The sequence below is a fragment of the Pseudomonas sp. 57B-090624 genome, assembly GCF_003234055.1.
Classification (GTDB): Bacteria; Pseudomonadota; Gammaproteobacteria; order Pseudomonadales; family Pseudomonadaceae; genus Metapseudomonas; species Metapseudomonas tohonis.
The window spans coordinates 56,652-167,495 of the sequence record NZ_QKRU01000001.1; the positions used below are offsets into that span (position 1 = coordinate 56,652).

114 protein-coding genes (2 of these 114 running past the window's edge) are annotated in these 110,844 nt (G+C 66.7%); 58 read left to right on the plus strand and 56 right to left on the minus strand.

Annotated features, from left to right (window positions below):
* The 4 genes from DMX10_RS00240 to DMX10_RS00255 form a co-directional block, all read left to right on the plus strand.
* Positions 1-260, plus strand: partial view of a plasmid partitioning protein gene (locus tag DMX10_RS00240; RefSeq protein ID WP_111259203.1) — the 3' end only. It extends 577 nt beyond the left edge of the window; 260 of the gene's 837 nt are visible here — the last part of the coding sequence; the start codon falls outside the window, past its left edge; it ends in the stop codon at positions 258-260.
* A 70-nt stretch (positions 261-330) separates the two neighbouring features.
* Complete coding sequence (locus DMX10_RS00245) at positions 331-2,091, plus strand: ATP-binding protein (RefSeq protein ID WP_256604736.1); 1,761 nt, start codon at positions 331-333, stop codon at positions 2,089-2,091.
* Positions 2,088-3,428, plus strand: coding sequence for a sigma-54 dependent transcriptional regulator (locus tag DMX10_RS00250; RefSeq protein ID WP_111259204.1), 1,341 nt, complete (start codon positions 2,088-2,090; stop codon positions 3,426-3,428). The genes DMX10_RS00245 and DMX10_RS00250 overlap by 4 nt, the downstream gene beginning before the upstream one ends.
* Positions 3,429-4,848: 1,420 nt before the next feature.
* Positions 4,849-6,156: an MFS transporter gene (locus tag DMX10_RS00255; RefSeq protein WP_111259205.1), complete on the plus strand. Its 1,308-nt coding sequence runs from the start codon at positions 4,849-4,851 to the stop codon at positions 6,154-6,156.
* Between the two features lie 90 nt (positions 6,157-6,246).
* Here DMX10_RS00255 and DMX10_RS00260 read toward each other — a convergent pair whose 3' ends face one another.
* Entirely contained in the window at positions 6,247-7,212 is a 966-nt protein-coding gene (locus tag DMX10_RS00260; protein WP_111259206.1) for a GTP-binding protein, read from the minus strand.
* 82 nt (positions 7,213-7,294) lie between these two features.
* Between DMX10_RS00260 and DMX10_RS00265 the strand changes: the two genes are divergently transcribed.
* Positions 7,295-7,681, plus strand: coding sequence for an NADH:ubiquinone oxidoreductase (locus DMX10_RS00265; RefSeq protein ID WP_111259207.1), 387 nt, complete (start codon positions 7,295-7,297; stop codon positions 7,679-7,681).
* 121 nt (positions 7,682-7,802) lie between these two features.
* Here DMX10_RS00265 and DMX10_RS00270 read toward each other — a convergent pair whose 3' ends face one another.
* From DMX10_RS00270 to dksA, 3 genes are read right to left on the minus strand one after another with little or no spacing between them, the layout of a single operon-like run.
* A complete protein-coding gene (locus DMX10_RS00270) occupies positions 7,803-8,447 on the minus strand; it encodes a DUF1826 domain-containing protein (RefSeq protein WP_111259208.1) in 645 nt (214 codons plus the stop codon).
* Positions 8,447-9,652, minus strand: a complete 1,206-nt coding sequence (gene zigA, locus DMX10_RS00275; protein ID WP_111259209.1) for a zinc metallochaperone GTPase ZigA — start codon at positions 9,650-9,652, stop codon at positions 8,447-8,449. Before zigA ends, DMX10_RS00270 begins: the two co-directional genes overlap by 1 nt.
* 49 nt (positions 9,653-9,701) lie before the next feature.
* On the minus strand, positions 9,702-10,118 hold the full coding sequence (gene dksA, locus DMX10_RS00280; protein ID WP_111259210.1) for an RNA polymerase-binding protein DksA: 417 nt from the start codon (positions 10,116-10,118) through the stop codon (positions 9,702-9,704).
* A gap of 75 nt (positions 10,119-10,193) precedes the next feature.
* Here dksA and folE2 point away from each other — a divergent pair, with 75 nt between their 5' ends.
* Positions 10,194-11,084: a GTP cyclohydrolase FolE2 gene (folE2, locus tag DMX10_RS00285; protein WP_111259211.1), complete on the plus strand. Its 891-nt coding sequence runs from the start codon at positions 10,194-10,196 to the stop codon at positions 11,082-11,084.
* Positions 11,085-11,306: 222 nt separating this feature from the next.
* Entirely contained in the window at positions 11,307-12,470 is a 1,164-nt protein-coding gene (locus tag DMX10_RS00290) for a glutathionylspermidine synthase family protein (RefSeq protein ID WP_111259212.1), read from the plus strand.
* Here the strand turns inward: DMX10_RS00290 and DMX10_RS00295 are convergent.
* The 24 genes from DMX10_RS00295 to rpmH all read right to left on the minus strand — a co-directional run bounded on the left by DMX10_RS00295 (position 12,438) and on the right by rpmH (position 35,299).
* Positions 12,438-13,193: a hypothetical protein gene (locus tag DMX10_RS00295; RefSeq protein WP_146602972.1), complete on the minus strand. Its 756-nt coding sequence runs from the start codon at positions 13,191-13,193 to the stop codon at positions 12,438-12,440. The two genes, DMX10_RS00290 and DMX10_RS00295, sit on opposite strands and share 33 nt — an antisense overlap.
* A 19-nt stretch (positions 13,194-13,212) precedes the next feature.
* Complete coding sequence (locus DMX10_RS00300; RefSeq protein ID WP_111259214.1) at positions 13,213-14,052, minus strand: hypothetical protein; 840 nt, start codon at positions 14,050-14,052, stop codon at positions 13,213-13,215.
* 27 nt (positions 14,053-14,079) lie between these two features.
* Positions 14,080-14,778: a DUF1190 domain-containing protein gene (locus tag DMX10_RS00305; protein ID WP_158545558.1), complete on the minus strand. Its 699-nt coding sequence runs from the start codon at positions 14,776-14,778 to the stop codon at positions 14,080-14,082.
* Between the two features lie 309 nt (positions 14,779-15,087).
* A complete protein-coding gene (gene glmS / locus DMX10_RS00310; RefSeq protein ID WP_111259216.1) occupies positions 15,088-16,920 on the minus strand; it encodes a glutamine--fructose-6-phosphate transaminase (isomerizing) in 1,833 nt (610 codons plus the stop codon).
* A gap of 12 nt (positions 16,921-16,932) precedes the next feature.
* On the minus strand, positions 16,933-17,703 hold the full coding sequence (locus DMX10_RS00315; RefSeq protein WP_111259217.1) for a DeoR family transcriptional regulator: 771 nt from the start codon (positions 17,701-17,703) through the stop codon (positions 16,933-16,935).
* A gap of 141 nt (positions 17,704-17,844) precedes the next feature.
* Positions 17,845-19,206, minus strand: a complete 1,362-nt coding sequence (gene glmU, locus DMX10_RS00320; protein WP_111259218.1) for a bifunctional UDP-N-acetylglucosamine diphosphorylase/glucosamine-1-phosphate N-acetyltransferase GlmU — start codon at positions 19,204-19,206, stop codon at positions 17,845-17,847.
* A 98-nt stretch (positions 19,207-19,304) separates the two neighbouring features.
* Entirely contained in the window at positions 19,305-19,730 is a 426-nt protein-coding gene (locus DMX10_RS00325; protein WP_111259219.1) for a F0F1 ATP synthase subunit epsilon, read from the minus strand.
* Between the two features lie 43 nt (positions 19,731-19,773).
* A complete protein-coding gene (gene atpD, locus DMX10_RS00330; RefSeq protein WP_111259220.1) occupies positions 19,774-21,150 on the minus strand; it encodes a F0F1 ATP synthase subunit beta in 1,377 nt (458 codons plus the stop codon).
* A 30-nt stretch (positions 21,151-21,180) separates the two neighbouring features.
* On the minus strand, positions 21,181-22,041 hold the full coding sequence (gene atpG / locus DMX10_RS00335; protein ID WP_111259221.1) for a F0F1 ATP synthase subunit gamma: 861 nt from the start codon (positions 22,039-22,041) through the stop codon (positions 21,181-21,183).
* A 50-nt stretch (positions 22,042-22,091) separates the two neighbouring features.
* A complete protein-coding gene (gene atpA, locus DMX10_RS00340; RefSeq protein ID WP_111259222.1) occupies positions 22,092-23,636 on the minus strand; it encodes a F0F1 ATP synthase subunit alpha in 1,545 nt (514 codons plus the stop codon).
* A 21-nt stretch (positions 23,637-23,657) separates the two neighbouring features.
* Positions 23,658-24,194 (minus strand): F0F1 ATP synthase subunit delta, encoded by a 537-nt coding sequence (locus DMX10_RS00345; protein ID WP_111259223.1) that lies wholly within the window; start codon positions 24,192-24,194, stop codon positions 23,658-23,660.
* Between the two features lie 12 nt (positions 24,195-24,206).
* The gene (locus DMX10_RS00350; protein WP_111259224.1) at positions 24,207-24,677 is read right to left on the minus strand and encodes a F0F1 ATP synthase subunit B; all 471 of its coding nucleotides are present in this window, start codon (positions 24,675-24,677) and stop codon (positions 24,207-24,209) included.
* A 48-nt stretch (positions 24,678-24,725) separates the two neighbouring features.
* Positions 24,726-24,983 carry a F0F1 ATP synthase subunit C gene (gene atpE, locus DMX10_RS00355; RefSeq protein WP_003457994.1) on the minus strand — a complete coding sequence of 86 codons (258 nt, stop codon included), beginning with the start codon at positions 24,981-24,983 and terminating at the stop codon, positions 24,726-24,728.
* Positions 24,984-25,173: 190 nt separating this feature from the next.
* Positions 25,174-26,043 carry a F0F1 ATP synthase subunit A gene (gene atpB, locus DMX10_RS00360; RefSeq protein ID WP_111259225.1) on the minus strand — a complete coding sequence of 290 codons (870 nt, stop codon included), beginning with the start codon at positions 26,041-26,043 and terminating at the stop codon, positions 25,174-25,176.
* Positions 26,044-26,059: 16 nt separating this feature from the next.
* On the minus strand, positions 26,060-26,467 hold the full coding sequence (locus tag DMX10_RS00365; RefSeq protein ID WP_111259226.1) for a F0F1 ATP synthase subunit I: 408 nt from the start codon (positions 26,465-26,467) through the stop codon (positions 26,060-26,062).
* Between the two features lie 147 nt (positions 26,468-26,614).
* Positions 26,615-27,487, minus strand: coding sequence for a ParB/RepB/Spo0J family partition protein (locus DMX10_RS00370; RefSeq protein WP_111259227.1), 873 nt, complete (start codon positions 27,485-27,487; stop codon positions 26,615-26,617).
* Between the two features lie 9 nt (positions 27,488-27,496).
* Complete coding sequence (locus tag DMX10_RS00375) at positions 27,497-28,285, minus strand: ParA family protein (protein WP_111259228.1); 789 nt, start codon at positions 28,283-28,285, stop codon at positions 27,497-27,499.
* 15 nt (positions 28,286-28,300) lie between these two features.
* The gene (gene rsmG, locus DMX10_RS00380; protein WP_111259229.1) at positions 28,301-28,948 is read right to left on the minus strand and encodes a 16S rRNA (guanine(527)-N(7))-methyltransferase RsmG; all 648 of its coding nucleotides are present in this window, start codon (positions 28,946-28,948) and stop codon (positions 28,301-28,303) included.
* Entirely contained in the window at positions 28,948-30,840 is a 1,893-nt protein-coding gene (gene mnmG, locus DMX10_RS00385; RefSeq protein ID WP_111259230.1) for a tRNA uridine-5-carboxymethylaminomethyl(34) synthesis enzyme MnmG, read from the minus strand. The genes rsmG and mnmG overlap by 1 nt, the downstream gene beginning before the upstream one ends.
* A gap of 500 nt (positions 30,841-31,340) precedes the next feature.
* Complete coding sequence (mnmE, locus tag DMX10_RS00390; protein WP_111259231.1) at positions 31,341-32,708, minus strand: tRNA uridine-5-carboxymethylaminomethyl(34) synthesis GTPase MnmE; 1,368 nt, start codon at positions 32,706-32,708, stop codon at positions 31,341-31,343.
* Positions 32,709-32,792: 84 nt separating this feature from the next.
* Positions 32,793-34,505 carry a membrane protein insertase YidC gene (yidC, locus tag DMX10_RS00395; protein ID WP_111259232.1) on the minus strand — a complete coding sequence of 571 codons (1,713 nt, stop codon included), beginning with the start codon at positions 34,503-34,505 and terminating at the stop codon, positions 32,793-32,795.
* 2 nt (positions 34,506-34,507) lie between these two features.
* Entirely contained in the window at positions 34,508-34,753 is a 246-nt protein-coding gene (yidD, locus tag DMX10_RS00400) for a membrane protein insertion efficiency factor YidD (RefSeq protein ID WP_111259233.1), read from the minus strand.
* Positions 34,746-35,150, minus strand: a complete 405-nt coding sequence (gene rnpA / locus DMX10_RS00405) for a ribonuclease P protein component (RefSeq protein ID WP_111259234.1) — start codon at positions 35,148-35,150, stop codon at positions 34,746-34,748. The genes yidD and rnpA overlap by 8 nt, the downstream gene beginning before the upstream one ends.
* A 14-nt stretch (positions 35,151-35,164) precedes the next feature.
* Positions 35,165-35,299: a 50S ribosomal protein L34 gene (gene rpmH / locus DMX10_RS00410; protein ID WP_021217136.1), complete on the minus strand. Its 135-nt coding sequence runs from the start codon at positions 35,297-35,299 to the stop codon at positions 35,165-35,167.
* A 525-nt stretch (positions 35,300-35,824) separates the two neighbouring features.
* On the opposite strand from rpmH, the gene dnaA reads away from it, so the two are divergent.
* The 5 genes from dnaA to DMX10_RS00435 all read left to right on the plus strand — a co-directional run bounded on the left by dnaA (position 35,825) and on the right by DMX10_RS00435 (position 42,236).
* Positions 35,825-37,291, plus strand: coding sequence for a chromosomal replication initiator protein DnaA (gene dnaA / locus DMX10_RS00415; RefSeq protein WP_111259235.1), 1,467 nt, complete (start codon positions 35,825-35,827; stop codon positions 37,289-37,291).
* 38 nt (positions 37,292-37,329) lie between these two features.
* Positions 37,330-38,433, plus strand: coding sequence for a DNA polymerase III subunit beta (dnaN, locus tag DMX10_RS00420; RefSeq protein ID WP_111259236.1), 1,104 nt, complete (start codon positions 37,330-37,332; stop codon positions 38,431-38,433).
* A gap of 7 nt (positions 38,434-38,440) precedes the next feature.
* On the plus strand, positions 38,441-39,550 hold the full coding sequence (gene recF / locus DMX10_RS00425) for a DNA replication/repair protein RecF (protein WP_111259237.1): 1,110 nt from the start codon (positions 38,441-38,443) through the stop codon (positions 39,548-39,550).
* Positions 39,547-41,967 (plus strand): DNA topoisomerase (ATP-hydrolyzing) subunit B, encoded by a 2,421-nt coding sequence (gene gyrB / locus DMX10_RS00430; protein WP_111259238.1) that lies wholly within the window; start codon positions 39,547-39,549, stop codon positions 41,965-41,967. Before recF ends, gyrB begins: the two co-directional genes overlap by 4 nt.
* Before the next feature lie 77 nt (positions 41,968-42,044).
* Entirely contained in the window at positions 42,045-42,236 is a 192-nt protein-coding gene (locus tag DMX10_RS00435) for a hypothetical protein (RefSeq protein WP_111259239.1), read from the plus strand.
* A gap of 129 nt (positions 42,237-42,365) precedes the next feature.
* Here DMX10_RS00435 and DMX10_RS00440 read toward each other — a convergent pair whose 3' ends face one another.
* The 4 genes from DMX10_RS00440 to glyQ all read right to left on the minus strand — a co-directional run bounded on the left by DMX10_RS00440 (position 42,366) and on the right by glyQ (position 46,755).
* Entirely contained in the window at positions 42,366-43,136 is a 771-nt protein-coding gene (locus DMX10_RS00440; protein WP_111259240.1) for a 1-acyl-sn-glycerol-3-phosphate acyltransferase, read from the minus strand.
* A 13-nt stretch (positions 43,137-43,149) separates the two neighbouring features.
* Positions 43,150-43,680: a D-glycero-beta-D-manno-heptose 1,7-bisphosphate 7-phosphatase gene (gmhB, locus tag DMX10_RS00445; RefSeq protein WP_111259241.1), complete on the minus strand. Its 531-nt coding sequence runs from the start codon at positions 43,678-43,680 to the stop codon at positions 43,150-43,152.
* A gap of 76 nt (positions 43,681-43,756) precedes the next feature.
* Positions 43,757-45,811 carry a glycine--tRNA ligase subunit beta gene (gene glyS, locus DMX10_RS00450; protein WP_111259242.1) on the minus strand — a complete coding sequence of 685 codons (2,055 nt, stop codon included), beginning with the start codon at positions 45,809-45,811 and terminating at the stop codon, positions 43,757-43,759.
* On the minus strand, positions 45,808-46,755 hold the full coding sequence (gene glyQ / locus DMX10_RS00455; RefSeq protein WP_111259243.1) for a glycine--tRNA ligase subunit alpha: 948 nt from the start codon (positions 46,753-46,755) through the stop codon (positions 45,808-45,810). The genes glyS and glyQ overlap by 4 nt, the downstream gene beginning before the upstream one ends.
* 207 nt (positions 46,756-46,962) lie before the next feature.
* Here glyQ and DMX10_RS00460 point away from each other — a divergent pair, with 207 nt between their 5' ends.
* The 3 genes from DMX10_RS00460 to DMX10_RS00470 all read left to right on the plus strand — a co-directional run bounded on the left by DMX10_RS00460 (position 46,963) and on the right by DMX10_RS00470 (position 48,842).
* Positions 46,963-47,514 (plus strand): DNA-3-methyladenine glycosylase I, encoded by a 552-nt coding sequence (locus tag DMX10_RS00460; protein ID WP_111259244.1) that lies wholly within the window; start codon positions 46,963-46,965, stop codon positions 47,512-47,514.
* Positions 47,515-47,596: 82 nt separating this feature from the next.
* The gene (locus DMX10_RS00465) at positions 47,597-48,484 is read left to right on the plus strand and encodes a lysophospholipid acyltransferase (RefSeq protein WP_111259245.1); all 888 of its coding nucleotides are present in this window, start codon (positions 47,597-47,599) and stop codon (positions 48,482-48,484) included.
* 94 nt (positions 48,485-48,578) lie between these two features.
* Positions 48,579-48,842: a PilZ domain-containing protein gene (locus DMX10_RS00470; protein ID WP_111259246.1), complete on the plus strand. Its 264-nt coding sequence runs from the start codon at positions 48,579-48,581 to the stop codon at positions 48,840-48,842.
* On the opposite strand, the gene DMX10_RS00475 is transcribed toward DMX10_RS00470, so the two are convergent.
* The 6 genes from DMX10_RS00475 to def form a co-directional block, all read right to left on the minus strand.
* Entirely contained in the window at positions 48,839-49,282 is a 444-nt protein-coding gene (locus DMX10_RS00475; protein WP_111259247.1) for a hypothetical protein, read from the minus strand. The genes DMX10_RS00470 and DMX10_RS00475 overlap by 4 nt on opposite strands.
* Positions 49,279-49,599 (minus strand): tetratricopeptide repeat protein, encoded by a 321-nt coding sequence (locus DMX10_RS00480; RefSeq protein WP_111259248.1) that lies wholly within the window; start codon positions 49,597-49,599, stop codon positions 49,279-49,281. The genes DMX10_RS00475 and DMX10_RS00480 overlap by 4 nt, the downstream gene beginning before the upstream one ends.
* Positions 49,600-49,637: 38 nt before the next feature.
* Entirely contained in the window at positions 49,638-51,011 is a 1,374-nt protein-coding gene (gene trkA / locus DMX10_RS00485; protein ID WP_111259249.1) for a Trk system potassium transporter TrkA, read from the minus strand.
* A gap of 11 nt (positions 51,012-51,022) precedes the next feature.
* Positions 51,023-52,336: a 16S rRNA (cytosine(967)-C(5))-methyltransferase RsmB gene (rsmB, locus tag DMX10_RS00490; protein WP_111259250.1), complete on the minus strand. Its 1,314-nt coding sequence runs from the start codon at positions 52,334-52,336 to the stop codon at positions 51,023-51,025.
* Positions 52,333-53,277 carry a methionyl-tRNA formyltransferase gene (fmt, locus tag DMX10_RS00495; protein ID WP_111259251.1) on the minus strand — a complete coding sequence of 315 codons (945 nt, stop codon included), beginning with the start codon at positions 53,275-53,277 and terminating at the stop codon, positions 52,333-52,335. Before fmt ends, rsmB begins: the two co-directional genes overlap by 4 nt.
* 67 nt (positions 53,278-53,344) lie before the next feature.
* Entirely contained in the window at positions 53,345-53,851 is a 507-nt protein-coding gene (def, locus tag DMX10_RS00500; protein WP_043241851.1) for a peptide deformylase, read from the minus strand.
* Between the two features lie 141 nt (positions 53,852-53,992).
* On the opposite strand from def, the gene DMX10_RS00505 reads away from it, so the two are divergent.
* The 3 genes from DMX10_RS00505 to DMX10_RS00515 all read left to right on the plus strand — a co-directional run bounded on the left by DMX10_RS00505 (position 53,993) and on the right by DMX10_RS00515 (position 56,795).
* Positions 53,993-55,018, plus strand: a complete 1,026-nt coding sequence (locus DMX10_RS00505) for a LysM peptidoglycan-binding domain-containing protein (protein ID WP_111259252.1) — start codon at positions 53,993-53,995, stop codon at positions 55,016-55,018.
* Between the two features lie 84 nt (positions 55,019-55,102).
* Positions 55,103-56,197: a DNA-processing protein DprA gene (gene dprA / locus DMX10_RS00510; RefSeq protein WP_111259253.1), complete on the plus strand. Its 1,095-nt coding sequence runs from the start codon at positions 55,103-55,105 to the stop codon at positions 56,195-56,197.
* A 40-nt stretch (positions 56,198-56,237) separates the two neighbouring features.
* Entirely contained in the window at positions 56,238-56,795 is a 558-nt protein-coding gene (locus DMX10_RS00515; RefSeq protein ID WP_111259254.1) for an L-threonylcarbamoyladenylate synthase, read from the plus strand.
* Here DMX10_RS00515 and DMX10_RS00520 read toward each other — a convergent pair whose 3' ends face one another.
* Positions 56,796-57,773, minus strand: coding sequence for a quinone oxidoreductase (locus tag DMX10_RS00520; RefSeq protein WP_111259255.1), 978 nt, complete (start codon positions 57,771-57,773; stop codon positions 56,796-56,798).
* Positions 57,774-57,931: 158 nt separating this feature from the next.
* Between DMX10_RS00520 and hemF the strand changes: the two genes are divergently transcribed.
* Positions 57,932-58,852, plus strand: a complete 921-nt coding sequence (hemF, locus tag DMX10_RS00525) for an oxygen-dependent coproporphyrinogen oxidase (RefSeq protein ID WP_111259256.1) — start codon at positions 57,932-57,934, stop codon at positions 58,850-58,852.
* Positions 58,852-59,676, plus strand: a complete 825-nt coding sequence (gene aroE / locus DMX10_RS00530) for a shikimate dehydrogenase (RefSeq protein ID WP_111259257.1) — start codon at positions 58,852-58,854, stop codon at positions 59,674-59,676. The genes hemF and aroE overlap by 1 nt, the downstream gene beginning before the upstream one ends.
* Positions 59,677-59,737: 61 nt before the next feature.
* Here aroE and DMX10_RS00535 read toward each other — a convergent pair whose 3' ends face one another.
* The 3 genes from DMX10_RS00535 to betC form a co-directional block, all read right to left on the minus strand.
* Positions 59,738-61,297 (minus strand): SulP family inorganic anion transporter, encoded by a 1,560-nt coding sequence (locus DMX10_RS00535; RefSeq protein ID WP_111259258.1) that lies wholly within the window; start codon positions 61,295-61,297, stop codon positions 59,738-59,740.
* A 112-nt stretch (positions 61,298-61,409) separates the two neighbouring features.
* Positions 61,410-62,336 (minus strand): choline ABC transporter substrate-binding protein, encoded by a 927-nt coding sequence (choX, locus tag DMX10_RS00540; RefSeq protein ID WP_111259259.1) that lies wholly within the window; start codon positions 62,334-62,336, stop codon positions 61,410-61,412.
* A 52-nt stretch (positions 62,337-62,388) separates the two neighbouring features.
* Entirely contained in the window at positions 62,389-63,894 is a 1,506-nt protein-coding gene (gene betC, locus DMX10_RS00545) for a choline-sulfatase (protein WP_111259260.1), read from the minus strand.
* Between the two features lie 112 nt (positions 63,895-64,006).
* Between betC and DMX10_RS00550 the strand changes: the two genes are divergently transcribed.
* On the plus strand, positions 64,007-64,960 hold the full coding sequence (locus DMX10_RS00550; protein ID WP_111259261.1) for a LysR family transcriptional regulator: 954 nt from the start codon (positions 64,007-64,009) through the stop codon (positions 64,958-64,960).
* An 82-nt stretch (positions 64,961-65,042) separates the two neighbouring features.
* Positions 65,043-65,411 carry a DOPA 4,5-dioxygenase family protein gene (locus DMX10_RS00555; RefSeq protein WP_111259262.1) on the plus strand — a complete coding sequence of 123 codons (369 nt, stop codon included), beginning with the start codon at positions 65,043-65,045 and terminating at the stop codon, positions 65,409-65,411.
* Between the two features lie 4 nt (positions 65,412-65,415).
* On the opposite strand, the gene DMX10_RS00560 is transcribed toward DMX10_RS00555, so the two are convergent.
* Positions 65,416-66,855, minus strand: a complete 1,440-nt coding sequence (locus DMX10_RS00560; RefSeq protein ID WP_111259263.1) for an FAD-dependent oxidoreductase — start codon at positions 66,853-66,855, stop codon at positions 65,416-65,418.
* A 66-nt stretch (positions 66,856-66,921) separates the two neighbouring features.
* Positions 66,922-67,602 carry a FadR/GntR family transcriptional regulator gene (locus DMX10_RS00565; RefSeq protein WP_111259264.1) on the minus strand — a complete coding sequence of 227 codons (681 nt, stop codon included), beginning with the start codon at positions 67,600-67,602 and terminating at the stop codon, positions 66,922-66,924.
* A 105-nt stretch (positions 67,603-67,707) separates the two neighbouring features.
* On the opposite strand from DMX10_RS00565, the gene DMX10_RS00570 reads away from it, so the two are divergent.
* The gene (locus DMX10_RS00570; RefSeq protein WP_111259265.1) at positions 67,708-68,574 is read left to right on the plus strand and encodes a carboxylate/amino acid/amine transporter; all 867 of its coding nucleotides are present in this window, start codon (positions 67,708-67,710) and stop codon (positions 68,572-68,574) included.
* An 83-nt stretch (positions 68,575-68,657) separates the two neighbouring features.
* Here DMX10_RS00570 and DMX10_RS00575 read toward each other — a convergent pair whose 3' ends face one another.
* The 3 genes from DMX10_RS00575 to trpB all read right to left on the minus strand — a co-directional run bounded on the left by DMX10_RS00575 (position 68,658) and on the right by trpB (position 71,290).
* A complete protein-coding gene (locus DMX10_RS00575) occupies positions 68,658-69,182 on the minus strand; it encodes a transposase (RefSeq protein ID WP_111259266.1) in 525 nt (174 codons plus the stop codon).
* Positions 69,183-69,275: 93 nt separating this feature from the next.
* Positions 69,276-70,085, minus strand: a complete 810-nt coding sequence (gene trpA, locus DMX10_RS00580) for a tryptophan synthase subunit alpha (protein WP_111259267.1) — start codon at positions 70,083-70,085, stop codon at positions 69,276-69,278.
* Entirely contained in the window at positions 70,082-71,290 is a 1,209-nt protein-coding gene (trpB, locus tag DMX10_RS00585; RefSeq protein ID WP_111259268.1) for a tryptophan synthase subunit beta, read from the minus strand. Before trpB ends, trpA begins: the two co-directional genes overlap by 4 nt.
* A gap of 107 nt (positions 71,291-71,397) precedes the next feature.
* Here trpB and DMX10_RS00590 point away from each other — a divergent pair, with 107 nt between their 5' ends.
* Positions 71,398-72,291, plus strand: coding sequence for a LysR family transcriptional regulator (locus DMX10_RS00590; protein ID WP_111259269.1), 894 nt, complete (start codon positions 71,398-71,400; stop codon positions 72,289-72,291).
* A gap of 217 nt (positions 72,292-72,508) precedes the next feature.
* Here the strand turns inward: DMX10_RS00590 and DMX10_RS00595 are convergent, their stop codons facing one another.
* Positions 72,509-72,829, minus strand: coding sequence for a DUF883 domain-containing protein (locus DMX10_RS00595; RefSeq protein ID WP_236205087.1), 321 nt, complete (start codon positions 72,827-72,829; stop codon positions 72,509-72,511).
* Positions 72,830-72,967: 138 nt separating this feature from the next.
* Between DMX10_RS00595 and DMX10_RS00600 the strand changes: the two genes are divergently transcribed.
* From DMX10_RS00600 to DMX10_RS00610, 3 genes are all read left to right on the plus strand, one after another.
* The gene (locus DMX10_RS00600; RefSeq protein ID WP_111259270.1) at positions 72,968-73,183 is read left to right on the plus strand and encodes a dodecin; all 216 of its coding nucleotides are present in this window, start codon (positions 72,968-72,970) and stop codon (positions 73,181-73,183) included.
* 158 nt (positions 73,184-73,341) lie between these two features.
* Positions 73,342-73,566: a DUF1161 domain-containing protein gene (locus DMX10_RS00605; protein ID WP_111259271.1), complete on the plus strand. Its 225-nt coding sequence runs from the start codon at positions 73,342-73,344 to the stop codon at positions 73,564-73,566.
* Positions 73,567-73,758: 192 nt separating this feature from the next.
* Positions 73,759-74,757, plus strand: coding sequence for an LLM class flavin-dependent oxidoreductase (locus DMX10_RS00610; RefSeq protein ID WP_111259272.1), 999 nt, complete (start codon positions 73,759-73,761; stop codon positions 74,755-74,757).
* 7 nt (positions 74,758-74,764) lie between these two features.
* On the opposite strand, the gene DMX10_RS00615 is transcribed toward DMX10_RS00610, so the two are convergent.
* Together DMX10_RS00615 and DMX10_RS00620 are read right to left on the minus strand one after the other, a co-directional pair.
* The gene (locus tag DMX10_RS00615; RefSeq protein WP_111259273.1) at positions 74,765-75,184 is read right to left on the minus strand and encodes a hypothetical protein; all 420 of its coding nucleotides are present in this window, start codon (positions 75,182-75,184) and stop codon (positions 74,765-74,767) included.
* A gap of 51 nt (positions 75,185-75,235) precedes the next feature.
* Positions 75,236-75,652 carry a hypothetical protein gene (locus tag DMX10_RS00620; RefSeq protein ID WP_111259274.1) on the minus strand — a complete coding sequence of 139 codons (417 nt, stop codon included), beginning with the start codon at positions 75,650-75,652 and terminating at the stop codon, positions 75,236-75,238.
* Between the two features lie 49 nt (positions 75,653-75,701).
* On the opposite strand from DMX10_RS00620, the gene DMX10_RS00625 reads away from it, so the two are divergent.
* The gene (locus DMX10_RS00625) at positions 75,702-76,799 is read left to right on the plus strand and encodes an aminopeptidase (protein WP_111259275.1); all 1,098 of its coding nucleotides are present in this window, start codon (positions 75,702-75,704) and stop codon (positions 76,797-76,799) included.
* Between the two features lie 29 nt (positions 76,800-76,828).
* Positions 76,829-77,062, plus strand: coding sequence for a DUF1161 domain-containing protein (locus DMX10_RS00630; RefSeq protein WP_111259276.1), 234 nt, complete (start codon positions 76,829-76,831; stop codon positions 77,060-77,062).
* Between the two features lie 36 nt (positions 77,063-77,098).
* On the opposite strand, the gene DMX10_RS00635 is transcribed toward DMX10_RS00630, so the two are convergent.
* Complete coding sequence (locus DMX10_RS00635; RefSeq protein ID WP_111259277.1) at positions 77,099-77,749, minus strand: HAD family hydrolase; 651 nt, start codon at positions 77,747-77,749, stop codon at positions 77,099-77,101.
* A gap of 90 nt (positions 77,750-77,839) precedes the next feature.
* Complete coding sequence (locus DMX10_RS00640; RefSeq protein ID WP_111259278.1) at positions 77,840-78,385, minus strand: gamma carbonic anhydrase family protein; 546 nt, start codon at positions 78,383-78,385, stop codon at positions 77,840-77,842.
* Positions 78,386-78,551: 166 nt separating this feature from the next.
* Between DMX10_RS00640 and DMX10_RS00645 the strand changes: the two genes are divergently transcribed.
* The 11 genes from DMX10_RS00645 (at position 78,552) to DMX10_RS00695 (ending at position 88,694) form a co-directional block, all read left to right on the plus strand.
* Positions 78,552-78,740 (plus strand): hypothetical protein, encoded by a 189-nt coding sequence (locus DMX10_RS00645; RefSeq protein ID WP_111259279.1) that lies wholly within the window; start codon positions 78,552-78,554, stop codon positions 78,738-78,740.
* Between the two features lie 82 nt (positions 78,741-78,822).
* Positions 78,823-80,871 carry an oligopeptidase A gene (gene prlC, locus DMX10_RS00650; protein ID WP_111259280.1) on the plus strand — a complete coding sequence of 683 codons (2,049 nt, stop codon included), beginning with the start codon at positions 78,823-78,825 and terminating at the stop codon, positions 80,869-80,871.
* On the plus strand, positions 80,868-81,149 hold the full coding sequence (locus DMX10_RS00655) for a YheV family putative zinc ribbon protein (protein ID WP_111259281.1): 282 nt from the start codon (positions 80,868-80,870) through the stop codon (positions 81,147-81,149). The genes prlC and DMX10_RS00655 overlap by 4 nt, the downstream gene beginning before the upstream one ends.
* 22 nt (positions 81,150-81,171) lie before the next feature.
* Positions 81,172-81,951 (plus strand): DUF3658 domain-containing protein, encoded by a 780-nt coding sequence (locus DMX10_RS00660; RefSeq protein WP_111259282.1) that lies wholly within the window; start codon positions 81,172-81,174, stop codon positions 81,949-81,951.
* 36 nt (positions 81,952-81,987) lie between these two features.
* Complete coding sequence (locus DMX10_RS33095; RefSeq protein WP_111259283.1) at positions 81,988-82,629, plus strand: Vat family streptogramin A O-acetyltransferase; 642 nt, start codon at positions 81,988-81,990, stop codon at positions 82,627-82,629.
* 127 nt (positions 82,630-82,756) lie between these two features.
* Positions 82,757-83,581 carry a hypothetical protein gene (locus DMX10_RS00670; protein WP_111259284.1) on the plus strand — a complete coding sequence of 275 codons (825 nt, stop codon included), beginning with the start codon at positions 82,757-82,759 and terminating at the stop codon, positions 83,579-83,581.
* The gene (locus DMX10_RS00675; RefSeq protein WP_111259285.1) at positions 83,578-84,090 is read left to right on the plus strand and encodes a hypothetical protein; all 513 of its coding nucleotides are present in this window, start codon (positions 83,578-83,580) and stop codon (positions 84,088-84,090) included. The genes DMX10_RS00670 and DMX10_RS00675 overlap by 4 nt, the downstream gene beginning before the upstream one ends.
* An 81-nt stretch (positions 84,091-84,171) precedes the next feature.
* Entirely contained in the window at positions 84,172-85,230 is a 1,059-nt protein-coding gene (locus tag DMX10_RS00680; RefSeq protein WP_111259286.1) for a PA0069 family radical SAM protein, read from the plus strand.
* A gap of 149 nt (positions 85,231-85,379) precedes the next feature.
* The gene (locus tag DMX10_RS00685; protein WP_044410202.1) at positions 85,380-86,084 is read left to right on the plus strand and encodes a carbonic anhydrase; all 705 of its coding nucleotides are present in this window, start codon (positions 85,380-85,382) and stop codon (positions 86,082-86,084) included.
* Between the two features lie 292 nt (positions 86,085-86,376).
* Complete coding sequence (locus tag DMX10_RS00690; protein ID WP_111259287.1) at positions 86,377-87,099, plus strand: carbonic anhydrase; 723 nt, start codon at positions 86,377-86,379, stop codon at positions 87,097-87,099.
* Positions 87,100-87,164: 65 nt separating this feature from the next.
* On the plus strand, positions 87,165-88,694 hold the full coding sequence (locus DMX10_RS00695; RefSeq protein ID WP_111259288.1) for a SulP family inorganic anion transporter: 1,530 nt from the start codon (positions 87,165-87,167) through the stop codon (positions 88,692-88,694).
* 3 nt (positions 88,695-88,697) lie between these two features.
* Here the strand turns inward: DMX10_RS00695 and DMX10_RS00700 are convergent, their stop codons facing one another.
* Positions 88,698-89,357: a hypothetical protein gene (locus tag DMX10_RS00700; RefSeq protein ID WP_111259289.1), complete on the minus strand. Its 660-nt coding sequence runs from the start codon at positions 89,355-89,357 to the stop codon at positions 88,698-88,700.
* A 376-nt stretch (positions 89,358-89,733) separates the two neighbouring features.
* On the opposite strand from DMX10_RS00700, the gene coxB reads away from it, so the two are divergent.
* The 4 genes from coxB to DMX10_RS00720 are packed head-to-tail and all read left to right on the plus strand — an operon-like array spanning position 89,734 to position 93,918.
* The gene (gene coxB / locus DMX10_RS00705) at positions 89,734-90,861 is read left to right on the plus strand and encodes a cytochrome c oxidase subunit II (RefSeq protein ID WP_111259290.1); all 1,128 of its coding nucleotides are present in this window, start codon (positions 89,734-89,736) and stop codon (positions 90,859-90,861) included.
* A gap of 1 nt (position 90,862) precedes the next feature.
* Positions 90,863-92,452: a cytochrome c oxidase subunit I gene (ctaD, locus tag DMX10_RS00710; RefSeq protein ID WP_111259291.1), complete on the plus strand. Its 1,590-nt coding sequence runs from the start codon at positions 90,863-90,865 to the stop codon at positions 92,450-92,452.
* Between the two features lies 1 nt (position 92,453).
* Complete coding sequence (locus tag DMX10_RS00715; protein WP_111259292.1) at positions 92,454-93,005, plus strand: cytochrome c oxidase assembly protein; 552 nt, start codon at positions 92,454-92,456, stop codon at positions 93,003-93,005.
* Between the two features lie 25 nt (positions 93,006-93,030).
* Positions 93,031-93,918 carry a cytochrome c oxidase subunit 3 gene (locus tag DMX10_RS00720; protein ID WP_111259293.1) on the plus strand — a complete coding sequence of 296 codons (888 nt, stop codon included), beginning with the start codon at positions 93,031-93,033 and terminating at the stop codon, positions 93,916-93,918.
* Positions 93,919-93,993: 75 nt separating this feature from the next.
* Here the strand turns inward: DMX10_RS00720 and DMX10_RS00725 are convergent, their stop codons facing one another.
* Positions 93,994-94,197: a twin transmembrane helix small protein gene (locus DMX10_RS00725; protein ID WP_111259294.1), complete on the minus strand. Its 204-nt coding sequence runs from the start codon at positions 94,195-94,197 to the stop codon at positions 93,994-93,996.
* Positions 94,198-94,268: 71 nt separating this feature from the next.
* On the opposite strand from DMX10_RS00725, the gene DMX10_RS00730 reads away from it, so the two are divergent.
* The 14 genes from DMX10_RS00730 to DMX10_RS00795 all read left to right on the plus strand — a co-directional run bounded on the left by DMX10_RS00730 (position 94,269) and on the right by DMX10_RS00795 (position 109,271).
* Complete coding sequence (locus tag DMX10_RS00730) at positions 94,269-94,997, plus strand: SURF1 family protein (protein ID WP_111259295.1); 729 nt, start codon at positions 94,269-94,271, stop codon at positions 94,995-94,997.
* Positions 94,972-95,559, plus strand: a complete 588-nt coding sequence (locus DMX10_RS00735) for a hypothetical protein (protein ID WP_111259296.1) — start codon at positions 94,972-94,974, stop codon at positions 95,557-95,559. The genes DMX10_RS00730 and DMX10_RS00735 overlap by 26 nt, the downstream gene beginning before the upstream one ends.
* 98 nt (positions 95,560-95,657) lie before the next feature.
* Positions 95,658-96,701, plus strand: coding sequence for a heme A synthase (locus DMX10_RS00740; protein ID WP_111259297.1), 1,044 nt, complete (start codon positions 95,658-95,660; stop codon positions 96,699-96,701).
* A gap of 23 nt (positions 96,702-96,724) precedes the next feature.
* Complete coding sequence (gene cyoE / locus DMX10_RS00745) at positions 96,725-97,630, plus strand: heme o synthase (RefSeq protein WP_111259298.1); 906 nt, start codon at positions 96,725-96,727, stop codon at positions 97,628-97,630.
* An 88-nt stretch (positions 97,631-97,718) separates the two neighbouring features.
* Positions 97,719-98,354 (plus strand): SCO family protein, encoded by a 636-nt coding sequence (locus DMX10_RS00750; RefSeq protein ID WP_111259299.1) that lies wholly within the window; start codon positions 97,719-97,721, stop codon positions 98,352-98,354.
* 80 nt (positions 98,355-98,434) lie between these two features.
* Positions 98,435-98,950 carry an RNA polymerase sigma factor gene (locus DMX10_RS00755; protein ID WP_111259300.1) on the plus strand — a complete coding sequence of 172 codons (516 nt, stop codon included), beginning with the start codon at positions 98,435-98,437 and terminating at the stop codon, positions 98,948-98,950.
* A gap of 68 nt (positions 98,951-99,018) precedes the next feature.
* The gene (locus DMX10_RS00760; protein ID WP_256604737.1) at positions 99,019-100,026 is read left to right on the plus strand and encodes a FecR family protein; all 1,008 of its coding nucleotides are present in this window, start codon (positions 99,019-99,021) and stop codon (positions 100,024-100,026) included.
* A 142-nt stretch (positions 100,027-100,168) separates the two neighbouring features.
* Entirely contained in the window at positions 100,169-102,838 is a 2,670-nt protein-coding gene (locus tag DMX10_RS00765) for a TonB-dependent receptor (RefSeq protein ID WP_218281302.1), read from the plus strand.
* A gap of 86 nt (positions 102,839-102,924) precedes the next feature.
* Positions 102,925-103,524 (plus strand): heme acquisition protein HasA, encoded by a 600-nt coding sequence (locus tag DMX10_RS00770; RefSeq protein WP_111259303.1) that lies wholly within the window; start codon positions 102,925-102,927, stop codon positions 103,522-103,524.
* Positions 103,525-103,683: 159 nt separating this feature from the next.
* Positions 103,684-105,459 carry a type I secretion system permease/ATPase gene (locus DMX10_RS00775; protein ID WP_111259304.1) on the plus strand — a complete coding sequence of 592 codons (1,776 nt, stop codon included), beginning with the start codon at positions 103,684-103,686 and terminating at the stop codon, positions 105,457-105,459.
* 3 nt (positions 105,460-105,462) lie between these two features.
* Positions 105,463-106,803: an HlyD family type I secretion periplasmic adaptor subunit gene (locus DMX10_RS00780; RefSeq protein WP_111259305.1), complete on the plus strand. Its 1,341-nt coding sequence runs from the start codon at positions 105,463-105,465 to the stop codon at positions 106,801-106,803.
* Between the two features lie 5 nt (positions 106,804-106,808).
* Positions 106,809-108,137: a TolC family outer membrane protein gene (locus DMX10_RS00785; protein ID WP_111259306.1), complete on the plus strand. Its 1,329-nt coding sequence runs from the start codon at positions 106,809-106,811 to the stop codon at positions 108,135-108,137.
* Between the two features lie 152 nt (positions 108,138-108,289).
* Complete coding sequence (locus DMX10_RS00790; RefSeq protein WP_111259307.1) at positions 108,290-108,883, plus strand: biliverdin-producing heme oxygenase; 594 nt, start codon at positions 108,290-108,292, stop codon at positions 108,881-108,883.
* Entirely contained in the window at positions 108,876-109,271 is a 396-nt protein-coding gene (locus DMX10_RS00795; protein ID WP_111259308.1) for a YbaN family protein, read from the plus strand. Before DMX10_RS00790 ends, DMX10_RS00795 begins: the two co-directional genes overlap by 8 nt.
* 159 nt (positions 109,272-109,430) lie before the next feature.
* Here the strand turns inward: DMX10_RS00795 and DMX10_RS00800 are convergent, their stop codons facing one another.
* Together DMX10_RS00800 and DMX10_RS00805 are read right to left on the minus strand one after the other, a co-directional pair.
* Positions 109,431-110,201: a MetQ/NlpA family ABC transporter substrate-binding protein gene (locus DMX10_RS00800; RefSeq protein WP_021219863.1), complete on the minus strand. Its 771-nt coding sequence runs from the start codon at positions 110,199-110,201 to the stop codon at positions 109,431-109,433.
* A gap of 55 nt (positions 110,202-110,256) precedes the next feature.
* Positions 110,257-110,844 carry the 3' portion of a methionine ABC transporter permease gene (locus tag DMX10_RS00805; RefSeq protein WP_111259309.1) on the minus strand. The gene runs 78 nt beyond the window's last position, so only the last 588 of its 666 coding nucleotides appear in the window; its start codon lies beyond the right edge, outside the window — the gene reads right to left on this strand; its stop codon occupies positions 110,257-110,259.

A 110,844-nucleotide genomic window follows, 5' to 3' on the forward strand; every position in this document is an offset into this window, starting at 1 on the left:
CGGTGCAGTCCGGCTCCTACGCCACCTGCAGCGGGCCGCTCTGCGTGGTGCCCGACCAGCTCCCCGCCGACCACCCGCCGACGCTGTTCCTGCACGGCTTCGTCGACACCGTGGTGCCCTGGTGGAGCATGGACCTCTACTACGACCGCCTGCTCCACCAGGGCATCGAGACCGCGCGCTACACCGAGCCTTTGGGCGGCCACGAATGGTTCGCCGCCTCGCCGTCCAAGGTGCTCGCCTGGTTCAACGCCCACCCCTGATCCACCGCGGACGCAGCCCGGGCCGGGTCATGCTATCGTCGCCGCCTGTCGCGACCCCCGGACCCCGCCCGTGCTGCCCCGTTCCCTGCGCATCGCCCTGCTGACCCTGCTGCTCTTCGCCGGCCTGCTGCTGACGATGCACCTGGCCGGCCGCCACGCCGAGCGCCAGGCGCTGCGCGAGGAAGGCCAGCAGGCCGGCGCCCAGCTCGGCCTCTACGCCGACGCGCTGAGTACCCTCATCGACCGCTACCGCGCCCTGCCCGCCGTGCTCGCCCTCGACCCGGAACTGCGCGAGGCCCTGCAGCAACCGCTGTCACCCGAGCTGCAGCAGCGCCTCAACCTCAAGCTGGAGCGCATCAATGACGCCGCCCACTCCTCCACCCTCGAGCTGATGCGCAGCGACGGCCTGGCCATCGCCGCCAGCAACTGGCGCCTGCCCACCAGCTACGTGGGCCACAACTACGGCTTCCGCCCCTACTTCCTGCAGACCCGCACCCACGGCACCGGGCGCTTCTACGCCGTGGGCGTGGTCAGCGGCATCCCCGGCTACTTCCTCTCCCACGCCATCCACGACGCAGCCGGACACTTCCTCGGCGCCATCGTGGTGAAGCTGGAATTCCCCGAGATCGAGCAGCAGTGGCGCGAGCGCCCGGACACCATCCTGGTCAGCGACGCCAAGGGCATCGTCTTCATCGCCAACCAGCCGCAATGGCGCTACCGCGAACTGGCACCGATCGACGCCACGCAGCGCGCCGAGCTGGCCTCCACCCGCCAGTACGACAAGAAGCCGCTGACGCCGCTGGTGCACCGAACCCTCGACGACTTCGGCGACGGCAGCCGCCTAGTCCGGGTGCAGGGGCCCGACGGCGAGGCCGACTACCTGTGGGAATCCCAGGCACTGCCAAGCGAAGGCTGGACCCTGCACCTGCTGCATCGCCCACAGAACGTCGCCGGCACCGCCCGCGACGCCAGCCTGGCCGCCGGCGGGCTGTGGCTGGCGCTGTTCTTCCTCGCCCTGTTCCTGCACCAGCGCTGGCGCCTGGCACGCCTGCGCCGGCAGAGCCACGACGAACTCGAACGCCTGGTGGAACAGCGTACCGCCGCCCTGCGCACCGCCCAGGACGGTCTGGTGCAGGCGGCCAAGCTGGCGGCCCTGGGGCAGATGTCCGCCGCCCTCGCCCACGAGATCAACCAGCCGCTGACCGCCCTGCACATGCACCTGGGCAGCCTGCGCCTGATGCTCGACAGCGGGCAGCTGGAGCAGGCGCGCAATGCCCTCGGCCGTCATGACGAACTGCTGCAACGCATGGCCGCCCTCACCACCCACTTGAAGACCTACGCCCGGCAGAGCCCTGGCGGCCTGCGCGAGACCCTGGAACTGGGCAGCGTGGTGGACAAGGCCCTGCAGCTGCTGGCGCCCCGTCTGCGTGACGGTGCCGTGCACATCGAGCAGCACCCGCGCCAACCGGCCTGGGTGCGCGGCGATGCCATCCGCCTGGAGCAGGTGCTGGTCAACCTGCTGCGCAACGCCCTCGACGCGGTCGCCGGCCAGGCCCAGCCACGCATCGAGATCGCCCTGCTGCGTGAGGACGGGCACTGGTGCCTGGAAGTCGCCGACAACGGCGGCGGCATCCCCGACGACACCCTGGCCCAGGTGTTCGACCCCTTCTTCACCACCAAGCCGGTGGGCGAAGGGCTCGGCCTCGGCCTGGCGGTTTCCTATGCCATCGTCCATGAACTGGGTGGCCGGCTGAGCGCCGGCAACCGCGGCGCCGGCGCGGTGTTCCGCCTGTGCCTGCCCATCTTCGAGCCTGCCGAGGAGCAGCCATGACCCCGAACCTGATCTTCGTCGACGACGAGGCCGCGATCCGCGAAGCGGTGCGCGAGTGGCTGGAGCTCTCGGGCTTCACCGTGCGCCTGTGCGCCAGCGCGGCGGAATGCCTGGACGGGCTCGACGCCGACTTCGAGGGCGTGGTGATCAGCGACCTGCGCATGCCCGGCATGGATGGCATGGCGCTGCTGGAAGCGGTGCAGGCGCTGGACCGCGAGCTGCCCTTCCTGCTGGTCACCGGCCACGGCGATGTGCCCCAGGCGGTGGAGGCCATGCGCCTGGGCGCCTATGACTTCATCGAGAAACCCTTCACCCCCGAACGCCTGCTGGGCAGCCTGCGCCGGGCCCTGGACAAGCGCCGCCTGACCCAGGAGAACCGCCGCCTGCGCCGCCAGGTGGACGACCGCGCCCGCCTCGATGCGCGGCTGATGGGTTTCTCCCGCCCCATCGAACACCTGCGCCGCCAGGTGCTGGACCTGGCGCAGACGCCGGTGAACATCCTCCTGCGTGGCGACACGGGTAGCGGCAAGGAGCTGGTCGCCCGCTGCCTGCACGACTTCGGCCCGCGCGCCGGCAAACCCTTCGTGGCGCTGAACTGCGCGGCCATCCCGGAGAACCTGTTCGAGAGCGAACTGTTCGGCCACGAAAGCGGCGCCTTCACCGGCGCCCAGGGCAAGCGCATCGGCAAGCTGGAACACGCCGACGGCGGCACCCTGTTCCTCGACGAGATCGAGAGCATGCCCCTGGCCCAGCAGGTGAAGCTGCTGCGCGTACTGCAGGAGCAGCAACTGGAGCGCCTGGGTTCGAACCAGAGCATCCGCGTCGACCTGCGGGTGATCGCCGCCACCAAGCCGGACCTCAAGGAAGAAGTGCGCGCCGGGCGCTTCCGCGAGGACCTGCTCTACCGCCTCAACGTCGCCGAGCTGCAGCTGCCCGCCCTGCGTGAACGCCGCGAGGACGTACCGCTGCTGTTCGAGCATTTCGCCACCCTGGCCGGCGAGCGCCTCGGCCGCCCCGTTCCGAGCCTTACCCCCGCCGAGCTGGCGCAGCTGCTGGCCCACGATTGGCCGGGCAACGTGCGTGAACTGGTCAATGCCGCAGAGCGCCACGTCCTGGGGTTATCCACAGCGGTCCGGAACCCGGACGGCGCCGACCCTTCCCTCGCCGAACTGATGGAAGCCTACGAGGCCCAGTGCCTGCGCCAGGCCCTGGCCCGCTGCAAGGGCGACATCAAGGCGGTGATGGCGCTGCTGCAGCTGCCCCGCCGCACCCTCAACGAGAAGATGCAGCGCCACGGCCTGGCCCGGGGCGAGTTCCTGCCGGGGGATGAGGACTGAAGGCGGTCAAAAGCTGAGCACAGCCCTGAAAGCGCCGTAGCGACTGGCGCACAGGAAACTATCCACAAGCCGCTCACAGTTGGCTCCACAGACATTGTGGGCAACTGGGAATGAATGCGTTCGCCTGGGGATTTCTTCGCGAATGAATTCGCTCCCACGGGTGCTCGCCTGCCTGTGAGAGCGGTTTCAACTGCGAATAGGCGGCACTGATCAAAGTCTGATCACAACCCTGAAAGCACCGCTGTTACTGGCGCCAAGCGATTTATCCACAGACAACCAACAGTTGGCTCCACAGACATTGTGGGCAACTGGGGATGAATCCGTTCGCCTGGGGATTTCTTCGCGAATAAATTCGCTCCCACGGGGGCTTGTCTCCCTGTGGGAGCGGTTTCAACCGCGAATAGGTGGCACTGCTCAATATCTGAGCACAAGCTTGAAAGCAGCGCTGTTGCTGACATACAGAAATATATCCACAGTCCGCTCACAGTTGGCTCCACAGTAATTGTGAGCAACTGGGGATGAACTAGCTCGCCTGGGGATTTCTTCGCGAGTAAATTCGCTCCCACGGGGGCTCGTCTGCCTGTGGGAACGGTTTCAACCGTGAATGGGTGGCACTGGTCAAAGTCTGAGCACAAGCTCACAAGCCCCGCTGTCATTGGCACCAAGCGATCTATCCACAGCCCGCCAACAGTTGGCTCTACAGCTATTGTGGGCAACTGGGGACTGATCCGTTCACCTGGGGATTTCTTCGCGAGTAGATTCGCTCCCACCGGCGCGTGCCAGTCTGTTGGAGCGGTTTCAACCGCGAATAGGTGGCACTGCTCAATATCTGAGCACAGCCATGAAAGCACCGCCATTCCTGGCCATTAGCGCTTTATCCACAGCCCGCCAACAGTTGGCTCCACAGCTATTGTGGGCAACTGGGGACTGATCCGTTCACCTGGGGATTTCTTCGCGAGTAGATTCGCTCCCACCGGCGCGCGCCAGTCTATGGGAGCGGTTTAACCGCGAATAGGTGGCACTGCTCAATATCTGAGCACAGCCAAGAAAGCACCGCCATACCTGGCCATTAGCGCTTTATCCACAGCCCGCCAACAGTTGGCTCCACAGCAATTGTGGGCAATGCAGGGGCGAATTCATTTGCCCAGAAAAGTCATTGTGGATAGCGCGGTTGGGGCGGCGGCACGGCGCACCGCTTGACGAATGAATTCGCCCCTACCTGGCCATCGACGGATAGGCGGAATCCCGCTTATGGCCCCTTCGCGATAAGCGACAATCCGCGCACAAATGCCCTGTGTAATCCCTCCGAGCCTTCTATTCCGGCGCTTTGCGGCGCTGGCACAGCTCCTGCTATGTGCCCGCACCCCAAGCGCGGCGATAGCCGTGCCTAACAACAACAACTATGAATCGAGGAAACACGATGGAAAGCACCAGCACCCTGACTGCCTCAGCGGCACCCCGCACGACATCCCAACGCATCAAATCCATTTTCAGCGGCTCGGTCGGCAACCTGGTCGAGTGGTACGACTGGTACGTCTATGCCGCCTTCTCGCTGTACTTCGCCAAGGCCTTCTTCCCCCAGGGCGATTTGACCGCCCAGCTCCTGAACACCGCCGCGATCTTCGCCGTAGGCTTCCTGATGCGCCCGATCGGCGGCTGGCTGATGGGCATCTACGCCGACCGCAAGGGGCGCAAGGCCGCCCTGCTGGCCTCGGTCCTGCTGATGTGCTTCGGCTCGCTGATCATCGCGCTGACCCCCAGCTATGAAACCATCGGCATCGCCGCGCCCGTCCTGCTGGTGGTCGCCCGCCTGCTGCAGGGGCTGTCGGTCGGTGGCGAATACGGCACCTCGGCCACCTACCTGTCGGAGATGGCGACCAAGGAGCGTCGCGGGTTCTTCTCCAGCTTCCAGTACGTGACCCTGATCTCCGGCCAGCTCATCGCGCTGGCGGTGCTGATCCTGCTGCAGCAGACCCTGTCCACCGAACAGCTGGAAAGCTGGGGCTGGCGCGTGCCTTTCTTCATCGGCGCACTGTGCGCGGTGGTGGCGATGTTCCTGCGACGCGGCATGGAAGAGACCGAGTCCTTCACCAAGAAGAAGGACAAGCCCAAGGAAAGCCTGCTGCGCACGCTGATGCGCCACCCCAAGGAAGTGTTCACCGTGATCGGCCTGACCATGGGCGGCACCCTGGCCTTCTACACCTACACCACCTACATGCAGAAATACCTGGTCAACACGGTCGGCATGAGCAAGAACGACTCGACCATGATCTCGGCCGCCACCCTGTTCCTGTTCATGCTGCTGCAGCCCCTGGTGGGCGCGCTCTCGGACAAGATCGGCCGCCGTCCGATCCTGATCGCCTTCGGGGTGATGGGCACCCTGTTCACCTACCCGATCCTCAGCACCCTGCACAGCATCGAGACCTGGTGGGGCGCGTTCTTCCTGATCATGGCGGCGCTGATCATCGTCAGCGGCTACACCTCGATCAACGCCGTGGTGAAGGCCGAGCTGTTCCCCACCGAGATCCGCGCCCTGGGCGTGGGCCTGCCCTACGCGCTGACCGTGTCCATCTTCGGCGGCACCGCCGAGTACGTGGCGCTGTGGTTCAAGAGCGTCGGCATGGAGAGCGGCTTCTACTGGTACGTGACCGGCTGCATCGCCTGCTCGCTGCTGGTGTACGTCTTCATGAAGGACACCCGCACCCACTCGCGGATGAACCAGGATTGATCCCTTGAGCCCCCGTGGCTCTGGCTGCGCTAACCCGTAGCCGTTTTGTTCCCGACGACGGGCCCGCGAGGGCCCGTTTTCGTTCGTGGATCAGAAAAGGCGGCAGGCCTCGAATCCAGCCTTGAGCGCTTCCTCGTCCTGAGGCTTGGCGAAGATCAGTTCCAGCCGCGAGTCCTTGCGCCACTCGCTGGCCTGCCAGTGGAAGGGGGCGCCGTCCAGGGCATTGCCGGAGAGCCAGCCCGCGTTGCTGTGGATAACCAGCTTGGCGCGGCGCCAGGGCAGGCTCGCCAGCCACAGCTGCACGCGCATCAGCTCGAAGGCCTGCGAGGGGTGCCAGCGCCAGCCGATGGTCCAGCCATCTGCCGCACCCTGTGCCTGGATAATGGGCTGCCCAGGGTTTATCCACAGCGCGGGCGGAGCCGCCTGACCAGTGGGCAAGGCCGGGTTATCCACAGCTGCGCCGGCCTTGGCATGGAGCCCCGGCAGCTCGGCCAGGGACAGGCGGCCCTGCACCGTCCAGCTCAGTGGCAACCGGGGCAGTTGCTCGGCCACTCGCTGGCGGCTATCGGCATCGAGGTTATCGGCCTTGTTCAGCACCAGCAGGCCAGCGCCCTCGAGGGCGTCGCGCTGGCTGTCGGGCAGGGCATCGCCGCGGACCAGGGCAGCGGCGTCCAGCACCAGCAGGCTCGGCTGCAGGGCCAACACGCCTTCCCAGGGCGGCTCGCGCAGCTGGCGCAGCAGCTCGGCGGGGTGGCCGAGGCCGGAGGGCTCGATGAACAGCCGGTCCGGCCGCGCCTTGCGCAGCAGGCGGCCGAGGCCGACCTGGAAGGGCGCGCCGTTGACGCAGCACAGGCAGCCACCGGCCACCTCGGCCAGGGCGATGCCGTCGTCGCCGGTCTCCAGCAGCGCGGCATCCAGGCCGACCAGGCCGAATTCGTTGATCAGCACCGCCCAGCGCTCGTCGTTCGGGCGCTGCGCCAGGAGGTGGCGGATGAGGCTGGTCTTGCCGGCGCCGAGGGGGCCGGCCACCAGGTGGGTGGGGATATGGGCAAGCATCGCGCTATGGTGCTGCGTCACGGGTTCGGAATAAAGCCTCGTGCTAGAGTCGCGCCCATTATTTTCCCGAGGTCCTGCATTCATGCGTCTCTGCCTACTGCCCTTGCTGCTGGTCCTGTCCGCCGATGCGCTGGCCGAGGCCTGCATCGTCCACAGCCAGAGCGACAAGCTCGATGTGAAGGTCTGCCAGCAGAACCGCAGCATCCCGCCGCAGCTGTTCCGCGACGGCTTCTGCAAGCCGCAGATGCCTGGGCAGAAGGTGGAGGTGAGCTACGCCGACCAGTGCCCGGCCGGCGCCTTCGGTGTGTGCAGCAACGCCCAGGTGAGCAACATCGCCTACCGCCAGGACATCCACTATTACGGCGTGGCCACCGACGCGCGCTATCTGAAGCCCTTCTGCGAGGGGCAGAGCCAGGGCACCTGGGAAAGCCCGTCGTCATCAGCCGGTAACAGCCAGGGTGTCCAATAGCCTTGGGTACCTCGCCCGTACCGGCACAGCCGGTAGGGCCTCGGTGATACAGGGCCGCCTTCGGGTGGCCCTTTTTTTGCGCGGCCCAAGCTTCGCGATGGCTTCGCCCGTTTCATGCCGGTCAAGCCAGCCAGTCCAGAGTCAGTAGCAGGCGCGCATCCCCCGGCATGACCTCGGGCGACCTGTGGATAACCCCTCGCCCCTCGTTGCCCAGCCACTTCTCGCCCTTGAACAACGCCACATGACCCGGCGCCAGGGTCTGCCCGGCCGGCACGGCCGTCGGCTCGGCGGCGGGGTCGCCCAGGCGGCTGCGTGGCATCTGCCCTTCCTGCAGCCAGTGGCTGCCCACACCGGCATAGGTGGTGATCAGCCGCAGCGGTACATGGTCGACGTGATAGCGCGGGCACATGGCGCGGTCCAGGCGACGCAGGCGCAGGCCGATGCGGCGGGCATCCAGCAGGCAGGCGAAGGCACGCACCAGCCAGGCCACGTCGGCGAGGAAGGCGGCATGCCCGTCGATGTCGGAGAAGCGTCGGGCCAGGCTGCCCAGGTCGAGGGGGGCCTCGGGGTCCGCCAGCTCCAGGGTCAGGGACTCGCTAAGCGGCTCCTCGAGCCCCAGCAGGCACTGGGCGTAGTCGGTGATGTGCAAGGGCAGACGGCGCTCCCACACGGCGAGGTTGACCTCATCACGCAGTGCTTCGCCCAATACCGCCAGGTTGTCGCTGATCGCCACCCGGGGCGGCGGGCGCAGGGCCAGGGCTTCCATCACGCCGCCTCACCGACCAGGCCGCCGAAGGGGTCGGGCAGGTGCGCCCAGCCCTCGACCCCCACGGCCATCTCTGCAGCATCCAGCAGGCAGGCGTCCAGTTCGGCATGCAGGCGCTCGAAGTCGATGCCCTGGCCGATGAACACCAGCTCCTGGCGGCAATCGCCCACCTCCGTGTCCCAATGCTTCATCACCGCGCGCAGGCCGTCTTCGTCGGTGGGCCACTGCTCGCGCGGCACGAAGCGCCACCAGCGCCCGGCATGCCCGTAACGCATCAGGCCGCCGGCCTGGGACCAGTTGCCCGCCTCACGCCAGGCGCTGGCCAGCCAGAAGAAGCCCTTGGAGCGCAGCAGCCGGCCGTTGGTCCATTCACGATTGAGGAATGCGTGGAAGCGCTCGGGGTGGAAGGGCCGCCGCGCCCGGTAGGCGGTGGAGGCGATGCCGTAGGCCTCGGTTTCCGGCACGTGCTCGCCGCGCAGTTCCTTGAGCCAGCCCGGCGCCTCGGCGGCGCGGTCGAAGTCGAAGCGGCCGGTGTCGAGGATCTTCTCCAGCGGCACCCGGCCCATGCTCATGGGCAGGATCTCGGCCTGGGTATTGAGGCGCGCGAGGATGGCCGTGAGCTCCTCGCGCTCGGCCTGGCTGATCAGGTCGATCTTGCTGATGAGGATGACGTCGGCGAACTCCACCTGTTCGATCAGCAGGTCGGTGATGGAGCGCTCGTCCTCCTCGCCCAATGTCTCGCCGCGGCTGGCCAGGCTTTGCGCCTCGTGGAAGTCGCGCAGGAAGTTCACGCCGTCGACCACGGTGACCAGCGTATCCAGCCGCGCCAGATCGGACAGGCTCTGGCCCTGCTCGTCACGGAAGGTGAAGGTCTCTGCCACCGGCAGCGGTTCGGAGATGCCGGTGGACTCGATCAGCAGGTAGTCGAAGCGCCCTTCGCCGGCCAGGCGACTGACTTCTTCCAGCAGGTCTTCGCGCAGGGTGCAGCAGATGCAGCCGTTGCTCATCTCCACCAGGCGTTCTTCGGCGCGGTTGAGGCTGACGTCGCGCTGTACTTCGCTGGCATCGATGTTGATTTCGCTCATGTCGTTGACGATCACGGCGACGCGCAGGTTCTCGCGGTTCTTCAGCACGTGGTTGAGCAGGGTGCTCTTGCCGGCGCCGAGGAAGCCGGAAAGCAGGGTGACGGGGAGTCGGGCGGTCATGGGATTCTCCGGTTCAGGCTGGGCGGCTCGGGCGGCCGCTCTGGGGATATCAGGCGTCGCGCCGGTGGCGCTCGCGTTGTTCCTGGCGCTCCTTGGCCTCGATGCACAGCTCGGCGGTAGGCCGCAGCAGCAGGCGGCGCAGGCCGATGGGCTCGCCGGTCTCCCGGCACCAGCCGTATTCGCCACGGGCCAGGCGGCCCAGGGCGCTGTCGATCTTGTCCAGCAGCTTCTTTTCCCGCTCCAGGCGCCGCAGTTGCCACTGGCGCTGTTCTTCTAGGGAGGCCACGTCGACGTCGTCGCTGGCGGGCTCGATCTCCCGCAGCTCGATCATTTCGTTGTCGACACGCGTGCGCAGGTCGTCCCGCTGGGCCTCCAGCAGGCGCTGGAAGAAAGCTTGCTGGGCGTCGTCCATGTACTGCTCGGCCGGTTGGCTGAGCAGGTCGTCTTCGCTGGTGATGAGGTGCATGGCTTTGGCAAGGGCGGCTTGATTTTAAAGTGTTATAACATAACATATCACTTTCTCCGCAAGCTGAGCCCGACGATGAACGACCTCTCCCTACCCGACGTGGCCAGCCAGACCCACGCGACCCTCGCACCGCTGGACCGCGTCGGCATGGCCGGCATCCGTCTCCCATTGCAGGTGGCCGGGCAAGCCGTGCAAGCGCGAGTGGAGGCCAGTGTCAGCCTCGACACCCCGGGCGTACGCGGCATCCACATGTCACGGCTGTACCTGGCGCTGGAAGCCCTGGCCGGCGAGGAACTGACCCTCCCGGCCCTGCAGGCGCTGCTTCAGGGCTTCCTCGACAGCCACCAGAATCTCTCCCTCTCCGCGCATCTACGGGTGGCGGGCGAGCTGTTGCTCAGGCGCGTGGCACTGGTCAGCCCACTGTCGGGGCACAAGGCCTACCCCTTCGAAATCGCGCTCAGCCTCTATCCAAGGGGGTTTCACGTGGAACTCATGCTGGAACTGGGCTACTCCTCCACCTGCCCGTGCTCGGCGGCGCTGTCACGGCAGATGGCCCAGCGCGCCTTCAGTGAACGTTTCGCCGGGCAAGCACCCACCTGGGAAGCACTGCATGAATGGCTGGGCAGCGAAGCCGCCATGCCCGCCACTCCCCACAGCCAGCGCAGCAAGGCGCGGCTTTGGCTGCGCCCAGCGGACCCGTTGCGGGCGCCGGGCTGGATCGAGCTGGTGGACCGCTGCGAAGCCGCCCTGGGCACGGCCCTGCAGACAGCCGTGAAGCGTGCCGACGAGCAGGCATTCGCGCTGGCCAATGGCCACAACCTGATGTTCTGCGAGGACGCCGCGCGGCGCCTGGCCGAGCCCCTGCGGGCGCTACCGGGCCTGGCCGCGTTCAAGGTCCGCGTGGAGCACGAGGAAAGCCTGCACGCCCACGACGCAGTGGCGGAAATCCACTGGCTCTGGACCTGAGCCCCCTTCCCCGCCCGGCGCCTGGCCTCGCGACGCCATCCGACTGACATCCCAATGAGCGCCCCATTTGCGGGTCATCCGACGCTGGCGAGCTCGGCGGTGAAGCCTGCGGCAGGCACGCCGACAAGGATGCCTCACCGGGTTGCTGCCTCCATCAACAACCAAGGCCCTGGCTGGCCGCTAGAATGGCGCTCCATTTTCCTGGCGGTACACGGACGTTCCATGCATAGGCACCCCATCACGCCGCGCCACGACTGGTGCGAACAAGCTGCGGCACTCGGCTTCCACTTCCACTCCATCGGCGGCGAACCCTACTGGGATGAAAGCGTCTGCTACCGCTTCAGCCTGCAGCAGATCGAGGACGACATCGAGGCACCCAGCGCCGAGCTGGAGGCCATGTGCCTGGCCCTGGTGGAAGATGCTGTGGAGAGCGAAGCCCTGTTGCGGCGCATGGCGGTGCCCGAGGCGCACTGGACGCTGATCCGCGACAGCTGGCGTACACGCGAGCCGGCGCTGTACGGGCGCATGGACCTGACCTACGACGGCCAGGGCCCGGCGCGTTTCTACGAGTACAACGCCGATACCCCGACCGGCCTCTACGAGGCGGCCTTCTTCCAGTGGGTATGGCTGGAGCAGTGCCGCGAACGTGGCGTGCTGCCGGAGCGGGCCGATCAGTTCAACCTCATCCAAGATGCGCTGGTCGAGCGCCTGCAGCGCATCGGCCTGGCGGGTGAGCCCTTCCACCTGGCCTGCTGCCGCGACCACATCGAGGACGAGGGCACCGTCACCTACCTGGCCGACTGTGCCAACCAGGCTGGCCTGCTGCCCCATCTGCTGTACATCGACGACATCGGCCACGTACCCGGCAAGGGCTTCGTCGACCTGCACGACCAGCCGATCATCCAGCTGTTCAAGCTCTACCCCTGGGAGTGGCTGCTGGAGGAGGACTTCGCCCACCACCTGGCCCACAGCCGGACGCGCTTCATCGAGCCCGCCTGGAAGACCCTGCTGTCGAACAAGGCGATCTTGCCGCTGCTCTGGCAGCGTCATCGCGGCCACCCCAACCTGATCCCGGCCTGCTTCGCCGATGAGCCGGATGCGGCCCTGCTGGGCCCGCGCTGGGTGCGCAAGCCGTTCTTCTCCCGCGAGGGGGCGAACATCCAGGTGGAAAGCGAGGGCGGTGTGGAGCTGGCGACGCCCGGCCCCTACGAGCAGGGGCCGGCGATTCTGCAGAGCTGGTGCCCGCCGCCCTGCATGGGCGGGGAGCACCCCATCATCGGCAGCTGGCTGGTCGGCGGCCGGCCCGTGGGCATGGGCATTCGCGAGGACCGCAGCGCCATCACCCAGGACAGCTCACGCTTCGTTCCGCACTACATCCTCGATTGAACGCCCGCGCAGCAGGGCCTCGGCCCGCCTCGGTGCCTGATGCTGCAGGCAGAAACCGGCCAGGGCGCTGGCCAGCCAGGCGGCAGCCAGCGCCATTACAGCGAGGAGCAGGCCGGCGAGCGAGCCAACGACCAGCAGGATGACCAGCAGGCAGGTGCCTACCGTTACCCCCGCGATCCACCAGGCGTCCACGGGCCAGAAACTGCGCAAGTAGGCGCGCAATGGGCTGGGTCTGTAGGGCTGAAGCTTTTGCAGCCGTTGCCAGTTGATCCCCAGCAGTCGCTCGGCGGCCATGGGCAACAGGCGCTCCTGCGGTGACGCGTCGGTCACGGCGGCATCTGCTGGCTTCTGGCGGGCGCGTGCCAGCTCGGCCAGTGCCTTCAGGTCGAGCACCTCGCCACTGTTCAGGTGCCACAGCCGCCGCTGCTGCGGGTTGAACAGGTAGGTCTCCATGTAGCTGCCGCCACACAGGCTGTAGCCCAGGAAAGCCAACCAGAGGACGGTCCAGGCCAGCAACGTCAGCTCGTAGTTGCCCACGGGCCAGGGCGGCAGGTCACAGGCCAGCTGCGCGGCGAACATCAGGCCGATCACCAGCGGCGTCATACAGCCCAGCATCAGGGTCAACCCATGGGTGGCGCCGATCAGCATGGCACTGCCGCTGGCCGGGTCGACGCGCACGATGCGAGGCTCCGACACGTCGAGCGGGCCGCCATTTTCGGTCACCAGGGTTGCTTTCAGGTATTCATTTGCCATCGGTGCGCACCATCAGCAATTGCCAACTGTCATCACGCCACAGCGCAGGCTCATCGCGGGGCTGCTGGTCAGCCGGCAACACCACCACCGCAAAGGGCGTCTGGCCCAGCGTGAACTCGCCCAACTGCAAGGCCGGGGACTTGCCTCCCAGCTGCAGGTCGACCCCCACCAGGGCAGCGACGTTATCGGTCCGAGGCTGGCTCGCCCACCAGGCCTGCCAGGCATGCAAGCCCGCCAGGTTCGAGCCGGCCAGCTTGATCCGCCCATCGGTATGCAACGCCAGCAGGCCGGTGGGCCAGGACTCGCTGGCCCCCCACTGGCCATCCGGTCGGGCCGGCAACGGTTGCTGCCGCAGGGTCGCCCAGAGCTCGGCGAGCTTTTCCAGTTCGAGCGGCCTGGCGTCCACCAGGGCCTTGACCAGTGGCGACTCGGCGCGCAGGTCGACGTCATCGGTGGGTCTGCCCTGACGGGCGAAACTCCTGACCTGCATGTGCAGCATCCGCCCATGCTCCCAGGTACGGTCATGGGTCCAGAAGATCGAGGTCGTCATCCACCTCACGCCTTCCTCGGTCACCTCTATGCCGCCGCACTGCGTAAACGCCCGTAAAGGGGCCGCAAGACGCACCAGCACGGGCGCCCGGCAGGTAGGGGCAAGACCGAGGGACTCCAGGCTCTGCCATTCGCGACTGTTCGGCAGGCGCACCCGCAGCCGGTCGGGCTTTTCGGCGATGAGCCGGCGCAGTTCCTTGAGACGCGCATCGGCCTCGCCAATGCTGCTATCCAGGCCTGCTGCCTGGGCAATCGAGTTGCCGAAGAGACAGCCAAGCACTAGGCCAATCCGTATCCACATGATCGGTTACCCGCTGGCCATGGCCAGGCTGCTGCGGGCCGTCGAGCCGAACCCGCCGCGACTGGCAACGCCCTGAAGGCGCGTCGGCAATTGCCCGCTCTGGAACTGCTGGGCATAACCGGACGCCTGCAACTGGCTGCGATGCACGCTGGCCTGGCGGGTGCGCTCATCCCCCAGGTATTGGCCCTGGCTGGTGAACAGGTGCAGGTTGCGGCCGCCACCGCCGTAGTAGCCACCGTAATGGCCACTGGTGCTACTGCCGCTGCCATAGAGGGTGTCTTCGCTCATGCCGAAGACCGGCTGCAGTTCATCGAGGCCGACCTCGCTCCAATCCTCCGGTTCACCACTGCGCAGGCGCCTGACCAGGGCATCGCTGACCAGGAACGCCACCGGCTGGGGGCGGGCCAGGCCATCGACGCCCTGTGTGCAGCTCTGCACGGCGTCGGCCTCGCACCACTCGCCAACCTTGCAGTCGGCATTGATGCGAATGAAGTCGCGCTCACAGGCCAGGAAGCTGGTGTAGACCGGCGCCATCAGGACGGTGCGCCGGAACGCCTCGTCGCGCAGCCGCAGGCATTGCTCGGCGGTCAGGGTGGTGCCCTGTTCGCAGACCGCCAGGCTGTCGAAGACCCGCACGTCACGGTACATCGGGTCCCAGGCCAGCAGGACGAGGGGAGTGGCGCCCATGAGGCTGAGGGTGAGCAAGCCGGCGCGCTTCTGCCGGCGGACGGAGGCAGGTACAGGGGCGGAAGAGGCGGCAGCAGGGGCCGAGGCGGCGTCGCCGGAAGACATAAACGGTCCATGTTCAAGATTGAGCTGCGGATTAGAAAGTGACGCCCCCCTCGGGTCAACCGCCATCGAACAGGATGTGATGCAGTCCCGAAGGGTGTGCACCGCCCAAGGCACAGGGCGTTCCGATCGGCTTGCCCGCCCCTGGGAAACCGAGGTACGTGCCTCGCCCCGCCAAGGCACCCGCGACCGGAAACCCGCCGCTGGCGCCTTGCGGGCCGCCCGTCACTCCACGGTGACGGACTTGGCCAGGTTGCGCGGCTGGTCGACGTCGGTGCCCTTGAGCACGGCGACGTAGTAGGACAGCAGTTGCAGCGGCAGGGTGTAGAGGATCGGTGCCAGGGCATCGAGGATGTGCGGCATGGCCACCACATGGGTGCCCTCGCCATTGTCGATGCCGGCCTCACGGTCGGCGAAGACGATCAGTTGGCCGCCCCGGGCGCGGACTTCCTGGAGGTTGGACTTGAGCTTCTCCACCAGTTCGTTGTTCGGCGCGACGGTAACCACCGGCATGTCGCTGTCCACCAGGGCCAAGGGGCCGTGCTTGAGCTCACCGGCCGGGTAGGCCTCGGCGTGGATGTAGGAGATCTCCTTGAGCTTCAGCGCACCTTCCATGGCCACCGGGTACTGGGCGCCACGACCGAGGAACAGGGTGTGGTGTTTCTCGGCGAACAGTTCGGCGACCTTCTCCACGGTCTTGTCCATGGCCAGGGCTTCGCCCAGGTGGGTCGGCAGGCGACGCAGGGCTTCCACCAGCTCCGCCTCACGGGCCTTGTCCAGGCTGCCACGCACCTGGCCGAGGCTCAGGGTGAGCAGCAGCAGGGACACCAGCTGGGTGGTGAAGGCCTTGGTGGAGGCGACGCCGATCTCCGGGCCGGCCAGCGTCAGCAGGGTGAGGTCGGACTCGCGCACCAGGGAGCTGGTGCCGACGTTGCAGATGGCCAGGCTGGCGAGGTAGCCCAACGCGTTGGCATTGCGCAGGGCGGCCAGGGTGTCGGCGGTCTCGCCGGACTGGGAGATGGTGACGAACAGGGTGTCGGGCTGCACCACGACCTTGCGGTAGCGGAACTCGCTGGCCACTTCCACCTGGCAGGGGATGCCGGCCAGGTCTTCCAGCCAGTAACGGGTGACCATGCCGGCGTGGTAGCTGGTGCCGCAGGCGACGATCTGCACGTTGCGCACCTTGGCGAACAGTTCGGCGGCCTGCGGGCCGAAGGCCTGGACCAGCACATGGTCGGTACCCAGGCGGCCTTCGAGGGTGCGTTGCACGACCTTGGGCTGCTCGTGGATTTCCTTGAGCATGAAGTGGCGGTACTCGCCCTTGTCGGCGGCCTCGGCGCCTTCGTGGTACTGCACGGCCTCGCGTTGCACGGCGTTGCCCTGCAGGTCCCAGACCTGGACGCTGTCGCGGCGGATTTCGGCGATGTCGCCCTCCTCCAGGTACATGAAGCGGTCGGTCACCTGGCGCAGGGCCAACTGGTCGGAGGCGAGGAAGTTCTCGCCCAGGCCGAGGCCGATGACCAGGGGACTGCCGCTGCGGGCGGCGAGCAGGCGGTCGGGTTGGGCACGGTTGATCACCGCCAGGCCGTAGGCGCCGTGTAGCTGCGGGACTACGGTCTTGAGAGCGGAGGCCAGGTCGCCGGTCTCCTGGAGGGTGTGGTGCAGCAGGTGGACGATGACTTCGGTGTCGGTGTCGGAGGTGAACGCGTAGCCAAGGCCCTTGAGGCGAGCTCGCAAGGCTTCGTGGTTCTCGATGATGCCGTTGTGCACCAGGGCCAGGTCGCCGGAGAAGTGCGGGTGGGCGTTGTGCTCGGTGGGCGCGCCGTGGGTGGCCCAGCGGGTGTGGGCGATGCCCAGGCGGCCGGCCAGGGGCTGTTCGGTCAGGGCCTGTTCCAGCTCGCTGACCTTGCCGACGCGGCGGCGACGCTGGAGCACGCCTTCGTTGTCCAGCACGGCGACGCCTGCGCTGTCGTAGCCGCGGTATTCGAGTCGCTTGAGGCCTTCCACGAGGATGGCGGTGATGTTCCGTTCAGCCACTGCGCCGACGATGCCACACATGATGTTGTCTCCTCAGTTATCCACAGGCGCGCAGACCAGGGTGATGCCCCGCGCCTCTATCTGTTGCCGAGCGTCCTGGGGCAGGCGCTCGTCGGTGATCAGGGTATGGACGCTGCTCCAGGGCAGCTCCAGGTTGGGAATGCGCCGGCCGACCTTGTCCGCCTCGACCATGACGATCACCTCGCGAGCGACCTCGGCCATGACCCGGGACAGGCCCAGCAGCTCGTTGAAGGTGGTGGTGCCACGGGCCAGGTCGATGCCGTCGGCACCGATGAACAGCTGGTCGAAGTCGTAGGAGCGCAGCACCTGCTCGGCCACCTGGCCCTGGAAGGACTCGGAATGCGGGTCCCAGGTGCCGCCGGTCATCAACAGCACCGGTTCCTGTTCCAGGTCGCGCAGGGCCGTGGCGACGTTCAGAGAGTTGGTCATCACCACCAGGCCGGGGCGATGACCCAGTTCGGGAATCAGCGCGGCGGTGGTACTGCCGCTGTCGACGATGATCCGTGCATGCTCGCGGATGCGGGCGGCAGCGGCGCGGGCGATGGCCTGCTTGTACCGGGACACCGGCTGGCTGGCCTCGACGATGAACTCCTGGGGCACGGGCACGGCGCCGCCATAGCGACGCAGGAGCAGGCCATTGGCTTCTAGGGCGGCGAGGTCCTTGCGGATGGTGACTTCCGAGGTGGCGAAGCCCTTGGCGAGCGCATCGACACTGACTTCGCCCTGTTCGGCGAGCAGGGCGAGGATGGCATGGCGGCGCTGGGGCGTATTGCGCTTCGACATCTCGTAAGTTTCGATTCGAAAGAAAAAGTGTGCGAATCAAAACTCAACGAAGCTTTTGCGTCAACCCCGGAAACGACGGAAGGCGACCTGGGTCGCCTTCCGTAGGGCCTGCCGGTTATCCACAGGCTGGTTATCCACAGCTCACTTCTTCTTCACGGGCCGCTTCCAGCCTTCGATGTTGCGCTGCTTGGCGCGGCCCACGGCCAGGGCGTGAGCGGGCACGTCCTGGGTGATGACGGAGCCGGCACCGGTGGTGGCGCCGGCACCGAGGCTCACAGGCGCGACCAGGGCGCTGTTGGAGCCGATGAAGACGTCCTCGCCCATGACGGTGCGGGACTTGTTGGCGCCGTCGTAGTTGCAGGTGATGGTGCCTGCACCGATGTTGGTGCGCGCGCCGATCTCGGCATCGCCCAGGTAGCTCAGGTGGCCAGCCTTGGCGCCCTCGCCCATCACGGCGTTCTTCAGTTCGACGAAGTTACCCACATGGGCCTTGGCGCCCAGTACGGCACCAGGACGCAGGCGGGCGAACGGGCCGCAGTCGGCGCCTTCGCCCAGCTCGGCGCTATCCAGGTGGCTGTTGGCCTTGACGATGGCGCCACGGCGCAGGGTGCTGTCCTTGATGACGCAGTTGGGGCCGATCTGGACATCGTCTTCGATCACCACACGGCCTTCGAGGATCACGTTCACATCGATCAGCACGTCGCGGCCCACGATGGCCTCGCCACGCAGGTCGAAGCGCGCCGGGTCCAGCAGGGTCACGCCCTGAGCCATCAGGCGGCGGGCGGCACGCTTCTGGTAGTGCCGTTCGAGGTCGGAAAGCTGGATGCGGTCGTTGGCGCCCTGCACTTCCATGGCGTCCTGGGGCTGCTCGGTGGCCACCACCAGGCCGTCGGCGACCGCCATGGCGATGACGTCGGTCAGGTAGTACTCGCCCTGGGCGTTGTCGTTGGAGAGACGCCCCAGCCAGTCGGCCAGGCGCTTGCCGGGCACGGCGAGGATGCCGGTGTTGCCTTCGCGGATCGCACGCTGCTCGGGGCTGGCGTCCTTGTGCTCGACGATGGCCTTCACCACGCCCTGCTCGTCCCGCACGATGCGGCCGTAGCCGGTGGGGTCGTCCAGCTCGACGGTGAGCAGTGCCAGTTGCTCGGGGCCGACTTTCTGCAGCAGGCGCTCCAGGGTTTCCACTTCGATCAGCGGCACGTCGCCATAGAGGATCAGCACGCGCTCGGCGCTGACATGCGGCAAGGCCTGGGCCACGGCATGGCCCGTGCCCAGTTGCTGGGCCTGGATCACGAAACCGAGGTCGTCGGCCGCCAAACGCTCCTTGACCCTGTCGGCACCGTGTCCGATCACCACGTGGATGCCCTGGGGCTGAAGCTTGCGGGCGCTGTCGATGACATGGCCGAGCATCGGCTTGCCCGCGACGGGGTGGAGGACCTTGGGCAGGGCCGAGCGCATGCGGGTGCCCTGGCCGGCGGCGAGGATGACGATATCGAGCGACATGGAGGGTGCTTCCGAGCCTGTGGATAACCGGCTGAGCCGGAAAAGAAAAAGGGTAGCCAAGGCTACCCTTTTACTCGCTTGCGATGAAGAGCGCGGGATCAGCCGCCGAACTTCTTGCGGATCTGCTGGACGGTGCGCAGCTGGGCTGCAGCCTCGGCCAGACGAGCAGCAGCAGCGGAGTAATCGAACTCCGCGCCCTGCTCGTGCAGGGCCTTCTCAGCAGCCTTGAGGGACTCCTGAGCAGCCGCTTCGTCCAGGTCGCCAGCGCGCAGAACGGTGTCGGCCAGGACCTTCACCATGTTCGGCTGAACTTCGAGGAAACCACCGGAGATGTAGTACACCTCCTCCTCGCCACCCTGCTTCACCACGCGGATCGGGCCCGGCTTGAGGTCGGTGATCAGCGGGGCGTGGCCCGGCGCGATACCCAGATCGCCGAGGTTGCCGTGCGCAATCACCATCTCCACCAGACCGGAGAAGATCTCCGCTTCGGCGCTGACGATATCGCAATGGACAGTAATAGCCATACGCTTGCCTCACGTAAGCGCCCGTTGCCGGGCGCCCAGGGGGTTACAGTTTCTTCGCTTTCTCGATGGCTTCTTCGATGCCGCCGACCATGTAGAACGCCTGCTCGGGCAGGTGATCGTAGTCGCCGTTGAGGATGCCTTTGAAGCCAGCGATGGTGTCCTTCAGGGAGACGTACTTGCCGGGCGAACCGGTGAATACTTCGGCCACGAAGAACGGCTGGGACAGGAAGCGCTGGATCTTACGAGCACGGGATACGAGCTGCTTGTCCGCTTCGGACAGTTCGTCCATACCCAGGATCGCGATGATGTCCTTCAGTTCCTTGTAGCGCTGCAGGACGTACTGGACGCCGCGAGCGGTGTCGTAGTGGTCCTGACCGATCACCAGCGGGTCGAGCTGGCGAGAGGTGGAGTCCAGCGGGTCGACCGCCGGGTAGATACCCAGGGAGGCGATGTCACGGGACAGAACGACGGTGGCGTCCAGGTGGGCGAAGGTGGTCGCCGGGGACGGGTCGGTCAGGTCGTCCGCAGGAACGTATACGGCCTGGATCGAGGTGATCGAACCGGTCTTGGTGGAGGTGATGCGCTCTTGCAGAACGCCCATTTCCTCGGCCAGGGTCGGCTGGTAACCCACCGCGGACGGCATACGACCCAGCAGCGCGGATACTTCGGTACCGGCCAGGGTGTAGCGGTAGATGTTGTCCACGAACAGCAGAACGTCACGGCCTTCGTCGCGGAACTTCTCGGCCATGGTCAGGCCGGTCAGTGCAACGCGCAGACGGTTGCCCGGCGGCTCGTTCATCTGGCCGTATACCAGCGCCACTTTGTCCAGAACGTTGGAGTCCTTCATCTCGTGGTAGAAGTCGTTGCCCTCACGGGTACGCTCACCCACACCGGCGAACACGGAATAACCGCTGTGCTCGATGGCGATGTTACGGATCAGTTCCATCATGTTCACGGTCTTGCCGACACCGGCACCACCGAACAGGCCGACCTTGCCGCCCTTGGCGAACGGGCAGACCAGGTCGATTACCTTGATGCCGGTTTCCAGCAGCTCGTTGGAGCCAGCCTGCTCGGCGTAGGACGGCGCGGGGCGGTGGATTTCCCACTGCTCTTCTTCGCCGATGGGGCCGGCTTCGTCGATCGGGTTGCCCAGCACGTCCATGATCCGGCCGAGGGTCGCTTTGCCCACCGGTACGGAGATGGCCTTGCCAGTGCTGCCGACGTCCAGGCCACGTTTCAGGCCTTCGGTCGAACCCATCGCAATGGTACGTACCACGCCGTCGCCCAGCTGCTGCTGAACTTCGAGGGTGGTTTCGGCGCCTTGAACTTTCAGCGCCTCGTAGACGTTCGGTACCTGGTCACGCGGGAATTCCACGTCGATGACGGCGCCGATGATTTGAACGATACGTCCGCTACTCATCATTTGGTCCTCTGAATATTTGAACCGTTCTTAAACCGCGGCAGCGCCGCCGACGATTTCCGAGATCTCTTGGGTAATCGCAGCCTGACGGGCCTTGTTGTAGACCAGCTGAAGTTCGCTGATCAGGTCACCGGCGTTGTCAGTGGCGTTCTTCATCGCGATCATCCGCGCCGCTTGTTCGGCTGCGTTGTTCTCGACGACCGCCTGGTACACCTGCGACTCCACGTAGCGCACCATCAGGCCGTCCAGCAGCTCTTTGGCGTCGGGTTCGTAGAGATAGTCCCAGTGGTGCTTGAGATCCTGGTCGGCATCTGCCACCAGCGGAACCAGCTGCTCCACGGTGGGCTTCTGGGTCATGGTGTTGATGAACTTGTTGGACACCACCGAGAGACGGTCGATACGACCTTCCAAGTAGGCATCCAGCATCACCTTGACGCTGCCGATCAGGTCGTTGATCGAAGGCTCTTCGCCGAGTTGGCTGATGGCTGCGACGACGTTGCCGCCGAAGTTGCGGAAGAATGCCGCACCTTTGCTGCCGATCACGCAGAGATCGATCTCCACGCCCTTCTCGCGGTTCGCCGACATGTCCTTGACCAGGGCCTTGAACAGGTTGGTGTTCAAGCCACCGCACAGACCACGGTCACTGCTCACCACGACATAACCGATGCGCTTGATTTCACGCTCGATCATGAACGGATGGCGGTACTCCGGGTTGGCGTTGGCCAGATGACCAATCACCTGACGGATACGCTCCGCATAGGGACGGCTGGCAGCCATGCGCATTTGAGCCCTGCGCATCTTGCTGACGGCCACCTTTTCCATGGCGCTGGTGATCTTTTGCGTGCTTTTGATGCTCGCAATCTTGCTGCGAATCTCTTTTGCGCCTGCCATTTGACACCTATCGGGTTAGCAGGCGGGCGTCTTGCGACGCCCGCTGCGGCTTACCAGGTTTGGGTGGCTTTGAACTTCTCGATGCCGGCTTTCAGGCCTGCGTCGATTTCGTCGTTGAAGTCACCCTTCTCGTTGATCTTCGCCAGCAGAGCGGCGTGATCCCGGTTGAAGTAGGCAATCAGGGCCTGCTCGAAGGCGCCGACTTTGGCGACTTCGATGTCCTGCAGGAAGCCACGTTCGGCCGCGTACAGGCTCAGCGACATGTCGGCGATCGACATGGGCGCGTACTGCTTCTGCTTCATCAGCTCGGTAACGCGCTGACCGTGTTCCAGCTGCTTGCGGGTCGCTTCGTCCAGGTCAGAGGCGAACTGGGCGAAAGCCGCCAGCTCACGGTACTGGGCCAGGGCGGTACGGATGCCACCGGACAGCTTCTTGATGATCTTGGTCTGGGCTGCGCCACCTACGCGGGATACCGAGATACCGGCGTTGACGGCCGGACGGATACCCGAGTTGAACATGGCGGATTCCAGGAAGATCTGACCGTCGGTGATGGAGATCACGTTGGTCGGAACGAACGCGGAAACGTCACCGGCCTGGGTTTCGATGATCGGCAGAGCGGTCAGGGAACCGGTCTTGCCAGTCACGGCGCCATTGGTGAACTTCTCGACGTACTCTTCGGAAACGCGGGAAGCGCGCTCCAGCAGACGGCTGTGGAGATAGAACACGTCGCCCGGGTAGGCTTCGCGGCCCGGCGGGCGGCGCAGCAGCAGGGAGATCTGGCGGTAGGCAACGGCTTGCTTGGACAGATCGTCATAAACGATCAGCGCGTCTTCGCCGCGGTCGCGGAAGTACTCGCCCATGGTGCAGCCGGCGTACGGTGCGATGAACTGCAGCGCAGCGGATTCGGAAGCCGAGGCAGCCACCACGATGGTGTTGGCCAGGGCGCCGTTCTCTTCCAGCTTGCGTACCACGTTGGCGATGGTCGATTGCTTCTGACCGATGGCAACGTAGACGCAGCGGATGCCGCTGTTCTTCTGGTTGATGATGGCGTCGACCGCGAGGGCGGTCTTGCCGATCTGACGGTCACCGATGATCAGCTCGCGCTGGCCACGGCCTACCGGGATCATGGCGTCGACGGACTTGTAGCCGGTCTGTACCGGCTGGTCGACCGACTTACGCCAGATCACGCCCGGCGCGACCTTCTCGACAGCGTCGGTGGCGACGTTGTTCAGAGGGCCTTTGCCATCGATCGGGCTGCCCAGGGCGTCGACCACGCGGCCCAGCAGTTCCGGACCGACCGGGACTTCCAGGATGCGACCGGTGCACTTGGCGCTCATGCCTTCGGCGAGGGTCAGGTAGCTGCCGAGGACCACGGCACCCACGGAGTCTTGTTCCAGGTTCAGCGCCATACCATAGACGCCACCGGGGAACTCGATCATCTCGCCGTACATAGCGTCGGCCAGACCATGGATACGCACGATACCGTCGGACACGCTGACGATGGTGCCTTCGTTACGGGCTTGAGAGGACACGTCGAGTTTCTCGATGCGCCCCTTGATGATTTCACTAATTTCGGAAGGATTGAGTTGCTGCATTGCTCTGCTGCCCCTTCAAACTCAAGATTTCAACGCTTCGGCCAGTTTCGCGAGCTTGCCGCGAACCGAGCCATCGATAACCAGGTCGCCGGCGCGGATGACGACGCCGCCTATAAGGCTGGCATCCTCCGCGGCGTGCAGACGCACTTCCCGGCTGAGCCGTGCGCTGAGAACCTTGGCGAGTTTGTCTTGCTGTTCAGTGTTCAATGCGAAGGCACTGGTGACTTCCACATCGATCGACTTCTCCTGCTCGGCCTTGTACAGCTCGAACAGGTTGGCGATCTCCGGCAGCAGCACGAGGCGGCTGTTCTCGGACAGGATGTGGACGAAATTACTCGCCGGTACATCGAACTTGTCACCAACCACCTCGACAAAGGTGTTGGCTTTTTCTTCGCTCGTCAGACGCGGGGCTTTGAGCACTTGCTGCATGGTGGTGTCCTGGGACACCGCAGCGGCCAGGCCTAGCATGGCCGACCAGGCGGCCAGCTGCTGATGGGCCTGGGCGTACTCGAAAGCAGCCTTGGCGTAAGGTCGGGCCAGCGTGGTCAGTTCTGCCATGATCGCCCTCGCTTAGATTTCGGCGGCCAGTTTGTTAACCAGCTCCGCGTGCGCGTTTTGATCGATAGTGGCACCCAGGATCTTCTCGGCACCGCCGACGGCCAGGCTACCCAGTTGGGCGCGCAGCGCGTCTTTGACGCTGTTCAGTTCCTGCTCGATCTCGGCCTGAGCCTGCGACTTCAGTCGCTCGCCTTCCACACGGGCCTGATCGCGAGCTTCGTCGACGATCTGGGTACCGCGTTTCTTGGCCTGCTCAATGATTTCAGCTGCCTGGGCCTTGGCTTCGCGCAGTTGCTGGGCCACTTTTTCGTGGGCCAGCTCCAGGTCACGAGCCGCGCGATTGGCAGCGTCCAGGCCGTCGGCGATCTTCTTCTGACGGTCGCGCAGTGCCGTGATGACCGGAGGCCACACGAACTTCATGCAGAACAGTACGAAGATGAAGAACGCGACGGACTGGCCGATCAGGGTTGCATTAATGTTCACGCCAACACCTCGCTCGTTCGTTGTCAGTCCAATCCTCTGCGAAGAGGATTATTGGGCTACCTGAGCAATGAACGGATTAGCGAAGGTGAAGAACAGAGCGATACCAACGCCGATCATGGTCACGGCGTCCAGCAGGCCGGCGACGATGAACATTTTGACCTGCAGCATCGGGACCATTTCCGGCTGGCGAGCAGCGCCTTCCAGGAACTTGCCACCCAGCAGACCGAAGCCGATAGCGGTACCCAGGGCACCCAGGCCAATCAGCAGAGCAACGGCGATCGCAGTGAGACCTACTACAGTTTCCATTTTTCCTCCCGACTTTATGTCGTGTTGGTTAAGGTTTAAGTGAAGCGGTAAAACGAAATCGTCTTCTTTCCAGCTGCCCTTTCGGGCTTCCCGCGTCGACTGACGCGGGACCATTTCGAACCTCGCACCCTCATCCGCCCTTGGGGCACCTCCTCCCGGGGGAGAAGGACATCAGGTGCGAGCTGCGTTCTTAATGGTTGTCTTCGTGCGCCATCGACAGATAGACGATGGTCAGCATCATGAAGATGAAGGCCTGCAGGGTGATGATCAGGATGTGGAACACGGCCCACGCCCACTGCAGTGCGATACCCAGGCCGCTCAGCAGGATCATGCCGGCGCCGAACATCACGGCGATCAGGATGAACACCAGTTCGCCGGCGTACATGTTGCCGAACAGACGCAGGGCCAGGGAGATCGGCTTGGCCACCAGGGTCACGAACTCGAGCAGGAAGTTCACCGGGATCAGCAGGATCTGAACGAAGATGTTCTTGCTGCCGAAGGGGTGCAGGGTCAGCTCGCCGATGAAGCCGCCGATGCCCTTGACCTTGATGCTGTAGAAGATGATCAGCGCGAAGACCGACAGGGCCATGCCCAGGGTGGCGTTCGGGTCAGTGGTCGGTACGGCGCGGAAGAACAGGTGCTCGTTGCCGCTGATCTTGGCCGCCAGGACCGGAATCCAGTCCACCGGCACCAGGTCGATGGCGTTCATCAGGAAGATCCAGACGAAGATGGTCAGCGCCAGCGGGGCGATCAGCGGGTTACGGCCGTGGAAGGTGTCCTTCACGCTGCCGTCGACGAAGTCGACCATGACTTCGACCAGGTTCTGCAGGCCGCCGGGGATGCCGGAGGTGGCTTTCTTGGCAGCCAGGCGGAAGAGGATCACGAACAGCAGGCCGACGGCGATGGACCAGCCCAGGGTGTCCACGTGGAAAGCCCAGAAGCCCATTTCCTTGGCTTGCTCGGCAGTGTGGGCGAAGCCCCATTCGCCGGACGGCAGTTTACCGAAAGTCAGGTTTTGCAGGTGGTGCTGGATATAGCCCGAAGCGGTTTGCTCTGCCATGTTTGCCTCAAACGCCCTAAGGTTTCGAAAATCTTGTTCTCATCAGCAGGGGAGCGAACCAGCTGACCGCCTGGGTCAGCAGGAAGACACCGAATACCACCGGTGCATCCAGGGGTTTCACGCCTGCGAACGTCAGTGCGAACAGCACCGCCGTCAGAATCATCTTGCCCATCTCGCCGGCATAGAAAGACCGGACTATCGCCTGAGCCGCCCGCGCCCCGCTGAAACGGAACGCCTTGTGGGCGAAGTACATGTTCGGCACCCAGGCGACCAGGCCACCGCACAGACCAGAATATCCCGCTACGCCATCGCGCCACTGCCAGAGAACGACAGCGGCCAGCAGCAACACGACCAGTTGGGCCAGCAGTACCGGGAATACCGGAAGGCGATGGAAGGGCAGGCGGTTTTGCGTGCGTAAATCCATCGCAGCGGGTCCTCTGAGTCGGCGCCTCGAATCAATAACTTGGCATAGTTTGTGCCGACAAAATTGCGCGCAGAGTATAGGGGCGTAATACCCCCTGTTCAACTGCCGGGTAGTGAATTCCGACCGCGCGCTACATGGCCAAATGTTTCAACGGATGTGGGCCAGAACGCCTTGCAACTCATCGAGGGAGTTGTAGCGGATGACCAGCTGGCCCTTGCCCTTCTGGCCATGCTTGATCTGCACGGGAGCGCCCAACCGCTCAGCGAGGCGCTGTTCGAGGCGACTGATGTCCGGATCGGCCTTGACCGGTTCGACAGCTTTCTCCTTGCCGCTCAGCCACTGGCGTACCAGTGCCTCGGTTTGGCGCACGGTCAGGCCTCGTGCGACAACATGTCGCGCCCCTTCCACCTGCTGTTCGGCCGGTAATCCGAGCAATGCGCGGGCATGGCCCATTTCCAGATCGCCATGGGAAAGCAGGGTCTTGATCTCCTCGGGGAGGGCGATCAGGCGCAGCAGGTTGGTGATGGTCACGCGCGATTTGCCAACCGCCTCGGCGACCTGCTGCTGGGTCAGCTGGAATTCCTGCTGCAGTCGCTGCAGGGCGACCGCTTCCTCGATCGGGTTGAGGTCTTCGCGCTGGATGTTCTCGATCAGCGCCATGGCGATGGCGGCTTCGTCCGGCACCTCGCGCACCAGGGCGGGGATGCGCTCCAGGCCGGCCTGGTGGCTGGCACGCCAGCGCCGTTCACCGGCGATGATCTCGAAGCGCCCCCCATCGATGGGACGTACCACGATGGGTTGCATGACGCCCTGGGCGCGAATGGACTGGGCCAGCTCCTCGAGGGCGGTGGGATCCATGTCACGACGGGGTTGGTACTTGCCGCGCTGGATCAGTTCCAGGGGGAGGTTCTGCAGCTCGCGAGTATCGGCCTTGGCGGCCTCCTCCTGCAGGACGGTGGGGGTAGTGCCGCCCAGCAGGGCGTCCAGGCCGCGGCCCAGACCTCTTTTTTTCGCTGCCATGCGGTTTCCTTATGCGGTAGCGGTTTTGGCGTTCGCACGCTGGCGGCGAACCAGCTCGCCGGCCAGCGCCAGGTAGGCGATGGCGCCACGGGATTGCTTGTCGTAGACCAGTGCCGGCATGCCGAAGCTGGGGGCCTCGGCGAGGCGGACGTTACGAGGGATGACGGCGTCGTAAAGCTTGTCGCCGAAATGCTCCTTGAGCTGGGCGGTGACATCGTTGGTGAGGCTGATGCGCGGGTCGTACATGGTGCGCAGCAGGCCTTCGATCTTCAGGCTCGGGTTGAGCAGTTGGCCGATGCGCTGGATGCTGTTGACCAGATCCGACAACCCCTCGAGTGCGTAGTACTCGCACTGCATGGGGATGATCACGCCGTCGGCGGCAACCAGGGCGTTGATGGTCAGCATGTTCAGCGACGGCGGGCAGTCGATGAGGATGTAGTCGTAGTTCTCGCGGATCGGCGCCAGCGCATAGCGCAGTCGGCTCTCCTTCATCTTCATTTCCAGCAGGGCGACTTCGGCGGCGGTCAGGTCGCGGTTCGCCGGCAGCAGCTGGTAGCCACCGTGCTCGGAGAACTGCATGGCCTCGGCCAGGTCGCACTCGCCGATCAACACGTCGTAGATCGAGTTCTCCAGGGCGTGCTTGTCGATGCCGCTGCCCATGGTCGCGTTGCCCTGGGGGTCGAGGTCGATCAGCAGCACGCGGCGCTTGGTCGCGACCAGCGAGGCGGCCAGGTTGATGCAGGTGGTGGTCTTGCCCACTCCACCTTTCTGGTTGGCGATCGCGAATACCTTGGCCATGGCTGCCTTTCCCCCTTATTCCGTGCGGCGCAGTATCAGCAGATGGCGCTGGCCTTGGCAACCGGGAACCGCCAGGGCGTGTTCGGCTTCAAGGCGGAAGTCATCCGGCAGTGCGACCAGTTCGTCGCTGGGGTGCACGCCCTTCATCGCCAGCCAGCGGGTGTCGCCATCGCCCAGGTGGCGGGTCCAGTTGGCGAAGTCCTCCAGCGAGCTGAAGGCACGGGAGATGATGCCGGCGAAGGGCCGCTCGGGCTGAACGGCCTCGACACGACTGTGGATAACTTCGAGGTTGGCCAGCTTGAGCTCCAGCTTCACCTGGGTGAGGAAGCGGGTCTTCTTGCCATTGGAGTCCAGCAGGGTGAAGCACCGATCAGGGAACAGGATGGCCAGCGGAATGCCGGGCATGCCGCCACCGCTGCCGACGTCCAGCCAGTGGTCGCCCAGCGCGGCCACATGGGGCACGACGCTGAGGCTGTCGAGCAGGTGGCGCGAGACCATCTCGTCCGGGTCGCGCACCGCAGTCAGGTTGTAGGCCTTGTTCCACTTGATCAGCAGCGCCAGGTAGGCCAGCAGCAGTTCCTGCTGGTTGGCGGAAAGTTCGACTGCGAGTTGCTGCGCGCCACGGGACAGTTCGTCGGCGTGGCGGGAGGTGACCTGCGACATCAGGCGCTCTGCTCCAGTTGGCGACCGGCGCCGCGTTTCTTCAGGTGGATCAGCAGCAGCGAGATGGCCGCCGGGGTGACACCAGGGATGCGCGAGGCCTGGCCCAGCGTTTCCGGACGGCTGAGGCCGAGCTTGTGCTGGATCTCCTTGGACAGGCCGGAGATGGTCGCGTAGTCGAGGTCAGCCGGTAGCCGGGTGTCCTCGCTGGCGCGCAGGCGGGCGATCTCGTCCTGCTGGCGGTCGATGTAGCCGGCGTATTTGGTCTTGATCTCGACCTGCTCGGCGACCTGCGGGTCTTCCGCACCCTGGCCGGTCACTTCCACCAGGCCGGCGTAGTCGATTTCCGGGCGGCTCAGCAGGTTGAGCAGGTTGTACTCATGGGTCAGCGGCGTGCCGAAGCGCTCGGCGATGGCATCGCCCTGGGGCGTGCCCGGACGTACCCAGGTGCTCTTCAGGCGTTGCTCTTCGAGGGCGATGCCCTCGCGCTTCGCCTCGAACGCGCTCCAGCGGCGGTCATCGACCAGGCCGAGCTCGCGGCCCTTCTCGGTGAGGCGCAGGTCGGCGTTGTCCTCGCGCAGGATCAGCCGGTACTCGGCGCGCGAAGTGAACATGCGGTAGGGCTCCTGGGTACCCAGGGTGATCAGGTCGTCGACCAGTACGCCGATGTAGGCCTCGTCGCGACGCGGGCACCAGGCTTCCTTGCCCTGGGCACGCAGCGCGGCGTTGGCGCCGGCGAGCAGGCCCTGGGCACCGGCTTCTTCATAGCCGGTGGTGCCGTTGATCTGCCCGGCGAAGAACAGGCCGCCGATGACCTTGGTCTCCAGGCTGTACTTGAGGTCGCGCGGGTCGAAGTAGTCGTACTCGATGGCGTACCCGGGACGCACGATGTGGGCGTTCTCCATGCCGCGGATGGAACGGACGATGTCCAGCTGAACATCGAACGGCAGCGAGGTGGAGATACCGTTCGGGTACAGCTCGTGGGTGGTCAGGCCCTCGGGCTCCAGGAACACCTGGTGGCTGTCCTTGTCGGCGAAGCGGTGGATCTTGTCCTCGATCGACGGGCAATAGCGCGGACCGACGCCTTCGATCACACCGGAGTACATCGGCGAGCGATCCAGATTGCTGGCGATGATCTCGTGGGTGCGCGCGTTGGTGTGGGTGATCCAGCAACTGACCTGGCGCGGATGCTGTTCCTTGTTGCCGAGGAAGGACATCACCGGGATCGGCGTGTCGCCGGGCTGTTCGGTCATGACCGAGAAGTCCACCGAACGCCCATCGATGCGCGGCGGTGTGCCGGTCTTCAGGCGCCCGACGCGCAGGGGCAGTTCGCGAAGGCGTTTGGCCAGGGCGATGGACGGCGGGTCGCCGGCACGACCGCCGGAATAATTCTGCAGGCCGATGTGGATAAGTCCGCCGAGGAAGGTTCCCGTGGTCAACACCACGGACTGCGCGTGGAAACGCAGGCCCATCTGGGTGACGACGCCTTTCACCTGATCGTTTTCCACAATCAGGTCATCGCATGCCTGCTGGAATATCCACAGGTTCGGCTGGTTCTCAAGGATTTCGCGGATGGCGGCCTTGTAGAGCACGCGGTCGGCCTGGGCACGGGTGGCACGCACCGCCGGTCCCTTGCGGCTGTTCAACACGCGGAACTGGATACCGCCGAGGTCGGTAGCGACGGCCATCGCACCGCCGAGTGCATCGATCTCCTTGACCAGATGACTCTTGCCGATGCCCCCGATCGCGGGGTTGCAGCTCATCTGGCCGAGTGTCTCGACGTTGTGCGTCAGCAGCAGGGTCTTGACCCCCATGCGCGCGGCCGCCAGAGCAGCCTCGGTGCCGGCATGGCCGCCGCCGATAACGATCACGTCAAAACGGGAAGGGAAATCCACCACGCACCTCGTGCCTGTTCTGTAGATGGGTAATCAGGGAAGGCGGCAAGTATAGGGACTTCCCCTCGGTGAATGAAGCCTTCTGCACAAAAAATAGCCAACCGTTCGGAGGGCTCCTTCTCTGCATCCATCCGACCGCTTTTCAGTCCCCAGGCTTCGGGCTAATAGAAAATAAGAGAGAAAGAATTCTTATAGAGCTTGTTCATTGTTTATATGAATGGTGTGGACGATTTTTGTGGATAACTGCCTCTAGCCCAAGATCCACAGGCTTTACAGACGATGATAAGCCTGTGTTGATCCTGGCCGTTTCCTCCGGGTAAGCCGTGGAGCCCCTGTGGATGAAACGATGACTTACCCACAGGTCTGTTATGCCCCCTGTTATCCTCAGGCTTATGGACTGGGTTCAGGCATGGTTATGCACAGGGTTTGTTTTGCCATGTATAAGTCAATGCGCCATAAAAAAAGCCACCCGGAGGTGGCTTTGCCTGGAGCGGTGGCGGTCATTTGCCGATGCAGAAGCTTGAGAAGATCCGCCCGAGCAGATCGTCCGAGCTGAAGGCTCCGGTGATTTCTCCCAGGGCCTGCTGCGCGTGGCGCAGATCCTCCGCCAGCAGTTCACCGGCGCCGGCCGCCGTGAGCTGGTTACGCCCGTGTTCCAGGTGGGCGCTGGCCTGGCGCAGTGCTTCCAGGTGGCGCCGGCGTGCACTGAAACTGCTCTCCGCAGTCTGCTCGTAGCCCATGCAGGCCTTGAGGTGCTCGCGCAGCAGCTCCAGGCCATCGCCTGAGCGGGCAGAGAGACTCAGCGTCACGTGGCCGTCGGCACTGCTTTGCAGGTCGATGGTGTCGCCGGAGAGGTCCGCCTTGTTGCGGATGAGGGTCACCTTGGCCGGATCCGGTCGGCTGTCGAGGAATTCGGGCCACAGCGCGAACGGATCGGCACTCTCGGCGGATGTGGCATCGACCACCAGCAGCACGCGATCCGCTTCCGCGATCGCCTTGAGGGCCCGCTCCACGCCGATCTTTTCCACATGGTCGTCGGTGTCCCGAAGGCCGGCGGTGTCCACCACATGCAGTGGCATGCCATCGATGTGGATATGTTCGCGCAACACGTCCCGGGTGGTACCGGCGATATCGGTGACGATGGCCGCCTCGCGCCCGGCAAGCGCATTGAGCAGGCTGGACTTGCCGGCGTTCGGTCGCCCGGCGATGACCACGGTCATGCCTTCGCGCAGCAATGCGCCTTGTCCGGCTTCACGCAGAACTGTGGATAAGTTTTCGCGTACACCGTCGAGCAGCCCGAGTACGTGGCCGTCGGCGAGGAAATCGATTTCCTCTTCCGGGAAGTCGATGGCGGCTTCCACGTAGATGCGCAGCTGGATCAGCTTCTCGGTCAGGGCATGGACCCGCCGGGAAAACTCGCCCTGCAGCGAGCGCAGCGCGTTACGGGCGGCCTGTGCGGAGCTGGCCTCGATCAGGTCGGCGATGGCCTCGGCCTGGGCCAGGTCGAGCTTGTCGTTGAGGAAGGCCCGCTCACTGAACTCGCCCGGGCGGGCCTGGCGGGCGCCGAGTTCCAGGCAGCGGCGCAGCAGCAGGTCGAGTACCACCGGGCCGCCATGGCCCTGCAGCTCGAGCACGTCTTCACCGGTGAAGGAGTTGGGCCCGGGGAAATAGAGCGCGAGTCCTTCATCGAGGGTGGCGCCGCTGGCATCGTGGAAAGGGCCGTAGTGGGCGTAACGGGGCTTCAGCTGGCGCCCGGCCACGGCCTGGGCGATATGCGATGCCTGCGGGCCCGAGACCCTGACGATACCGACGCCGCCACGGCCCTGGGCTGTGGCGACGGCGGCGATGGTTTCACGGGGGGCGTTCATGACGTGAACCTCGATCTGCGTGGGGCGGATAGCAAGACGCCCCACAGAGGGGGCGTCTTTTCAAGCGTGGGCGAAGGTGGGCGGTCAGGCCGCCACCTTGCTCGCTGCTTCGATCCGGCGGGTAATGTACCACTGCTGGGCGATGGACAAGCAGTTGTTGACTACCCAGTAAACCACCAGGCCGGCGGGGAACCAGAGGAAGAAGAAGGTGAAGATGATCGGCATCAGCTTCAGCACCTTGGCCTGCATGGGGTCCGGCGGCGTCGGGTTCAGCTGCTGCTGGATGAACATGGTGGCGCCCATGATGATCGGCAGGATGAAGAACGGGTCCTTGATCGACAGGTCGGTGATCCAGAACATCCACGGTGCCTGGCGCATCTCGACGCTTTCCAGGAGTACCCAGTAGAGGGCGAGGAACACCGGCATCTGCACGAGGATCGGCAGGCAGCCGCCGAGCGGATTGATCTTCTCCTTCTTGTACAGCTCCATCATCGCCTGGGACATCTTCTGGCGATCATCACCGAACTGCTCCTTCAGGGCCTGCAGTTTCGGCGACACGGCGCGCATGCGGGCCATGGACTTGTAGCTGGCGGCCGAGAGCGGGAAGAAGGCGAGCTTGATCAGCACGGTGAGGACGATGATCGACCAGCCCCAGTTGCCGAGGATGCTGTGGATATGTTGCAGCAGCCAGAAGATCGGCTGGGCGATGAACCACAGGAAACCGTAGTCGACGGTCAGTTCCAGGCCCGGGGAAAGCTCCTTCAGGTGGTTCTGCACCTTCGGGCCGGCATACAGGGTGGCTGACGCTTCGCCCTGGCCACCGGCGGGGACGCTCAGGCTGGAGCCGACGAAGCCGACGATGTAGTTGCCTTTCGGGTCCTTGCGGCTCTGGATGACGTTGGTCTGGCCCTTGTCGGCGACCCACGCGGTGACGAAGTAGTGCTGCAGCCAGGCGACCCAGCCACCGCTCACGCTTTCCTTGAACCAGGCATCCGGGTTGCCTTCGCGGCGCTTCTCGTCCTGCTTGTCGATGTCCTTGATGGAGATCTTCTTGTAGGGCTCGCTGGGGGTCCAGACGGCGGCGCCGAGGTAGGTCGATACACCGGTGGCGGTACTGGAGGACGGGTCGGCGCTGCCGTCGCGCTTGAGCTGCGCGTACATGCTGCCGTTCCAGGCCTGGGCGCTCTGGTTGTCGATGCGGTAGGCGACCTGCAGGTCGTACTTGCCGCGGGTCAGGGTGAAGCGCTTGACGTAGTTGACGCCGTTCTCGCTGAAGGTCAGTTCGACCACCAGCTGATCCTGGCCGTCAGCCAGCTTGTATTGGCGCTGGGCGGCGCTGTAGAGCGGGCGACCGCTGCTGCGCGCGTCCGGACCGTTGGTGCCGATCAGGCCGCTCTGGGCCTGGTACAGGCGCTCGTTGCCGTTGTCGAACAGCTGGAACGGAACGTCGGGGCGGTCCTGGCGGCGCGGGAACTTCGGCAGGGTCAGCTGGACGATGTCGCCGCCGTTGGGGTCGATGGCCAGGTTGAGCACGTCGGTCTCGACGCGGATCAGCTCGTTGCTCGGCGCCACCTGGGCAGCGGCGGGTGCGCTGTGCTCGGTGTTGTCGGCGGTCGGGACGTCGTCATTGGCTGCTTGCTGTGCCGGCGTTGCGGTGTCAGGCAGCGTCGCGGTATTGGCGGCGGGTGCGCTGGCGGTCGGCAGGGCGGCCTGGCCGTAGTCCTGGTTCCACTGAAGAACCATCAGGTAGGACACGATTGCCAGGGCGACGATCAGGATCGAGCGTTGAATATCCATGATTACTCGGCCATCGAAGGGGATTGGGAGGTTTTTACGGGCGGAACCGGGTCGTAGCCGCCGGGATTCCAGGGATGGCAGCGGCCTAGCCGACGCGCGGCCAGCCAGCCACCGCGCAGGAGACCATGGTTCTCGATGGCCTCCAGCGCGTAGCAGGAACAGCTGGGATAGAAGCGACAGTGACTGGCCATCAGCGGGCTGATGGCATAGCGGTAGAACTGGATCGGAACGAGGGCCAGTTTACGCATGGGGACTGTCGGCCACCCCTGATTCGGTCGTGGATTCAGGGCGAGGCCGGCTGCGGGCGAGACGCTTCCAGAGCTTGCCGAACTGATGACTCAGCTCTTCGTTCTCCAGATCGCCCAGGCCTTTTTTCGCCACGATCACGATGTCCCAGCCAGCCAGCAACTCGAGGTTGTGACGGAAGGACTCTCTGATCTGGCGTTTGAGGCGGTTGCGTTCGACTGAAAGCTTGACGCTCTTCTTGCCGATCACCAAACCCAGCCGGGGATGATCCAGAGCGTTGTCGCGCGCGAGCAGCAGGACGTTCTTGCCGGGAACCTTGCCGGTAGGGGAGTCGAAGACTGCCTTGAATTGCCGGGGAACCAGCAGACGCTTTTCCCGGCCGAAGCCTCGACTCACCACCTGTTCCGGGTGAATCAGACGGTCAGGCGCTTGCGGCCCTTGGCGCGGCGACGCGACAGGACTGCACGGCCGTTCTTGGTAGCCATGCGGGCACGGAAACCGTGTACACGAGCGCGCTTGATGGTGCTGGGTTGGAAAGTGCGTTTCATGATGCTTTACCTGGTTGATCACAACGGGCCGGAAGTGGCCCCCGTTTAAAGAGACCGGGGATTCTAGAGAAACAGCGCGGGCAGGTCAATTTCCAACCAACTCTTCCGATCAAAATATGTAAGAAAGGAAAGAGTACTTAAGAAAGACTCGTTTTGTTTATAACTCTTGGGTAGGTCCAGGCCTGTGGAAAAGCCAGGCGAAGCTTAGTGATCCCTGACCTTGACCAAAGGATAAGGCTGTCTGGAAGCGGTGGCCGACCTGTGCGCCGGCTGGGTACAACCTGGGGATGAATGGCCGAGTTGCCCACAGGCAGGTTATGCACCGAGGCCAGTGGGCGGTTGTCCAGTGGGTTATTGGGTGGTTATCCACAAAGTTCCGTAGTCTTTGCGATAGCCCGTAGATATCCAATAACGTCTTGATTTTCCTTGGTGAAATGGCGTTCTTCGTGTGGATAACTTTTCCCCCGGCAGCTACAATGACGCCTGTTTTTTCGCGTCGTACTCCTTTCCTTTTGGGGGATATCCGTGTCAGTGGAACTTTGGCAGCAGTGCGTCGAGCTACTGCGTGACGAGCTGCCCGCCCAGCAATTCAATACCTGGATTCGCCCGTTGCAGGTTGAGGCCGAGGGAGACGAGCTCCGTGTCTATGCGCCCAACCGTTTCGTGCTGGACTGGGTCAATGAAAAGTACATGGGGCGCCTTCTCGAACTGCTCGGTGAGCGTGGCAACGGGCTTGCGCCCGCCCTCTCCTTATTAATAGGCAGCAAGCGCAGCATGCCGCCGCGCGTGGCGCCGGTCCCTCTCTCCGCCCCTCCGGTCATGACGGCGCCGCCGCCGGTAGCGCCGGTCGCCGCGCAGCGGGTCGAGACGGTGGAAGACTCCCGTGGCGGTTTCGATCCCCTCGCCTCGGTTTCCGCTCCCCCGGCCGTGCGCACCGAGCGTGCGGTGCAGGTTGAAGGTGCGCTCAAGCACACCAGCTACCTGAACCGTACCTTCACCTTCGAGAACTTCGTCGAGGGCAAGTCCAACCAGCTGGCCCGCGCGGCGGCATGGCAGGTCGCCGACAACCCCAAGCACGGATACAACCCGCTGTTCCTCTATGGCGGCGTCGGCCTGGGCAAGACCCACCTCATGCACGCGGTGGGCAACCACTTGCTGAAGAAGAACCCCAACGCCAAGATCGTCTACCTGCATTCCGAGCGTTTCGTGGCGGACATGGTCAAGGCGCTGCAGCTGAACGCGATCAACGAGTTCAAACGGTTCTACCGTTCGGTTGACGCGCTGCTGATCGATGACATCCAGTTCTTCGCGCGCAAGGAGCGCTCTCAGGAGGAGTTCTTCCACACCTTCAACGCCCTTCTTGAGGGTGGCCAGCAGGTGATCCTTACCAGCGACCGCTATCCGAAGGAGATCGAAGGCCTGGAGGAACGTCTCAAGTCCCGCTTCGGCTGGGGCCTGACCGTTGCCGTCGAGCCGCCCGAACTGGAGACCCGCGTCGCCATCCTGATGAAGAAGGCCGAGCAGGCGAAGGTCGACCTGCCACACGATGCCGCGTTCTTCATCGCCCAACGCATCCGTTCCAACGTACGCGAGCTGGAAGGTGCACTGAAGCGGGTGATTGCCCACGCCCACTTCATGGGGCGCGATATCACCATCGAGCTGATCCGCGAATCGCTCAAGGACCTGTTGGCCTTGCAGGACAAGCTGGTCAGCATCGACAACATCCAGCGCACGGTGGTCGAGTACTACAAGATCAAGATCTCGGACATGCTCTCCAAGCGCCGCTCGCGCTCGGTGGCGCGTCCACGCCAGGTGGCCATGGCCCTTTCCAAGGAGCTGACCAACCATAGCCTGCCGGAGATCGGCGACGCCTTTGGCGGACGAGACCACACCACAGTTCTGCACGCCTGTCGTAAGATTGCGGAACTCAGGGAATCCGACGCGGATATCCGCGAGGACTACAAGAACCTGCTGCGTACGCTCACCACTTGATAGCTCAAGCGCAGCCCATTGAGGCAAGGGACTAGACCATGCATTTCACCATTCAACGCGAAGCCCTGTTGAAACCCCTGCAACTGGTCGCCGGCGTCGTCGAGCGCCGCCAGACCTTGCCGGTTCTATCCAACGTCCTGCTGGTGGTCGAAGGCCAACAGCTGTCGCTGACCGGTACCGACCTCGAAGTCGAACTGGTTGGCCGTGTGACCCTGGAAGAGAGCGCCGAGCCTGGCGAGATCACCGTACCGGCACGCAAGCTGATGGACATTTGCAAGAGCCTGCCGAGCGACGCGCTCATCGACATCCGCGTCGACGAGCAGAAGCTGCTGATCAAGGCCGGGCGCAGCAAGTTCACCCTGTCCACCCTGCCGGCCAATGACTTCCCCACGGTCGAGGAAGGCCCGGGTTCCCTCACCTTCAGCCTGGTACAGAGCAAGCTGCGCCGCCTCATCGAGCGCACCAGTTTCGCCATGGCCCAGCAGGACGTCCGCTACTACCTGAACGGCATGCTGCTGGAAGTCAGCGCCAACCTTCTGCGCGCCGTCGCCACCGATGGACACCGCCTGGCCATGTGCTCCATGGAATCCGGCATCGAGCAGGCCGACCGTCACCAGGTCATCGTGCCGCGCAAGGGCATTCTCGAACTGGCCCGTCTGCTCACCGAGCAGGACGGTGAGGTACGCATCGTCCTCGGCCAGCACCACATCCGCGCTACCACCGGCGAGTTCACCTTCACTTCCAAGCTGGTGGACGGCAAGTTCCCCGACTACGAGCGCGTGCTGCCCCGTGGTGGCGACAAGCTGGTGGTCGGCGATCGCCAGGCACTGCGCGAAGCGTTCAGCCGCACTGCGATTCTTTCCAACGAGAAGTACCGGGGTATTCGTCTGCAGCTTGCGTCCAGCCTGCTGAAGATCCAGGCCAACAACCCGGAGCAGGAAGAGGCCGAGGAAGAAGTGGCCGTCGAGTACAACGGCAGCAACCTGGAAATCGGGTTCAACGTCAGCTACCTGCTGGACGTGCTGGGCGTGATGACCACTGACCAGGTGCGTCTGATCCTCTCCGACTCCAACAGCAGTGCCCTGCTCCAGGAGGCGGGTAACGACGACTCCGCTTACGTCGTCATGCCGATGCGCCTGTAACCACTCGATGTCCCTTAGCCGCGTCACTGTCACCGCGGTGCGAAATCTGCACCCGGTGACACTCTCCCCCTCCCCTCGCATCAACATCATTCACGGCGCAAACGGCAGCGGTAAAACCAGCCTGCTCGAAGCGATCTATCTCCTCGGTCTCGCCCGCTCCTTCCGCAGCGCCAAGCTGCAGCCGGTCATCCAGTACGAGCAACCGGCCTGCACCGTTTTTGGCCAGGTCGAATTGCTTGAAGGGCGGACCAGTAGCCTGGGTATATCCCGAGATCGCCAGGGTGAGTTCCAGATCCGGATCGACGGGCAGAACGCCAAGAGCGCCGCGCAACTCGCCGAAACCTTGCCGTTGCAAGTGATCAATCCGGATAGTTTCCGCTTGCTGGAAGGCGCCCCGAAGATCAGGAGGCAGTTCCTCGATTGGGGAGTGTTCCACGTGGAACCTCGTTTTCTCCCAGCCTGGCAACGCCTGCAGAAGGCCCTGAGACAGCGGAACTCGTGGCTCCGGCATGGTACACTTGACGCCGTTTCGCAAGCGGCTTGGGACCGGGAACTGTGCTTGGCCAGCGATGAAATCGATGGCTATCGAAGGGCCTACATACAGGCGCTAAAGCCGGTTTTCGAACGCACTCTGGGTGAGTTGGTCGAGCTCGACACTCTCAGCCTGAGTTACTACCGCGGCTGGGACAAGGATCGAGAGCTCGCAGAAGTACTCGCGTCTTCCCTCCTCCGGGACCAGCAGATGGGTCATACCCAGGCTGGCCCTCAACGAGCCGACTTGCGACTGCGCCTTGGAGCGCACAATGCGGCCGACATCCTCTCGCGTGGTCAGCAGAAGCTGGTGGTCTGTGCGTTACGAATCGCACAAGGTCATCTGTTGAACCAGGCGAAGCACGGCCAATGTATCTATCTGGTCGACGATCTTCCGTCTGAACTGGATGAGCAGCATCGACGCGCGTTGTGTCGATTGCTGGACGATTTGGATTGCCAGGTGTTCATCACCTGTGTCGATCGAGAACTAATGAGGGACGGCTGGCGAACGGATACGCCGGTAGCCATGTTCCACGTGGAACATGGTGGTATCACCCAGACCTTTGATCATCGGAGTGAAGCATGAGCGAGAACAACACGTACGACTCTTCCAGCATCAAGGTGCTGAAGGGACTGGACGCCGTACGCAAGCGCCCCGGTATGTACATCGGCGATACCGATGATGGTACCGGTCTGCACCACATGGTGTTCGAGGTCGTCGATAACTCCATCGACGAAGCGCTGGCGGGCTACTGCTCCGAGATCAGCATCACCATCCATACCGACGAATCCATCACCGTCCGAGACAATGGCCGCGGAATTCCTGTGGATATCCACAAGGAAGAAGGCGTCTCGGCGGCCGAAGTCATCATGACCGTGCTCCATGCCGGCGGTAAGTTCGACGACAACACCTACAAGGTGTCCGGCGGCTTGCACGGTGTCGGTGTTTCGGTGGTGAACGCGCTCTCCGAAGAGCTGCGCCTGACCATTCGCCGCGCTGGCCAGGTCTGGGAGCAGATCTACCACCATGGCGTCCCGCAGTTTCCGCTGCGCCCGGTGGGCGAGACCGACGGTACGGGGACGGAAGTTCACTTCAAGGCCTCCAGCCAGACCTTCAACAACATCCATTTCAGCTGGGACATCCTGGCGAAACGCCTGCGTGAGCTGTCTTTCCTCAACTCGGGCGTCGGAATCGTCTTGCGTGATGAGCGCTCCGGCAAGGAAGAGCTGTTCAAGTACGAGGGCGGCCTGAAGGCATTCGTCGAGTACCTGAACACCAACAAGACCGTGGTGAATCAGATCTTCCACTTCAACATGCAGCGCGAAGAAGACGGCGTGGGCGTCGAAGTGGCCCTGCAGTGGAACGACAGCTTCAACGAGCACATTCTCTGCTTCACCAACAACATTCCTCAGCGCGACGGCGGTACCCACCTTGCCGGCTTCCGCTCGGCGCTGACCCGCAACCTGAACAACTACATCGAGCAGGAAGGGCTGGCGAAGAAGTTCAAGATCGCCACCACCGGTGACGACGCTCGCGAAGGCCTCACCGCCATCATCTCGGTCAAGGTTCCGGACCCGAAATTCAGCTCCCAGACCAAGGACAAGCTGGTTTCCAGCGAAGTCAAAACTGCGGTGGAACAGGAAATGGGCAAGTATTTCGCCGACTTCCTGCTGGAAAATCCCAACGAAGCCAAGGCTGTGGTCGGCAAGATGATCGATGCTGCCCGCGCCCGTGAAGCCGCGCGCAAGGCCCGTGAGATGACCCGCCGCAAAGGCGCTCTGGACATCGCAGGCTTGCCCGGCAAGTTGGCGGACTGCCAGGAGAAGGACCCTGCCCTCTCCGAACTCTACATAGTGGAGGGTGACTCCGCGGGCGGCTCCGCCAAGCAGGGCCGTAACCGCAGGACCCAGGCGATCCTGCCGCTCAAGGGCAAGATCCTCAACGTCGAGAAAGCCCGTTTCGACAAGATGCTGTCCTCGCAGGAAGTCGGCACCCTGATCACCGCGCTTGGTTGCGGTATCGGGCGTGAGGAATACAACATCGAGAAACTGCGCTATCACAACATCATCATCATGACCGACGCCGACGTCGACGGTTCGCACATCCGTACCCTGCTGCTGACCTTCTTCTTCCGTCAGATGCCCGAGCTGATCGAGCGTGGCTACATCTACATCGCCCAGCCGCCGCTCTACAAGGTCAAGCGCGGCAAGCAGGAGCAGTACATCAAGGACGACGAGGCCATGGACGAGTACATGACCCAGTCGGCGCTGGAAGACGCCAGTGTGCATGTCAACGAGAGCGCCCCTGGCCTCGCCGGTGAGGCCCTGGAGCGTCTGGTCAACGAGTACCGCGTGGTGATGCGCACCCTCAAGCGCCTGTCGCGCCTGTATCCGCAGGAACTCACCGAGCACATGATCTACCTGCCCCGCGTGAGCCCGGAGCAGCTGGCTGACCAGGCTGCCATGCAGACCTGGCTGGAAGCCTTCCAGGAGCGCCTGAGGGCCTCCGAGAAGTCGGGCCTCACCTATTCCGCCAGCCTGCGTGAAGACCGCGAGCGCCACCTGTGGCTGCCGGAAGTGGAGCAGGTTGCACACGGCCTGTCCCACTACATCACCTTCAACCGCGACTTCTTCGCCAGCAATGACTACAAGCTAGTGACCGCTCTGGGCGACCAGCTGAACAACCTGCTGGAAGAGGATGCGTTCGTGCAGCGTGGTGAGCGCCGCAAGGCCATCTCCAGCTTCAAGGAAGCCCTGGGCTGGCTGATGACGGAGAGCACCAAGCGTCACACCATCCAGCGATACAAGGGGCTGGGCGAGATGAACCCGGAGCAGCTTTGGGAAACCACGATGGACCCGAACGTGCGTCGCATGCTCAAGGTCACCATCGAGGACGCCATCGGCGCCGACCAGATCTTCAACACCCTGATGGGTGATGCGGTCGAGCCCCGTCGCGACTTCATCGAAAGCAATGCCCTGGCAGTGTCCAACCTCGACGTCTGAGTCCGGGTCTGGAATTGCTCGAAGAAGAAGCCCCGGCATGCCGGGGCTTTTTATTGGATCGGAAGAAGGAAGACGCGATGAGCGATTCAGATCGGCAGGCAGTACCCAGCGACGAGGAGATAGCTGCCTACATGCAGCGATTGGTGCGCTCGGGAAGGGTGAAAGCGGCGGTGCTGGTAGCCCAGACGGAGAAGCAATTCCCGACGGCGGGGAGGGACAGGATCATTCGCTGCTACAACGCCCTGGACTCGAAATACCTCAAGGGTTAGAGCGATCGGAAAGACGCTTATGCACTTTTTTCCGATATTTTCCCCGGCTGCTGAAAGCCCCGTCGATCAAGGCTCTCAGCGATTCAAATGGCACAAAGCCGGTATTTAATCCACAGCTTATCCACAAATTCAGGCCTGGCTGGAAACCGGCTCGTCCAAGGGCTGCTGCTGGCCCTCGAGCTCGCGCTGAGTCTGTTCCACCCAGGCGTGGGCGCGGTCGTTGAGCTCGGCGATGGCGCGGGGCCCGGTGCCTTCGGCGAACATCAGGGGGCCGATGACGACCTGGATGGTGCCGGGGTACTTCGCCCAGCCTTCCTTGGGCCAGAAGCTGCCGGCGTTGTGGGCGATGGGCAGTACCGGCATGCCGGCATTCACCGCCAGCGCCGTGCCGCCACGGGAGAACTTGCCCATCTGCCCGACCGGGACGCGGGTCCCCTCCGGGAAGACCAGCACCCAGGCACCCTGCTTCAGGCGTTCGTCGCCTTGCTTGGCCAGCTGCTTGAGCGCGGCCTTGGGATTGTTGCGATCGATGGCGATCGGCTTGAGCAGCGCCATGGCCCAGCCGAAGAAGGGCACGAACAGCAGCTCGCGCTTGACCACCTGGCTCAGTGGCTCGAAGAAGCCGGAGAGGAAGAAGGTCTCCCAGGTGCTCTGGTGCTTGGCCAGGATCACACAGGGCTCGGCGGGCACGTTCTCAAGCCCATGCACCTCATAGCGCACGCCGGCGACCACCCGGGCCAGCCAGGTCGCGAAGCGACACCAGCGCCAGACGACGAAGCGGTAGCGGGCCCGGAACGGCAGGAAGGGGGCGACGAAGAAGCTCAGCGTTCCCCAGACGAAGGCGCTGGACGACAGCAGCAGGTAGAAGAAAAAGGTTCTGATTGCCTGCACTGTCGTCATGGTGTCCTTGGCCTTAGTTGAGAAGGTGCGCGGCTATCGCCGCCAGATCGTCGAATAACAGGGTATCGCCCGGCAAACCCTTCGCCAGAGTGATTTCGCCCTTGCCGGTCCTAACCAGTACGGGCTGACAATCGACGGCCCGAGCGGCTTCCAGGTCACCACTGCTGTCGCCGACGAACCACACGCCGACCAGAGGTACGCCATAGTGCGCGGCGATCTGGTGCAGCATGCCGGGCTTCGGCTTGCGGCAATCGCACCCATCGTCCGGGCCGTGGGGGCAATGCACGATCAGCCCCACTTCCCCGCCCTGCTCCGCCACCAGCTCGCGCAGGCGTGCGTGCATGGCATCGAGGGTTGCCAGGGGGTAATAGCCGCGGGCGATGCCCGACTGGTTGGTGGCCACGGCCACGGTCCAGCCTGCACGTGACAGGCGCGCGATGGCCTCGATGGAGCCCGGGATGGGGATCCATTCGTCGACCGACTTGATGTACGCGTCGGAGTCCTGGTTGATGACACCGTCGCGGTCGAGGATGAGTAATTTCATGACTTCAGCTTGAAGCTAGAAGCCGGAAGCTGGAAGCGAAACCATTGCCGCTTCAGGCTTCCAGCTTCAGGCTCTCTTACCCCAATACCGAAATATCGGCGACGCCGAGGAACAGCCCGCGCAGCTTCGCCAGCAGGGCGTAGCGGTTGGCGCGGACGGCGGCGTCTTCGGCGTTGACCAGCACCGCCTCGAAGAAGGCGTCTACCGGTTCGCGCAGGCTCGCCAGGTGGGCCAGGGCTTCGCTGTAGCAGCGAGCTGCCGCCATGGGCTGCACGGCGCGCTCGGCGGCCGCCACGGCCTCGGCCAGGGCCTTCTCGGTGGCTTCCTGGAGCAGGGAAGCATCGACGCTCTCCGGCACCGCGCCTTCGGCCTTGCCCAGCAGGTTGGACACGCGCTTGTTGGCGGCGGCCAGGCTGGCGGCTTCCGGCAGCTTGCGGAAGGCCTGCACGGCCTGTACGCGCTGGTCAAAGTCCAGGGCCGAAGTGGGTTGCAGCGCGCGCACCGAAAGGTACACGGCGACATCCACGCCTTCGTCTTCATAGCGTGCGCGCAGGCGGTCGAAGATGAAGTCCTGCACCTGGGCGGACAGGCCTTCGGCCTTCACCTTGGCACCGTACTGGGCGATGGCGACGTCCACGGCACCGGCGAGGTCCAGGTCGAGCTGCTTCTCGATGAGGATGCGCAGCACCCCCAGGGCCTGACGACGCAGGGCGAAGGGGTCCTTGCTGCCGGTGGGCAGCATGCCGATGCCGAAGATGCCCACCAGGGTATCCAGCTTGTCGGCCACGGCCAGGGCGGCCCCGGTCAGGGTCTGCGGCAGCTCGGCGCCGGCACCGCGCGGCATGTACTGCTCGTTCAGCGCCTGGGCGACGTCGTCGGCCTCACCGTCGTTCTTCGCGTAGTAGTAGCCCGCGATGCCCTGCATCTCGGGGAACTCGCCGACCATCTCGGTGGCCAGGTCGCACTTGGCGAGGATGCCGGCACGGGCCGCCTTGACCGGGTCGGCGCCGACCTGTTCGGCGACGTAGGCGGCCAGCGCGGAAACACGCTCGGCCTTCTCGAACACGGTGCCGAGCTGGGCCTGGAACACCACGTTCTTCAGGCGCTCGTTGAAGGTCTCGAGCTTCTGCTTCTTGTCCTGCTTGAAGAAGAACTCGGCGTCGGTCAGGCGTGGGCGCACGACCTTCTCGTTGCCCGAGATGATCTGTGCCGGGTCCTTGCTCTCGACGTTGGCCACTGTGATGAAGCGCGGTAGCAGCTTGCCGTTGGCATCCAGCAGGCAGAAGTACTTCTGGTTGTCCTGCATGGTGGTGATCAGCGCTTCCTGGGGCACCTCGAGGAAGCGATCCTCGAAGGAGCACACCAGCGGTACCGGCCACTCGACCAGCGCGGTGACCTCGTCCAGCAGGTCGGCGGGCACCACGGCGCTGCCCTTCTGCTCGGCGGCCAGCTCGGCGACGCGGCGGGCGATGATTTCGCGACGCTCGGCGAAGTCGGCCAGCACGTGGGCGGCGCGCAGGTCGTCCAGGTAGCTGGCGGGGCTGCCGATGCGCACCTGGTCGGGATGATGGAAGCGATGACCACGGGACTCGCGGCCCGCCTTCTGGGCGAGGATCTCGCACTCGACCACGTCATCGCCGAACAGCACCACCAGCCACTGGGTGGGGCGCACGAACTCCTCGCGGCGTGCCGCCCAGCGCATGCGCTTGGGGATCGGCAGGGCGGCCAGGGAGGCCTCGATGATGCCCGCCAGCAGGCCGGCCGCAGGTTGGCCGGCGATGGTCTGGCTGAACTTCAGCTTGGGGCCGCTCTTGTCGATCTGCTCGAGATCGACGCCGCACTTCTTGGCGAAACCGAGGGCGGCCTGGGTCGGGTTGCCGGCGGCGTCGAAGGCGGCCTGCAGCGGCGGGCCGTCGAGGTTGACGCTGCGGTCGGGCTGCTGGGTGGCCAGTTGCTCGATCTGCACCGCCAGGCGGCGCGGAGCGGCGTAGACGCGCGCGGCGCCGTGGCTCAGGCCGGCGTTCTTGAGGCCGCCGAGGATGCCGGCGAGGAAGGCGTCACCGAGGGCCTTGAGGGCCTTGGGCGGCAGCTCTTCGGTGCCCAGTTCGACGAGGAAATCTTGTGCACTCATTCTGCCGCCTCCAGCTTGGCCAGTACTTCGTCACGCAGTTCGGGGGTGGCCATGGGGAAGCCCAGGCGCGCACGCGCCTGCAGGTAGCTTTGCGCCACGGCGCGGGCCAGGGTGCGTACGCGCAGGATGTAGCGCTGGCGCTCGGTCACCGAGATGGCGCGGCGGGCATCCAGCAGGTTGAAGGTGTGGGAGGCCTTGAGGACCATCTCGTAGGTCGGCAGCGGCAGCTGCAGCTCGATCAGGCGGTTGGCCTCGCTCTCGTAGAAGTCGAAGAGCTCGAACAGCTTCGGCACGTTGGCGTGCTCGAAGTTGAAGGTCGACTGCTCCACCTCGTTCTGGTGGAACACATCGCCATAGGTGACGGTGCCGAACGGGCCGTCGGTCCAGATCAGGTCGTAGACCGAGTCCACGCCCTGCAGGTACATGGCCAGGCGCTCCAGGCCGTAGGTGATCTCGCCGGTCACCGGGTAGCACTCGATGCCGCCGACCTGCTGGAAGTAGGTGAACTGAGTCACTTCCATGCCGTTCAGCCAGATTTCCCAGCCCAGGCCCCAGGCGCCGAGCGTTGGGGATTCCCAGTTGTCCTCGACGAAGCGGATGTCGTGAACCAGCGGATCGATGCCGATGCGCTTGAGCGAGCCCAGGTACAGCTCCTGGAAGTTCTCCGGGTTGGGCTTGAGGACCACCTGGAACTGGTAGTAGTGCTGCAGGCGGTTGGGGTTCTCGCCATAGCGGCCGTCGGTGGGACGACGGGAGGGCTGCACGTAAGCGGCGTTCCAGGTCTCCGGGCCGATGGCACGGAGGAAGGTGGCGGTGTGGAAGGTGCCGGCGCCAACTTCCATATCGTAGGGCTGCAGCACCACGCAACCCTGCTCCGCCCAGTACTGCTGCAGGGCGAGGATCAGGTCTTGGAAGGTGCGCACGGCAGGCATAGTCTGGCTCACGAAATTTACCTGTGCTGAGGCTGCGACAAAGCCGAGGAGTATACCCGATCGAATCCCGCCGGACCCAGCAGCCACAGGCGTTTCGCTGACTGATCCAGAGGAGGATCGGCCTCCCTCCCCCGGCTCGCGCCCAGGCACTTCCATTACTGGTTTTTTATACAGCCTGGTGCGTATAGTGCGGCTTTTCCCGTTCCAGGAAGGAATGCCATGCCCCGCTGCTTCTGGTGCAACGACGACCCGCTCTACATCGACTACCACGACACCGAATGGGGCGTGCCCCAGCGCGATCCGCAGTGGCTCTTCGAGATGCTGCTGCTGGAGGGCTTCCAGGCCGGGCTGTCGTGGATCACCGTGCTGAGGAAGCGCGAGCGCTACCGCCAGGTGATGTTCGGCTTCGATGCGGCGCGCCTGGCCCGCATGAGCGACGAGGAGATCGAGGAGCGCATGCAGGACCCCGGCATCATCCGCAACCTGGCCAAGCTCAGGGCCGCGCGGCAGAACGCCCAGGCCTGGCTGCGCCTGGAGGACCCGGTGGCGCTGCTCTGGTCCTTCGTCGGCGGCACGCCGCGCATCAACCATTTCAGCGGGCGTGGCGAGGTGCCGGCAGTGACGCCCGAGGCGGAGGCCATGAGCAAGGCGCTGAAGAAGGCCGGCTTCACCTTCGTCGGGCCGACCATCTGCTACGCCTTCATGCAGGCCACCGGGATGGTCATGGACCACACCACCGACTGCGATCGCTACCAGGCGCTGAAAGGCTGAAGTCTCGATCGGGACCAATTGGTCATCGACGCTGGCGCGCGGCTGGTTAGAATACGCGCCTCGTCGATTCCTGGAGTTGCCCGTGGAGAAGTTCAAAGGCGCGCTGGTCGTGGGGTTTCTGCGGCTCTTCGCTCTGCTGCCCTGGGGCGTGGTCCAGCGCCTGGGGGCCGCCATCGGCTGGCTGATGTGGCGCCTGCCCAACCGCTCGCGCGAGGTGGTGCGCATCAACCTGTCCAAGTGCTTCCCGGAGCTGAGCGCCGCGGAGCTGGACGAGCGCACCCGCCTCAGCCTCATGGACATCGGCCGCACCCTGACCGAAAGCGCCTGCGCCTGGATCTGGCCCGCGCAGAAGTCCATCGGCCTGGTACGCGAGGTGGAGGGCCTGGACGTGCTGCAGGAGGCCCTGGCCAGCGGCAAGGGCGTGGTGGGCATCACCAGCCACCTGGGCAACTGGGAAGTGCTCAATCACTTCTACTGCGACCAGTGCAAACCGATCATCTTCTATCGCCCGCCGAAGCTGAAGGCGGTGGACGAGCTGCTGCGCAAGCAGCGCGTACAACTGGGCAACCGCGTGGCCCCCTCCACCCGCGAAGGCATCCTCAGCGTCATCAAGGAAGTGCGCCGGGGGGGGGCCGTGGGCATTCCGGCCGATCCGGAGCCGAGCCTCTCCAGCGGCCTTTTCGTGCCCTTCCTCGGCACCACCGCGCTGACCAGCAAGTTCGTCCACGGCATGCTCGCCGGCGGCAAGGCCCGTGGCGTGTTCCTGCATGCGCTGCGCCTGCCCGACGGTTCCGGCTTCAAGGTCATACTCGAAGCGGCGCCCGAGGCGATGTACAGCGAGGACGTCGAGACGTCGGTCGCGGCCATGAGTGGCGTGGTGGAGCGCTACGTGCGTGCCTACCCGACCCAGTACATGTGGAGCATGAAGCGTTTCAAGAAGCGCCCCGAGGGCGAGCAACGCTGGTATTGAGGCGCCTTATGGCGCCTTTTTTCCGTCACCTCTGTGCGGCGCCCCGGTTTTAGGCTATTAACGGCACACCACGGCTGAGGATGGCTAGCAGACGATGTCGAACCAGCGCCAGTACCCGCGCACTCCGATGAAGTGCCGCATCAAGATCAGTCACGAGAGCTTCGGCGAGCTGCTCGCTCAGACCCGCGACCTGTCCGACGGCGGCGTCTATGTGCGTCATCCCGATCTCGTCGCGCTGCCGCTTGGCACCGTGGTCACCGGCCAGGTGCAGGACCTGCCCTTCGAGGCGCCGGTGTTGCAGATGGAGATCATGCGTGCCGACGGCGAAGGCGTCGGGTTGCGCTTCCTCGAGCGCTAGTCCGCTTCCGCCGCCATCAGCACCAGGTCTTCACAGCCCTTGCGGCGGCAACCCCAGCGATACTCTTCCCGCGTCGGTCCGTCGCCACGCCAGGTGGTGGCTGTGGCGGCGCCGTTGATGCGGAAGCTCCACACCTGCCCTGCCCCATCGTGCAGGCGCCCCTCGATGCTGCACGGCAGCCAGTAGAACTGGTGGTGCAGCACCACGCCGTCGAGCAGCTCGCCCAGTTGGAAGAAGCGCTCGACCTGTTTCGGCGACAGTGACCACTGCCTGCAGGCATCGGCCGTCGCCATGTCGGAATTGCTGACCCCTTCGAACAGCGGACGCGAGGCTTCGAGAACCGTGAACGGGCCTTTGGGGTCGGCGGCCTGTGCACCCGGCGGCAGGGTCAGCGCCAGGGCGAGGGCGAAGGGACGATGCATCCGCTTGAGGGCGCTCAACGGGCTGGCGCCTGGCGGTCCAGGCGCTTGAGAAACACCGACATCTCCTTCTCGGCCTGCTTGTCGCCATGGGTCCGGGCGGCGTCCAGGCCGCGCTCCCAGGCATCGCGGGCGGCCGAGTCGTCACCACTGGCCTGCAATGCCTTGCCCAGGAGCTTCCAGGCGGCGGAATACGTCGGGTCCTGCTCCACGCAGCGGGCCAGGTGCGCGGCTGCGCGGGTGGCGTCGCCCTGGTCGAGGTAGCCCTTGCCCAGGCCGAAGCGCAGCAGCGGGTTGTCGGTGCCCTTGGCGAGCATCTTCTCCAGTCCTTCGAGCATGGCGCTCTCCTTGTTGGCGGCGATCCGGCGGGCAGGCCTCAGAAGAAGGTGAGGCCCACCTGGAACAGACGCTCGGCGTCGCGGATGTATTTCTTGTCGACGAGGAACAGGATCACATGGTCGCCGGACTCGATCACCGTATCGTCGTGGGCGATCAGCACCTCGTCGTTGCGGATGATGGCGCCGATGGTGGTGCCCGGCGGCAAGGCGATGTCCTCGATCATGCGGCCCACCACCTTGCTCGACTTGGCGTCGCCATGGGCGATGGCTTCGATGGCTTCGGCCGCCCCGCGGCGCAGGGAGTGCACGCTGACGATATCGCCGCGGCGCACGTGGGTCAGCAGGGTGCCGATGGTGGCCAGCTGCGGGCTGATGGCGATGTCGATGTCGCCGCCCTGCACCAGGTCAACGTAGGCGGGGTTGTTGATGATGGTCATCACCTTGCGTGCGCCCAGGCGCTTGGCCAGCAGCGAGGACATGATGTTGGCCTCGTCGTCGTTGGTCAGCGCCAGGAAGATGTCGGCCTCGTTGATGTTCTCCTCCACCAGCAGGTCGCGGTCCGAGGCGCTGCCCTGAAGCACCACGGTGCTGTCGAGGGTGTCGGAGAGGTAGCGGCAGCGGGCCGGGTTCATCTCGATGATCTTCACCTGGTAGCGGCTCTCGATGGCCTCCGCCAGGCGCTCGCCGATGTGGCCGCCCCCGGCGATGACCACGCGCTTGTAGCTGTCCTCCAGGCGGCGCATCTCGCTCATCACCGCACGGATGTGCGCCTTGGCGGCGATGAAGAACACCTCGTCGTCGGCCTCGATCACCGTGTCGCCCTGGGGCGTGATCGGGCGGTTGCGACGGAAGATCGCGGCGACGCGGGTGTCGACGTTGGGCATGTGCTGGCGCAACTGGCGCAGCTCCTGCCCCACCAGCGGGCCGCCGTAGTAGGCCTTGACGCCCACCAGTTGGGCCTTGCCCTCGGCGAAGTCGATCACCTGCAGTGCGCCGGGGTACTCGATCAGGCGCTTGATGTAGTTGGTGACCACCTGCTCGGGACTGATCAGCACGTCGACCGGGATGGCCTCGTTGTCGAACAGCCCGGCGCGGGTCAGGTAGGCCGCCTCGCGCACGCGGGCGATCTTGGTCGGCGTATGGAACAGGGTGTAGGCGACCTGGCAGGCCACCATGTTCACCTCGTCGCTGTTGGTCACCGCCACCAGCATGTCGGCGTCGTCGGCGCCGGCCTGGCGCAGCACGGTGGGGAAGGAACCCCGCCCCTGTACGGTGCGGATGTCGAGGCGGTCGCCCAGGTCGCGCAGGCGGTCGCCGTCGGTGTCCACCACCGTAATGTCGTTGGCTTCGCCGGAGAGGTGTTCGGCGAGCGTGCCGCCGACCTGTCCCGCACCGAGGATGATGATCTTCACTGATCGCTCCGTTAGCCGCGTGGTGAGGCGGCGATTTTTATCAGCTTGGCATAGTAGAAGCCGTCGTGGCCGTCTTCCCGGGCCAGCAACTGGCGCCCGTGGGGCTGCTTGAGGCCGAAGGTGCCGGCGATGTCCAGTTCGCGCGCGCCAGGGGTGCGCTCGAGGAAGGCGGCGATGTTCTCGCTGTTCTCCATCGGCAGCGTGGAGCAGGTGGCGTAGACGAGAATGCCGCCGACCTCCAGGGTCGGCCAGAGGGCATCGAGCAGCTCGCCCTGCAGCTGCGCCAGGGCGGGTATGTCCTCGGCCTGGCGGGTCAGCTTGATGTCCGGATGGCGGCGGATCACGCCGGTGGCCGAGCAGGGTGCGTCGAGGAGGATGCGCTGGAACGGCTTGCCGTCCCACCAGGCGCCGGTGTCGCGGCCATCGGCGGCGATCAGCGTGGCGTGCAGGCCGAGGCGCTGGAGGTTCTCGCGCACCCGTGCCAGGCGGCTTTCCTCCAGGTCGACGGCCACCACGCCGGCCAGGCCGGGTTCGGCTTCCAGCAGGTGGCAGGTCTTGCCGCCGGGGGCGCAGCAGGCGTCGAGCACGCGCTGGCCGGGGGCGAGTTCGAGCAGGTCGGCGGCCAGTTGCGCGGCTTCGTCCTGCACGCTGACGCGGCCTTCGGCGAAGCCGGGCAGGGTCTTCACGTCACGCGCTTCGATCAGGCGGATGCCGTCGCGGCTGAATTCGCAGGGCTCGGCTTCGATGCCCGCAGCGCGCAGCTCGGCGAGGTAGGCATCGCGCTCGTCATGGCGGCGGTTGACCCGCAGGATCAGCGGCGGATGGGCGTTGTTGGCGGCGCAGATGGCTTCCCAATGCTCGGGCCAGGCGGCCTTGAGTGCCTTCTGCAGCCAGCGCGGGTGGGCGGTGCGCACCATCGGGTCGCGCTCCAGCTCGGCGAAGATCGCCTCGCCATCGCGTTGCGCATTGCGCAGAACGGCGTTGAGCAGACCCTTGGCCCAGGGCTTCTTCAGCTTCTCGGCGGCACCCACGGTTTCACCGATGGCGGCATGGGCAGGGATGCGGCTGTAGAACAGCTGGTAGAGGCCGACCAGCAGCAGTGCTTCCACGTCCTTGTCGGCGGCCTTGAAGGGCTTTTGCAGCAGGCGCTCGGCCAGGGCCGAGAGGCGGGGCTGCCAGCGTGCGGCGCCGAAGGCCAGGTCCTGGGCGAGGCCGCGATCGCGCGGGTCGACCTTGTCCAGCTGCGCGGGCAGGCTGCCGCCCAGCGAGGCCTTGCCGGAGAGGACGGCGGTCAGCGCGCGGGCCGCGGCGAGACGTGGGTTCATGCGCCGAGCACCTGGCCGGCGGCGAACTGCTCGCGGCGGCTGTTGAACAGGTCGGCGAAGGCCAGCGGCTTGCCGCCCGGCAGTTGCAGGCGGGTCAGGCGCAGGGCGCCGCTGCCACAGGCCACGGTCAGGCCGTCCTTGCTGGCAGCGAGAATCTGCCCGGGCTGGCCGCTGCCGTCGGCGAGCTGCGCGGCGAGTACCTTCAGCGGCTCGCCGCCGAGGGTGCTGTGGCAGATCGGCCAGGGGTTGAAGGCGCGAACCAGGCGCTCCAGCTCATCGGCGGGGCGGCTCCAGTCGAGGCGCGCCTCGTCCTTGTTCAGCTTGTGCGCGTAGGTGGCCAGGGCATCGTCCTGCACTTCGCCCACCAGGGTGCCGGCGGCGAGCTGGGCGATGGCCTGCACCACGGCCTGCGGGCCAAGGCTGGCGAGACGGTCGTGGAGGGTGCCGCCGGTGTCTTCGGCGGTGATCGGGGTGACCACCTTGAGCAGCATCGGCCCGGTGTCCAGGCCCGCTTCCATCTGCATCACGGTCACGCCGCTCTCGGCATCGCCGGCCTGCACCGCGCGCTGGATCGGCGCGGCGCCCCGCCAGCGCGGCAGCAGGGAGGCATGGCTGTTGATGCAGCCGAGGCGCGGGGTGTCGAGCACCACCTGCGGCAGGATCAGGCCGTAGGCGACCACCACCATCAGGTCGGCACCGAGGGCCTTGAGCTCGGCCTGGGCGTCGGCATCGCGCAGGGTCGGCGGCTGCAGGACGGGAATGCCGTGCTGCAGGGCGAGCTGCTTGACCGGGCTCGGCATCAGCTTCTGGCCACGGCCCGCCGGGCGATCCGGCTGGGTGTAGACGGCGACGATGCTGTGCGGCGTATCGAGCAGGGCCTTGAGGTGCTCGGCGGCGAATTCCGGGGTGCCGGCGAAGACGAGGCGCAGGGCTTGGGTCATGCGGGGCTCACTTGGTCACTCTGAAAAAGAAAAAGGCTTGCCGGAGCAAGCCTTTGGGGTTCGGCGATCAAGCCTGCTGGCGGTGCTGCTTTTCCAGCTTCTTCTTGATCCGGTCACGCTTGAGCGTCGACAGGTAATCGACGAACAGCTTGCCGTTGAGGTGGTCGCATTCGTGCTGGATGCACACCGCGAGCAGCCCCTCGGCGATCAGTTCGTAGGGCTTGCCGTCGCGGTCCAGGGCCTTGATTCGCACCTTCTGCGGGCGGTCGACGTTCTCGTAGAAGCCCGGCACCGACAGGCAGCCTTCCTGGTACTGGTCCATCTCGTCGGTCAGGGATTCGAACTCGGGGTTGATGAAGACCATGGGCTCGGACTTGTCTTCGGACAGGTCCATCACCACCACACGCTTGTGCACGTTGACCTGGGTGGCAGCGAGGCCGATGCCCGGTGCGTCGTACATGGTTTCGAACATGTCGTCGATCAACTGGCGCACAGCGTCGTCCACCACGTCCACCGGTTTGGCGATGGTACGCAGGCGTGGATCGGGAAATTCGAGGATGTTCAGGATCGCCATATGCGTTTGTGATGCACTTGTAGAATAAAGTCAAAATCCGCTGCTAAGATGATGAGCAGCATTGAAAAACGCCTGCAAAGCCCGGTTGGGGCGGCTTTCAGGCCGTTTCGCGTGAACGCACATAATAAAGGGATTCACCGCATGAGGAAATCACTACTCGCCCTGCTGCTCCTTGCTGCCAGTGGGTTGGCACAGGCTGCGGTGGAACTCAAGGATGGCCACCCGGAGCACTACACGGTAGTGCGCGGGGATACCCTCTGGGATATCTCGGGCAAGTTCCTGCGCGAACCCTGGAAGTGGCCGGAAATCTGGCACGCCAACCCGCAGATCGAGAACCCGCACCTGATCTACCCGGGCGACACCCTGAGCCTCGTCTACGTCGACGGACAGCCGCGCCTGATGCTCGATCGCGGCGCCTCCCGCGGCACCATCAAGCTGTCGCCCCAGGTGCGCAGCACGCCGATGGCCGAAGCCATTCCGACCATCCCGCTGGAAGCCATCAACAGCTTCCTGCTGAGCAACCGCATCGTCGACACGCCCGAGCAGTTCAATGGCGCTCCCTACATCGTCGCCGGCAACGCCGAGCGCGTTGTCAGCGGCGCGGGCGATCGCGTCTATGCGCGCGGCAGCTTCGACGAGCAGAACCCCACCTACGGCATCTTCCGCCAGGGCAAGACCTACATCGATCCCGATACCAAGGAATTCCTCGGCATCAACGCCGACGATATCGGTGGCGGTGACCTGGTCGCCCAGGAAGGCGACGTGGCGACCATGACCCTCACCCGCTCGACCCAGGAAGTCCGCCTGGGCGACCGCCTGTTCCCGACCGAACAGCGCTCGGTGAACTCCACCTTCATGCCCAGCTCGCCGACCACCGACGTCAAGGGCCTGATCCTCGATGTGCCGCGTGGCGTGAACCAGATCGGCCAGTTCGACGTGGTGACCATCAACAAGGGCAAGCGCGACGGCCTGGTAGAAGGCAACGTGCTGGCGGTCTACAAGACCGGCGAGACCGTGCGTGATCGCATCACCGGCGAATCGGTGAAGATCCCCGACGAGCGCGCCGGCCTGCTGATGGTGTTCCGCACCTACGACAAGCTCAGCTACGGGCTGGTCCTGGCGGCCAGCCGACAGCTGGCGGTGATGGACAAGGTGCACAATCCCTAAGCAAACCAAGCCCCCGTCCTACGGGGGCTTGTTGTATACAGGGCGGCCTGCCGCCCTGCGCGGCGCTGGTCAAGGACGATCCCCATGCCGCCCCCCTCCCCGGCCGAAGTCGAAGCCCGCCTCCGTCTGCACAGCCTCCCCGAACTCGGGCCTCGCCGCTTCCGCATCCTGATCGACGCCTTCGGCAGTGCCTCCGCCGCCCTCAGCGCCCCGGCTGCCGCCTGGCGTTCATTGCGCCTGCCCGACACCTGCGCCGGCCCTCGACGCAGTGAAGAGGTGCGCACTTGCGCCGCCCGGTCACTGGCCTGGCTGGAGGCGACGGACAAACACCTGCTGATGTGGGACGACCCCCGCTACCCCGCCCTGCTCGCCGAGCTGCCCGACGCGCCGCCGCTGCTGTTCGTGCGCGGCGACCCCACGTTGCTCGAGCGTCCGCAACTGGCGATGGTCGGCAGCCGTCGCGCCTCGCGGGCCGGGCTGGACAGCGCCCATGCCTTCGCCCGCAGCCTCGCGGCCGGCGGCTTCTGCATCACCAGCGGCCTCGCCCTCGGGATCGACGGCGCCGCCCACCAGGGCGCGCTGGATGCCGGCGGGCACACGGTCGCCGTGCTCGGCACGGGCCTGGAGCGCATCTACCCGAGCCGGCACAAGGGCCTGGCCGACGCGATAGTCGCCGGCGGTGGCGCGCTGGTTTCCGAGCTGCCGCTGGACTGTGCGCCCCAGGCCAGCAACTTTCCCCGCCGCAACCGCATCATCAGCGGGCTCTCCGTGGGCGTTCTCGTGGTCGAGGCCAGCCCGGCCAGCGGCTCGCTGATCACCGCGCGCCTGGCCGCCGAGCAGGGCCGCGAGGTCTATGCCATCCCAGGTTCCATCCATCATCCCGGGGCGCGTGGCTGCCACCAGTTGATCCGCGACGGCGCCACGCTGGTGGAAACCGTCGGCCACGTGCTCGAGGCCCTGCGTGGCTGGCAGGCGCTCGCCCCCGATCCCGCCGAGCCGGGTGCCCAGCTGCATGACCACCCGCTGCTCGACCTGCTGCGCGCCGCGCCCTACAGCAGCGAGGCCCTGGCTGCCGCCAGCGGCTGGGAGCTGCCCCGCGTACTGGCCGCGCTCACCGACCTGGAGCTCGATGGCTGCATCGCCCGTGACGCCGGGCTCTGGGTTCATCGGCGCGGTTGAGGCCTGTACACTCGCGCCATCGTTTTTCCGGGAGTGGGCAATGGTCAGCAACTGGCAGGTTCGGCAAGTGGCGCGGGTGGTACGGGGCGGCGGTGTGATCGCCTATCCGACGGAGGCCGTCTGGGGGCTCGGCTGCGACCCCTGGAACGAAGAGGCCGTCTATCGCCTGCTGGCGCTCAAGGCGCGCCCCGTGGAGAAGGGGCTGATCCTGGTGGCCGACGACATCGAGCAGTTCGACTTCCTCCTCGATGGCCTGCCCGATGCCTGGAAGGAGACGCTGGCCGCCTCCTGGCCCGGACCCAACACCTGGCTGGTGCCGCACCAGAACCTGCTGCCGGAGTGGATCACCGGCAAGCACGACAGCGTCGCCCTGCGCGTCAGCGACCACCCCCTGGTGTGCCGCCTGTGCGCCGAGGTCGGCCCGCTGGTCTCCACCTCCGCCAACCCCGCCGGACGGCCTTCCGCCGTATCGCGCCTGCGCGTGCAGCAGTACTTCCCCGGCGAGCTGGATGCCGTGCTGGTGGGCGCCCTCGGTGGGCGCCGCAACCCCAGCACCATCCGCGACCTGGTCACCGGGCGGGTCGTGCGCGCCTCCTGATCAGGGCAGCAGCACGCTCGAACCGCTGGTGCGCCGGCCCGCCAGGTCAGCGTGGGCGCGGGCGATGTCGGCCAGGGCATAGCGCTGGCCGATCTCCACCTTCAGTGCGCCGCTGGCGATCATCCCGAACAGCTCGTCGGCCATGGCCTGCAGGTTCGCCGGCGTGTCGGCGTAGCTGCCCAGGGTGGGCCGGGTCACGTAGATCGACCCCTTCTGCGCCAGCACCCCGAGGTTGACCCCGGTGACCGCCCCCGAGGCGTTGCCGAAGCTCACCAGCAGGCCGCGCGGGGCCACGCAATCCAGCGAGGTCTCCCAGGTGTCCTTGCCCACCGAGTCGTAGACCACCGGGCACTTGCGCCCCTCGGTGAGCTCCAGCACCCGTTGCACCACGTTCTCGCGGCTGCTGTCGATGCATGCCCAGGCGCCCAGGGCCCTGGCACGCTCGGCCTTCTCGGCGGAACCGGCGACCCCGATCAGGCGCGCGCCGATGGCCTTGGCCCATTGGCAGGCGATGGAGCCGACACCGCCGGCGGCGGCATGGAACAGCACCGTCTCGCCGGCCTTCAGCGCGTGGGTCTGGCGCAGCAGGTACTGCACCGTCAGGCCCTTGAGCATCACCGCGGCGGCCTGCTCGTAGCCGATGGCGTCGGGCAGCTTCACCAGGTTGGCCGCCGGCAGCACGTGGTATTCGCCGTAGGCGCCCAGGGGGCCGGTGCCATAGCCGACCCGGTCGCCCACCTTCAGGTGCTCGACACCCGCGCCCACGGCATCCACCTCGCCCGCGCCCTCGTTGCCCAGCCCGGAGGGCAGCGACGCCGCCGGGTAGAGCCCGCTGCGGAAATAGGTCTCGATGAAGTTGAGGCCGATGGCGTGGTTGCGCACCCGCACCTGGCCAGGGCCGGGTTCGGCGACCGGCGCCTCCACCAGTTCGAGCACCTCGGGACCGCCGTACTGGGAAAACTGCACACGCCTGGCCATGGTCGACTCTCCTGCTCGGGGAAAAGCCTCAATCCAAGCCTCCCGCTTGATCGGCGTCAAGCCACCGCGAGTCCTTCGCGGTGGTATGCTTGCGCCCTCTTTTTTCCCTGCAAGCCCCGTCCTGCGGCGCGCGCAAGCCGATCCAAGGTGCATTCGACGTGAGTAAACACATTGAGGCCGTGAAGGCCTACCTGCTCGATCTGCAAGACCGTATCTGTGCCGAACTGGCAGCCGAGGACGGCGGCGCCGGCTTCGTCGAGGACGCCTGGGAACGCCCCGCCGGCGGTGGCGGCCGCACCCGCGTGCTGGAGAACGGCAAGCTGATCGAAAAGGGCGGGGTCAACTTCTCTCATGTGTTCGGCAGCAGCCTGCCGCCCTCGGCCAGCGCCCATCGCCCGGAGCTGGCCGGCCGCGGCTTCCAGGCCCTCGGCGTGTCCCTGGTGATCCACCCGGAGAACCCGCACATCCCCACATCCCACGCCAACGTGCGTTTCTTCATCGCCGAGAAGGAAGGCGAGGAGCCGGTCTGGTGGTTCGGCGGCGGCTTCGACCTGACCCCCTACTACGCCCATGAGGAAGACTGCGTGCTCTGGCACCAGGTCGCCCGCGACGCCTGCGCCCCCTTCGGCGCGGACGTCTACCCGCGCTACAAGGAATGGTGCGACCGCTACTTCCACCTCAAGCACCGCAACGAACCGCGCGGCATCGGCGGCCTGTTCTTCGACGACCTGAACCAGTGGGACTTCGACACCAGCTTCGCCTTCATGCGTGCCATCGGCGACGCCTACATCCAGGCCTACCTGCCCATCGTGCGCAAGCGCCGCCACACCCCCTTCACCGAGCAGCAGCGCGAGTTCCAGGCCTTCCGTCGCGGTCGCTACGTGGAGTTCAACCTGGTGTTCGACCGCGGCACCCTGTTCGGCCTGCAATCGGGCGGGCGCACCGAATCCATCCTCATGTCCCTGCCGCCCCAGGTGCGCTGGGGCTACGACTGGAAGCCCGAGCCGGGCAGCGAGGAAGCGCGCCTGACGGAATACTTCCTCCAGGACCGTAACTGGCTCGAGGAGGCGGGGCTCTGATGGATCGCTACGCCGTCTTCGGCAACCCCATCGGCCACAGCAAGTCGCCGCTGATCCACCGCCTGTTCGCCGCGCAGACCGGCCAGGCGCTGGAGTACGAGGCCTTGCTGGCGCCCCTGGACGACTTCACCAGTTTCGCCCGCGCCTTCTTCGTGCAGGGCCTGGGCGGCAACGTCACCGTGCCCTTCAAGGAGCAGGCCTTCCAGATGGCCGACAGCCTCAGCGAGCGCGCCCGTCGCGCTGGCGCGGTGAACACCCTCAAGCGCCTGGAGGACGGCAGCCTGCTGGGCGACAACACCGACGGCGCCGGCCTGGTGGGCGACCTGATGCGCAATGCCGGGCTCAAGCTCGCCGGCCAGCGCATCCTCCTGCTCGGCGCCGGTGGTGCCGTGCGCGGCGTGCTCGAACCCCTGCTGGCCCAGCGCCCGGCCGCGGTGGTGATCGCCAACCGCACGGTGGAGAAGGCCGAGCAGTTGGCCCGTGAGTTCGCCGACCTGGGCCCGGTGCTGGCCAGTGGTTTCGACTGGCTGGAAGAGCCGGTGGACCTGATCGTCAACGGCACTTCCGCCAGCCTCGCCGGCGAGCTGCCGCCCATCTCGCCAAGCCTGATCGAGGCCGGCCATACGGCCTGCTACGACATGATGTACGGCGCGCAGGCCACCGCCTTCAACCGCTGGGCCCAGGAGCAGGGCGCCGCGCGCACCCTCGATGGCCTGGGCATGCTGGTGGAGCAGGCGGCCGAAGCCTTCCTGCTCTGGCGCGGCGTGCGCCCGGAAACGGCGCCGGTCCTCGCCGAACTGCGCCGGCTGCTCGCCCAGGGATGAGTGGATCGTCCCGGGCGCAGGATGGCTAGAGCGCAGCGAAACCCATGCTGCCGCGCCCGTCCTATCCCTCGATCACCAGGCGGCTGTGCTCGTCTTCCAGCTTGCGCAGCTCGCGCTCCACGTGGGGCCGGGCGTGGCGCAGCACCAGGGTGCGGCCCTGCCCGTGCAGGCGACGGGCCTCGTTGTGCAGCAGGCTCACCCCGGCGAAGTCGATGAAGTTGATGTGGTGGGCGTCCAGCACCAGGCGCTTGCCCAGGCTGCGCTGGATCAGCCGCTGCACGTAGGGGCAGGCGCCGAAGAAGATCGAGCCCTCGATGCGCAGCACCTCCTCCTCGGCGTCACCCGATTGCAGCACGCGCGGCCGCGAGGTGCGCTTGAGGTAGAAGAACAGCGACGCCAGTACCCCCGCATAGATCGCCGTCTGCAGCTCCAGCACCAGGGTGGCGAGGGCCGTCAGCGCCATCACCACGAACTCCGCCCGGCTCACCCGCCACAGCTGGCGCATGCCCGGCACATCGATCAGGTTCCAGCAGATCAGCAGGATGCTCGCCGCCATCGCCGGCAGCGGGACGTGCGCGATCAGGCCGGCGCCGACCAGGGCGAACAGCGCCACCCACAGCGCCGAGCACACCCCTGCCAGGGGCGAGCGGGCGCCGGCCTGCAGGTTCAGCGCCGAGCGGGTGAAGGAGCCGCTGGAGAGGTAGCCGGAGAACCAGGCCCCGACCAGGTTGGACAGGCCCTGGCCGCGGGTTTCCCGGTTGGCGTCCAGCACCTGCTGCGACTGGGTGGCCAGGGCGCGGGCGATGGACAGGCTCATGACCAGGCCGAGCAGCCCGCAGGCCACCGCCGAAGGCAGCAGGCGGAGGATGTCGTCGAGGTCGAAGCGCAAGGCCGTGAACGGCGGCAGGCGGCCCTCGAAAGGTGGCACCAGCGGCACGCCGGCCATGCTGCCGGGCAGTGCCAGCACCAGCAGGCTGCCCGCCACCAGCCCCAGCAGCAGGGCCGGCAGTCGCGGGGCGAAGCGCCGCAGCAGCAGCGTCACCACCAGGGTCGCCAGCGCCACCAGCACCGAAGGCAGGTGCATCTCGCGCACGTGCCCCGCCAGTTGCAGTGCACCTTGCAGCGCCGTGGCGCGGCCTTCCAGGCTCGGCAGGCCGAGCAGGTTGGGGATCTGCCCCAGGGCGATGACCAGCGCCGCGCCGCAGGTGAAGCCGATCACCACCGATTGCGAGACGAAGTTGGCCAGCGCGCCGAAGCGCAATGCGCCGAGCAGCCACTGGAACAGCCCGGCGAGGAAGGTCAGCAACAACACCAGGGCGATGTAGTCGCCGCTGCCCGGCAGCGCCAGGGGGCTGACGCTGGCGAACAGCACCACCGAGATCGCCGCCGTCGGCCCGCCGATCAGGTGCCAGGACGAACCCCAGAGGCAGGCGATGATCACCGGCACCACGGCGGCGTAGAGGCCGTATTCGGCCGGCAGCCCGGCGATCAGCGCATAGGCGATGGATTGCGGCAGGGCGAGGATGGCGCCGGTCAGGCCTACCAGTGCGTCACGCCCCAGGCTGCGCCCGGTGGTCCGGGGCAGCCAGTCGAGGAAGGGGAAGAGGGTGGTGATCTTCATCGTGTGACGCGGCACAGTCTCGTTGGCGGTGTGGGTGGGCGAATTCCTTCGCGATGGGCCGCGACCATACGCCACCTCTTGTGGACGGGGGCCATCCCATCGGCCCCACGGATCACAGCTTCGCCTTCACCGCTGCCAGTGCATCGCCGCCCTCGCGGGTGGTCACGCCCTGCAGCCAGCCCTCGACCACCTGCGGGTTGGCCTTGAGCCAGGCCTTCACCGCCTCGTCGTTGCCGGCGTTCTTGCTCAGCACTTCGTTCATTACCGCGTTCTCCATCTCCTGGGTGAACGCCAGGTTGGCCAGCAGCTTGCCGACGTTGGGGCACTGCTGGGCGTAGCCCTTGCGCGCCAGGGTGTTCACCGTGCCGCTGTCGCCGAAGTACTTCTCGCCGCCCTTGAGGTACTTCATGTCGTACTGCACGTTCATCGGGTGCGGCGTCCAGCCGAGGAACACCACGAAGTCCTTGCGCTTCACCGCACGGCCCACCTGCACCAGCATCGCCTGTTCGCTGGATTCCACCAGCTTCCAGTCGCCGAGGCCGAATTCGTCGCCCTTGATCATGTCCTGGATGGAGATGTTGGCCGGGGAGCCGGCGGCGATGCCGTAGAGGGTGTGCTTGAACCTGTCGGCGTGCTTGTCCAGGTCGGCGAAGGTCTTCACCCCCGCGTCATAGGCGTAGCTCGGCACGGCCAGGGTGTACTCGGTGCCGCCGAGGTTCTGCGCCACCTTGTCCACCTCGCCGGTGGCGACGAACTTGTCGTAGTTGCTCTGCTGGGCCGGCATCCAGTTGCCGAGGAAGACGTCCACCTGGCCCTTCTGCAGGCCGGCGAAGATGATCGGCACCGCCAGGGTCTGGGTCTCGGCCTTGTAGCCCAGGCCGTCGAGGAGCAGGCGGGCGACGCCGTTGGTGACGGCGATGTCGCTCCAGCCCGGGTCGCCCAGCTTCACGGTCGCGCAGCGGGCGTCCTCGGCGTGGGCGGTGGCGATCAGGGCGCTGCAGAGCAGCGTGGCGGCGAACAGCGTGGTGGTGGTCTTCATGCCTTTTCCTTGTGAGTGGAGGTGTGGCCGGCCGTGGGTTCGTCCCCTCTGGTCAGGGCTGTGGATAACGTGCGCGGCGCTCCAGATCGTCGAGGTCGATGTGGTTGCGCATGTACTGCTGGCTGGCGTCCACCCAGGGCTGGTGGTCCCAGCTGGTGAGCGTCCCCTGCTCCAGGGCGCCGGCGACGAAGCGGCGGCGGCGCTGGCTGGCGAGAGTGGCGCTGTGGATCGCGGGGATGTCCCAGCGTGCCCGGGCTTCGGCGAGGAAGGCCTCGAGCACCTCGCGGTGGCTGGCGGAGACAGCCAGGTTCTCCAGCTCGCGGGGGTCGCTTTCCAGGTTGAAGAGCAGCAGCGGGTCTTGCTCCGAGTAGATGAATTTCCAGGGGCCGCGGCGGATCATCATCAGCGGGCTGGTGGTGCCTTCGGCCAGGTATTCGCCGAACACCTCGTCGTGCCCGCCCTCGCCCGCCAGGTGCGGCAGCAGCGAGCGGCCATCCAGTGGCAGTTGCGGGTCCAGGGTGCCGCCGGCCAGCTCCACCAGGGTCGGCAGCAGGTCCAGGGTCGACACCGAGGCCTTCACCCGGTGTGGCGCGAAACGCCGCGGCGCATGCACCAGCATCGGTACCCGCGCGGCCATCTCGAACCAGTGCATCTTGTACCAGAGGCCGCGCTCGCCAAGCATGTCGCCGTGATCGCCCGAGAACACCAGGATGGTGTCCTCGGCCACGCCGCACTCCTCCAGCGTCGCGAGCAGCGCGCCGATCTGCGCGTCGACGTAGCTGCAGGCGCCGAAGTAGGCACGGCGGGCATCGATGACCTTGGACTCGGGCAGCGGCTTGTCCCACAGGTCGATGACCTTGAGCAGGCGCTGCGAGTGCGGGTCCTGCTCGTGCTGGGCCAACTGCACCGAGGGCAGCGGGATGTCGGCCTCGCGGTACAGGTCCCAGTACGCGCGGGGGATGGTGTAGGGGTCGTGGGGGTGGGTCATCGACACCGTCAGGCAGAACGGCCGCCCGGCCTGTTCGCGCACGTGGTCGTAGAGGTACTGGCGGGCCTTGAACACCACCTCCTCGTCGAAGTCCAGCTGGTTGGTGCGCACGCAGGGCCCGGCCTGCAGCACCGAGGACATGTTGTGGTACCAGCTCGGGCGCACGTCAGGCTCGTCCCAGTTCACCGCCCAGCCGTAGTCGGCGGGGTAGATGTCGCTGGTCAGGCGCTCCTCGTAGCCGTGCAGCTGGTCCGGGCCGCAGAAGTGCATCTTGCCGGACAGCGCGGTGCGGTAGCCGAGGCGGCGCAGGTAGTGGGCGTAGGTGGGCACGTCGGCGGGAAAGTCGGCCGCGTTGTCGTAGGCACCGATCTTCGACGGCAGCTGGCCGCTCACCAGGGTGAAGCGCGAGGGCGCGCAGAGCGGGCTGTTGCAGTAGGCCGAGTCGAACACCACGGCGCGTTCCGCCAGGCGTTGCAGGTTGGGCATGTGCAGGGGCAGGCCACCGTGGAAGGGCATCAGCGGCGCCGCCATCTGGTCGGCCATGATGAAGAGGATGTTGGGGCGGGTCATGGGGCCTTCATCCATACGATCGGTTTATGCGAGAGTGCTGGCGTCGATCATGGAACCCCGGAAGTCGTCTGGTAAACCGCATGTGCGCACATGCCTTGGATAAGTGAATCTTATGGCAGACCTGCAACCCGAACTCTCCCTCGACCTGCTGCGCGTGTTCGAGGCGGCCGCGCGGCACCTGAGCTTCACCGCCGCGGCGGTGGAGCTGGGCACCACCCAACCGGCGGTGAGCCAGCAGATCCAGCGCCTGGAGAAGCAGCTGGCCACGCGGCTGTTCGACCGCATCTACCGCGGCATCGAACTGACTGACAGCGGGCGCCTGCTCTTCGTTCATGTGCAGGACGGCCTGCGCGCCATCAACCTCGGGCTCGAGGCCGTCGGTGCGCGGACCCAGCACGAGGTGCTGCAGGTGGCCACCGACTTCGCCTTCGCCGCCTATTGGCTGATGCCGCGCCTGCATCGCTTCCACGAGGCCCACCCGGAGATCGACGTCAGCCTGGTGACCAGCGACCGTACGATGAACATGCTGCGCTCGGAGATCGACGTCGGCATCGCCTTCGGCGACGGTCGCTTCAAGCACGGCGATGCGCTGCTGCTGTTCCGCGAGGAGGTGTTCCCGATCTGCAGCCCACGCCTGCTCAAGGACCAGCCAGCCCCCCTGCCCGCCGCCGCGCTCGCCCAGCTGCCGCTGCTGCACCTGAAGCCCGAGGTGCGCACCCGCTGGTTCGACTGGGAGGCGGTGTTCCGCGGGTTGGGCATCGACCGGCCACCGGGCTCCGGGTCGCTGCGCTTCGACAACTACACCCTGCTGGTGCAGGCCGCCATCGCCGGCCAGGGCGTCGCCATCGGCTGGCGCTACCTGGTTGACGAGCTGATCGAGCAGGGCCTGCTGGCGCGGGTGATCGAGGGCAGCCTGACCTCCGATTTCGGCTATTACGTGGTGCTGCCCGAGCGCAAGCGCCGCGCGCGGGTGGTGGCCTGTTTCGTCGAATGGCTGCAGCAGGAGCTGGGCGACGGTACCGACCCGGTGCAGAGGATCCGCCATCGCGAAGGCATCGCCGTCTGAGCCCAGCCCCTGGCGAACCCCGAGCGGAGCCGCTCGGCTTGCGGGTACCATGCGAGCTTGCCGGTACCCGAGAGAGGCGAACATGCAGGCCGCATCCCAACCCCGCATCAAGGGCTTCCACGCCCATGTCTACTACGATGCCGAAAGCTTCGAGCAGGCGCGCGAACTCTGCGAAGAGGCCGCGCGCCGTTTCCCCCTGAAGATGGGCCGCCTGCACCGCGAGCCGGTCGGCCCGCACCCGGACTGGAGCTGCCAGCTGGCCTTCCGCCCCGAGCTGTTCGGCGAGCTGATCCCCTGGCTCGCGCTCAACCGCGCGGGCCTCAACGTGCTGGTTCATCCCATCACCGGCAGCGACCTGCGCGACCACCGCGACTACCCGATGTGGATGGGCGCCGTGCGGCCGCTGGACCTCTCCGACCTCAGCGACGGCGCCATCGAGTACGACCTCTAGCGACTCAGGCCGGGCGCAGCGCCGCCAGCACCTCCTCGGCCGCGCGCCGGCCGGCGCGCACCGCGCCCTCCAGGTAGCCGCACCAGACCGGCGATGTCTCGCTGCCGGCCCAGTGCAGGTTGCCCAGCGGGGCACGCAGGTGGCGGCCATGGCGGCTCAGCAGGCCCGGCGGCAGGGGGGATACGCAGCCGGCGGTCCAGGGCTCGCGGTTCCAGTCCTGCTCCACGTACGCCAGCGGCCGGCCCGCTTCCTCGCCGAACAGTCGCATCAGGTCCTTCAGCACCCGGGCCTGGCGCTTGCGGGGGTTGTTCCCCGCCCGCGCCGGGTCGAGGAAGGCCAGCAGCACGCCCTGGCCCTGGTCGGAAGGGCTGCTGTCGAAGGTCATCTGCACCAGAGCGGTGTCGATGAAGCCGGCACCCGATAGCTGCGCCTCCCGCCAGAAGGGACGCGCATAGCTCAGGTGCACCTTCATGCCGCTGCCGCCGGTCCAGCCCCTCTGCAGGGCGGCGCGACCTTTCGGCAGCGCCGGGGCGAAGCCGATGCGGGGCATGTCGGCGGGCATCATCGCGACTATCACGCGGCGGGCACCGATGCGGCCCAGGGCGCAATCCAGGGTGACCGCCTCCTGGTCCCAGCCCTCGATGCGCCGCACCGGCGCGCCCAGCAGCACCGAGGGCCCGAGCTGCTGCGCCAGGTTCACGGACAGCCGCTGGGCGCCGCCCTGCAGGCGGAACTGCTGGGCCTGGTCGTCCAGCGCGGCGAAACCGCCAGCGGAGTGCAGGTAGAACAGGAACCACAAGAGCGAGACCCGCTCCGGCGCGCTGTTCAGGGTGGTGGCGACCGTGGTGGACACCGCCTCGACCGCCTCGGCGTCGGCGCGCTCGGCCCTGAGCCAGGCGGCCAGGCTCCAGCGGTCCCATTCCTCGGCATGGGGCGCAGCCCAGGGCGCTTCCAGGGGCACCTGCTCCGCCATGGCCTGCAGCCGCAGGTGCAACGCGCGCACGGCATCTCCCGCAGGCTCGTCGGCATCGAAGGTGTAGCGCTCGCCACCCAGCAGGGCGGCCATCTGCCCCGCGCGGTACTGCGGCACCAGGGGCACGCCCAGGTCACCGGCCAGGGCCATCACCATCGGCTGGTCGCCGCCGACCCACTGGCCGCCGCCATCCACCTCCAGGCCCTCGCCCAGCGGCTGGTTGACGGTGCGCCCGCCGACCCGCTCGCGCGCCTCGAGTACCACCACCTTCAGGCCGCTGTCGGCCAGGTGTCGTGCCGCCACCAGCCCCGACAGGCCTGCGCCGATGACCGCGACGTCCACCTCCAGGACGCAAGGTCCAGGCACCGCCGCGCGCCCGGTCCGGGTGAGGGCAGCGAGCAATGCGGCGCCGCTGAGGCACAGCAGGTGCCGACGGGTCAGGGACGTGGTTTCGAGCAGTCGATAGCGCATGGTGTTCTCCACTTGGTAACCAAGTTGCCGGAGGCAAAAAACGACCGCTTCCGGCGGTCGTCGGGTTCAGGCCGAGGTGGTGCGCACCGAGGCCAGGTAGAAGGGCACGGGGTCCTGGCGCGCCTGCAGCTGGCGGGACAGGGTCAGGTAGAACCAGCGCAGCTCGGCAGGGTCGTCGTCGGTGGCGTCGCGGTCGTCGGTCCAGCGCTGCCAGAGCGCCATTTCCATCTGCAGGATGCGATTGCGACCGAGGGTGGTGATGCGTTTCCAGAACGCATCCTCCAGGCGCTGCGCCTCGGCGGCGTCCAGCGTGACCGGGCACGCCTCGACCTGCTGCAGCAGCTGCTCCCGCTCTGCGTCCGTGGCATGGCGCGAGGCCGCCTCCAGCAGGCCGATGGCGTAGAGCTGCTGGTATTCGGCCAGGTCTCGCAACAGGCGCGAGGCGGCGTCTGACTGCAATCGGGCGGCGCAGCGCAGCAGCAGCTCGAAGATCCGCGCGTCGGCTCGGCCCGGGTCCAGCACGCGGCTGGCACCGCCCTGGCGGACCTCCACCAGGCCGATGTCCTTCAGCTTGTGCACGGCCTGGCGCACGGTGATGCGCGAGACGCCGTAGCGCTCGGCCAACAGGCGCTCGGCCGGCAGCGATTCGCCAGGCGCCAGCTGGCCGTCGAGTATCTCGATGAACAGGCCTTCCAGCGCGGCGTCGGCGGCGTGCCCCCTGGGGGCGGGTGTCTTGAATTCGTCCATGGCGGGAAAATCTACTTGGTTACCAAGTTAAGTCAAGGCCCCGTGGCGAATCGACGCGCGCCAGGCCACGGCCTATGATCCGCCGCCTGTTTTCGGAGACCCGCCATGCGCTACCTGCTCGTCGTCACCCTGCTCTGGGCCTTTTCCTTCAGCCTCATAGGCGAGTACCTGGCCGGGCGGGTGGACAGCGATTTCGCCGTGCTGGCGCGGGTGCTGATCGCCGCCCTGGTGTTCCTCCCCTTCACCCGCTGGCGCGGCTTGCCGCCAAGGCTGCTGGCTGGGTTCTGGCTGGCCGGGGCGCTGCAGTTCGGCATCACCTACCTGTGCCTGTACCGCAGCTTCGCCGTGCTCACGGTGCCGGAGGTGCTGCTGTTCACCGTGCTCACGCCCATCTACGTCACCCTGCTGGACGATGCCCTCGCCCGGCGCTTCAGCCCCTGGGCGCTGCTGGCCGCGCTGGTGGCGGTGGGCGGCGGGGTGATCATCCGCCTCGACCGCCTGGAAGGGGACTACCTGCTCGGCTTCTTCCTGCTGCAGGTGGCCAACGCCACCTTCGCCGCCGGCCAGGTGCTGTGCCGCCGCCTGCTGGTGCGCTACCCGGTGGAGCAGCCGCTGCACCGCTTCTTCGGCCACTTCTTCCTCGGTGCGCTGCTGCTGGCGCTGCCCTCCTTCCTGCTCTTCGGCAACCCGGAACGCCTGCCGCAGACCGCCGTGCAATGGGGCGTGCTGCTGTGGATGGGCCTGTTCGCCACGGCCCTGGGGATGTTCTGGTGGGTGAAGGGCAGCACCACCGTGAGCGCCGGCACCCTGGCGGTGATGAACGAACTCCACGTTCCCGCCGGCCTGGTGGTCAACCTGCTGATCTGGAACCGCGACGCCGATCTCCCCCGCCTCGCCCTGGGCGGTGCGGTCATCCTCGCTTCCCTGTGGATAAGTCGCCTGGGCCGGCGGCCTGTCGAGTTGCGGCTTTAGGAACAATGGTGGGCGGAAGCCCACCCTATCGAGAGCACCGGTTCCGGGCGTAGGGTGGGCTTCAGCCCACCACGATGCCCCCGCTACTCACCGAAACCACCGGCATCCTCCCCATCCCCGGCCCAGTCTTCCGGTAGCAGCCCGTCTTTCACGTAGCGGTGGAAGCTCGAATAGGGCCAGTCCTTCACCTGTGTCACCAGCCCATGCCTGACCGGGTTGTGGTGGATGTAGTCGACGTGCCGTTCCAGGTCGACCTGGTCCCTTATCTGGTGCTCCCAGAAGCGCCGTTGCCAGATGCCTTTTTCCCGCCGGTTCGCCTTGCTTGCCGAGCGTGGGGACGGAGACAGCGTCATGGAGAACTGGCTCTTGATCAGGCTCCAGCGGCGGGAGAAGTCAGCATCCCCGGGCGGCAGGGTCCAGATGGCGTGCAGATGGTCCGGCAATACGCAGATGGCGACGGTGTCGAAGGGTATGCGTTGCAGGGCGAGGGAGTAGGCCCGGCGCAACGAAGGGATGGCATCGGTCAGCAGTGTGGCGCGGCGATCGGCCAGGGTGACCGTGAAAAAGAAGGTGCCGCCGGGCACCAGGCTTCGGCGGTAGTTCGACATGGCAATCCGTTGCCTCGTGTTCGGGCCCTATTCGGTGGGCTGAAGCCCACCCTACAGCCCACCCGACGAAGTCCATGCGGGTGGGCTTGCTCCTCAGGCGCGGGCGCTGCGCACGCCTTCGGCCAGGGTCTTGCAGAGGGTGAGGACGCCGTCGATGGCCTGCTCGGCGGTCTCGGCCTTGGCGATCTGGTCCACCAGGGCGGAGCCCACCACCACGCCGTCGGCGAGGCGGGCGATGCTGGCGGCGTGTTCGGCGGTGCGGATGCCGAAGCCGATGGCCACCGGCAGGTCGGTGTGGCGGCGCAGGCGGGCCACGGCTTCCTGCACGTGCTCCAGGGTGGCGGAGCCGGCACCGGTGACACCGGCCACCGAGACGTAGTAGACGAAGCCGGAGCTGCCCTCGAGCACCACGGGCAGGCGCTTGTCGTCGGTGGTCGGGGTGGTCAGGCGGATGAAGTCGATGCCGGCGGCCTGGGCCGGGTGGCACAGGTCTTCGTTATGTTCCGGCGGCAGGTCGACGACGATCAGGCCATCCACGCCGGCTTCCCTGGCGTCGCCGATGAAGCGCTCGACGCCGTAGTGGTGGATGGGGTTGAAGTAGCCCATCAGCACCACCGGAGTGTTCTGGTTGCCTTCACGGAACTCGCGGACCAGCTGCAGGGTTTTCGCCAGGTTCTGCTTGGCCGCCAGGGCACGGATGTTGGCCAGCTGGATCGACGGGCCGTCGGCCATCGGGTCGGTGAAGGGCATGCCCAGCTCGATCACGTCGGCGCCGGCTTCCGGCAGGCCCTTGAGGATCGCCAGGGAGGCGTCGTAGCCCGGGTCGCCGGCGGTGAGGAAGGTCACCAGGGCGGCGCGGTTCTGCTGTTTCAGTTCGGCGAAGCGGGTCTGCAAGCGGCTCATGCCTGGGGCTCCTGTTGCATGTGGTGCATCACGGTCTGCATGTCCTTGTCGCCACGGCCGGAGAGGTTGACCACCATGAGGTGGTCCTTCGGCAGGTTGGGTGCGCGCTTGAACACCTCGGCCAGGGCGTGGGAGCTCTCCAGGGCCGGGATGATGCCTTCGAGGCGGCAGCACTGGTGGAAGGCGTCCAGGGCTTCGTCGTCGGTGATGGAGGTGTACTCGACGCGGCCGATGTCATGCAGCCACGCGTGCTCCGGGCCGATGCCGGGGTAGTCCAGGCCGGCGGAGATGGAGTGGGCGTCGATGATCTGGCCGTCCTCGTCCTGCAGCAGGAAGGTGCGGTTGCCGTGCAGCACGCCGGGGATGCCGCCGTTGAGACTGGCGGCATGCTTGCCGGTCGCGATGCCGTGGCCGGCCGCCTCGACGCCGATGATCGCGACGCTCTGGTCATCGAGGAAGGGGTGGAACAGGCCCATGGCGTTGGAGCCCCCGCCGATGCAGGCGACCAGCGAATCGGGCAGGCGCCCTTCCTTCTCGGCCAGCTGCTCGCGGGTTTCCTTGCCGATGACGGCCTGGAAGTCGCGGACCATGGCCGGGTACGGGTGCGGGCCGGCGACGGTGCCGATCAGGTAGAAGGTGTTGTGGACGTTGGTCACCCAGTCGCGCAGCGCTTCGTTCATCGCGTCCTTGAGGGTGCCGGTGCCGGCGGTGACCGGGATCACGGTGGCGCCGAGGAGCTTCATGCGGAACACGTTGGCCTGCTGGCGATCGATGTCCGTGGTGCCCATGAAGATCACGCATTCCATGCCGAAGCGCGCAGCCACGGTGGCGGTGGCCACGCCGTGCATGCCGGCGCCGGTCTCGGCGATGATGCGTTTCTTGCCCATGCGCTTGGCCAGGAGGATCTGGCCGATGCAGTTGTTGATCTTGTGCGCGCCGGTGTGGTTCAGCTCTTCGCGCTTGAGGTAGATCTTCGCGCCGCCACAGTGCTCGGTCAGGCGCTCGGCGAAGTACAGCGGGCTCGGGCGGCCGACGTAGTCACGCTGGAAGTAGGCCAGTTCCTTGAGGAATTCCGGGTCGTCCTTGGCGGCTTCGTACTCGCGGGCCAGGTCGTGGATCAGCGGCATCAGGGTTTCGGCGACGTATTGGCCGCCGAAGGAGCCGAACAGGCCCTTGGCGTCGGGGCCGGTGCGCAGTGAAGTCATGGTGGAACTCCTGGGAGTGGTATCCGATGGCAGCCATTCTAACGCTGGCCGCTCCCGGGAAAAGCGATTAGATTGCGCTGACCTGTCAGTAAAGCTCACATATAGCCATGAGCCGCGACCTCCCTCCCCTGAATGCCCTGAAGGCCTTCGAAAGTGCCGCCCGCCTGCTCAGCGTAAGCCGAGCGGCGGAGGAGCTGCACGTCACCCACGGCGCGGTGAGCCGTCAGGTGCGCGCGTTGGAGGAACAGCTGGGCGTGGCGTTGCTGGCCAAGGATGGGCGCGGCATAAAACTCACGGATGCCGGCCAGCGCCTGGCCGAGGCGGCGGGGGATGCCTTCGAGCGGCTGCGTGGCGTCTGCGCGGACCTGCGCCGCCAGGAGGAGGATCGCCCCTTCGTCCTTGGCTGCCCTGGCAGCCTGCTGGCGCGCTGGTTTATCCCGCGCCTGGACCGCCTCGATCGCGAGTTGCCGGAGCTGCGCCTGCAGCTTTCCAGCAGCCAGGGCGAGCTGGACCCGCGCAGCCCGCAACTGGACGCCACCCTGCTGTTCGCCGAGCCGCCCTGGCCGGCCGACATGCAGGTGTTCGAGCTGGCCGGCGAGCGCATCGGCCCGGTGCTGAGCCCGCGCTACGCCGGGTTCGCGGAGCTGGAGCAGGCACCGCCGCAGCGCCTGTTGCAACGACCGCTGCTGCACACGGCGTCGCGCCCCCAGGCCTGGCCGCAATGGGCCCGGGCCGAAGGGCTGGACGAAGGGGGATTGCAGCTGGGCCAGGGCTTCGAGCACCTGTACTACCTGCTGGAGGCGGCGGTGGCCGGCCTGGGCGTGGCCATCGCGCCGCAGCAACTGGTGGCCGACGACCTGGCCGCCGGCCGCCTGGTGGCGCCCTGGGGCTTCGTCGACACCCCGGCGCGGCTGGCGCTGTGGGTGCCGCTCGGGCGCCAGGGCCCGCGTGCCGAGCGCCTGGCGCAGTGGCTGCGCCAGGCTTTCGCCCAGCCTGACTGAAGCACCCGATGCTCCGGTGTGTCGGGGCCGAGGGGTGCTGGTGGTTCAGCACTCCGGGGTGTACCTCACCGTGAGCATCAGGTTGCGCCGATCGCCGAAGTCGTTGGCGCCATCCTCAGCGGCGAAGTGGCCGCTCCGGCAATCCTTTCCGTTCATGCACCGGGCCGGCCCGGTCAGGTACCGCATGGGGCCGGATAGCCGCGCAGGCGCGTCGGGCTCAGCTCCGGTGGCGCAGCATGTAGGCCGCCAGTGCCACCACGCCCACGGCGCCCGCTGCCACCCCGGCGGTGGCCAGCGGGTGCTCGCGGCTGTAGTCGCGGGTGGCGATGCCGGCTCTGGCGGTGCGCTCCCAGGCCTGGCCGGCGAGGTCACGAGAGCGGCTCAGGGTATGCAGGGCGCCGCTCTGGATGGCGTCCAGCGAGTGCTGCGACTCGGCCTCCACCACGTGCTTGATGCGCTCGATACCGCTGCGCAGTTGTTCGATTTCCTGCTCGATGCCCTGCAGGGTGGATTTCTTGCGAGACATGAAGAGAGCCATGTCGTACCTCCTCTTTCGGGTTGGGGTACTAGGTCCGACCCCCGTATCGCCGAGGAGTGCAGCTAATCTGAACTTATTCGGGACATCCCGGGCCTGAGATGGCAAGTGGCCCATTTCTGAAACGCAAGGAGAACATCCATGTCGGATCATCACACCTACAAGAAGATCGAGATCGTCGGCTCCTCCCGCAACAGCATCGACGAGGCGATCAACAACGCCCTGGCCGAGGCGGCCAAGTCCATCCGCAATCTCGACTGGTTCGAGGTCGTGGAGACCCGGGGGCACATCGAGAACGGCAAGGTCGGCCATTACCAGGTCACTTTGAAGGTCGGCTTCCGACTCAGCGATAGCTGATCGTCTTACAGATAACGCCCGGCCGCTGGGCTAGGCTCACACAGGTTTGGCCATGTGGTGTCGGATCGAACAAGACCACAGATGCCATCCCCTTGGAGACGGCTGGTCTCCGCGGCTCGCTCGAGCCTTTTCTTTTCTACAACGAGGGAGCGTTACCGATGAAGAAACTGTTGTTGGCCATTGGCCTGTTCACCCTTGCCGGCTCGGCCTTCGCCGCCGCCAAGCCCTGTGAAGAGCTGAAGTCCGAGATCGACGCGAAGATCAAGGCGAACGGAGCCACCTCCTACACCCTTGAGATCGTCGACAAGGGCAGCGCGACCGACAAGAAGGTGGTCGGCAGCTGCGAAGCGGGCACCAAGGAAATCGTCTACCAGCGCAATTGATCGCGCGATGAGCTGTCAAGCCGGCGTCCGCGCCGGCTTTTTCATGGGCGCTCGCCAGCCTGCCTTGCTTACCCCGAGGTGCCCTGGTTACCGAAAAGTGCCTTCTGGTGGCTGCCTGCGGGTCGGCCTAGAGTAGGACCCCTGTGGTCACGTGGAAGGCGCGAGTCTTCCCCTCAGCAAGGTCCCTTCGCTATGTCAGCCCTTTCTTCCCTGCCCCTTTCCGTCCTCGACCTGGCGCCCATCCGCGACGATGGCGGCCCCGCCCAGGCGCTGCACAACTCCCTGGCCCTGGCGCGCCATGTGGAACAGCTCGGCTTCTCGCGCTTCTGGGTGGCCGAGCACCACAATATGGAAGGCATCGCCAGTTCCGCCACTTCGGTGCTGCTGGGCTACCTGGCGGCCAATACCTCCACGCTACGCCTGGGATCGGGCGGGATCATGCTGCCGAACCACGCGCCGCTGGTGATCGCCGAGCAGTTCGGCACCCTCGCCACGCTCTACCCCGGGCGCATCGAACTGGGCCTTGGCCGTGCGCCGGGCGCCGACCACCTGACCGCCCGCGCCCTGCGCCGCGAGCGCTCCGGCAGCGCCGACGATTTCCCCCAGGACGTGGAGGAGCTGGAGCTGCTGCTCGGCCCGCGCCTGGAAGGGCAGAAGGTCATCGCCATGCCCGGCATGGACACCCGGGTGCCGATCTGGCTGCTCGGCTCCAGCCTGTTCAGCGCCCAGCTGGCCGGGCAGAAGGGCCTGCCCTACGCCTTCGCTTCGCACTTCGCCCCGCGCTACATGCACGAGGCGATCCGTGTCTACCGCAACCATTTCCGCCCCTCGGCGGTGCTCGATGCGCCCTACGTGATGCTTGGCGTGCCCCTGGTGGCTGCGCCCACGGACGAGGAGGCGGACTTCCTCGCCACCACCGTCTACCAGCGGGTGCTGAGCCTGATGCGTGGCGAGAGCCTGGTGCTGCGCCCGCCGGTGGAGAGCATGGCCGGGCGCTGGTTGCCCCACGAGAAGGAGGCGGTCGGCAGCTTCCTGGCGATGGCCATGGTCGGTGGGCCGGAAAAGATCCGCGGCAAGCTGGAGGTGCTGCTGGAGCAGACCGGCGCGGACGAGCTGATCTTCACCTGCGACGTCTACCAGCACGAGCACCGCTTGCGCGCCTTCGACATCCTCGCCGGCCTGCGCGGCTAGGGGCGGTTCAGATCGGCCCGCAGCCCAGCGTCTCGCCACGCGCCACCACCTGGGCTCGGGCGTCGTACATCAGCACCTGGGGGCGCATGACGATCGGGCGTGCGTCGATGCGGTAGCGCTCGCCGGCGGCGAACCCGTCAAAGCGGATGCGCACATGGCAGGTGAGCTGGAAGGGGCCTGCGTCGCTGTTGAAGCCGCCGCCGCTGGAAACCTCGAACTGGTAGCGCATCTCCAGTTCATGGCGACCGGGGGTGACCTGGTAGTAGCGTCCGTCGGCGGTGCGCTTGCCGTCCAGGCGGTCGGCCATGAAGGTGGTGCCCGGCTCGCCGCGCAGGTCGATCCAGGCCTGGCCGGGGTCGGGCTGGGGAAGCGGGCCGGCGCAGGCCGTCAGGCTGGCCAGCAGGCATGCGGCGGGTAGCTTGCGCATGGCGGAATCCTCGGAAGGGCGGGGCGTTCAGGATAAACCTGGCGCCCGTTTTCAGACATCGCCGCAGCGACTTTCCCGCGCCCGCGCCACCTCGCGGTTGTCTTCACTGTAGAGCCGCGCCCAGGGGCGGAAGCCGATGCCGCCGGCCTTGAGCTGGTAGCGCTGGCCAGCAGTGAATTCCGGGTAGTCCAGCTTCAGCAGGCAGGTGCGGGTCATGGGCTCGCGCTGGGGGCCGATGTCGTCGCCGTCCACGTCGAAACTGAAGCGCACTTCCAGTTCGTGGTTGCCGGGGGTGACCTGGAAGTAGCGGTCGTCCTCCAGCGGCTGGCGGTCGACGCGGGTCGCCTGCAAGGCATGCCTTTGCGGCGGGTCAAGGTCGATCCAGGCCTGGTCGGGGTCGGGGCTGGGCATGATCAGCGAGCAACCGCCGAGGTTGAGCAGCAGGACAGTGGGAAGCAGGCGACGCATGCGGCAACTCCTTGTGGCGTGCTTTGGGGCCATGCGCTAGCTTCACGCCATGCCGGCCCCCATTCTTCTAGCCTCTCTCGACCGCGCCCGCGCCTTTGCGGTTCCGTTGCTGCTCGCCCTGGCGCTGAACGGTTGCTCCAGCCTGGACTACTACGGCCAGCTGGCCAGCGGTCAGTTCCAGCTGCTGCGCGCCCGCGAGCCGGTGGCGCAGGTGCTCGCCGATCCCGCCCGTGATGCCGCGTTTCGCCAGCGCCTGGCGCTGGCGCAACGGGCGCGGGATTTCGCCAGCGCCGAACTGGCCCTGCCGGACAACGGCAGCTACCGCGTCTATGCCGATATCCACAGGCCCTTCGTGGTGTGGAACGTCTTCGCCACGCCGGCGCTGTCCCTGGCGCCCATCACCCACTGCTTCCCCATCGCCGGTTGCGTCGCCTACCGCGGCTACTACCAGCCCGGCCGTGCACGCGGCGCCGCGGCGCTGATGCGCGAGCAGGGGCTGGATACCTGGATCGGCGGCGTCGAGGCCTATTCCACCCTGGGCTGGTTCGACGACCCGATCCTCAGCAGCATGGTGCGCTGGGACGATGACCGGCTGGCGGCGGTGATCTTCCACGAGCTGGCGCACCAGAAGCTCTATGTCGCCGACGACAGCGCCTTCAACGAATCCTTCGCCAGCTTCGTCGAGCGCGAGGGCCTGCGCCAGTGGCGCGCTCGCCAGGGCCTGCCGGTCGGCGGCGAGGCCGGGGTGCGCCAGCGCGATCAGTTCACCGCGCTGGTGCTGGCCTGCCGCGAGCGCCTGGAGCGGCTCTACGCCAGCGACCTGCCCGAGGCGCAGAAGCACCTGGCCAAGCAGGCCGAGTTCGAGCGCCTGCGCCGGGACTATCGCCAGCTGCGTGACAGCCAGTGGCAGGGCGTGGGCCGCTACGACGGCTGGATCGAAAGCCCGCTGAACAACGCCAAGCTGCTGCCTTTCGGCCTCTACGACCGCTGGGTGCCGGCCTTCGCCGAGTTGTATCGGCGCAGCGCCGGCTGGACGGATTTCCACGGGCGGGTGGCAGCGCTGGCGGCGCGTCCGCCGGTCGAGCGCCAGGCCGCCCTGGCCGAGCTGATGCCGGAGAACTCGCCGGTGGCCGCATCGGTCGAATGAACGCGGATTCGCCTGACAGGAGGTGTGCGATGAACAGATGGGGATTGGCCGTGCTGCTCGGCCTGCTGGGGAGCACCGCCGTGGCGGCGCCCAAGCCGTGCGAGGCGCTCAAGCAGGAGATCGAGGTGAAGATCCAGGCCGCCGGGGTGACCGCCTATACGCTGGAAATCGTGCCGGCCGCCGAGGTGGAAGACCCGAACATGGTGGTCGGCACCTGCGAGAACGGCACGAAGAAGATCGTCTACCAGCGCAACGGGACCTGAGTCCGCAGCCCTGGAGCACCCGGGCTGAAGCCCGGGCTACACGCCTTCGAAGGCCTGGTGCATTTCCGCGAGGGTGGCGAAGTACCAGGCCGGGGCTTCCGCCATCAGCTCCTCGTGGCTGCCGAAGCCGTAGCCGACGCCGATGGCTTGCAGGCCATTCTCCCGGGCGCCGATCAGGTCGTGCTTGCGGTCACCGATCATCAGCGTCTGCGCCGGGTCCAATCCCTCCTCGTCCAGCAGGTGGCGGATCAGGTCCACCTTGTTGGTGCGGGTGCCGTCCAGCTCGCTGCCGTAGATCACCTTGAAATGCCTGGCGAAGTCGAAGTGCCGGGCGATCTCGCGGGCGAACACCGCCGGCTTGCTGGTGGCGATGTACAGCGTGCGGCCCTGCTCGCCGAGCATCCCCAGCAGCTGGGCGACGCCCTCGAACACGCGGTTCTCGTAGAGCCCGGTGACCTTGAAGCGATCGCGGTAGTGGTTCACCGCCTCCCAGGCGCGCGGCTCGTCGAAACCGTAGGTCTGCATGAAGCACTGCAACAGCGGCGGGCCGATGAAATGCTCCAGGCGGGTGAGGTCCGGCTCGTGGATATCCAGCTTGCCCAGGGCGTACTGGATGGAGCGGGTGATGCCCTCGCGCGGGTCGGTGAGGGTGCCGTCGAGGTCGAAGAGGATGTTCGGCTGGTGCATGGCTTTAGGCGGTCTGGGCTCGGGGGTGGGCAGGATAGCGGGGTTGGCCGACCGTGCCGAGCATCCGCTGGGCATGGCCGGCCGGTGGCGTCATTGGTCGTATCCCTCGGCGATATGCAGGTCCTTCAGCTTCACGTAGTTGGCGGCGCTGTAGGTGAAGAAGGCCCTTTCCTTGTCGCTCAGCGGGCGGGCCTGTTTCACCGGGCTGCCGACGTAGAGGAAGCCGCTCTCCAGGCGCTTGCCCGGTGGCACCAGGCTGCCGGCGCCGATCACCACCTCGTCCTCGACCACGGCGCCGTCCATGACGATGCTGCCCATGCCCACCAGGATGCGGTTGCCGAGGGTGCAGCCGTGCAGGGTCACCTTGTGGCCGATGGTCACGTCGTCGCCGATGAGAAGGGGAAAGCCGTCCGGGTTGAAGGGGCCGGCATGGGTGATATGCAGGACACTGCCGTCCTGCACGCTGGTCCGTGCCCCGATGCGGATGTGATGCATGTCGCCGCGGATCAGGGCGAAGGGCCAGACCGAGCTGTCCTCGCCCAGTTCGACATCGCCGATGACGACTGCGGATCGATCGACGAAAACCCGTTCACCCAGCTGTGGTGCGGTGCCGCGGTAGGTTCGTATCGCGCTCATAGAAAGTCCTGTGGCTGCGTTGTACGCCGATTGTAATTAAGATGTCCGCTGTCGACCCGGGGTAAACCTCCCGGCTCGATGGTTGTCCCACTCTTCAGTCCCCTTCCAGGCAGGCACGTCAAAATTCTGGCATAGTGGCCGGCCGTCTCTGGAAAGGAGAGTGTCCATGACTACCTTGAGTTTCAGATCTTCCGCGAATCGTCCCAAGGCCGCAGCGGCCACGGTGACCCGCGAAGCCCTCGAGGCCCATGTAGCCGCCTATCTGCGGCGAGGAGGGCAGATCAAGAAGATCGCCAAGGGCGTGAGCGGTATGCCACTGAACGGCTCCTGGCATCTGTCCAGGCGCAGGAAATGATTTTCGGAGGGGGCCTTGTGCCCCCTCTCTCTTTCCCGGTATCAACGATCCATCAACTTTCCAGACGCAACAGGTGAATGCCGTGAGTTCCAGCAATCCCCTCCTTCAGGATTTCGACCTGCCGCCCTACTCCAGCATCCGTCCGGAACATGTAGAGCCCGCCATCGACACCATCCTCGCCGACAGCCGCGCCGCCATCGATGCGCTGCTCGCCGGCCAGCAGGGTACGCCGACCTGGCAGGGCCTGGTGCTGGCGCTGGACGAACTCGGCGAGCGCCTGGGCCGTGCGTGGAGCCCGGTCAGCCACCTCAACGCCGTGTGCAACAGCGCCGAGCTGCGCGGCGCCTATGAGGCCTGCCTGCCCAAGCTCTCCGAGTACTGGACCGAACTGGGCCAGAACCGCGAACTGTTCCAGGCCTACGAGGCACTGGCCGGCAGCCCCGAGGCCGCCGGCTTCGACGTGGCGCAGAAGACCATCCTCGAACACGCCCTGCGTGACTTCCGCCTCTCCGGCATCGACCTGCCGGCCGACAAGCAGCAGCGCTATGGCGAAATCCAGATGAAGCTCTCCGAGCTCACCAGCCGCTTCTCCAACCAGCTGCTGGACGCCACCCAGGCCTGGACCAAGCACGTCACCGACGAAGCCGCGCTCGACGGCCTCACCGAGTCCGCCCGCGCGCAGATGGCCCAGGCCGCCCAGGCCAAGGGCCTGGATGGCTGGCTGATCAGCCTGGAGTTCCCCAGCTACTACGCGGTGATGACCTACGCCAACGACCGCGCCCTGCGCGAAGAGGTCTACACCGCCTACTGCACCCGTGCCTCCGACCAGGGGCCGAACGCCGGCCAGAACGACAATGGCCCGGTGATGGAGCAGATCCTCGACCTGCGCCAGGAACTGGCCGGCCTGCTCGGTTTCGCCAGCTACGCCGAGCTGAGCCTGGCGACCAAGATGGCCGAGTCCAGCGACCAGGTGCTGAGCTTCCTCCGCGACCTGGCCGTGCGCAGCAAGCCCTTCGCGCAGCAGGACCTCGACGAGCTCAAGGCCTTCGCCGCCGAACAGGGCCTGGATGATCTGCAGAGCTGGGACACCGGCTACTACAGCGAGAAGCTGCGCGAGCAGCGCTACAGCATCTCCCAGGAAATCCTCCGCGCCTACTTCCCCATCGACAAGGTGCTCACCGGCCTCTTCGCCATCGTGCAGAAGCTCTATGGCATCGAGATCCGCGAGCTGTCGGGCTTCGACACCTGGCACCCGGACGTGCGCCTGTTCGAGATCCGCGAGAACGGCCAGCACGTCGGCCGCTTCTTCTTCGACCTCTATGCCCGCGCCAACAAGCGTGGTGGCGCGTGGATGGACGGTGCCCGCGACAAGCGCCGCACCTCCGCCGGCAAGCTGGTCAGCCCGGTGGCCAACCTGGTGTGCAACTTCACGCCGGCCGTCGGCGGCAAGCCCGCGCTGCTGACCCACGACGAAGTCACCACCCTGTTCCACGAGTTCGGCCACGGCCTGCACCACCTGCTGACCCGCGTCGAGCACGCCGGGGCCTCCGGCATCAATGGCGTGGCCTGGGACGCGGTCGAGCTGCCCAGCCAGTTCATGGAGAACTGGTGCTGGGAGCCGGAAGGCCTGGCGCTGATCTCCGGCCACTACCAGAGCGGCGAACCCCTGCCCCAGGACCTGCTGGACAAGATGCTGGCGGCGAAGAACTTCCAGTCCGGCCTGATGATGGTGCGCCAGCTGGAGTTCTCCCTGTTCGACTTCGAGCTGCACGCCACCCACGGCGATGGCCGCAGCGTGCTGGAGGTGCTCGAAGGCATCCGCGCCGAGGTCTCGGTGATGCGCCCGCCGGCCTTCAACCGCTTCGCCAACAGCTTCGCGCACATCTTCGCCGGTGGTTACGCGGCCGGTTACTACAGCTACAAGTGGGCGGAAGTGCTCTCCGCCGACGCCTTCTCCAGGTTCGAGGAAGAAGGCGTGTTCAACGCCGACACCGGCCGCGCCTTCCGCGAGGCCATCCTCGCCCGTGGCGGCTCCCAGGAGCCGATGGTGCTGTTCGTCGACTTCCGCGGCCGCGAGCCCTCCATCGACGCCCTGCTGCGCCACCTCGGCCTGTCGTCGGAGGCCGCATGAGCGAAGGCCCCGTGAACATCACCAAGAAACGCTTCATCGCCGGTGCCGTGTGCCCGGCGTGCAGCGAGCAGGACCGCATCCAGATGTGGGACGAGGACGGCGTGCCGCACCGCCAGTGCGTGGCCTGCGGCTATGCCGACACCCTCAACGCGCAAGGCCAGTCGGTGCCCAGAGAGCTGGGCACGCGGGTCAACAAGGCCGTGCCCAAGCCGGCCGACCCGAAGGTCCAGGGCGTGCAGTTCTTCCCCAATCCGAAACTGAAGAAGCCCAGCGAGTAGCGTCGAGGCCAAGGAGGGCGTGATGTGGCACCTGGTATGCGGTGACAACGCGGTCGAAGGTGTCGCGTCCGTGCTCGGCGCAGACGCGGCGCGCACCTTCCTGCGGGTGCTGCGCGACGATCTCGCGGTCGGCCCGCTGAAGGACATCGAACAGCCGCCCTGCACCCGCCGCGCCGCCTTCTGGCGTGGGGTCTGGCCGGTGGCGGTGCAGCCGGTGCCGGACTTCGAGGCCGGCCTGGTTGAGGATGCGCAGTGGCTCGCCGGCCTCGCCGCCCAGAGCCACGCGGTGACCGTCTGGCATGGCGACAGCGCCTCCGAGCAGCTGCTGCTGGCCCGCGTCGCGGCGGCGCTGGAACACAGCCAGCTGCCGCTCTGGGAAGTGCCTTGCGGCAGCGGTGACAGCCGCGTGGCCAGCCGTCGCGCCGTGGCCATGCATGCGCCGGACGACCTGGCCGAGCTGTACCTGCCCAGGCTGATCGAGGCGGAGCGCCGCCAGGCGCTGGCGGCCCAGTGGCGCGGCGTGCTGGCCGAAGGCGCGGGCATCCGCCGCTGGCGCGAAGGGGCTTTCCATGGCGAGGACTTCAGCTTCATCGATGCCGACCTGATCGGGTCCTGCACATCGGAGTGGCGCCCGCTGGGCCGCGCGATGGCCGACGTCATGGCCCGTTGCGATGGCTTCTTCGCCACCGACTTCTTCCTCTTCTGGCGCGCCCGTGAACTGGCCGCCCAGGGTCGTGTCGAGATCCAGGGCGAGCCCGGCGCCAATGGCTACGGCGGCCTGCAGGTGCGTCTGTCCGCCTGATCCGGGCAGCACCCACCCTCACGAGCCGGAGGCCCCATGCACGGACCCGACCCCCGCAACCCGCACCCCATGGCCGGCTTCCCGCAGGTCTGCTTCATCCGCAACACGGTGAGCAACCCGCAGATCGAGATCGGCGAATACACCTATTACGACGACCCGGACGACTCGGAGAATTTCGAGCGCAACGTCCTGTATCTCTACCCCTTCATCGGCGATCGCCTGGTGATCGGGCGCTTCTGCGCCATCGCGCGCGGGGTGAAGTTCATCATGAACGGCGCCAACCACAAGCTTTCCGGCTTCTCCACCTACCCCTTCCAGATCTTCGGCGGTGGCTGGGAGCGGCACATGCCGGAGCTGTCCGAGTTTCCCAACAAGGGCGACACCCGGATCGGCAACGACGTGTGGATCGGCTACGAGGCATTGATAATGCCGGGGGTGACGATCGGCGACGGCGCGATCATCTCCTCGCGCTCGGTGGTGACCCGCGACGTGCCGCCCTACACCGTGGTCGGCGGCAACCCGGCCGAGCCGCTGAAACAGCGCTTTCCCGACGCAGTGGTGGAGCGCCTGCTGGCCATTGCCTGGTGGGACTGGCCGGTGGAGACGATCAGCCGGCACATGGCGGCGATCATGGCGGCGGACCTCGATGCCCTGGAGCGCTGCGTCCGCGAAGACTGAGGCGAACTGCGTCACTTCCGCCGACCGGGCGCCTTGCCGCAGCGCGGGGCCGGGAGTAATTTTCCCTGCTGTGCCCCGCTGCACAGGGAGCCGCCGCAGAGGGCGGCGATACAGCAAGGAGACCCAGGTGCCCACCTTCACCCGCAACAAACTTCCGGTCGTCGGCAGCCTCGAACTGGTGGTCGGCAACGTCCTCAAGCTGAAGCTCAACGGCCTGGGCCCGGGCAAGAAGCACTACCGGATCAAGAGCGCCAACACCTGCCTGGAAGTGAAGCAGGACGCGAATGATCGCCAGAGCGAGCAGAGCATCACCATCAAGGCGCTGCGCGCCTGCCAGTCGGTGCGCGTAGAAGCCTTTTCCGCCACCGACGACCTGCCTTCCGGCATCCACGTGGTCATCACCGTGCTGGAAGCGTTGACGCTGCCCGATGCCAGCACCGACGAAGGTTGCCTCGCGCGCCTGCTGCTGGCCGAATCGGTGGTGCCGAAGAACGCCGGCGGCCTGGAGGAGGCCCTGTTTTCCATGCAGCTGATGCGCCAGGTCATCGAGAACCGCATGGCGTTCTCCGAACCCAAGCACTTCGGCAAGCCGGCCAACAAGACCATGACGGGCTTCATCACCGCCCGCGACCCGCTGCAGTTCGAGGGGTTCGGCAACTACCCGTCCATCGGCAGCAAGGAAGGCAAGATCGACAGCTACCTGCGCCTGGCCAACGACGGCTCCGACCTGCGTTTCTCCTTCGTCCGCCAGCATGTGCAGAACGCGCTGGACGTGGCGGCGGGCAAGAGCCTGGCCAAGCCCTACAAGCCGCCGGTCTACGGCTGGATGACCGAAGGCAGCAACCCGGGCGGCTATTTCATCAAGGCGGTCGACAAGGGTGGCCAGACCTTCTTCAGCCTCACCCAGGCCTTCATCGACAACCCCAACAACCCCGGTAAACCGAAGAAATGAACAGCCCACGCCTGGCCGGACTCTTCTCCGGCGCCCTGCTCCTCGTCGCCCTCGGTGCCTGTGCGGCCGAGCCCTTCGGCCCGTCGATCTACAGCGGCCAGGTGGCGCGCTTCGACATCGCCCAGGACAAGGCCTTCGCCGATCCCGAACAGGACATGCGCTACCTGCTGGTGCAGGCCCGGCGCAACGACGGCACCAACCACTTCTGCGTGGTCGGCTACCAGTGGCCGGACGGCAAGCGCAAGGCGGCGGTGCACTGGCAGGAGGGCCAGCGCATCGTCCTCTGGACCGGCAAGTCCGGCTGGGGGGATGACTTCAAGTACGCCGACTCCATGGCCATGGCCAACAGCGTGGACCTGAAGGACGGCCTGGTGGATACCGACGAACAGCGTTTCGGCAGCAGCTTCCTGCAGCTGCGCGCTTCCGCCGAAGGCACCCTCGCCGACTGCAAGGCCCACGGTCGCCAGTACCTGATCGAGCCGTTCACGCCGCCGAGCGAGGACGAGTAGGGCTTTCCGACGAAAACCGGCTGGCGTAGGACGCTGTAAGAATATACTGTTCATGCATACAGTATCTTCGGAGCGTCCGCCATGTCCGTCACCCTTCCGCCCCGTGGCCGTGGAACCGGTAGCAACCCCTACAACCGCTTCGCCCCGACCCTCTCGGTGGCCGAGGACGACGGCTGGTACCAGGAAGTGCCACCGACCCGCGCCACCGAGGTGCGCATCGAGACGGCCAAGAGCATCATCGCCCGCAACCAGTCGCCAGACCTGCCCTTCGACCGCTCCATCAACCCCTACCGTGGTTGCGAGCATGGCTGCATCTATTGCTACGCGCGGCCCAGCCACGCCTACTGGGACATGTCCCCGGGCATCGACTTCGAGACCCGGCTGATCGCCAAGACCAACGCCGCTGCCCTGCTGGAGCAGCAGTTGAGCAAGCCCGGCTACGCGTGCGCGCCCATCGCCCTGGGGGCCAACACCGACCCCTACCAGCCCATCGAGCGCGAGCACCGCATCACCCGCCAGGTGCTGGAAGTGCTGCTGCGCTACCGCCATCCGCTGACCATCGTCACCAAGGGCTCGCTGCTGCTGCGCGACCTCGACCTGCTGACCCAGCTGGCCGAACAGCGCCTGGTCAAGGTGATGATCAGCCTCACCACCCTCGACGACGCGCTCAAGCGCGTGCTCGAGCCCCGCGCCGCGGCGCCCTCCGCACGGCTGCGGGCGATCCGCGTGCTGCGCGAGAACCGCGTACCGGTGGGCGTGCTGTGCTCGCCGATGATCCCGATGATCAACGACAGCGAGCTGGAAAGCCTGCTGGAGGCGGCCCGCGATGCCGGCGCGCGCAGCGCCTCCTACATGCTGGTGCGCCTGCCCCGGGAGGTGGCGCCGCTGTTCGAAGAATGGCTCCAGGCCCACTACCCGCAACGTGCGGCCCACGTGATGAGCATCATCCGCCAGTGCCGGGGCGGCGAGGTCTATGACAGCCGCTTCGGCAAGCGCTTCAGCGGCGAAGGTGCCTTTGCCGAGCTGCTGGCCCAGCGCTTCGCCGTGGCCATGCGTCGCCTGGGCCTGGAGAAGCGCGGCGACGTGGCGCTGGACTGCTCGCGCTTCTGCCCGCCCGGCGGGCAGATGGCCCTGCTCTGAGCGATGGGATGAACGGCACGGCTTTTTACGTACCCGGCGTGTGACCGCAACGCGCCGAACGGTGTCCTGTAGGGGGTCGGATAAATCCGACCATGTCGGTAAAGTAATCCCACTTACCCCTACAGAGTCCCAAGGCGAACGAGGTCGGCATGAGCGACGAGCACGATACCCCGCAACCCCAGGAAAGCGCCGAAGAAGCGCTGCGCAACATCGTCGAAGGTTTCCAGCGTTTCCGCGACCAGGTCTACCCGGAGCAGGAAGAGCTGTTCAAGCGCCTGGCCCATGAGCAGAAACCCCGCGCCATGTTCATCACCTGCGCCGACTCGCGCATCGTCCCGGAGCTGATCACCCAGAGCTCCCCCGGCGACCTGTTCGTCACCCGCAACGTCGGCAACGTGGTGCCGCCCTATGGGCAGATGAACGGCGGCGTTTCCACCGCCATCGAATTCGCCGTCATGGCCCTCGGCGTGCACCACATCATCATCTGCGGCCACTCCGACTGCGGCGCCATGAAGGCGGTGCTCAACCCCGAGCAGCTGGAGCGCATGCCCACCGTCAAGGCCTGGCTGCGCCATGCCGAGGTGGCCCGCACCGTGGTCGCCGAGAACTGCGGCTGCGCCAACCACGAGACCCTGGGCGTGCTCACCGAGGAGAACGTGGTGGCCCAGCTGGACCACCTGCGCACCCATCCCTCGGTGGCGGCGCGCCTGGCCAGCGGCCAGTTGTTCATCCACGGCTGGGTGTACGACATCGAGACCGCCGCCATCCGCGCCTACGACGCCGAGAGCGGTCGCTTCCGCACCATCGGCGACGGCCCGCTGCCGATGGCCACGCCCCGCGCCCGCTACCTGTGAGCCCCGGTGCCCCGGCTTCGGCCGGGGCAACGTCCGTTTCCTTCCTCCCTTTCGCGGCTGCGCCTGCGTCGCGTCGAGCGCCTGCACGGTGGTCCCATCGCTGGCCCGGGCTGGCAGACTGCTATCGGCCATTCGTCTGTAATGCTCATTCCAGAGCGGTTTCTTCAGTTTGAGTTAAGTCTTCGCGCCTAAGGTTTTTCTCCATCCCGACCGCCCGGTCGGGTTGCAGGCCGCCATCAACCGGCAGGTCACGAGGGCCACCGGCCCGCTCGGAACGCAAACAGGAGAAAGCATGAAACAGGACATCCGCAGCATCCCGCCCGCCCCCTTGGCAGAGAACGACGCCGCAACCACCTTCGACACCCTGGTGCGTGGCTGCCGGCGCTTCCGCGAGGAGACCTTTCCCCAGCAACGCGGCCTTTTCCAGCGCCTGGCCCGGCAGCAGTCGCCGCGCGCCATGTTCATCACCTGCGCCGACTCGCGGGTTGCGCCGGAGCTGATCACCCACAGTTCGCCCGGCGATCTGTTCGTCACCCGCAACGTCGGCAACCTGGTGCCGCCCTACGGCCAGATGAACGGTGGCGTTTCCACCGCCATCGAGTACGCGGTCATGGCCCTTGGCGTGCACCACATCATCGTCTGCGGGCACTCCGACTGCGGCGCGATGAAGGCCGTGCTGGCCCCGGATTCCCTGCTCGGCATGCCCACCGTCAGCGCCTGGCTGCGCCATGCCGAGGTGGCTCGCAGCCTGGTGGAGCGCAACTGCGATTGTGCCGGGCACGATGCCCTGGGCGTGCTGACCGAGGAGAACGTGGTGGCCCAGCTGGACCATCTGCGCACCCACCCCGCCGTGGCGGCGCGCATGGCCGCCGGGCAGCTGTTCATCCACGGCTGGGTGTACGACATCGAGACCGCCGCCATCCGCGCCTACGACGCCGAGGCCGGGTGCTTCCTGCCGCTGCAGCAAGGCCGCGTCGCCATGGCCACGCCCCGCCCGCGCTACCTGGCGTCCTGACGCCCCTCCCCATACGCCGTGGCGGTCGAGACCGCCGCGCCCCTCGTGCCGCAGGAGATCGCGACATGCGCCTTGCTTCCTTGAAATCCACCTTGCCCCGGGACCTGCTGGCCTCGGTGGTCGTCTTTCTCGTCGCCCTGCCGCTGTGCATGGGCATCGCCATCGCCTCCGGCATGCCGCCGGCCAAGGGGCTGATCACCGGCATCGTCGGCGGCCTGGTGGTCGGCTGGCTGGCGGGCTCGCCGTTGCAGGTCAGCGGCCCGGCGGCCGGCCTCGCCGTGCTGGTCTTCGAGCTGGTGCGCGAGCACGGCATGGCCATGCTCGGGCCCATCCTGGTGCTGGCCGGGCTGTTGCAGCTGTGCGCCGGGCGCCTGCGCCTGGGCTGCTGGTTCCGGGTCACGGCGCCAGCGGTGGTCTACGGCATGCTCGCCGGCATCGGCGCGCTCATCGTGATGTCGCAGGTGCATGTGATGTTCGATGCCAGGCCCCAGGCATCGGGGCTGGAAAACCTGCTGGCGTTCCCCGAGACGCTGATCAACGCGCTCGCCCAGGTCGGGCCCGGCAGCGGCCTGGCTGCCGCAGCGCTGGGCCTGGGCACCATCGCCTGCATGTGGGGCTGGGAGCGCTGGCGCCCGCAGTCGCTGCGCTTCCTGCCCGGTGCGCTGATCGGTGTCAGCCTGGCGACCCTGGCCAGCCTGGCTCTCGCGCTCGATGTGCAGCGGGTGACGGTGCCGGCCACCCTGGGCGAGGCCATCGACTGGCTGCGCCCGGCCGATCTGCTCGGCCTGGCCGACCCGCAGATCCTCCTGGCGGCGCTGGTGGTGGCGTTCGTCGCCAGCGCCGAGACACTGCTTTCCGCCGCGGCGGTGGACCGCATGCACGGCGGGCCGCGCTCCGACCTGGACCGCGAGCTGTCGGCCCAGGGTGTGGGCAACCTGCTGTGTGGCGTCCTGGGCGCGTTGCCCATGACCGGGGTGATCGTGCGCAGTTCCGCCAACGTCCAGGCCGGCGCCCGCACGCGCCTGTCCGCCGTGCTGCACGGTGGCTGGCTGCTGGCCTTCGTCGCCCTGCTGCCGATGGTGCTGCAGAGCATTCCGGTGGCGGCCCTGGCGGGCGTGCTGGTGTTCACCGGCTTCAAGCTGGTGGATGCCAAGGCCATGCGCGGCCTCTCGCGCTACGGCCGCGCGCCCTTGCTGATCTACGCCGCCACGGCTTTGGGCATCGTCGCCTTCGACCTGCTCAGTGGCGTGCTGATCGGCTTCGCGCTGACCCTGGCCAAGCTGGCCTGGAAGGCTTCGCGCCTGAAGATCGCCCTGGTACAGGGGGCTCCCGGCGAGGCGGAGCTGCGCCTGACCGGCGCTGCCACCTTCCTGCGGGTGCCGCAGCTGGCGCGGGTGCTGGAGGGCGTGGCGCCGGGCACGCGGCTGCAGGTGCCGCTGGATAACCTCAGCTACATCGACCACGCCTGCATGGAGCTGCTGGAGGACTGGGGGCGCGCCGCGCAGCGACAGGGTGGGGCCCTGCAGATCGAGCCCCGTGCCCTGAACCGGCGCCTGGAAGGACGGCTGCTCAGCCTGCGCGGCCGCGCCGTCTGAAGTTCAGCCGGCGGCGCGTTGCGCCTGGTCCAGCTGCAGTTCGACGCCGAGCTGGCGCGAGAGGCAGGGCCAGCGCTTCCACGCCGCTTCCACCTTTGGGTCGTGCAGCCTGTCGCGGTAATGCTGCACGGATGCGCGTTCGAACACCGCCTCGTCGAGCATGCCGTCCACCGCATGGTGCACGGCTTCGTCCAGCTGGTTGGCGAAGGGCTCGCCGATCAGCTGGTGGGCGATGAGGTTGGCCACGGTGGTGTCCAGGGGGATCAGCGGCTCGCCCAGGTGGGCGATGTAGCGATCGTTCACCTCCTCCACCAGGCGGTGGGCGAGGTAGGCCTCGTCGAGCAGGCCATCCAGGCCCTCGTGGCCTTCCACCATGCTCGGCGGCTGCAGGAAGAACTGCTCGGCGACCTTCAGCACCGGCTTGACCTGCGCCTCGATGCCGGCCTCGCGGGCGACGTTGGCGGCGGCGTCGAGCACGTCCGGCACCTGCTCGATGTAGGCGCTGACGAAGCGCGCCAGTACGCCTTCGGCGTCGGTGGCGGGCAGGCGGATCGCGGGGTGGAGGCGGTCCAGCTGGGTGGAGAGGATGCGCGCCAGGTGCCCGCTCCGGGCTTCCTGTTCGTGGGCTCGCTGGATGAGTTCGCGCAGGGCGAGGGTATTCATGACTGCTCCTGGATAGGACATGGATCGAAGGGAGGGGAAGACACAACTTAGCTCGCCGTCGCGGGCAGCTAAGACCCGATTGTCATAATGCCGTAATGCTTATGCGCACTCGCGATAACGGGGTGCGTGCACCTTCGCCAACCCCGCGCCAGCCGTGGCGTTTAGGACAAGGCTTGTGGCCGTTGCGCCAATTTTCCCCCCGCGTTGCCAGCTTCAAGTCGGTGTCTATACTCCGACTCGAAAGGCGTTACCTGATGACACCCGACTGCGCACCACCGTGCTGAAGGTCGGCCGTTAAAGTCAGCCGTATTAACGACCGCTCCCTTAGCCGCTGGCCCAGCCGGCGGGATAACAAGAACGATAAGGGGAACCCGCAATGATGCGACATCCACGAGTCTGGATGGGACTCCTGCTGTGGTCGATTTTCAGCCAGGCGCAAGCCGCCTGGACCGTCAACATGACACCGGGCGCCACCGAGGTCAGCCGTACCGTTTTCGATCTGCACATGACGATCTTCTGGATCTGCGTCGTGATCGGCGTGATCGTGTTCGGCGCCATGTTCTGGTCGATGATCATCCACCGCCGCTCCACCGGCCAGGAACCTGCGCATTTCCACGAGAGCACCACGGTGGAGATCCTCTGGACGGTCGTGCCCTTCGTCATCCTGGTGCTGATGGCGATACCCGCCACCAAGACCCTGATCGACATCTACGACAGTTCCGAATCCGAGCTGGACATCCAGGTCACCGGCTACCAGTGGAAGTGGAACTACAAGTACCTGGGCCAGGACGTCGAATTCTTCAGCAACCTCGCCACGCCCGCCGAGCAGATCCACAACAAGGCGGAGAAGGACGAGCACTACCTGCTGGAGGTGGACGAGCCGCTGGTGATCCCGGTGGGCACCAAGGTGCGCTTCCTGATCACCGCCGCCGACGTGATCCACTCCTGGTGGGTCCCGGCGCTGGCGGTCAAGCGCGACGCCATCCCCGGCTTCGTCAACGAGGCCTGGACGCGCATCGACAAGCCCGGCCTCTATCGCGGCCAGTGCGCCGAGCTCTGCGGCAAGGACCACGGCTTCATGCCCATCGTGGTCGAGGCCAAGTCCAAGGAGGACTTCGCCAAGTGGCTCGCCGGCCGCAAGGAAGAGGTGGCCAAGCTCAAGGAGCTGACCGACAAGGAGTGGACGCTCGAAGAGCTCACCGCCCGTGGCGACAAGGTCTACCACACCACCTGCGCGGCCTGTCACCAGCCCGAGGGCCAGGGCATGCCGCCCATGTTCCCGGCGCTCAAGGGCTCGAAGATCGCCACCGGGCCTAAGGAGGACCACCTCAGCATCGTCTTCCACGGCAAGCCCGGCACCGCCATGGCCGCCTTCGGCAAGCAGCTGTCGGAAGTCGACATCGCCGCCGTCATCACCTACGAGCGCAATGCCTGGGGCAACAACACGGGCGACATGGTCACGCCCAAGGAAGTCCTGGCCCTCAAACAAGCCGAGGAGAAATGACATGAGTGCAGTGATCGACCACGATCATGCCGGGCATGATCACCACCACGGTCCGGCCAAGGGCCTGATGCGCTGGGTGCTCACCACCAACCACAAGGACATCGGCACCATGTACCTGTGGTTCGCCTTCGCCATGTTCCTCCTCGGAGGCTCCATGGCGATGGTGATCCGCGCCGAGCTGTTCCAGCCCGGGCTGCAGATCGTCGAACCGGCCTTCTTCAACCAGATGACCACCATGCACGGCCTGATCATGGTCTTCGGCGCGGTGATGCCGGCCTTCGTCGGCCTGGCCAACTGGATGATCCCGCTGATGGTCGGCGCGCCGGACATGGCCCTGCCGCGCATGAACAACTTCAGCTTCTGGTTGCTGCCGGCGGCCTTCGGCCTGCTCATCAGCACCCTGTTCACCGCCGGCGGCGGGCCCAACTTCGGCTGGACCTTCTACGCGCCGCTGTCCACCACCTACGCGCCGGAGAGCGTCACCTACTTCATCTTCGCCATCCACCTGATGGGCATCAGCTCGATCATGGGCGCGATCAACGTGATCGCCACCATCCTCAACCTGCGCGCCCCGGGCATGACCCTGATGAAGATGCCGCTGTTCGTCTGGACCTGGCTGATCACCGCCTTCCTGCTCATCGCGGTGATGCCGGTATTGGCGGGCTGCGTGACCATGATGCTGATGGACATCCACTTCGGCACCAGCTTCTTCAGCGCGGCCGGCGGCGGCGACCCGGTGCTGTTCCAGCACGTGTTCTGGTTCTTCGGCCACCCCGAGGTGTACATCATGATCCTGCCCGCCTTCGGCGCGGTCAGCTCGATCATCCCGGCCTTCGCGCGCAAGCCGCTGTTCGGCTACACCTCGATGGTCTACGCCACCGCCTCCATCGCCTTCCTCTCCTTCATCGTCTGGGCGCACCACATGTTCGTGGTCGGCATCCCGCTGACCGGCGAGCTGTTCTTCATGTACGCCACCATGTTGATCGCCGTGCCCACCGGGGTGAAGGTGTTCAACTGGGCCAGCACCATGTGGCAGGGCTCGATGACCTTCGAGACACCGATGCTGTTCGCGGTGGCTTTCGTCATCCTCTTCACCATCGGCGGCTTCTCCGGGTTGATGCTGGCCATCGCCCCGGCGGACTTCCAGTACCACGACACCTACTTCGTGGTGGCCCACTTCCACTACGTGCTGGTGCCCGGCGCCATCTTCGGCATCTTCGCCTCGGCCTACTACTGGCTGCCGAAGTGGACCGGCCACATGTACGACGAGACCCTCGGCAAGCTGCACTTCTGGATGAGCTTCGTCGGCATGAACCTGGCCTTTTTCCCCATGCACTTCGTGGGGCTGGCCGGCATGCCGCGACGCATCCCGGACTACAACCTGCAGTTCGCCGACTTCAACATGATCTCCTCCATCGGCGCCTTCACCTTCGGCGCCACCCAGCTGCTGTTCCTGTTCATCGTCATCAAGTGCATCCGTGGCGGCAAACCCGCACCGGCCAAGCCCTGGGACGGTGCCGAGGGACTGGAGTGGACCGTGCCCTCGCCGGCGCCCTACCACACCTTCAGCACCCCGCCGGAGGTGAAGTGAAATGAGCGGGGACCTGAACAATCGCCGCCTCATCCCGCGCCTGCTGGTGCTGGTGGTGGCGATGTTCGGCTTCGGTTTCGCCCTGGTGCCCATCTACGACGTGATGTGCGTGGCCTTCGGCATCAATGGCAAGACCAACGCCAACGCCTACGAGGGCAGCCAGGCGCTGGACGAGAAGCGCCAGGTGCGGGTGCAGTTCCTGGCCACCAATGCGGCGGACATGACCTGGGAGTTCCGCTCCAAGGCGGACGACCTGGTGGTGCACCCGGGGGCGAGCAACGAAATGCTGTTCATCGCCCACAACACCACCGACAAGCCCATGACCGCCCAGGCGGTGCCCAGCATCTCGCCGTCCAAGGCCGCCGCGTACTTCCACAAGACCGAATGCTTCTGCTTCACCCAGCAGGTCCTGCAGCCGGGCGAGCGCATCGAGATGCCGGTGCGCTTCATCGTCGACCGCGACCTGCCGCCCGACGTGCACCACCTGACACTCGCTTACACGCTGTTCGATATCACGGCCCGCAAGCCCCCGGTCGCCAAGACCGGCAGCTGACGCGCCGACAAGGAGAACAACAACGATGGCAAGTCACGAGCAGTACTACGTCCCCGCCCAGAGCAAATGGCCGATCATCGCCACCATCGGCATGCTCGTCACCGTCTACGGCCTGGGCACCTGGTTCAACGACCTCAAGGCCGCGCGCCCCGATTCCAACGGCCCGCTGATCTTCTTCGTCGGCGCCCTGTGCCTGGCGTACATGCTGTTCGGCTGGTTCGGCGCCGTGATCAAGGAAAGCCGTGGCGGGCTCTACAGCCCGCAGATGGACCGCTCGTTCCGCTGGGGCATGAGCTGGTTCATCTTCTCCGAGGTGATGTTCTTCGCCGCCTTCTTCGGCGCGCTGTTCTACGTGCGTACCTGGGCCGGCCCCTGGCTGGGCGGCGAAGGCGACAAGGGCGTGGCCAACATGCTGTGGCCCAACTTCCAGTACACCTGGCCCCTGCTCAACACACCCGACCCGAAACTCTTCCCCGGGCCCAAGGAAGTGATCGACCCGTGGCACCTGCCGCTGATCAACACCATCCTGCTGGTGACCTCCAGCTTCACCGTCACCTTCGCCCACCACGCGCTGAAGAAGGCCAACCGCAAGCTGCTGAAGATCTGGCTGGCCCTGACCATCCTCCTGGGCGTCGCCTTCCTCGCCCTGCAGGCCGAGGAATACATCCACGCCTACACCGAACTGGGCCTGACCCTGGGCTCGGGCATCTACGGCGCCACCTTCTTCATGCTCACCGGCTTCCACGGCGCCCACGTGACCATGGGCACGCTGATCCTCACCGTGATGCTGGTGCGCATCCTGCGCGGCCACTTCGACGCGGACCACCACTTCGGCTTCGAAGCCGCCAGCTGGTACTGGCACTTCGTCGACGTGGTCTGGGTGGGGTTGTTCATCTTTGTGTATGTGCTTTGAAGAAGCAGCCGGAAGCCGGAAGCGGGAAGCCCGAAGCAGTTCTTCCGGCTTCTGGCTTCAAGCTTCCAGCTCTGGTTACCAGGTCGTATGCGACACCAGCTGTCCGCTGTAGAAGCCCCAGGCCACCAGGCCGATGGTGAGGGCGGCAAGGATGACGCGGACGGTGAGGGCGTTGACCACGCGTGAGCCGCGGCCCTCGTCCTTGACCAGGAAGAACAGGCCGCTGAACAGGCTGACCACGGTGGCCAGCAGCAAGAGAACGATGAGCGCCTTGAGCATGGGGCGACTCCGGGGGCGAGGGGGATGTCGTGCAGTATAGCCAGAGCTTTCCAGGCTCCAGGCCGCGCCGGGTGAGGTCTTTCCGGCCTGGCCTCGTGCCCACCCTCGTGGTGCTGGCGCTGCTGCCCGTGCTCGTCGGGCTGGGCATCTGGCAGCTGTCCCGCGCCGAGGAGAAGCGCCAGCTGCTGGCCGGCTACGAGGCGCGCCGCAACGCCGAGCCCATCGCTATCACCGACCTGGAGCGCCTGCCCGACCCGGCCTATGTGCGGGTGCGCCTGCAGGGCAGTTTCGATGACCAGCACAGCCTGCTGCTGGACAGCCGCATCCGCGCCGGCAAGCCCGGCGTCGAGCTGCTGCAGCCCTTCTACGACCAGGCCAGCGGGCTCTGGCTGCTGGTCAACCGGGGCTGGCTGCCCTGGCCGGACCGGCGTACCCCACCGCAATTCGATACCCCGCACCAGGCCCTGGCCCTCGACGCCTGGGTCTACGTGCCGCCGGGTGCCAGCTTCGAGCTCAAGCACGTCGAAGGCACCGAATGGCCGCAACTGATCAACCAGGTCGAGCCGTGCACCCTGTGGCAGAAGCTCGGCCGTGGCGGCCTGCCCTTCGAGCTGCGCATCGAGCCCGGCCTCGCCGCCTACGAGGCCGACTGGCCGGTAGTGGCCATGGGGCCGGAGAAGCACCTCGGCTACGCCGTGCAGTGGTTCGCCATGGCGGCGGCCCTCTGCGCGCTCTTCATCTATTTCGGTTTTCGCCAAGCACGGGAGACAACGGATGAACCCAGCCCTCGCTCTGCCTGATACGCCGCCGCGCCGCTCGCGCGGGCGCCTGCAGCTGCTGCTGATCCTCGCGGTGGTGATCGGGCCCATGGTGCTGGCCTCGGCCATGTACCACCTGCGCTTCTGGGTGCCGGACGGGCGCAGCTACCACGGCGCGCTGATCGGTAACGGCCAGACCCGCGCCGACCTCGGCGTGCAGGGCGCAGGCGACGAGGCGCTGTGGCAGCTGCTGGTCACCGCACCGCAAGGCTGCGAGGCCGACTGCCAGCAACTGGTCTACGTCGCCCGGCAGATCCACATCGGCCTCGGCCGTGAGGCCGGGCGCGCCAGCCACGCCTTCGCCGTCGGCCAGCCATTGTCGGCGGACTACCAGCAGACCCTGGAGCGCGAGTACCCGCGCCTGCAGCGCTACGGCCTGGACCCGGCCCTGTACGGCAAGGCGGTGGAGAGCGACGTCACCGGCCCGCAGCTGTGGATCGTCGACCCCCACGGCAACCTGGTGCTGCGCTACGACGCGAAGATCAAGGGCAAGCAGATCCTCAACGACCTGCGGCACCTCATGAAGCTCTCGAATATAGGTTGAGGGCAGCGGCAAGCTGCAAGTTACAAGCTGCAAGAGGCCTGCTCTTCCCTTGTCGCTTGAGGCTTGAAGCTTGCAGCTGAGAAAACGGAGTTCTCCACATGCAAATATCTTCCCGTCCCGGTTTCTACCTCGCGGTGCTGGCCACCGCGCTGGCGGTGGTGGTGGTGCTGCTGGGCGCCTACACGCGGTTGACCCATGCCGGCCTCGGTTGCCCCGACTGGCCGGGCTGCTATGGCTTCATCGGCGTGCCCAAGACCGAGGCCCAGCTGGCCCACGCCGAGGTGCATTTCCCCGAGGCGCCGGTGGAGGCTGACAAGGGCTGGAACGAGATGATCCACCGCTACTTCGCCGGCACCCTGGGCCTGGCCATCCTCGGCCTCGCGGTGCATGCCCTGGTACGGCGCGGGCGTGACGGCCAGCCGCGCAAGTTGCCGCTGCTGCTGCTGGGCGTTGTCATCGCCCAGGCCGCGTTCGGCATGTGGACGGTGACCCTCAAGCTCTGGCCCCAGGTGGTCACCGCGCACCTGCTCGGCGGCTTCACCACTCTGGCGCTGCTGTTCCTGCTCAGCCTGCGCCTGTCCGGCGCCTTCGCCCCGCTGCAACTGCCTGCGCGCCTGCGGCGCCTGGCGGCCCTCGGCCTGCTGCTGGTGATCGGGCAGATCGCCCTCGGCGGCTGGGTCAGCTCCAACTACGCGGCGGTGGCCTGCGTCGACCTGCCCACCTGCCACGGCCAGTGGTGGCCGGCGATGGACTTCGCCAACGGCTTCCACCTCAGCCAGCACATCGGCCCCAACTACCTGGGCGGGCAGCTGGACAGCGACGCCCGCACCGCCATCCACATGACCCACCGCCTCGGCGCCCTGGTGGTGACCCTGACCCTGCTGGTGCTCGCCTGGCGCCTGCGCGCCGCGGGTCTCGGCCGCCTCGCCGCGCTCGTGCTCGGTGCCCTGGCGCTGCAGGTCGGCCTGGGTATCGGCAACGTGATCTTCCACCTGCCGCTGCCCGTGGCGGTGGCCCACAACGGCGGCGGCGCGTTGCTGCTGCTGACGCTGGTGCTGGTTAACTACCGCGTGCGCGCGCCGGCCCTCGCCGCCGAACGCTCGACAACGGCTGTCCGGCTGCACGCCGGCAAGCCTGCCTGAACACAAGAAGAAGGAGAGACGCCATGGCCATTCCGCTCAGCGAACGCCAGGCCCGGGTCCACGCCAGCTGGCGCGACTACCTGGAGCTGACCAAGCCCAAGGTGCTGGTGCTGATGCTCATCACGTCCCTGGTGGGCATGTTCCTCGCCACCCGCGCGGGCGTGCCCTGGGAGGTACTGATCTTCGGCAACCTCGGCATCGCCCTGTGCGCCGGGTCGGCGGCGGCGGTGAACCACGTGGTGGACCGGCGCATCGACTCGATCATGGCGCGCACCCTCAAGCGCCCGGTGGTCAACGGCCGCGTCTCGCCCGTCGCTGCGCTGGTGTTCGCCCTGCTCCTGGCGGTGGCCGGGCAGGTGCTGCTGCTGCACTTCACCAACGAGCTCACCGCCTGGCTGACCCTCGCCTCGCTGCTGGGTTACGCGGTGATCTACACCGGCTTCCTCAAGCGCGCCACGCCGCAGAACATCGTCATCGGCGGCCTCGCCGGCGCCGCCCCGCCGCTGCTCGGCTGGGTCGCGGTCACCGGGCACCTGTCCGCCGAGCCGCTGCTGCTAGTGCTGATCATCTTCGCCTGGACCCCGCCGCACTTCTGGGCCCTGGCCATCCACCGCAAGGAGGAGTACGCCAAGGCCGACATCCCCATGCTGCCGGTGACCCATGGCGAGCACTACACCAAGGTGCACATCCTGCTCTACACCCTGGTGATGTTCGCCGTGAGCCTGCTGCCCTACGCCATCCACATGAGCGGCCTGCTCTACCTGGTCTGCGCCGTCGCCCTGGGCGGGCGCTTCCTGCAGTGGGCCTGGGTGCTCTACCGCGACAGCCGACCGCACGCCGCGATCAAGACCTTCAAGTACTCTATCGCCTACCTGTTCCTGCTGTTCATCGCCCTGCTGGTGGACCACTACCTGCTGCTGAACATCTGACTCCAAAGGCTGTTACACCGCGGACCGTGCCATCGGCGCGCTTCGCGGTTAGTCTTGCCGCCACCGAATTCCCGAGTGAAGACCGCCCATGACCCGTGTGCAGAAAACCGTATTCGTCCTCATCGCCCTGGTGGCGCTGGTGCTCGGCCTGACCGTGCACAAGGTGCTCAACAACCAGCGCCAGGCCGACCCCACCCAACTGCTCGATGCCGGCATCGTGCTGCTGCCGCAGAGCCGCACCCTGCCGTCCATCAGCCTCACCGACCAGGACGGCAAGCCGGTGGTGGTCAACGAGCTCAAGGACAAATGGAGCCTGCTGTTCTTCGGCTACACCTTCTGCCCGGACATCTGCCCCACCACCCTGGCGCAGATGCGCGAGCTCAAGGGCCTGCTGCCGGAGGCGGCGCGCAACAACCTGCGCGTGGTGCTGGTCAGCGTCGACCCCAACCGCGACACCCCGCAGCAGCTCAAGCAATACCTGGGCTACTTCGACCAGGCCTTCCTCGGCTACACCGGCGAGCTGGCCTCGATCCAGAAGCTCGCCAATGCTGTGAGCATCCCCTTCATCCCGGCCGATACCAGCAAGGAAAACTACACCGTCGATCACAGCGGCAACCTCGTGGTGATCGGCCCGGATGGCACCCAGCGCGGCTTCATCCGCGCGCCGCTGAACAACCAGAAGCTCAAGGACCAGTTGCCCACCCTGCTGGTGCCGGCCAGCTGAGAAGCCTCTTTCTCAATTGCAACTAATTCTCAATAAAAATAAGATGGCGCTCCCTCACCTCCGCCAGTCAGGGAGCGCGCTTGTCGGAGCCCGATCTCAAGAGCCTTTTCATCAAGCATGCGAAGGCCCTGCAAAGCCTGTTGACGCGCAAGGTGCGCGACCCGCAGCTGGCCGCCGACCTGGTCCAGGAGAGCTTCCTGCGGCTGGCCGAACAGCGCGGCAAGGAACGCATCGACAACAGCCCCGCGTACCTCTATCGCACCGCCCACAACCTGATGATCGATCATGCCCGGCAACAGTCGCGGCGCAGGACCGAGTCGGTGCCCCACGAGGCGCTGGAGGAGATAGTCGAGGAGCGCCCCGGGCTCGATGACCAGGCCGCCGAGGCCCAGAACATGCACCGGCTGCGCGAGGCGGTGGCGGAACTGCCCCCGCGCACCCGCGAGATCTTCCGCCTCAACCGCCTCGAAGGCCTGACTCACGCCGAGGTCGCGCGGCGACTGGAGATCTCCGACAGCTCGGTGCAGAAGCACCTGTCCAGGGCGCTTGCGCATGTCATGCAGCGCCTGCAGGACGACGCCCGGGACGCCACATGACCAACGGTTTACCGAGTATCGGCCCCTCGGACGTCAGCATTCCTATAACGAGAACTCGAGAGACCGCCGTGATCAGCCACGACCTGCGCGAGCAGGACATCCGCCAGCAAGCCGCCGATTGGGCCATCCGCCTCGGCGCCGGGGCCCTGGACGCCGAACAGGCGCAGGCCCTGGCCCGCTGGCAGGCGGAGGACCCGCGCCATGGGCCGGCGCTGCAGTTCGCCCAGCGCACCTGGGCCGACCTCGCGCGCCTGGGCGAGATGCCCGCGCCCGTCCATGCGCCCGCCGCCCAGGCGACACCCCGGGCCCGGCCGCACCAGTCGGCCCGCCGGCGTCCGCGCCTGCGCTGGGCGGCCAGCGCCGCCGCCGTGCTGCTGCTGGCGGGGCTCGGTGTTGAGCAGGGCCAGCAGATGCTGCTGCCCCTGCTGGCCGACCATGCCACCGCCAAGGGCGAGGTGCGCCAGGTGCAGCTGCCGGACGGCAGCCGCGTGGAGCTCGACACCCGCAGCGCCATCGACCTGGAATTCAGCGACACCGAGCGCCGGGTGCGCCTGCTCGGCGGTGATGCCTACTTCACCGTGGCGCCGCTGGGGCCCAACGAGACGCGACCCTTCGTGGTCGAGAGCGCCGGGGGCACCACCCGCGCGCTGGGCACCCAGTTCCTGGTCAGCCAGGACGATGCGCGCGGCGCCTGGGTCGGCGTCACCGAACACAGCGTCGCGCTGGCGCTGGAACGGGCGCCCGAGCGGGGGGCGCGCGAGCAGATCCTGCAGGAGGGCCAGAGCGCCCGCTACGACGCCCATGGCGGCATCGAGACCCTCGCCCCGCGTGACTTGCAACGCGCCACCAGCTGGCGGCGCGGGGTGCTGGTGTTCGAGCGCGTGCCGCTGGGGCAGGTCGCCGAGCAGCTCAACCGCTACCGCCCCGGCCGCGTGCTGATCAGCGACTCCGCCCTGGCCGGTCGCGAGGTCAGCGGCGTGTTCCGCCTCGACATCCTCGACGAGGCCCTGGACACCCTCACCCACGAGCTCGGGGTCAACCGCCTCGACCTGCCCGGCGTCACCTTCCTCTACTGAGCCGGCAGCCCGCCCGATGCGGGCTCCGGCATTCCCCCTGCAAGAATCCCGAAAAAAACTTACTGAGTTTTCCCGGCTGGCTCGTCTTGGTGTTGAGAGTGATTTTCATTCACCGACAACAGCGAAGCCGTAAGGAAGACCGATGAACGTATGCAAGGGGCCGGGCCAGCGATGCCGTCGTGCGCTGCTCGCCTTGGGGGGAAGCTGGATGCTGGCCTGCGCGGGGGCGCTGCAGGCCGTCGAGTCCGATCCGCTGGCGAGGCAGGCACAGCAGGTCCTGATCGCCTTCGACATTCCGGTGCAGCCGCTGGACAGCGCGGTGCTGGCCTTCGCCGAGCAGTCCGGCGTGCAGGTGATCTTCGACGCCGCCCTGCTCAAGGGGCTGCAGGGCAATGCGGTGCGCGGTCGCCTCGATGTGCAGGCGGGCCTGCGGGCCCTGCTGCATGGCCACCCGGTGAGCTTCAGCTTCGCCTCGCCGCGCCAGGTGAGCCTGAGCCGTACCTACGCCGAGGCCGATGGTCGCGCCCTGCAACTGGGCGCCACCCATGTCCAGGGGCAGGCGATCGCCGATGACTGGGTCTACGAGGCACCCCGCTCCGTCGCCGTGATCGGCCGCGAGCAGATCGATCGCAACCCGCCGCGCCACGCCGCCGACATGCTGGAGGCCACCTCGGGCGTGTACACCGCCGTCAGCCAGCAGGACCCAGGGCTTTCGGTGAACATCCGCGGCCTGCAGGACTATGGCCGGGTCAACATGAACATCGACGGCATGCGCCAGAACTTCCAGCAGAGTGGCCACCAGCAGCGCAACGGCACGATGTACATCGACCCGGAGCTGCTCTCGGCCGTGACCCTCGAGAAGGGCGCCACCTCCGGGATGGGCGGTGCCGGGGTGATCGGTGGCGTGGCCGAGTTCAGCACCCTCGATGCCCGCGAATTCATCCGCCCGGGCAAGGAGTTCGGCGGCCGCCTGCGCGCCACCACCGGCCTCGGTGGCCACGCCAACGGCACCGATTTCATCGGCAGCAGCGCCTTCGCCCTGGGCAACGAGATCGGCGACATCCTCGTCGCGGCGAGCGAGCGCCACCTGGGTGACTACGATCCCGGGACCCACGGCGGCATAGGCGAACTGCGCACCGGTGCCGGGAGCGACCCGGGGGTCGCCGACCGCATCAAACACTCGCCCGTCGCCTATTCCGGCTCCACCCTGCGCTCGCGCCTGGCCAAGCTGGGGTGGAACCTGCCCGCCGACCAGCGCCTCCAGTTCGCCTACCTGCGCACCCAGGTGGCCTATGACGACGCCAACATGATGAACGTCGAGAACGCCGAGCTCTGGGAAAAGCTCGGCAGCAGCAACGTGGTGTCGCAGAACTTCGCCCTGGACTACAGCTACAGCCCGGACGACCCGCTGGTCGACCTCAAGGCCAAGCTCTACCACGTCGACAATCGCAACGAGCAGAGCACCCTGACCCGCGGCGCCGCCGCCGGCTACGACGTCACCTACCAGACCGACACCTATGGCCTGCAGCTGCAGAACACCTCGACCCTCGCGCTGCTCGACCGTGCCGGCCTGAAGGCCAACTACGGCCTCGAGTACTTCCTCGACAAGGTCCGCCCCGACTCCACCCAGGCCACGGCCGCCAGCTCGGCGGTGGACTATCCGGTATCCGAAGGCATGACGCCCCGGGGCGAGCGCGCCATGGGCAGCCTGTTCGGCAACCTCGAATTCGACTACGACGACTGGCTGACGCTGAGCGCGGGCCTGCGTTACGACCGCTACCGCCTCAAGGGCGAGACCGGCATGAACATCAGCACCTTCACCCTCGGCACCACCCAGCAGGCCACCGTGCCGCTGCGCTATGACGTGGACCGGGAAGAGGGCCGGTTTTCCCCGACCTTCGGCCTCTCGGTCAGGCCCGGCGTGGACTGGCTGCAGCTGTTCGCCAGCTATGGGGAGGGCTGGCGCCCGCCGGCGGTGACCGAGACGCTGATCTCCGGCCGCCCCCACGGCGGCAGCGCGGAGACCCTGTACCCCAACCCGCTCCTCAAGCCGGAGCGCTCGCAGTCCTGGGAGGCGGGGTTCAACGTCTTCAGGCGGAACCTCATCACCGAGGGTGATGCCCTGGGCCTGAAGGTCGCCTATTTCGACACGCGCATCGAAGACTTCACCTTCATGTCGGTCGGCCTGCAGCGCCCCGGCTATGGCCTGCCCGCGCTGGGCATCGCCGCCTATGTGAACGACCTCACCAGCACGCGCTTCCGGGGTGTCGAATACGCCCTCGACTACGACACGGGCGGCTACTACGGCAACCTCACCTACACCCACATGATCGGCGCGAACCAGTACTGCCGGAACCAGGCCTGGCTGGGTGGCGTCACCTCGCCGGTATATGGCACCGGGCGTCGCCCCCCGGTCATCGGCATGGTGCCGAACCAGGCCGCGAACGCCATGGTCGGCTGTGGCGGGATGATGGGCACCGCCGAGCACATGCCCATGGACCGCGGCAGCCTGACCCTCGGCACCCGCCTGTTCGACCGTCGCCTGGATGTCGGCGCCCGCGCCCGCTACAGCGAAGGCTACGCACTGGACAGCGGGGACCCGGATGCCCGCGACCAGATCTACCCCGCCGACTGGAAGTCCTACACCGTCTACGACCTCTACGGCAGCTACCAGGCCAGCGACTCCCTGACCCTGCGCCTGGCCCTCGACAACGTCACCGACCGCGCCTACCTGGTGCCGCTGGGCGACGTGCTGGCCTTCACCCTCGGCCGTGGCCGCACCTTGCAGGGGACCGTGGAATACAGCTTCTGAGCCGCATTTGCCCATGAAGGGCAAAACCGCCGCGCGGCTGCCTGCCGTGCGGCGCCAACCTGTGAAACCTCAATCGGAGAACGAGCATGAGCCTTTCCATCACCTACTCCACCACCTACTCCAGCTGGACCATCAGCGACTACCTGGCCGACTGGGCGGGCTACTTCGGTGACGCCAACCATCGCGTCGGTGAAGTCGAGGACGGCGTGAACACCGGTGGCTTCTACCCGGGCACCCTGAGCGGCACCCAGTACGCGCTGACCAGCCCGAACAGCGATGCCGGCTTCGTTGCCGAAGGCAACCTGACCTACTCGCTGTTCTCCGCGCCGGCCCACACCCTGTATGGCTCGCTGGACACCGTCTCGCTGGGCGCCGACGTCACCCGGGATGCATCCGGCTTCGACTTCAGCGGTGGCGCGGAAGCCAGCTTCAGCGGCCTGGGCCTGTCCAGCCTGCTCAGCGAAGGCCATGCCGGCATCGTCCACCAGGTCGTCTACGGCCTGATGAGCGGCGACGCCACCGCCTTGCAGGGCGTGCTCGACGGCCTGCTGGACGACTACGGCGTGGACACCGGCGACACCTTCGACGTGGTGGCCGCCGCCCTGGCCGCCGGCCCGCTGAGCCTGGCTCCGGCCGAGGCGGTGGGCGTGCAGGCGCCGGTCGAGGACCTGGCCCTGGCCGCCTGAGCCCGGGCGTAAAAAAAGCGAATGGAAGATCACTCCTCCATTCGCTCCGTTGTTGCCACCGCAGCCCGTGTCTTGCAGGGCCCAGGCTGCGGTGGCGCGAATTCTGTGGCCGCGCCCTGCGGGCGTCAATCGCCGGGCGCGGCCCTTCTGGGGTCTTCGATGAAGCGCATGCCTTCTCCCAAGCCGGACGACCTGCTGCAGGCCCTCGGGGGTTGCAGGGCCGCCCTGCTCAACATCGGCCTGTTCACCGCCGTGACCAACCTGCTGATGCTCGCCCCGGCGATCTACATGCTGCAGGTCTACGACCGGGTGCTGTCATCCGGCAACGAGATGACCCTGCTGATGCTCAGCATCATGGTGCTCGGCCTGTTCGCCTTCATGGGCGTGCTGGAGTGGGTGCGCAGCCTGGTGGTGATCCGCCTCGGCAGCCGGCTGGACATGCAGCTCAATCCGCGCGTCTTCGCGGCTGCCTTCCAGGCCAGCCTGGCGGCGGATGGCGGGGGCGCGGCGTCGCAGGCCCTGGGCGATCTCAACGCCTTGCGCCAGTTCGCCACCGGGCAGGCGCTGTTCGCCTTCTTCGATGCGCCCTGGTTCCCGCTCTACCTGCTGGTGATGTTCATGTTCAGCCCCTGGCTGGGGTTGCTCGCGCTGGTCGGTGCCCTGGTGCTGATGGGGCTGGCCTGGCTCAACGAGCGCGTCACGCTGGAGCCCCTGAGCGAGGCCGGGCGGCTCTCGCAGCTGGCCGGGCAGCAGGCCGCCGCCAACCTGCGCAACGCCGAGGTGGCCGAGGCCATGGGCATGTTCGCGGCCCTGCGCCAGCAGTGGGCGGGCCTGCACCAGGGCTTCCTGGCACGGCAGAGCCAGGCCAGCGAGCGCATGGCGGCCATCACCGCGCTGTCCAAGGTCGCGCGCCTGGCCCTGCAGTCCCTGGTGCTGGGGCTGGGGGCCTGGCTGGCCATCGAGCAGCTGATCAGCCCCGGGATGATGATCGCCGGCTCCATCCTCATGGCCCGGGTGCTGGCGCCCATCGACCAGCTCATCGCCGTCTGGCGGCAATGGAGTACCGCGCGCCTGGCCTACGCCCGGCTGCACGACCTGCTCCAGGCCCAGCCGCCGCGCAGCGCCGGCATGCCATTGCCGCCGCCCGAGGGCCGCCTGGCGGTCGAGCAGCTCGGCGCGATGCAGCCCGGCACCCGCAAACCCTGCCTGGCCAACATCGGCTTCGAGCTGGCCGCGGGCGAGACCCTGGGCATCCTCGGTGCCTCCGGGTCGGGCAAGTCCACCCTCGCCCGCCTGCTGGTGGGGGCGGCCCAGCCCGCCTCCGGCAAGGTGCGCCTGGACGGTGCCGACCTGCAGCACTGGGACAGGGCCGCCCTCGGCCCGCATATCGGCTACCTGCCCCAGGACGTGCAGCTGTTCGCCGGCAGCATCGCCGAGAACATCGCGCGCCTGGGCGCCGTCGACCCGGCCCGGGTGGTCGAGGCTGCCCGGCTCGCGGGTGTGCACGAGCTGATCCTCAAGCTGCCGCAGGGCTACGACACCCGCCTCGGCGAAGGCGGCGCGGGGCTCTCCGGCGGCCAGCGCCAGCGTATCGGCCTCGCCCGCGCGCTCTACGGCCTGCCGGCGCTGATCGTGCTGGACGAGCCCAACGCCAACCTGGACGAGGCGGGCGAACAGGCGCTGCTGGCCGCCATCACCCGGCTGCGCGAGTGCAAGCGCACCCTGGTCCTCATCACCCACAAGCCGGCCCTGATCGCCGGTGCCGACCAGTTGCTGGTGCTGCGGGGCGGGCAGATGCAGGCCTTCGGGCCCGGCGCCCGGGTGCTGCAGGACCTGCAGCGCGGCGCCAGGCCCGCGCCGACCGCCCCTCAACCGGCCCCCGCCCTGCGGGTCGCGCCCACCATCAGCATGAGCTACGGCTCCCCGGGTAACTGACCGATGACCGCCTTGCACAGCCCGCCCCTCCCGCCGCGCCCCGCCCTGCACGAGGCACCGCCGGTGGATGATCGCCACCCCGCGCGGCTCGGCCTCTGGCTGGTGCTGGCCGGCTTCGGTGGCCTGCTCCTGTGGGCCGCCCTGGCCCCGCTCGACAAGGGCGTACCGGTGGCGGGCACCGTGGTCGTCTCCGGTCATCGCCAGGCCGTGCAGCACCCGCTGGGCGGCGTGGTCGAACGCCTGCTGGTGCGCGACGGCGACAGCGTGCAGGCCGGACAGGTGCTGCTGCGGATGGACACCACCCGGGCGCGCGCCCAGCGCGATGCCCTGCGGGCGCAGTACCTCAACGCCCGCGCCAGCGAGGCACGCCTGCGCGCCGAGCGCGAGGGCAGCACGCGCATCGCCTTCCCCGAGGCGCTGCGTGCCGATGCCGGCGAGCCCTGGGTGAACGATGCCCTGGCGTTGCAGGAGGCGCTTCGCGCCAGCCGCCGCGAGGCGCTGGAGAGCGAGCTGGACGGCCTGCGCGAGAACATCGCCGGCGCCCGGGCCATGCTCCAGGGCCTCACTGCCTCGATGGGCCACAAGCAAGAGCAGCGCGCCGCCCTGCAGGAGCAGCTGGGCGGCTTGCGCGCACTGGCCCGGGACGGCTACATCGCGCGCAACCGGTTGCTGGAAAACGAGCGGCTCTACGCCCAGGTCAACGGTGTGATCGCCGAGGACCTCGGCAACGTCGGTCGCACCCGGCAGCAGATTCTCGAGCTGAAGCTGCGCATCCAGCAGCGCCGGCAGGAGTTCCAGCGCGACGTGCACCAGCAGCTCGCCGATACCCAGGCCAGCGCCGAAGACCTGGCCAGCCGCCTGCGCAGCGCCGAGGCCGAGCTGGCGGCCACCCAGGTGCGGGCACCGGCCAGCGGCACCGTGGTCGGCCTCGCCGTGTTCACCGAGGGTGGCGTGGTCGCGGCCGGCCAGCAGCTGATGGAGATCGTCCCGGCCGACGCGCCCCTGCTGGTGGACGCGCGGGCCCCGGTGGAGCTGGTGGACCGGCTGCGCCCCGGGCTGCCGGTGGAGCTGCGCTTCGTCGCCTTCAACCAGAGCCGCACGCCCCGGGTGACCGGCGAAGTGGCGCTGGTCTCGGCCGACAGGCTGCTGGACGAGGCCACGCAGCAGCCCTATTACCAGGTGCGGGTGAAGGTCGCCGACGAAGGCATGCGCCAGCTCGCCGGCGAGGCCATCCGCCCCGGCATGCCGGTGGAGGCCTTCGTGCGCACTGGCGAGCGTTCGCTGCTCAACTACCTGTTCAAGCCGCTGACCGACCGCGCCCACGTGGCGCTGGCGGAGGAGTGAGCCCGATGCGCCTGCTGTTCGCCCTCTTGCTGTCGTTGCCCGTCCTCCCCGCCATCGCCCTGGAGCTGCGCGACGCCTATGCCCTGGCGCTGCGCAACGACCCGACCTTCCACGCCGCCCTCGCCGAGCGCGACGCCGGCCAGGAGGCGCGCGTCATCGGCCACGCCGCGCTGCTGCCCAAGCTGTCCTACAGCTACAACAACGGTCGCAACGACTCCAAGGTGACCCAGTCCACCGTGATCGGCGACATCACCAGCGAGCGCGACTACCGCAGCTACTCCTCCACCTTCACCCTGCAGCAGCCGCTGTTCGACTACGCCGCCTGGGCCGAGTACCGCCAGGGCCAGGCCAAGGCGCTGCTGGCCGACGAGCGCCTGCGCAGCCGCAGCCAGGAGCTGGCGGTGCGCCTGTTCAACGCCTACTGCGAGGCGCTGTTCGCCCACGAGCAGATCGCCCTCGCCCAGGCCCAGCGCCGCGCCTACGCCGAGCAGCTGCGGCTCAACCAGCGCCTGTTCGAGGCCGGCGAAGGCACCCGCACCGACCTGCTGGAGACCCGCGCCCGCCATGACCTGGCCCAGGCCCAGGAGATCGAGGCCGTGGACAACCTCGATGCGGCCCTGCGCGAGCTGCAGGCCATCGTCGGCGAGCCCCTGGACATCCAGGACCTGACGCCCCTGGCCGAAGGCTTCCGCGTGCAGCCGTTGCAGCCGGCGCGCTTCGAGACCTGGCGTGACCTGGCCCTGGCCAGCAACCCCGAGCTGGCCTCCCAGCGCCACGCGCTGGACGCCGCCCGCTACGCGGTGGAGCGCAACCGTGCCGGGCACCTGCCCACCCTCAGCGCCTACGCCAGCACCGGCAAGACCCGATCAGGGTCCGAGAGCACCTACAACCAGAGGTACGACACCGACAGCATCGGCATCCAGATCAGCCTGCCGCTGTTCGCCGGCGGCGCGGTCTCCGCCTCCACCCGCCAGGCCGCCGCCGAACTGGAGCGCGCCAGCCACGCCCTGGATGCAGAGACCGCCGCGACCCTCAACCAGCTGCGCAAGCAGTTCAACCTCTGCGTCAGCAGCGGTGCCAAGGTGCGGGCCTACGAGCTGGCGGTGGCATCCGCCAGCACCCTGATCGAGGCCACCCGACGCAGCGTGGCCGGTGGCGAGCGGGTCAACCTCGATGTGCTCAACGCCGAGCAGCAGCTCTACGGCGCCCGCCGCGACCTGGCCCAGGCGCGCTACGGCTACCTGCGCGCCTGGCTGCAGCTGAAGTACCACGCCGGGTTGCTGGAGGCCGGCGACCTGGACGTGCTGGCCGGGTACTTCCGGGCCCGTGGCTGACCCGGGCATCGATCCGTCCCGGCAGGTCGCCCGGGCTTCAGCCCGGGGAAAACCGTTCGGAAAATTTTTTACTGAGTTTCATTCGCTGAAACGTCATCCAGTGCAAAGCCCGGCCGATCGACCGGGCACGCCACCCGAATCGAGACATCGTCATGACCGCTTCCCAGCCGCAACTCTCCCATCCCCTGCGTTCCCAGCGCCTCAACCAGCTCACCCACGAGCCCCACAGCCGCCTGGACGCCCTGGTGAAGAGCCACGACCCCTTCGGCAACCGCGAGAACTTCGCCCGCTTCGTCGCCGCCCAGTACCTGTTCCAGTACGACCTGGCCGCGCTCTATGCCGATGCCGAGCTGGGCCTGATCTTCGACAACCTCGCCGCCCGCGCCCGCCACGAGCAGGCGCGCCTCGACCTGGCCGACCTGGGCCAGGCCGTGCCCGAGGGCGACGAGAGCGTGCGTGGCGCCAAGCACCCGCTGGGTGCTGCACTGGGCTGGCTGTTCGTGTCCGAGGGCTCCAAGCTCGGCGCCGCCTTCCTCTACAAGCGCGCCGAGGCGCTGCAGCTGTCCGACAGCTTCGGCGCCCGCCACCTGGGTGATCCGGAAGGCGGGCGCGCCCAGGGCTGGAAGAGCTTCGTCGCCACCCTCGACGGCATCGAGCTGGACGCCGAACAGGAACGCCAGGCGGAGGCCGCCGCCATCGCCGCCTTCAACCGCTTCGCCGATCACCTGGAACGCTGCTTTGCCTGAGGCCGGCGCGCGCGGGCCACTGCGCGGGTTGTGGCAGGCCCTCGCCTACCTGTTCATCGGCCTGGCGCTGCTGGGCGTGGTGCTGCCGGGGCTGCCCACCACCGAGTTCGTGCTGCTGGCGGCCTGGGCGGCGGCCAAGGGTTCGCCGCGCCTCAGCGCCTGGCTGGAGAACCACCGCCTGCTCGGCCCCTCGCTGCGCAACTGGCGCAACGGCGGGGTCATCACCCGCCGCACCAAGGTCGTCGCCAGTACCAGCATGTGCCTGGGCCTGACGCTGCTGGCCTGCACCGTGCCGCACCTGCCGTCGGTGATCATGGCCGGTGTCGGCATGGCCATCGGTGCCGCGTGGATCTGGTCGCGGCCGGAGCGACTGCCGGACGCGGGCTGAAGGCCCGCACCCTGGCGCCGTTTCGTAGGTCGGGTGAAACCCGACGACCGAGTACTGTGCACACGCGGGTTTCACCCGCCCTACGGTGTTGATCGACGCCGTTCAGCGCCCACAAAAAAGCCCGCTCGATGAGCGGGCTTCTTCATGACCGGGAAGCGATCAGAACGCCGGGACCACGGCGCCCTTGTACTTCTCGAGGATGAACTGCTTCACCTCGGGGCTGTGCAGGGCCTTGGCCAGTTTCTGCATGTCGGCGCTGTCCTTGTTGTCCGGGCGGGACACCAGGATGTTCACGTAGGGCGAGTCGCTGCCTTCGATGGCCAGGGCGTCCTTGGTGGGGTTCAGCTTGGCTTCCAGGGCGTAGTTGGTGTTGATCAGGGCGAGGTCGACCTGGGTCAGCACGCGCGGCAGGGTGGCCGCTTCCAGTTCACGCACCTTGATGCCCTTGGGGTTCTCGGCGATGTCCTTGGGGGTGGCGGTGATGCTGGTGTTGTCCTTCAGCTTGATCACGCCGACCTTGTCCAGCAGCAGCAGCGCACGGCCGCCGTTGGTGGCGTCGTTGGGGATGACCACCGCAGCGCCCTGGGGCAGCTCGTCGAGCTTCTTGATCTTGGTGGAGTAGGCACCGAAGGGCTCGATGTGCACGCCGGCGACGCTCACCAACTGGGTGCCCTTGGCCTTGTTGAACTCATCCAGGTACGGCTGGTGCTGGAAGAAGTTGGCGTCCAGGCGCTTCTCGGCCACCTGCACGTTGGGCTGCACGTAGTCGGTGAAGACCTTGATCTTCAGGTCCACGCCTTCCTTGGCCAGCTGCGGCTTGATGAATTCGAGGATTTCCGCGTGGGGCACCGGGGTGGCGGCCACGGTCAGGGTGTCGGCCTGGGCGGAGAGGGCGGCGAAGGCGGCAGCGGCCACCAGCAGTTTTTTCATGGAACGCTCCTTATGGGAATGCGAGGGCCGGGTCGGGTGGACGCCGGCCATCCTTTCACTTGCGCGAGAAATGCACCACCAGCTTGTCGCCGATGGTTTGCAGGATCTGGACGAGCACCAGCAGCAGCACCACGGTGACCACCATGACGTCGGTCTGGAAGCGCTGGTAGCCGAAGCGGATGGCCAGGTCGCCCAGGCCGCCCGCACCCACCACGCCGGCCATCGCGGTGTAGGACACCAGGGTGATGGCGGTGACGGTGATGGCGGCGATGATGCCCGGGCGCGCTTCCGGCAGCAGGGCGTTGACCACGATCTGCCGGGTGGTGGCGCCCATGGACTGGGTGGCTTCGATGATGCCGCGGTCCACCTCGCGCAGGGCGGTTTCCACCAGGCGCGCGAAGAACGGCGTGGCGCCCACCACCAGCGGCGGAATGGCGCCGGCGACACCCAGGGAGGTGCCGGTGATGAACACCGTGAAGGGGATCATCACGATCAGCAGGATGATGAAGGGCAGCGAACGCAGCACGTTCACCACCAGCGACAGCAGGCTGTAGACGGCGCGGTTCTCGAACAGCTGGCGCGGGCTGGTGAGGAACAGCAGCACGCCCAGGGGCAGGCCCAGCAGCACGGTGAACAGCAGCGA

Excerpts from the sequence above, each read along its gene's own strand:
- DMX10_RS00250 (WP_111259204.1), top strand. The coding sequence starts at position 2,088 with ATGACCCCGAACCTGATCTTCGTCGACGACGAGGCCGCGATCCGCGAA.
- DMX10_RS00255 (WP_111259205.1), top strand. The coding sequence starts at position 4,849 with ATGGAAAGCACCAGCACCCTGACTGCCTCAGCGGCACCCCGCACGACA.
- DMX10_RS00260 (WP_111259206.1), bottom strand. The coding sequence starts at position 7,212 with ATGCTTGCCCATATCCCCACCCACCTGGTGGCCGGCCCCCTCGGCGCC.
- DMX10_RS00265 (WP_111259207.1), top strand. The coding sequence starts at position 7,295 with ATGCGTCTCTGCCTACTGCCCTTGCTGCTGGTCCTGTCCGCCGATGCG.
- DMX10_RS00270 (WP_111259208.1), bottom strand. The coding sequence starts at position 8,447 with ATGGAAGCCCTGGCCCTGCGCCCGCCGCCCCGGGTGGCGATCAGCGAC.
- zigA (WP_111259209.1), bottom strand. The coding sequence starts at position 9,652 with ATGACCGCCCGACTCCCCGTCACCCTGCTTTCCGGCTTCCTCGGCGCC.
- dksA (WP_111259210.1), bottom strand. The coding sequence starts at position 10,118 with ATGCACCTCATCACCAGCGAAGACGACCTGCTCAGCCAACCGGCCGAG.
- folE2 (WP_111259211.1), top strand. The coding sequence starts at position 10,194 with ATGAACGACCTCTCCCTACCCGACGTGGCCAGCCAGACCCACGCGACC.
- DMX10_RS00290 (WP_111259212.1), top strand. The coding sequence starts at position 11,307 with ATGCATAGGCACCCCATCACGCCGCGCCACGACTGGTGCGAACAAGCT.
- glmS (WP_111259216.1), bottom strand. The coding sequence starts at position 16,920 with ATGTGTGGCATCGTCGGCGCAGTGGCTGAACGGAACATCACCGCCATC.
- DMX10_RS00315 (WP_111259217.1), bottom strand. The coding sequence starts at position 17,703 with ATGTCGAAGCGCAATACGCCCCAGCGCCGCCATGCCATCCTCGCCCTG.
- glmU (WP_111259218.1), bottom strand. The coding sequence starts at position 19,206 with ATGTCGCTCGATATCGTCATCCTCGCCGCCGGCCAGGGCACCCGCATG.
- DMX10_RS00325 (WP_111259219.1), bottom strand. The coding sequence starts at position 19,730 with ATGGCTATTACTGTCCATTGCGATATCGTCAGCGCCGAAGCGGAGATC.
- atpD (WP_111259220.1), bottom strand. The coding sequence starts at position 21,150 with ATGAGTAGCGGACGTATCGTTCAAATCATCGGCGCCGTCATCGACGTG.
- atpG (WP_111259221.1), bottom strand. The coding sequence starts at position 22,041 with ATGGCAGGCGCAAAAGAGATTCGCAGCAAGATTGCGAGCATCAAAAGC.
- atpA (WP_111259222.1), bottom strand. The coding sequence starts at position 23,636 with ATGCAGCAACTCAATCCTTCCGAAATTAGTGAAATCATCAAGGGGCGC.
- DMX10_RS00345 (WP_111259223.1), bottom strand. The coding sequence starts at position 24,194 with ATGGCAGAACTGACCACGCTGGCCCGACCTTACGCCAAGGCTGCTTTC.
- atpE (WP_003457994.1), bottom strand. The coding sequence starts at position 24,983 with ATGGAAACTGTAGTAGGTCTCACTGCGATCGCCGTTGCTCTGCTGATT.
- atpB (WP_111259225.1), bottom strand. The coding sequence starts at position 26,043 with ATGGCAGAGCAAACCGCTTCGGGCTATATCCAGCACCACCTGCAAAAC.
- DMX10_RS00365 (WP_111259226.1), bottom strand. The coding sequence starts at position 26,467 with ATGGATTTACGCACGCAAAACCGCCTGCCCTTCCATCGCCTTCCGGTA.
- DMX10_RS00370 (WP_111259227.1), bottom strand. The coding sequence starts at position 27,487 with ATGGCAGCGAAAAAAAGAGGTCTGGGCCGCGGCCTGGACGCCCTGCTG.
- DMX10_RS00375 (WP_111259228.1), bottom strand. The coding sequence starts at position 28,285 with ATGGCCAAGGTATTCGCGATCGCCAACCAGAAAGGTGGAGTGGGCAAG.
- rsmG (WP_111259229.1), bottom strand. The coding sequence starts at position 28,948 with ATGTCGCAGGTCACCTCCCGCCACGCCGACGAACTGTCCCGTGGCGCG.
- mnmE (WP_111259231.1), bottom strand. The coding sequence starts at position 32,708 with ATGAACGCCCCCCGTGAAACCATCGCCGCCGTCGCCACAGCCCAGGGC.
- yidC (WP_111259232.1), bottom strand. The coding sequence starts at position 34,505 with ATGGATATTCAACGCTCGATCCTGATCGTCGCCCTGGCAATCGTGTCC.
- yidD (WP_111259233.1), bottom strand. The coding sequence starts at position 34,753 with ATGCGTAAACTGGCCCTCGTTCCGATCCAGTTCTACCGCTATGCCATC.
- rpmH (WP_021217136.1), bottom strand. The coding sequence starts at position 35,299 with ATGAAACGCACTTTCCAACCCAGCACCATCAAGCGCGCTCGTGTACAC.
- dnaN (WP_111259236.1), top strand. The coding sequence starts at position 37,330 with ATGCATTTCACCATTCAACGCGAAGCCCTGTTGAAACCCCTGCAACTG.
- recF (WP_111259237.1), top strand. The coding sequence starts at position 38,441 with ATGTCCCTTAGCCGCGTCACTGTCACCGCGGTGCGAAATCTGCACCCG.
- gyrB (WP_111259238.1), top strand. The coding sequence starts at position 39,547 with ATGAGCGAGAACAACACGTACGACTCTTCCAGCATCAAGGTGCTGAAG.
- DMX10_RS00435 (WP_111259239.1), top strand. The coding sequence starts at position 42,045 with ATGAGCGATTCAGATCGGCAGGCAGTACCCAGCGACGAGGAGATAGCT.
- DMX10_RS00440 (WP_111259240.1), bottom strand. The coding sequence starts at position 43,136 with ATGACGACAGTGCAGGCAATCAGAACCTTTTTCTTCTACCTGCTGCTG.
- gmhB (WP_111259241.1), bottom strand. The coding sequence starts at position 43,680 with ATGAAATTACTCATCCTCGACCGCGACGGTGTCATCAACCAGGACTCC.
- glyS (WP_111259242.1), bottom strand. The coding sequence starts at position 45,811 with ATGAGTGCACAAGATTTCCTCGTCGAACTGGGCACCGAAGAGCTGCCG.
- DMX10_RS00460 (WP_111259244.1), top strand. The coding sequence starts at position 46,963 with ATGCCCCGCTGCTTCTGGTGCAACGACGACCCGCTCTACATCGACTAC.
- DMX10_RS00470 (WP_111259246.1), top strand. The coding sequence starts at position 48,579 with ATGTCGAACCAGCGCCAGTACCCGCGCACTCCGATGAAGTGCCGCATC.
- DMX10_RS00480 (WP_111259248.1), bottom strand. The coding sequence starts at position 49,599 with ATGCTCGAAGGACTGGAGAAGATGCTCGCCAAGGGCACCGACAACCCG.
- rsmB (WP_111259250.1), bottom strand. The coding sequence starts at position 52,336 with ATGAACCCACGTCTCGCCGCGGCCCGCGCGCTGACCGCCGTCCTCTCC.
- fmt (WP_111259251.1), bottom strand. The coding sequence starts at position 53,277 with ATGACCCAAGCCCTGCGCCTCGTCTTCGCCGGCACCCCGGAATTCGCC.
- def (WP_043241851.1), bottom strand. The coding sequence starts at position 53,851 with ATGGCGATCCTGAACATCCTCGAATTTCCCGATCCACGCCTGCGTACC.
- DMX10_RS00505 (WP_111259252.1), top strand. The coding sequence starts at position 53,993 with ATGAGGAAATCACTACTCGCCCTGCTGCTCCTTGCTGCCAGTGGGTTG.
- dprA (WP_111259253.1), top strand. The coding sequence starts at position 55,103 with ATGCCGCCCCCCTCCCCGGCCGAAGTCGAAGCCCGCCTCCGTCTGCAC.
- DMX10_RS00515 (WP_111259254.1), top strand. The coding sequence starts at position 56,238 with ATGGTCAGCAACTGGCAGGTTCGGCAAGTGGCGCGGGTGGTACGGGGC.
- DMX10_RS00520 (WP_111259255.1), bottom strand. The coding sequence starts at position 57,773 with ATGGCCAGGCGTGTGCAGTTTTCCCAGTACGGCGGTCCCGAGGTGCTC.
- aroE (WP_111259257.1), top strand. The coding sequence starts at position 58,852 with ATGGATCGCTACGCCGTCTTCGGCAACCCCATCGGCCACAGCAAGTCG.
- DMX10_RS00535 (WP_111259258.1), bottom strand. The coding sequence starts at position 61,297 with ATGAAGATCACCACCCTCTTCCCCTTCCTCGACTGGCTGCCCCGGACC.
- choX (WP_111259259.1), bottom strand. The coding sequence starts at position 62,336 with ATGAAGACCACCACCACGCTGTTCGCCGCCACGCTGCTCTGCAGCGCC.
- betC (WP_111259260.1), bottom strand. The coding sequence starts at position 63,894 with ATGACCCGCCCCAACATCCTCTTCATCATGGCCGACCAGATGGCGGCG.
- DMX10_RS00550 (WP_111259261.1), top strand. The coding sequence starts at position 64,007 with ATGGCAGACCTGCAACCCGAACTCTCCCTCGACCTGCTGCGCGTGTTC.
- DMX10_RS00555 (WP_111259262.1), top strand. The coding sequence starts at position 65,043 with ATGCAGGCCGCATCCCAACCCCGCATCAAGGGCTTCCACGCCCATGTC.
- DMX10_RS00560 (WP_111259263.1), bottom strand. The coding sequence starts at position 66,855 with ATGCGCTATCGACTGCTCGAAACCACGTCCCTGACCCGTCGGCACCTG.
- DMX10_RS00565 (WP_111259264.1), bottom strand. The coding sequence starts at position 67,602 with ATGGACGAATTCAAGACACCCGCCCCCAGGGGGCACGCCGCCGACGCC.
- DMX10_RS00570 (WP_111259265.1), top strand. The coding sequence starts at position 67,708 with ATGCGCTACCTGCTCGTCGTCACCCTGCTCTGGGCCTTTTCCTTCAGC.
- DMX10_RS00575 (WP_111259266.1), bottom strand. The coding sequence starts at position 69,182 with ATGTCGAACTACCGCCGAAGCCTGGTGCCCGGCGGCACCTTCTTTTTC.
- trpA (WP_111259267.1), bottom strand. The coding sequence starts at position 70,085 with ATGAGCCGCTTGCAGACCCGCTTCGCCGAACTGAAACAGCAGAACCGC.
- trpB (WP_111259268.1), bottom strand. The coding sequence starts at position 71,290 with ATGACTTCACTGCGCACCGGCCCCGACGCCAAGGGCCTGTTCGGCTCC.
- DMX10_RS00590 (WP_111259269.1), top strand. The coding sequence starts at position 71,398 with ATGAGCCGCGACCTCCCTCCCCTGAATGCCCTGAAGGCCTTCGAAAGT.
- DMX10_RS00595 (WP_236205087.1), bottom strand. The coding sequence starts at position 72,829 with ATGGCTCTCTTCATGTCTCGCAAGAAATCCACCCTGCAGGGCATCGAG.
- DMX10_RS00600 (WP_111259270.1), top strand. The coding sequence starts at position 72,968 with ATGTCGGATCATCACACCTACAAGAAGATCGAGATCGTCGGCTCCTCC.
- DMX10_RS00605 (WP_111259271.1), top strand. The coding sequence starts at position 73,342 with ATGAAGAAACTGTTGTTGGCCATTGGCCTGTTCACCCTTGCCGGCTCG.
- DMX10_RS00610 (WP_111259272.1), top strand. The coding sequence starts at position 73,759 with ATGTCAGCCCTTTCTTCCCTGCCCCTTTCCGTCCTCGACCTGGCGCCC.
- DMX10_RS00615 (WP_111259273.1), bottom strand. The coding sequence starts at position 75,184 with ATGCGCAAGCTACCCGCCGCATGCCTGCTGGCCAGCCTGACGGCCTGC.
- DMX10_RS00620 (WP_111259274.1), bottom strand. The coding sequence starts at position 75,652 with ATGCGTCGCCTGCTTCCCACTGTCCTGCTGCTCAACCTCGGCGGTTGC.
- DMX10_RS00625 (WP_111259275.1), top strand. The coding sequence starts at position 75,702 with ATGCCGGCCCCCATTCTTCTAGCCTCTCTCGACCGCGCCCGCGCCTTT.
- DMX10_RS00630 (WP_111259276.1), top strand. The coding sequence starts at position 76,829 with ATGAACAGATGGGGATTGGCCGTGCTGCTCGGCCTGCTGGGGAGCACC.
- DMX10_RS00635 (WP_111259277.1), bottom strand. The coding sequence starts at position 77,749 with ATGCACCAGCCGAACATCCTCTTCGACCTCGACGGCACCCTCACCGAC.
- DMX10_RS00640 (WP_111259278.1), bottom strand. The coding sequence starts at position 78,385 with ATGAGCGCGATACGAACCTACCGCGGCACCGCACCACAGCTGGGTGAA.
- DMX10_RS00645 (WP_111259279.1), top strand. The coding sequence starts at position 78,552 with ATGACTACCTTGAGTTTCAGATCTTCCGCGAATCGTCCCAAGGCCGCA.
- DMX10_RS00655 (WP_111259281.1), top strand. The coding sequence starts at position 80,868 with ATGAGCGAAGGCCCCGTGAACATCACCAAGAAACGCTTCATCGCCGGT.
- DMX10_RS00660 (WP_111259282.1), top strand. The coding sequence starts at position 81,172 with ATGTGGCACCTGGTATGCGGTGACAACGCGGTCGAAGGTGTCGCGTCC.
- DMX10_RS33095 (WP_111259283.1), top strand. The coding sequence starts at position 81,988 with ATGCACGGACCCGACCCCCGCAACCCGCACCCCATGGCCGGCTTCCCG.
- DMX10_RS00675 (WP_111259285.1), top strand. The coding sequence starts at position 83,578 with ATGAACAGCCCACGCCTGGCCGGACTCTTCTCCGGCGCCCTGCTCCTC.
- DMX10_RS00680 (WP_111259286.1), top strand. The coding sequence starts at position 84,172 with ATGTCCGTCACCCTTCCGCCCCGTGGCCGTGGAACCGGTAGCAACCCC.
- DMX10_RS00685 (WP_044410202.1), top strand. The coding sequence starts at position 85,380 with ATGAGCGACGAGCACGATACCCCGCAACCCCAGGAAAGCGCCGAAGAA.
- DMX10_RS00690 (WP_111259287.1), top strand. The coding sequence starts at position 86,377 with ATGAAACAGGACATCCGCAGCATCCCGCCCGCCCCCTTGGCAGAGAAC.
- DMX10_RS00695 (WP_111259288.1), top strand. The coding sequence starts at position 87,165 with ATGCGCCTTGCTTCCTTGAAATCCACCTTGCCCCGGGACCTGCTGGCC.
- DMX10_RS00700 (WP_111259289.1), bottom strand. The coding sequence starts at position 89,357 with ATGAATACCCTCGCCCTGCGCGAACTCATCCAGCGAGCCCACGAACAG.
- coxB (WP_111259290.1), top strand. The coding sequence starts at position 89,734 with ATGATGCGACATCCACGAGTCTGGATGGGACTCCTGCTGTGGTCGATT.
- ctaD (WP_111259291.1), top strand. The coding sequence starts at position 90,863 with ATGAGTGCAGTGATCGACCACGATCATGCCGGGCATGATCACCACCAC.
- DMX10_RS00715 (WP_111259292.1), top strand. The coding sequence starts at position 92,454 with ATGAGCGGGGACCTGAACAATCGCCGCCTCATCCCGCGCCTGCTGGTG.
- DMX10_RS00720 (WP_111259293.1), top strand. The coding sequence starts at position 93,031 with ATGGCAAGTCACGAGCAGTACTACGTCCCCGCCCAGAGCAAATGGCCG.
- DMX10_RS00725 (WP_111259294.1), bottom strand. The coding sequence starts at position 94,197 with ATGCTCAAGGCGCTCATCGTTCTCTTGCTGCTGGCCACCGTGGTCAGC.
- DMX10_RS00735 (WP_111259296.1), top strand. The coding sequence starts at position 94,972 with ATGAACCCAGCCCTCGCTCTGCCTGATACGCCGCCGCGCCGCTCGCGC.
- DMX10_RS00740 (WP_111259297.1), top strand. The coding sequence starts at position 95,658 with ATGCAAATATCTTCCCGTCCCGGTTTCTACCTCGCGGTGCTGGCCACC.
- cyoE (WP_111259298.1), top strand. The coding sequence starts at position 96,725 with ATGGCCATTCCGCTCAGCGAACGCCAGGCCCGGGTCCACGCCAGCTGG.
- DMX10_RS00750 (WP_111259299.1), top strand. The coding sequence starts at position 97,719 with ATGACCCGTGTGCAGAAAACCGTATTCGTCCTCATCGCCCTGGTGGCG.
- DMX10_RS00765 (WP_218281302.1), top strand. The coding sequence starts at position 100,169 with ATGAACGTATGCAAGGGGCCGGGCCAGCGATGCCGTCGTGCGCTGCTC.
- DMX10_RS00770 (WP_111259303.1), top strand. The coding sequence starts at position 102,925 with ATGAGCCTTTCCATCACCTACTCCACCACCTACTCCAGCTGGACCATC.
- DMX10_RS00775 (WP_111259304.1), top strand. The coding sequence starts at position 103,684 with ATGAAGCGCATGCCTTCTCCCAAGCCGGACGACCTGCTGCAGGCCCTC.
- DMX10_RS00780 (WP_111259305.1), top strand. The coding sequence starts at position 105,463 with ATGACCGCCTTGCACAGCCCGCCCCTCCCGCCGCGCCCCGCCCTGCAC.
- DMX10_RS00785 (WP_111259306.1), top strand. The coding sequence starts at position 106,809 with ATGCGCCTGCTGTTCGCCCTCTTGCTGTCGTTGCCCGTCCTCCCCGCC.
- DMX10_RS00790 (WP_111259307.1), top strand. The coding sequence starts at position 108,290 with ATGACCGCTTCCCAGCCGCAACTCTCCCATCCCCTGCGTTCCCAGCGC.
- DMX10_RS00800 (WP_021219863.1), bottom strand. The coding sequence starts at position 110,201 with ATGAAAAAACTGCTGGTGGCCGCTGCCGCCTTCGCCGCCCTCTCCGCC.